At 41.2% G+C, this 84,922-nt stretch carries 87 protein-coding genes, 2 pseudogenes and 2 riboswitches (1 of these 91 cut by a window edge); of the genes and pseudogenes, 73 read left to right on the top strand and 16 right to left on the bottom strand.

Annotation, left to right across the window (positions count from 1 at the left end):
* Positions 1-191 precede the first annotated feature (191 nt).
* Positions 192-581, top strand: a pseudogene (locus DFR59_RS06545) (MFS transporter); the annotation flags it as partial.
* Positions 582-792: 211 nt separating this feature from the next.
* Here DFR59_RS06545 and DFR59_RS06540 read toward each other — a convergent pair.
* On the bottom strand, positions 793-1,959 hold the full coding sequence (locus tag DFR59_RS06540; RefSeq protein ID WP_158538342.1) for an alanyl-tRNA editing protein: 1,167 nt from the start codon (positions 1,957-1,959) through the stop codon (positions 793-795).
* Positions 1,960-2,145: 186 nt separating this feature from the next.
* Here DFR59_RS06540 and DFR59_RS06535 point away from each other — a divergent pair, with 186 nt between their 5' ends.
* Positions 2,146-2,670: a YhcN/YlaJ family sporulation lipoprotein gene (locus DFR59_RS06535; protein ID WP_114744786.1), complete on the top strand. Its 525-nt coding sequence runs from the start codon at positions 2,146-2,148 to the stop codon at positions 2,668-2,670.
* A 39-nt stretch (positions 2,671-2,709) separates the two neighbouring features.
* Here DFR59_RS06535 and DFR59_RS06530 read toward each other — a convergent pair whose 3' ends face one another.
* Positions 2,710-3,645: a flippase-like domain-containing protein gene (locus DFR59_RS06530; RefSeq protein WP_158538341.1), complete on the bottom strand. Its 936-nt coding sequence runs from the start codon at positions 3,643-3,645 to the stop codon at positions 2,710-2,712.
* Between the two features lie 137 nt (positions 3,646-3,782).
* A complete protein-coding gene (locus DFR59_RS06525; protein ID WP_114744784.1) occupies positions 3,783-4,214 on the bottom strand; it encodes a DUF4395 domain-containing protein in 432 nt (143 codons plus the stop codon).
* Positions 4,215-4,354: 140 nt separating this feature from the next.
* Between DFR59_RS06525 and recQ the strand changes: the two are divergent.
* Positions 4,355-6,121: pseudogene (recQ, locus tag DFR59_RS06520) on the top strand (DNA helicase RecQ); the annotation flags it as partial.
* A 215-nt stretch (positions 6,122-6,336) separates the two neighbouring features.
* Positions 6,337-7,848, top strand: a complete 1,512-nt coding sequence (locus DFR59_RS06515) for an AraC family transcriptional regulator (RefSeq protein WP_158538340.1) — start codon at positions 6,337-6,339, stop codon at positions 7,846-7,848.
* 35 nt (positions 7,849-7,883) lie between these two features.
* On the opposite strand, the gene DFR59_RS06510 is transcribed toward DFR59_RS06515, so the two are convergent.
* On the bottom strand, positions 7,884-8,363 hold the full coding sequence (locus tag DFR59_RS06510; protein ID WP_114744781.1) for a site-2 protease family protein: 480 nt from the start codon (positions 8,361-8,363) through the stop codon (positions 7,884-7,886).
* Positions 8,364-8,661: 298 nt separating this feature from the next.
* Between DFR59_RS06510 and hutU the strand changes: the two genes are divergently transcribed.
* From hutU to DFR59_RS06480, 6 genes are all read left to right on the top strand, one after another.
* Positions 8,662-10,323, top strand: coding sequence for a urocanate hydratase (hutU, locus tag DFR59_RS06505; RefSeq protein WP_114744780.1), 1,662 nt, complete (start codon positions 8,662-8,664; stop codon positions 10,321-10,323).
* Between the two features lie 12 nt (positions 10,324-10,335).
* A complete protein-coding gene (gene hutI, locus DFR59_RS06500) occupies positions 10,336-11,622 on the top strand; it encodes an imidazolonepropionase (protein ID WP_114744779.1) in 1,287 nt (428 codons plus the stop codon).
* Positions 11,607-12,605, top strand: a complete 999-nt coding sequence (locus DFR59_RS06495; protein WP_114744778.1) for an agmatinase family protein — start codon at positions 11,607-11,609, stop codon at positions 12,603-12,605. Before hutI ends, DFR59_RS06495 begins: the two co-directional genes overlap by 16 nt.
* 123 nt (positions 12,606-12,728) lie before the next feature.
* Positions 12,729-14,147 carry a spore germination protein gene (locus tag DFR59_RS06490; RefSeq protein ID WP_158538339.1) on the top strand — a complete coding sequence of 473 codons (1,419 nt, stop codon included), beginning with the start codon at positions 12,729-12,731 and terminating at the stop codon, positions 14,145-14,147.
* Entirely contained in the window at positions 14,144-15,352 is a 1,209-nt protein-coding gene (locus tag DFR59_RS06485; RefSeq protein ID WP_114744776.1) for a Ger(x)C family spore germination protein, read from the top strand. The genes DFR59_RS06490 and DFR59_RS06485 overlap by 4 nt, the downstream gene beginning before the upstream one ends.
* Positions 15,345-16,448, top strand: a complete 1,104-nt coding sequence (locus DFR59_RS06480) for a GerAB/ArcD/ProY family transporter (RefSeq protein WP_158538338.1) — start codon at positions 15,345-15,347, stop codon at positions 16,446-16,448. The genes DFR59_RS06485 and DFR59_RS06480 overlap by 8 nt, the downstream gene beginning before the upstream one ends.
* Here DFR59_RS06480 and DFR59_RS20625 read toward each other — a convergent pair.
* Positions 16,432-16,641 carry a YczF family membrane protein gene (locus DFR59_RS20625; protein WP_114744774.1) on the bottom strand — a complete coding sequence of 70 codons (210 nt, stop codon included), beginning with the start codon at positions 16,639-16,641 and terminating at the stop codon, positions 16,432-16,434. The genes DFR59_RS06480 and DFR59_RS20625 overlap by 17 nt on opposite strands.
* Before the next feature lie 90 nt (positions 16,642-16,731).
* Here DFR59_RS20625 and DFR59_RS06470 point away from each other — a divergent pair, with 90 nt between their 5' ends.
* From DFR59_RS06470 to gvpU, 16 genes are all read left to right on the top strand, one after another.
* Entirely contained in the window at positions 16,732-17,775 is a 1,044-nt protein-coding gene (locus DFR59_RS06470) for a class I SAM-dependent methyltransferase (RefSeq protein ID WP_114744773.1), read from the top strand.
* An 84-nt stretch (positions 17,776-17,859) separates the two neighbouring features.
* Entirely contained in the window at positions 17,860-18,720 is an 861-nt protein-coding gene (locus tag DFR59_RS06465; RefSeq protein ID WP_114744772.1) for a CvfB family protein, read from the top strand.
* Positions 18,721-18,784: 64 nt separating this feature from the next.
* Entirely contained in the window at positions 18,785-18,946 is a 162-nt protein-coding gene (locus DFR59_RS20040) for a hypothetical protein (protein WP_158538337.1), read from the top strand.
* Positions 18,947-19,094: 148 nt separating this feature from the next.
* Entirely contained in the window at positions 19,095-19,571 is a 477-nt protein-coding gene (gvpT, locus tag DFR59_RS06460; protein ID WP_114744771.1) for a GvpT/GvpP family gas vesicle accessory protein, read from the top strand.
* A 50-nt stretch (positions 19,572-19,621) separates the two neighbouring features.
* The gene (gene gvpQ / locus DFR59_RS06455; RefSeq protein ID WP_114744770.1) at positions 19,622-20,113 is read left to right on the top strand and encodes a gas vesicle protein GvpQ; all 492 of its coding nucleotides are present in this window, start codon (positions 19,622-19,624) and stop codon (positions 20,111-20,113) included.
* A gap of 27 nt (positions 20,114-20,140) precedes the next feature.
* On the top strand, positions 20,141-20,401 hold the full coding sequence (gene gvpJ, locus DFR59_RS06450) for a gas vesicle protein GvpJ (RefSeq protein WP_114744769.1): 261 nt from the start codon (positions 20,141-20,143) through the stop codon (positions 20,399-20,401).
* A 31-nt stretch (positions 20,402-20,432) separates the two neighbouring features.
* Complete coding sequence (gene gvpO / locus DFR59_RS06445) at positions 20,433-20,690, top strand: gas vesicle protein GvpO (RefSeq protein ID WP_114744768.1); 258 nt, start codon at positions 20,433-20,435, stop codon at positions 20,688-20,690.
* Between the two features lie 37 nt (positions 20,691-20,727).
* A complete protein-coding gene (gvpN, locus tag DFR59_RS06440; protein WP_114744767.1) occupies positions 20,728-21,633 on the top strand; it encodes a gas vesicle protein GvpN in 906 nt (301 codons plus the stop codon).
* A gap of 12 nt (positions 21,634-21,645) precedes the next feature.
* Positions 21,646-22,419: a GvpL/GvpF family gas vesicle protein gene (locus tag DFR59_RS06435; RefSeq protein ID WP_114744766.1), complete on the top strand. Its 774-nt coding sequence runs from the start codon at positions 21,646-21,648 to the stop codon at positions 22,417-22,419.
* Positions 22,416-22,664, top strand: a complete 249-nt coding sequence (locus DFR59_RS06430) for a gas vesicle protein GvpG (RefSeq protein ID WP_114744765.1) — start codon at positions 22,416-22,418, stop codon at positions 22,662-22,664. The genes DFR59_RS06435 and DFR59_RS06430 overlap by 4 nt, the downstream gene beginning before the upstream one ends.
* Before the next feature lie 20 nt (positions 22,665-22,684).
* Positions 22,685-23,491, top strand: a complete 807-nt coding sequence (locus DFR59_RS06425; RefSeq protein ID WP_114744764.1) for a GvpL/GvpF family gas vesicle protein — start codon at positions 22,685-22,687, stop codon at positions 23,489-23,491.
* Between the two features lie 14 nt (positions 23,492-23,505).
* Positions 23,506-23,790, top strand: a complete 285-nt coding sequence (locus DFR59_RS06420; protein ID WP_114744763.1) for a gas vesicle protein — start codon at positions 23,506-23,508, stop codon at positions 23,788-23,790.
* Positions 23,744-24,028, top strand: coding sequence for a gas vesicle protein K (locus DFR59_RS06415; RefSeq protein WP_114744762.1), 285 nt, complete (start codon positions 23,744-23,746; stop codon positions 24,026-24,028). The genes DFR59_RS06420 and DFR59_RS06415 overlap by 47 nt, the downstream gene beginning before the upstream one ends.
* A gap of 30 nt (positions 24,029-24,058) precedes the next feature.
* A complete protein-coding gene (locus tag DFR59_RS06410) occupies positions 24,059-24,370 on the top strand; it encodes a gas vesicle protein (protein WP_114744761.1) in 312 nt (103 codons plus the stop codon).
* A gap of 21 nt (positions 24,371-24,391) precedes the next feature.
* Positions 24,392-25,159, top strand: a complete 768-nt coding sequence (gvpT, locus tag DFR59_RS20035; RefSeq protein ID WP_158538336.1) for a YtxH domain-containing protein — start codon at positions 24,392-24,394, stop codon at positions 25,157-25,159.
* A gap of 27 nt (positions 25,160-25,186) precedes the next feature.
* Positions 25,187-25,585 (top strand): gas vesicle accessory protein GvpU, encoded by a 399-nt coding sequence (gene gvpU / locus DFR59_RS06400; protein ID WP_114744760.1) that lies wholly within the window; start codon positions 25,187-25,189, stop codon positions 25,583-25,585.
* Positions 25,586-25,656: 71 nt separating this feature from the next.
* Here the strand turns inward: gvpU and DFR59_RS06395 are convergent, their stop codons facing one another.
* On the bottom strand, positions 25,657-26,742 hold the full coding sequence (locus DFR59_RS06395; protein WP_114744759.1) for an NAD(P)H-dependent flavin oxidoreductase: 1,086 nt from the start codon (positions 26,740-26,742) through the stop codon (positions 25,657-25,659).
* Positions 26,743-26,860: 118 nt separating this feature from the next.
* On the opposite strand from DFR59_RS06395, the gene DFR59_RS06390 reads away from it, so the two are divergent.
* A complete protein-coding gene (locus DFR59_RS06390; protein WP_158538335.1) occupies positions 26,861-27,619 on the top strand; it encodes an alpha/beta hydrolase in 759 nt (252 codons plus the stop codon).
* A gap of 44 nt (positions 27,620-27,663) precedes the next feature.
* On the opposite strand, the gene DFR59_RS06385 is transcribed toward DFR59_RS06390, so the two are convergent.
* Positions 27,664-28,779: a glycosyltransferase family 2 protein gene (locus tag DFR59_RS06385; RefSeq protein WP_158538334.1), complete on the bottom strand. Its 1,116-nt coding sequence runs from the start codon at positions 28,777-28,779 to the stop codon at positions 27,664-27,666.
* Between the two features lie 320 nt (positions 28,780-29,099).
* Between DFR59_RS06385 and DFR59_RS06380 the strand changes: the two genes are divergently transcribed.
* On the top strand, positions 29,100-30,038 hold the full coding sequence (locus DFR59_RS06380; protein ID WP_114744756.1) for a magnesium transporter CorA family protein: 939 nt from the start codon (positions 29,100-29,102) through the stop codon (positions 30,036-30,038).
* Positions 30,039-30,107: 69 nt separating this feature from the next.
* On the opposite strand, the gene msrA is transcribed toward DFR59_RS06380, so the two are convergent.
* Positions 30,108-30,638 (bottom strand): peptide-methionine (S)-S-oxide reductase MsrA, encoded by a 531-nt coding sequence (gene msrA / locus DFR59_RS06375; protein ID WP_114744755.1) that lies wholly within the window; start codon positions 30,636-30,638, stop codon positions 30,108-30,110.
* A 181-nt stretch (positions 30,639-30,819) separates the two neighbouring features.
* On the opposite strand from msrA, the gene DFR59_RS06370 reads away from it, so the two are divergent.
* The 16 genes from DFR59_RS06370 (at position 30,820) to clpP (ending at position 48,815) form a co-directional block, all read left to right on the top strand.
* A complete protein-coding gene (locus tag DFR59_RS06370) occupies positions 30,820-31,125 on the top strand; it encodes an antibiotic biosynthesis monooxygenase family protein (RefSeq protein WP_114744754.1) in 306 nt (101 codons plus the stop codon).
* Complete coding sequence (locus DFR59_RS06365) at positions 31,122-31,484, top strand: hypothetical protein (RefSeq protein ID WP_114744753.1); 363 nt, start codon at positions 31,122-31,124, stop codon at positions 31,482-31,484. Before DFR59_RS06370 ends, DFR59_RS06365 begins: the two co-directional genes overlap by 4 nt.
* Before the next feature lie 255 nt (positions 31,485-31,739).
* A riboswitch (Lysine riboswitch) is annotated at positions 31,740-31,926 on the top strand.
* Between the two features lie 110 nt (positions 31,927-32,036).
* The gene (locus tag DFR59_RS06360; RefSeq protein ID WP_114744752.1) at positions 32,037-33,461 is read left to right on the top strand and encodes an amino acid permease; all 1,425 of its coding nucleotides are present in this window, start codon (positions 32,037-32,039) and stop codon (positions 33,459-33,461) included.
* A gap of 250 nt (positions 33,462-33,711) precedes the next feature.
* Positions 33,712-34,554, top strand: a complete 843-nt coding sequence (proC, locus tag DFR59_RS06355) for a pyrroline-5-carboxylate reductase (protein ID WP_114744751.1) — start codon at positions 33,712-33,714, stop codon at positions 34,552-34,554.
* 27 nt (positions 34,555-34,581) lie between these two features.
* A complete protein-coding gene (gene proB / locus DFR59_RS06350) occupies positions 34,582-35,703 on the top strand; it encodes a glutamate 5-kinase (protein ID WP_114744750.1) in 1,122 nt (373 codons plus the stop codon).
* A 17-nt stretch (positions 35,704-35,720) separates the two neighbouring features.
* Entirely contained in the window at positions 35,721-36,992 is a 1,272-nt protein-coding gene (locus DFR59_RS06345) for a glutamate-5-semialdehyde dehydrogenase (protein WP_114744749.1), read from the top strand.
* A gap of 346 nt (positions 36,993-37,338) precedes the next feature.
* On the top strand, positions 37,339-38,229 hold the full coding sequence (locus DFR59_RS06340; RefSeq protein WP_114744748.1) for a nitrilase-related carbon-nitrogen hydrolase: 891 nt from the start codon (positions 37,339-37,341) through the stop codon (positions 38,227-38,229).
* A gap of 100 nt (positions 38,230-38,329) precedes the next feature.
* On the top strand, positions 38,330-39,697 hold the full coding sequence (locus DFR59_RS06335) for an NAD(P)-dependent oxidoreductase (protein WP_245948394.1): 1,368 nt from the start codon (positions 38,330-38,332) through the stop codon (positions 39,695-39,697).
* A 202-nt stretch (positions 39,698-39,899) separates the two neighbouring features.
* Positions 39,900-41,186, top strand: coding sequence for an NAD-dependent dihydropyrimidine dehydrogenase subunit PreA (gene preA, locus DFR59_RS06330; RefSeq protein WP_114744747.1), 1,287 nt, complete (start codon positions 39,900-39,902; stop codon positions 41,184-41,186).
* Positions 41,187-41,205: 19 nt separating this feature from the next.
* Positions 41,206-42,627, top strand: a complete 1,422-nt coding sequence (gene hydA, locus DFR59_RS06325) for a dihydropyrimidinase (RefSeq protein WP_114744746.1) — start codon at positions 41,206-41,208, stop codon at positions 42,625-42,627.
* Between the two features lie 117 nt (positions 42,628-42,744).
* Entirely contained in the window at positions 42,745-44,223 is a 1,479-nt protein-coding gene (locus DFR59_RS06320; protein ID WP_114744842.1) for an NCS1 family transporter, read from the top strand.
* Positions 44,224-44,238: 15 nt separating this feature from the next.
* Positions 44,239-44,469, top strand: coding sequence for a hypothetical protein (locus DFR59_RS06315; RefSeq protein ID WP_114744745.1), 231 nt, complete (start codon positions 44,239-44,241; stop codon positions 44,467-44,469).
* A gap of 92 nt (positions 44,470-44,561) precedes the next feature.
* Positions 44,562-46,025: a CoA-acylating methylmalonate-semialdehyde dehydrogenase gene (locus DFR59_RS06310; RefSeq protein ID WP_114744744.1), complete on the top strand. Its 1,464-nt coding sequence runs from the start codon at positions 44,562-44,564 to the stop codon at positions 46,023-46,025.
* A 30-nt stretch (positions 46,026-46,055) separates the two neighbouring features.
* The gene (locus DFR59_RS06305) at positions 46,056-47,399 is read left to right on the top strand and encodes an aspartate aminotransferase family protein (RefSeq protein ID WP_114744743.1); all 1,344 of its coding nucleotides are present in this window, start codon (positions 46,056-46,058) and stop codon (positions 47,397-47,399) included.
* Positions 47,400-47,534: 135 nt separating this feature from the next.
* A complete protein-coding gene (locus DFR59_RS06300; RefSeq protein ID WP_114744742.1) occupies positions 47,535-48,221 on the top strand; it encodes a sigma factor-like helix-turn-helix DNA-binding protein in 687 nt (228 codons plus the stop codon).
* Between the two features lie 15 nt (positions 48,222-48,236).
* Positions 48,237-48,815 (top strand): ATP-dependent Clp endopeptidase proteolytic subunit ClpP, encoded by a 579-nt coding sequence (clpP, locus tag DFR59_RS06295; RefSeq protein WP_114744741.1) that lies wholly within the window; start codon positions 48,237-48,239, stop codon positions 48,813-48,815.
* Between the two features lie 38 nt (positions 48,816-48,853).
* Here clpP and DFR59_RS20240 read toward each other — a convergent pair whose 3' ends face one another.
* Positions 48,854-49,006, bottom strand: a complete 153-nt coding sequence (locus DFR59_RS20240; protein ID WP_170137265.1) for a hypothetical protein — start codon at positions 49,004-49,006, stop codon at positions 48,854-48,856.
* Between the two features lie 271 nt (positions 49,007-49,277).
* Between DFR59_RS20240 and DFR59_RS06290 the strand changes: the two genes are divergently transcribed.
* The 19 genes from DFR59_RS06290 to DFR59_RS06195 all read left to right on the top strand — a co-directional run bounded on the left by DFR59_RS06290 (position 49,278) and on the right by DFR59_RS06195 (position 68,933).
* A complete protein-coding gene (locus tag DFR59_RS06290) occupies positions 49,278-50,264 on the top strand; it encodes an LCP family protein (RefSeq protein WP_114744740.1) in 987 nt (328 codons plus the stop codon).
* Positions 50,265-50,367: 103 nt separating this feature from the next.
* Positions 50,368-51,195, top strand: a complete 828-nt coding sequence (locus tag DFR59_RS06285; RefSeq protein WP_114744739.1) for a DUF1206 domain-containing protein — start codon at positions 50,368-50,370, stop codon at positions 51,193-51,195.
* 164 nt (positions 51,196-51,359) lie between these two features.
* Positions 51,360-51,962, top strand: a complete 603-nt coding sequence (locus DFR59_RS06280) for a TerD family protein (protein ID WP_114744738.1) — start codon at positions 51,360-51,362, stop codon at positions 51,960-51,962.
* Between the two features lie 38 nt (positions 51,963-52,000).
* A complete protein-coding gene (locus tag DFR59_RS06275) occupies positions 52,001-52,579 on the top strand; it encodes a TerD family protein (RefSeq protein ID WP_114744737.1) in 579 nt (192 codons plus the stop codon).
* Positions 52,580-52,616: 37 nt separating this feature from the next.
* Positions 52,617-53,198: a TerD family protein gene (locus DFR59_RS06270; protein WP_114744736.1), complete on the top strand. Its 582-nt coding sequence runs from the start codon at positions 52,617-52,619 to the stop codon at positions 53,196-53,198.
* 61 nt (positions 53,199-53,259) lie between these two features.
* Positions 53,260-53,994: a TerC family protein gene (locus DFR59_RS06265; protein WP_114744735.1), complete on the top strand. Its 735-nt coding sequence runs from the start codon at positions 53,260-53,262 to the stop codon at positions 53,992-53,994.
* A gap of 90 nt (positions 53,995-54,084) precedes the next feature.
* Positions 54,085-55,302, top strand: a complete 1,218-nt coding sequence (locus tag DFR59_RS06260) for an HpcH/HpaI aldolase/citrate lyase family protein (RefSeq protein WP_114744734.1) — start codon at positions 54,085-54,087, stop codon at positions 55,300-55,302.
* Complete coding sequence (locus DFR59_RS06255; protein ID WP_114744733.1) at positions 55,244-56,593, top strand: phosphoribosyltransferase family protein; 1,350 nt, start codon at positions 55,244-55,246, stop codon at positions 56,591-56,593. Before DFR59_RS06260 ends, DFR59_RS06255 begins: the two co-directional genes overlap by 59 nt.
* 29 nt (positions 56,594-56,622) lie before the next feature.
* Complete coding sequence (locus DFR59_RS06250) at positions 56,623-57,729, top strand: cysteine protease StiP family protein (RefSeq protein ID WP_114744732.1); 1,107 nt, start codon at positions 56,623-56,625, stop codon at positions 57,727-57,729.
* A 423-nt stretch (positions 57,730-58,152) separates the two neighbouring features.
* Entirely contained in the window at positions 58,153-59,763 is a 1,611-nt protein-coding gene (locus DFR59_RS06240; protein ID WP_114744730.1) for a YceG family protein, read from the top strand.
* Positions 59,764-59,813: 50 nt separating this feature from the next.
* Positions 59,814-60,926, top strand: coding sequence for a toxic anion resistance protein (locus DFR59_RS06235; protein ID WP_114744729.1), 1,113 nt, complete (start codon positions 59,814-59,816; stop codon positions 60,924-60,926).
* Positions 60,927-61,103: 177 nt separating this feature from the next.
* Complete coding sequence (locus tag DFR59_RS06230) at positions 61,104-62,069, top strand: XdhC family protein (RefSeq protein ID WP_158538332.1); 966 nt, start codon at positions 61,104-61,106, stop codon at positions 62,067-62,069.
* 20 nt (positions 62,070-62,089) lie between these two features.
* Positions 62,090-62,761: an NTP transferase domain-containing protein gene (locus DFR59_RS06225; protein WP_114744727.1), complete on the top strand. Its 672-nt coding sequence runs from the start codon at positions 62,090-62,092 to the stop codon at positions 62,759-62,761.
* Entirely contained in the window at positions 62,721-65,030 is a 2,310-nt protein-coding gene (locus tag DFR59_RS06220; RefSeq protein ID WP_114744841.1) for a xanthine dehydrogenase family protein molybdopterin-binding subunit, read from the top strand. The genes DFR59_RS06225 and DFR59_RS06220 overlap by 41 nt, the downstream gene beginning before the upstream one ends.
* 3 nt (positions 65,031-65,033) lie before the next feature.
* Positions 65,034-65,879, top strand: coding sequence for an FAD binding domain-containing protein (locus DFR59_RS06215; protein ID WP_114744726.1), 846 nt, complete (start codon positions 65,034-65,036; stop codon positions 65,877-65,879).
* Positions 65,876-66,355: a (2Fe-2S)-binding protein gene (locus DFR59_RS06210; protein ID WP_114744725.1), complete on the top strand. Its 480-nt coding sequence runs from the start codon at positions 65,876-65,878 to the stop codon at positions 66,353-66,355. The genes DFR59_RS06215 and DFR59_RS06210 overlap by 4 nt, the downstream gene beginning before the upstream one ends.
* Before the next feature lie 89 nt (positions 66,356-66,444).
* The gene (locus DFR59_RS06205; RefSeq protein WP_114744724.1) at positions 66,445-66,855 is read left to right on the top strand and encodes a sporulation protein; all 411 of its coding nucleotides are present in this window, start codon (positions 66,445-66,447) and stop codon (positions 66,853-66,855) included.
* A gap of 69 nt (positions 66,856-66,924) precedes the next feature.
* Positions 66,925-68,376 (top strand): FAD-binding oxidoreductase, encoded by a 1,452-nt coding sequence (locus DFR59_RS06200; protein WP_114744723.1) that lies wholly within the window; start codon positions 66,925-66,927, stop codon positions 68,374-68,376.
* Entirely contained in the window at positions 68,373-68,933 is a 561-nt protein-coding gene (locus DFR59_RS06195; protein WP_114744722.1) for an MFS transporter, read from the top strand. The genes DFR59_RS06200 and DFR59_RS06195 overlap by 4 nt, the downstream gene beginning before the upstream one ends.
* Before the next feature lie 26 nt (positions 68,934-68,959).
* Here the strand turns inward: DFR59_RS06195 and DFR59_RS06190 are convergent, their stop codons facing one another.
* Both DFR59_RS06190 and DFR59_RS06185 read right to left on the bottom strand, forming a co-directional pair.
* Complete coding sequence (locus DFR59_RS06190) at positions 68,960-69,736, bottom strand: alpha/beta hydrolase (protein WP_245948393.1); 777 nt, start codon at positions 69,734-69,736, stop codon at positions 68,960-68,962.
* A 68-nt stretch (positions 69,737-69,804) separates the two neighbouring features.
* Positions 69,805-69,928: riboswitch (SAM riboswitch) on the bottom strand.
* 78 nt (positions 69,929-70,006) lie between these two features.
* Entirely contained in the window at positions 70,007-70,213 is a 207-nt protein-coding gene (locus DFR59_RS06185; protein ID WP_114744721.1) for a hypothetical protein, read from the bottom strand.
* 212 nt (positions 70,214-70,425) lie between these two features.
* Between DFR59_RS06185 and uptA the strand changes: the two genes are divergently transcribed.
* From uptA to efeB, 5 genes are all read left to right on the top strand, one after another.
* Positions 70,426-71,016, top strand: coding sequence for an undecaprenyl phosphate transporter UptA (gene uptA, locus DFR59_RS06180; protein WP_114744720.1), 591 nt, complete (start codon positions 70,426-70,428; stop codon positions 71,014-71,016).
* Positions 71,017-71,236: 220 nt separating this feature from the next.
* Positions 71,237-72,154 (top strand): DMT family transporter, encoded by a 918-nt coding sequence (locus DFR59_RS06175; protein WP_114744719.1) that lies wholly within the window; start codon positions 71,237-71,239, stop codon positions 72,152-72,154.
* Positions 72,155-72,273: 119 nt separating this feature from the next.
* Positions 72,274-73,728, top strand: a complete 1,455-nt coding sequence (locus DFR59_RS06170; RefSeq protein WP_114744718.1) for an FTR1 family iron permease — start codon at positions 72,274-72,276, stop codon at positions 73,726-73,728.
* Positions 73,725-74,882 carry an iron uptake system protein EfeO gene (efeO, locus tag DFR59_RS06165; protein WP_114744717.1) on the top strand — a complete coding sequence of 386 codons (1,158 nt, stop codon included), beginning with the start codon at positions 73,725-73,727 and terminating at the stop codon, positions 74,880-74,882. Before DFR59_RS06170 ends, efeO begins: the two co-directional genes overlap by 4 nt.
* 16 nt (positions 74,883-74,898) lie before the next feature.
* A complete protein-coding gene (gene efeB, locus DFR59_RS06160; RefSeq protein WP_114744716.1) occupies positions 74,899-76,152 on the top strand; it encodes an iron uptake transporter deferrochelatase/peroxidase subunit in 1,254 nt (417 codons plus the stop codon).
* A 42-nt stretch (positions 76,153-76,194) separates the two neighbouring features.
* Here the strand turns inward: efeB and DFR59_RS06155 are convergent, their stop codons facing one another.
* On the bottom strand, positions 76,195-77,196 hold the full coding sequence (locus DFR59_RS06155) for a DUF3231 family protein (protein ID WP_114744715.1): 1,002 nt from the start codon (positions 77,194-77,196) through the stop codon (positions 76,195-76,197).
* A gap of 172 nt (positions 77,197-77,368) precedes the next feature.
* Between DFR59_RS06155 and DFR59_RS06150 the strand changes: the two genes are divergently transcribed.
* Entirely contained in the window at positions 77,369-77,581 is a 213-nt protein-coding gene (locus DFR59_RS06150) for a hypothetical protein (RefSeq protein ID WP_114744714.1), read from the top strand.
* 262 nt (positions 77,582-77,843) lie between these two features.
* On the opposite strand, the gene tnpA is transcribed toward DFR59_RS06150, so the two are convergent.
* Positions 77,844-78,305, bottom strand: a complete 462-nt coding sequence (gene tnpA / locus DFR59_RS06145) for an IS200/IS605 family transposase (protein WP_114744839.1) — start codon at positions 78,303-78,305, stop codon at positions 77,844-77,846.
* Between the two features lie 204 nt (positions 78,306-78,509).
* Here tnpA and pepF point away from each other — a divergent pair, with 204 nt between their 5' ends.
* Positions 78,510-80,297 carry an oligoendopeptidase F gene (gene pepF, locus DFR59_RS06140; RefSeq protein ID WP_114744713.1) on the top strand — a complete coding sequence of 596 codons (1,788 nt, stop codon included), beginning with the start codon at positions 78,510-78,512 and terminating at the stop codon, positions 80,295-80,297.
* 49 nt (positions 80,298-80,346) lie between these two features.
* On the opposite strand, the gene DFR59_RS06135 is transcribed toward pepF, so the two are convergent.
* Complete coding sequence (locus DFR59_RS06135; protein ID WP_114744712.1) at positions 80,347-80,733, bottom strand: hypothetical protein; 387 nt, start codon at positions 80,731-80,733, stop codon at positions 80,347-80,349.
* A 176-nt stretch (positions 80,734-80,909) separates the two neighbouring features.
* On the opposite strand from DFR59_RS06135, the gene DFR59_RS06130 reads away from it, so the two are divergent.
* A complete protein-coding gene (locus tag DFR59_RS06130) occupies positions 80,910-82,448 on the top strand; it encodes a carboxypeptidase M32 (RefSeq protein WP_114744711.1) in 1,539 nt (512 codons plus the stop codon).
* A gap of 20 nt (positions 82,449-82,468) precedes the next feature.
* Positions 82,469-83,299, top strand: coding sequence for an alpha/beta fold hydrolase (locus DFR59_RS06125; RefSeq protein ID WP_158538331.1), 831 nt, complete (start codon positions 82,469-82,471; stop codon positions 83,297-83,299).
* A gap of 52 nt (positions 83,300-83,351) precedes the next feature.
* On the opposite strand, the gene DFR59_RS06120 is transcribed toward DFR59_RS06125, so the two are convergent.
* Positions 83,352-84,140 (bottom strand): TIGR00266 family protein, encoded by a 789-nt coding sequence (locus tag DFR59_RS06120; protein WP_114744838.1) that lies wholly within the window; start codon positions 84,138-84,140, stop codon positions 83,352-83,354.
* A gap of 228 nt (positions 84,141-84,368) precedes the next feature.
* Here DFR59_RS06120 and DFR59_RS06115 point away from each other — a divergent pair, with 228 nt between their 5' ends.
* Entirely contained in the window at positions 84,369-84,806 is a 438-nt protein-coding gene (locus DFR59_RS06115) for a peptidylprolyl isomerase (protein WP_114744709.1), read from the top strand.
* A 60-nt stretch (positions 84,807-84,866) separates the two neighbouring features.
* Here DFR59_RS06115 and DFR59_RS06110 read toward each other — a convergent pair whose 3' ends face one another.
* A protein-coding gene (locus tag DFR59_RS06110) for an MDR family MFS transporter (RefSeq protein ID WP_114744708.1) crosses the window boundary here: on the bottom strand, positions 84,867-84,922 show its 3' end. 1,231 nt of this gene lie beyond the right edge of the window; the window shows 56 of its 1,287 coding nt (coding positions 1,232-1,287); the start codon falls outside the window, past its right edge; the stop codon is at positions 84,867-84,869.

The raw sequence follows: 84,922 nt of genomic DNA, 5'->3' as shown, positions 1-84,922 counted from the left end.
CCTTCGCCAGTTCTTCAACCGCAGAAGAAGATATGACTTCTTTAATAGCCTCCGAAAAAGCAGCTAATTCTCGATGTAAATTCTTCATAAATAAAAACTCCTTACTCTAAAATTCTGCATGGCAGAACTTTAGAGTAAGGAGAAAATTTACTTTCGTCGACTAATTTGCCTTAAGTTGATGGCTATGGTGGGGGCTGCTGCCTGTAGCAGCTTTGGCAGGAGGTGTTTCACTTGTCAGATGGCTCTTTTATTTCATGGAGCCAAGCCTCGGCCTGATTTATGCTTCTGCAATGATTCAAGGTGCTTCCGTCGGTCTATTTATCCCGGCAGGACTTCAATACATCAAGGAAATTACACCTGCGCATATCACAGCAACTGCCGTAACAATCTACTCCGCTATCGGAAATGGTCTCGGCAATTGGTTCAGCACGTTTGTAGGTGGAATATTGTATGATCGTTTTTCCATTTATATCGTATATTTATTCTTTGGAATCCTGGCATTGATGGGTGTAATCTTGACCCTGATTCTTCATAAAGGTAAGAAAGCTCCAGGCTTGAATGAAAATTATGTGAATAGTTAAGGCTGTTTTCGTAAACATTGTTGTTAAAATCTTACTGCCGATTTTAACGTAATAGTAATTGTTTGGCGCGTTGAAATTTAGTATTCCAGGCTCTTTTCTAACTAAACACGATATTTTGATTGCATAGGGGATCGTATTTAAATGACAAAAGCAACAAACTTTGAGAAAAGAGCCATAGCTAAAAACGAAGGGAGGGGCTCCCTTCGTTTTTTTATAAGATTTTTTTCATTTCAGTTAGAAAATCGAGCAAATCGCTTTCTTGTGTAAATGATCCTTGAGCCCTTTGTGGAGTGCCCCCGCCTTTTCCGTTGAATTTACTGATATGCTCTTTCAATGTTATTCCGCAGTTTATTTCAGATTCTCCATTTGCAGCAAATAAGACTTTTAATCCATTTTTACAACCGAGCAATACTTGAGTGATATCGGAAGCGAGAAGTTCACTTGCGGCCATTGACATTTCTTCAAAATCAAAATCAGTAAAATAATGGCATACAGCGTTGCCATTCATGGATTCTTTTAAATCATTTGCTGTACGAGACGCCCTGAATGCTTTTAATTCCTTCAGTTCCTTCTGCACATTCTTTAATTCATCTTCAAGCTTGAAGATCTTTTCAAGAGACATTTCCTTAGAAGTGGAAAAGTGGCGTGCTATTTCAGTCATTTCATTATGTGCAAGCTGAAATTCTTTTAAGGAGCGGACTCCGGCCGTAAAATGAATCCTGGTCATTTTCTTATTCTTTTCCGTTTTGATAATTTTTAACAAGCCAATCTGACCTGTCCGTGCTACATGGGTGCCGCAGCAAGCAGAATAATCGATGCCTTCCATTTCAACGATACGTATGTCTTCTTCAACTTGTGGCATCTTTCTGAGAGGGATGCTGCTTAGCTGGTCAGGGTCAGGATAGTATGTATGAATTGGAAGATTATCATAAATGTAATCATTTACCTGTTTTTCAATGACGGCGATTTGTTCATCAGAAATGGACGGAGCATCGACATCTATTGTGACGATTTCTTTCCCAAGATGAAAACTGAGGGTCGGAATTTCATAAAGCTCCAAAAGTACAGCTGATAATAAGTGTTGAGCAGAGTGATGCTGTGTATGGTCGAGTCTTCTATTTGCATCAATGCTGCATGATACTATCTTGGAAGCTGGAAACTGGTCCACTTCATGGATAATTTCATTCGTTCTCTCTTGGACATCTAATACTGCTGCTTCTCCGATGTTCCCTTTATCAGCAGGCTGACCGCCCCCTTCAGGATAAAAGGCCGTCTTTTTTAAGGTAAGATAACATTTCCCATTTTCTTCAAACATACGTTCAATTTCTGTATCCCAAGCAGTGATCTGTGGAAAATCATAATATAATTTTTGTGTCAAAATCATCTTCCTTTCGAACAATCTTTTTTAAAGTATATCATGTCGTGTAAAAGGATGAAAAAGCATAAGATCCTGCCGTTTATAGAGGAAAATAAGGAATGTAGGCTTAGTAAATTTTTCCTCTTACATATTTCAGCCAATCTTGTAAAGACTATGGTTGAAAATATAAATGGAGGTAGATTCCACATGAAAATAGTTAAAGTCGTTTTAGCAGCGAGCCTTTTGGCAGTTCCGCTTACTGCCTGCGCTTCAAAGAATAATGTCAATGATGAAAAGGGTACAAAGTTTCAAAATGTACGTTATACTCCTGGTACTGTCAATGATAATAACAACATGGATATGAATGATAACAATATGAATAACAACGTGGGTGACAACAACTACTCCGTTGCCAACGATGTCGCTGATCAAGTGAACAAAATTGATAATGTCAGCAATGCGAATGTCCTTGTTACGGACCATACTGCTTATGTGGCTGCCAAGCTTGATACAAACAAAGAAGGCACGAACACAAAAGATATGGAGAAGAAAATCTCAGACAAAGTTAAAGAAGCGGACAAGAGCATTGACAATGTCTATGTTTCCACAAATCCTGATTTTGCAGACAGATTAAAAGGCTACGCAGATAAAATTCAAGCAGGAAAACCGGTTGTAGGACTGGGAGATGAAATCGCCGAAATGCTTCGACGCGTTTTCCCAAATCAACGCTGATATCGATGAAATAAAAGAAAAAGTTGATTCTCTATAGAATCAACTTTTTCTTTTATTTATGAACCTGTCTTTTATCCATTCCACCACGAAAAGAAGTGAACCGATTAGGAATGGGAAAATGTAATAAATCAATCGATAAAGTGCCAATGCGAGCAAAACTTCTTCCGCCTTGACGCCCGCCAACTCAGACCCGAGTAGAAAAATCAAATCGAATGAACCTACACCACCGGGAATCATTGAAATGATTCCTGCGCAGATGGAAACGATCGTAATCGGGATAACTGCGGAAAATGCTAATGGCACACCTAGCACAACGATGATGGTCCAAATTGTCAACAGGACGAAAACCCATTCGGAAAATGAGACAATGATGAACCCTAAAACATACTTGAATGAGAAGAGAATTTTATTCTTGGTGGGACTTAGCCAATGAATAATCAATAATAAAGGGGTGTATAAAGAAAAACCCCAAATCACAAATTTCAGCCAAGTATGCTCATCCAAGACAGGTGTTTGGAACCAATTGAATGCTACAGACCAGCAAATCAGTGAGAGGCCGGTCAAAAAGAAAATGGAGAGACTGGCTATCATTTTGACAAGCGCCATTTTATCTGTGTGCTGCTTTTGGTAAAAATAGACCCTGAGTGCTGCTCCACCAACCCCGCCAAATCCGAGGAAATTGGAATAGGTATTGGCTGCATAGCTATAGCGGAGTTTTTTGAATAAAGGAAGCTTTATTCCTAAGGGCCTTAATAGTAGGAAATCATAAAAACACATAGGTATGACAGCAATGGCTCCAATCAACAACAAAAGGAGGATCTGCTGAAGTGTCAATTCATGGATGTGTTTTTCCACCAGTCGAAAATCAAAGTCCCTGAAGACTTTTTCCGCTTCGAAATAGAGGAGGATTAATATTCCTGCTCCCAATAGAATCTTCAAAATATATGAGAACGCTTTATTTTTTAGTAATTTCAATTTTTTCACCATCTGCCATTATTGCCTTTTTCTTGCACATAAATTCTATAATATCATATATTCCTTCGACAATGGCATGATTTTTAAAAAGAAAAAGCTGATGCTTGGATGCATCAGCCGAATTTTTTATTTAAGTGTTAGTGCTGCTGCACCGATCTTTCGTGCTGGAATTTCTTCCATTGGTAGCGGATAAAGCATCCGATGCAAAAGCCTAATATAGCGATAAATGCTGAGAGACCAACCATTGCTGTGAAAATATAGGCAGCTATAGTCCAGCTCATTAAAAAGGAGATAAGCCCAAGTGATAAACATGCGACAGCAATTTTTTGGTTAAATTGCTGCTGCTCCCAGTCTTCAGGGATGTATTCCTTCAGCGGCTTCTTCAAAAATGGTTTGGCTAATTGCATAATAGGGTTGTATTTGAAAACAAGAGCAGATAAGCCTGCTGCTAATGGTATTGCAAGAATCAAAGAGATACCTGTAATCCAGGTCAATAAGACAGAAATGACGATGGTCCATTGATTTACAAGTACTAATGGACGCGGGATGGATTTTGTAGTCGTTGTCATATTAATCCAACCTTTCAGATAGGAATTAGTGTATATACATTGTATCTCAAAATTCGTTAATTGTGAATGAAAAAGTCCTGAATATGTTATAGTTAAGAAACTAAGGCAACAAATCATTAATAGGTAAGGAGCAATCATACATGCTTCATAATGCAGTTAAAATGTTGAAGACTTATTTCGGATACGAATCCTTTCGATCTGGACAAGAAAAAACAATTCAATCTGTTCTATCCGGAAATAATACGGCATGCATTATGCCGACTGGAGGAGGCAAGTCAATCTGCTATCAAATTCCTTCATTATTAATGGAAGGAACAACCCTCGTAATTTCCCCTTTGATTTCTTTGATGAAGGACCAAGTTGATGCTCTTGATCAAATTGGGATCCCTGCAGCTTATATCAATAGCTCACTTTCCAATGCAGAAATTCATGAAAGGCTTGAACATGCCAAGGATGGTACATATAAACTTCTTTATATTGCCCCAGAACGATTGGAATCCCCTCAATTTCTCACTCAGTTAAAAGGTATGAAGATACCGTTTGTCGCAGTGGATGAAGCCCATTGCATTTCACAATGGGGCCATGACTTTCGGCCAAGCTACCTTTATATCTCAAAATTAATCAAGGAATTAAATTCGAGACCAGTTGTGGCAGGTTTGACAGCGACTGCGACTCCGCAAGTCAGGGAAGATATTTGCAGGCTGCTTGAGATTGATCCTGAGAATACAATCACGACAGGATTTGAACGGGAAAACTTATCTTTTTACATCTCTAAGGAATCGGATAAAGTAAAATACATACAAGAATACGTTAGAAAAAATAAGGAAGAGGCAGGCATTATTTATGCGGCCACTAGAAAAGAAGTGGACCAGCTTCATGCCAGACTTTTGAAGATGGGGATTGCAGCAGCCAAATATCATGGCGGTCTTTCGGAAAAGGAGCGGAATGAAGGGCAGGAGAAATTCCTCCTGGATGATGCTTCTGTGATGGTAGCAACAAATGCATTCGGAATGGGAATTGATAAATCGAATATTCGATATGTCATTCATTATCAAATTCCGAAGAATATGGAAAGCTTTTATCAGGAAGCCGGAAGGGCAGGGCGCGATGGCCTCCCAAGTGAATGCATATTGCTGTTCAGTGCACAGGATATCCAGGTTCAGCGTTTTTTGATCGAACAGTCTGCAAGTACCCTTGAAAGACTTGAAGGGGAAGTGAAAAAGCTTCAGCAAATGATCGATTTCTGCCATATTGACGGCTGCCTTCAAGCCTATATACTTCAATATTTCGGAGAGGTTGATCCACCTGCATGCGGCAGATGCGGAAACTGCAAGGATGATCGCGACAAAGTCGAAATAACAAAGTCTGCCCAAATGGTTCTTTCGTGCATGATTCGGATGGGAGAACGATTCGGTAAAACCTTAATTGCTCAGGTTCTTGCAGGGTCAAAAGTGAAAAAGGTGAGAGATCTAAAATTTCATCAATTATCAACATTCGGATTGATGAAAGAGAAGTCCGTTAAAGAAATCACAGAACTCATTGATTTTTTGACCTCGGAAGGCGTCATTTCTGTAACCTCAGGTGCCTATCCTGTTTTGGCTGTCACCAATAAGGGTAAGGAAGTCCTTCTTGGGAAGGTCAAACTATTCCGCAAGGAGAGCCTCAAAATTCATAAGATTGTTGAAGACAATGAACTGTTTGAAAGTCTTCGGTCCTGCCGAAAAAGACTTGCGGAGGAGGAAGGGGTGCCGCCATTTGTCATCTTTTCAGATGAAACACTTCGTCAAATGTGCAGCGCACTCCCGACTGACGCTGAACAATTCCTGGATGTAAAAGGGATTGGGAAGTTTAAACAGGAGAAATACGGACAAGCATTCCTGGAAATAATTCAGAAATATGTAGAAAAAGAGGAAGTAGAAACGGTTGCCCAGAAATAATGTTTGTTTAGCTAACAAGTTTTATATGTGAACCACAGACTTATGCTCTGTGGTTTTTTGATTTTTTTAAAAAAGGAATGTATCCTATAATAATATTATGTAAACTAATAAAAACACCATCTTTACAAGTTGAATATGTCATGAAATAATGAGGGAAAATTCTTAATTTTCCAAAGGTGATGTTTATGTACAGCATTTTAATGGCCAATAAAGATGAATTTGAATCCAAAGGGATCCAATGGTTATTGGAGTCTTCGATTTCGGATATTAAAGTGCATTGTGTACATACATTGGAAGGGGCGGTTACTGCTTCAGAGGAATTGGACCCGGCCATTGTTTTGTTGGATATGGCACTGTTGGAAGGGGGAGATGCTGCCCCGCTCAAGAAAGCTTTAAAAATTTTTAAGCCGATTGTCATTACCTTTGCCCTCGAGGATACATTTGAAGTGGCAAAAAAGGCGATTGATATAGGTACTTCCATGCTTCTGACTAAGCCGTTTTCACCAGGGACAATCGTAAATAAGATTAAACAGTCCATTCGTGAAATGGATTCAGTACAGAAAAAATCGGAAACGGTTATAGGGGAAACAGCAGAAAATAGCATTGGATATCGTGATTTGTTCTTAGGGACTGGGGATGCTCAGCCTGCTAAACCACATATCATGATTGCGTTTAATTGTGAAAACCCTGAAGATATACCGTCACTTCTAGAATTTATTGAAGATTATCGTTTTTCAGAGCGGCCAAAGATTTTTCCAATGAGTGATTTAGTCATCTGTCTTTTTTCCCGTCTTGACATTGAGTGGAAAGAGGAGTGCAAAAGGTTTCTGGCTAGTTGGAATGAAGCCGCTGAATCCCCGCTTTCCATTATCATTCACAAGGGGGAAGGCATGGCTCCTTCATCTTTGCACGTTCAATTTAAAGAAATAAAAAAAATGTGCGAAGTGGCCTTTTTTGTAGGATATGAAAGAGTTATGGAATATTACGAGGAAAGCAAATGGACCTTCCTGGATCCTTTTTTATCTCCAAATGAACAAGGGTTATGGATCCATTGGCTGAAACACCAGCAATTGCATGAAATCCGTGAGTGGATGTATCAAGAGTTCCTTACGTTTGGATCTCCATATCCAGATCCCGGTCTGTTGAGGACGAGGCTCACCAGCATATTGGCTCAAATTAGGAGATTCATGAAGTCCAATCATATCAATGGTACAGAGATAGAAAGGGAGTATCTTTCTGTTTTCGATAACATTTTGTACAGCCCATTGATTCATCGGATCATTGAAAGAATTCTTCAATTCATCATTCATATTCTGAAACTAGTAAGGGACAATCGTGGTGATGAATCAAATCTGGCAATAATAGATAAGTGTCTAGTATTTATGCAAGATAACTATTGGAATCAGAACCTGGACCTGCTCATTTTATCTGCACATGTGAAAAGAAACCCTTCCTATTTAAGCAATTTATTCAAGTCGAAGCTTGGACAAGGGTTCAGGGAAAAATTAAATGAAATCAGAATCAGGGAATCCAAAAAACTGCTGCAAGAGAGCGAAATGCCAATCAAAGAAATCGCACACCTTTGCGGTTTCCAAAATCAGCAGTATTTTTCGAAAATTTTCCGCTCATTGGAAGGGAAGCCCCCAAGGAAATTTCGAAGCAGCAAGGAATCATTTCAGGATTCAAATATGAAATAAAAAAGCTGGCGGAATTAATTCGCCAGCTTTTTTAGTCAGTCTAATAAATCCTTTGACGTTCCATATTTGAAAACATCGTATATGGCCTGCCCATCACTAGGCCTCCCATCACCGGTTCTGAATGGGAAGAGTGAAAAGAAAATAAAATAAACGGAGAAATAGACAAATTGATAGAAGAAGATGTGCACATGGAATATCCCGGCATAAATCAATGAATTCACTATTAGAATAGCTGCTAGATTAAATAAGCTGCCAGCTAAATAGATGATAGCGTGCGTCCATTTCGTATTAAAAGTCAATTCCTCGTATTGGCACCATCCTTCCATGAAATATAATCTCTTTACTTCAATTACTCCTATTTTAAAAAGTGTCTTCCCTGTTCCCAGTGTAAACTTGATTTTTGCTCCAAAAAGCCTCGCTGCGAGCACATGGCCCAATTCATGGACGATGGTTACAATTGGAAGCGTCAGGAAAAAAGCAAGAAAGAACATCCACATATCATCTAAAGTAAACAATCTAGAACCTCCCATATAGGCGTTTGCCTTATTCAATATCCTCTTCGTTCACTTCTACCACTTATTCTTTCAATTACTCTCATACTATTTACTCAGATTAGTCGGTTGCCAAATTTTACTTTATAACAAAAATATAAATAGAGAAACTTAAGGTAACATTATTATAAGTTTTAGCAAATATAACGTTAATTCCTCGAAATAAATATAAGAAAAATATAAATATTCAAAAAATATAACAAATCATATCTCATACTTTCCCACCTATAATGAAAGAAAATCATAATTAGGAAGTGAAAATATGAAGACAGATAAAAGAATCGTTGAAGGAATTACCGGCACAGAACTCCACACTAAAGGGTGGGTCCAAGAAGCAGCATTGAGGATGCTCGCCAACAATTTAAATAAAGATGTCGCAGAAAGGCCAGAGGATTTAGTCGTTTATGGAGGAATAGGCAAAGCTGCACGCAATTGGGAATCCTATGATGCGATTGTAAGAACATTAAAGGATCTTGAAAATGATGAGACACTCCTTGTCCAATCGGGAAAGCCCGTAGCTGTTTTTAGAACTCATGAAGATGCACCACGGGTACTGATTGCAAATTCAAATTTAGTTCCAGCTTGGGCGAATTGGGAAACGTTCCATGAACTTGATCAAAAAGGGTTAATGATGTACGGGCAAATGACTGCAGGAAGCTGGATCTATATTGGAAGCCAGGGAATCGTTCAAGGGACATATGAAACGTTTGCTGAATTGGCGAGACAGCATTTTGGAGGGAGCCTGAAGCAGACCATCACGGTAACAGCCGGACTTGGGGGAATGGGAGGAGCACAGCCCCTTGCAGTAACAATGAATGAGGGAGTCTGCATAGCGATTGAAGTGGATCCAGAAAGAATCCAAAGACGGATTGAGACAAGATATCTGGATGTACAGACAAATTCGTTGGATGAAGCCATCTCTTTGGCCAAGGAGGCAAAGAAAGCAGGGAAGCCATTATCCATTGGTTTGTTAGGAAATGCAGCGGAAGTGCTGCCGGAAATGATCGAAAAAGGTTTCATACCTGATGTATTGACCGACCAAACTTCTGCCCATGATCCTTTAAATGGGTATCTTCCGGAAGGGATGTCCTTGGGTGAAGCAAATAAAATGAGAGTGGAGGATTCTGCAGCTTTTGTCCGAAAAGCTAAACGGAGCATGGCCAACCATGTGAAGGCGATGCTTCTCATGCAGGAAAAAGGCTCTATCACATTTGATTACGGAAATAATATCAGACAGGTCGCAAAAGATGAAGACGTCCAAAATGCATTCGATTTTCCGGGATTTGTCCCGGCGTATATCCGCCCTCAGTTCTGTGAAGGAAAAGGTCCATTCAGATGGGTAGCGCTGTCGGGTGATCCAGAAGATATCAGAAAGACAGATGAAGTCATCTTAAATGAATTTAAAGAGAATGAATCACTTTGCAAATGGATCCGCTTGGCACAGGAAAAAATTCAGTTCCAAGGACTTCCATCCAGAATTTGCTGGCTGGGATATGGAGAGAGGGCAAAGTTCGGGAAAATCATAAACGACATGGTTGCAAGTGGAGAGCTGAAGGCCCCGATTGTCATCGGCAGGGACCATCTTGACTCAGGATCTGTTGCTTCACCTAACAGAGAAACAGAAGGGATGAGAGACGGAAGTGATGCGGTTGCCGACTGGCCGATATTGAATGCTTTAATTAATGCTGTTGGAGGAGCAAGCTGGGTGTCGGTCCATCATGGGGGTGGAGTGGGAATGGGATATTCCCTGCATGCCGGAATGGTGATCGTCGCTGATGGTACAAAAGAGGCTGAAAAGAGGCTTGAGAGGGTATTGACCACCGATCCGGGTATGGGAGTCGTACGCCATGTCGATGCAGGATATGAACTGGCTGAAAAAACAGCAGAAAAACACGGCATCCATATTCCTATGATGAAGAAATGAGGAGGAATTGACATGGAAACGAAGCCATTAATTATCAAAAATGCGGAGCAGGTAATCACTCTGAAAGGTTCTTCAAAGGGGCCGTTAAAAAAAGGAAAGATGAATGATCTTCAAATCCTCAAAAATGGATGCGTCTTCATAAATGAAGGGAAAATTGCCGGAGTTGGAACGGAAGAAGAACTGGCTTCTGTCTATGGTGAGCTCATGAAAGAAGCTGAAATAATCGATGCAAGAGGAAAAATTGTTCTACCTGGCTTGGTAGACCCTCATACCCATGTGGTTTATGCCGGCAGCAGGGAAGAGGAATACAACATGAGGCTGAACGGTTCAACCTATATGGAAATCATGAATAACGGGGGAGGAATCCATGCTACTACGGGAAAAACGAGAGAAGCCAGCATGGATGAATTAATCGAGCAATCAAAGAAAAGACTTGATTCATTTTTGCTGCATGGTGTAACTACAATCGAAGCGAAGAGCGGATACGGGCTGGACTGGGAAACGGAAAGAAAGCAGCTGTTGGCAGCACAGGAACTGAACAAAATGCATCCAATCGATATCGTCAGTACGTTTATGGGTGCTCATGCCATCCCTGCTGAATACAAAAAGAATCCTGATGCGTTCGTAGATCTAATCATTGAAGAGATGCTTCCGAAGGTTTCCGAAGGCAAACTTGCTGAATTCAATGATGTCTTCTGTGAAAGAGGCGTATTTACTCCAGAACAGTCCAAGAAAATCCTTTTGGCCGGCAAAAAATTAGGCCTCATCCCTAAAATCCACGCAGATGAAATTGAACCGTATGAAGGAGCAGAGCTTGCAGCCGAAGTCGGAGCCATTTCTGCCGATCATCTTTTAAAAGCTTCTGACGAAGGGATCAAAAGGATGGCAGAGAATGATGTAATCGGCGTTCTACTGCCTGGTACTGCCTTTTTCTTGATGGCGGAATTCGCTGCGGGAAGAAAAATGATTGACATGGGAATGTCCATCGCATTATCAACAGATTGCAATCCAGGTTCTTCTCCCTCTGTTTCCCTGCCGTTCATCATGAACTTGGCTTCTTTAAAAATGGGGCTTACTCCTGCAGAAGCCATCTCAGCGGCTACAATCAATGCAGCCCATGCCATAAACAGGGGGCATGAAATCGGAAGCATTGAAACTGGGAAAAAAGCGGATCTAACCATCATGAATGTTCCTAATTATATGAAACTCTCCTATCATTACGGGATGAATCATACTGATACCGTCATTAAGAATGGAGAAATTGTTGTAAAGGATGGGCTGATATGCAAAAGGACCTAAAAAATTCTCCCTTATCCCCTCCTTCCTTTGTTTGGACAAAAGGAAATGTAAAGGAAGGGAAAATGAACGAGTGGATCATTCCAATTCAAGAAGCAGTTGAGATTGAACCTGAGGAGGAATGGGACGTCGTCATGTTTGGAATCCCGTTATCCCGATCCTCCATCAGTGTATCAGGGGCTTCGGAATTCCCGGATGCATTCCGAAGAGGATGGAAAGGGTTCTCTACTTACAACTTGGATGAAGAGGTAGATCTTGAGGAGTTAACAGTATTGGACGCAGGGAATGTGGATATGCATTTCACGGACATATCCCTTAGTCATTCAAATATCGTCCAATCAATGGAAAACCTCACTGATAAATTTCCCCAATCGATGATAACGGCCATCGGAGGGGACCATTCCATAACTGCAATGGTCGTGAAGGGGATTAAAAATGCAAAGAAGAACGAAACGATAGGAATTCTTCAGCTGGATACTCATTTTGATTTGAGGGATCTCAAGGATCATGGTCCTACTAATGGGACCCCCATACGCAATTTAATTGAGAGCGGCACCATCGAAGGAACAAATGTCCATAATATCGGGCTCCACGGTTTCTTTAATGGGAAGAGCCTGGTCGAATCCGCCAAAGTTTATGGAGTCAACTATACAACACTAAGCAAGGCGCGTGATCAAGGTGTGGTAAATGCAGTGAAAAGGGCACTTGAAACTCTTGGTGAAAATGTTGACCACATTCATCTAACCGTGGATATGGATGTCCTGGATATTGCGTATGCTCCCGGAGTCCCTGCATCTACCCCTGGGGGAATGACGACGCATGAACTTTTTCAAGCTGTCTTTGCTGCCGGTCTGCATGAAAAAGTCAAATCAATGGATATCGTCTGCCTTGATCCTACAAAGGACCACCCGGCACAGCCTACCGTAAAGGCGGGCATACACGTTTTCTTATCTTTTCTATCCGGATTTGCCAAAAGAAAAATATGAAGATCCCAGCCTGGAATTAACTTTCCAGGCTTTTTTTATGTATAAAGACAGTTAGATTTGATGAAATAATATTAGAGAATCTTGGAAATGTTAAGGAGGAATAAGAAGGGCGAGGTTATTCCGATGAAACGTGACAAAGGAAAATTATCAGGGACGACATTACAGGAAAAATACACCCGTATTCAAGAAGCACTTGGCTTTTCTGCTGATTTACTGGTGATGCATAAGGAATTTAATAAAGGCGGGCATTGTTTTCACATCGTATTGCTCAGGATCGACGGTATCTCTGATGGCAATGGGGTTGTGGAATTATTTAGGAGCCCTGAGCTTCAGTCAATGGACTCCATGGATGAGGTAATCGGAAAAATCGGCGATCATGGAATGAATATCGAGCACAAGGAATATGAAAAGGATTTTCATAAATTAACTATCTCCATGCTTGAAGGCGACACGATCATTCTGTTTGAAGGAAGGGAAATGGTTCTAAAGGTAAGTACACTAAAAACAGAAGGAAGACAAGTAACGGAGCCAACATCCCAAACAGTCATCCGCGGGCCGAAAGATGCTTTTGTGGAATCCATTAGAATCAACACAGCCCTTGTTAGGAAAAGAATAAAAAATGAACAACTTCGTCTTGAGAGATTCCAATCCGGAGAAAAGTCCAAAGCCAATATTGAACTGATGTATTTGGCCGATCAGGTGGATTACGAATGTTTAGAAAAAATCCGGACAAGGATATCTGAAGGGAGTGCGAGTTTAATACTAGAGTCGGGTTATATTGAAAAAATGATACAGGACAATCAAAAAACGATCTTTCCTACCATCATGAATACTGAGAGGCCGGATGAGGTTGCCAGTAATATCCTAATGGGAAAAATTGCTGTGTTTGTCGACAATACTCCGTTTGTTTTGATATGTCCTGTTACATTCTATCAATTCTTCCAATCACCTGAAGATTACTATCATAACTTTAATATATCTTTTCTTCTTCAGACATTAAGGTTTGTCGGGTTTTTTCTATCTCTGCTTGCACCTGCCATTTATGTCGGATTGATCACACACCACCATGCTATGATTCCGACTCCATTATTAATCAGTCTGTATGCCCAGCGCGAAGGGATTCCTTTCCCGGTCATTATCGAAACATTCCTGATGGAATTTATCTATGAGATTTTGAGGGAGGCAGGTGTCAGGATGCCAAGGGCTATTGGCCAGGCTGTCTCCATCGTGGGAGCATTGGTCATCGGACAATCCGCTGTTGAAGCGGGGCTTGTCTCGACAGCTGTCGTAATCGTAGTTTCAATCACTGCCATTTCAAGTTTTACAATGCCGAACTATAATCTGGCCATTTCTGCAAGGATTTTAAGGTTTATATTCATGGGTGTGTCTTATTTTATCGGATTTTATGGGTTATTGCTTGGTTTGATGATGCTGTGTGGACATCTACTTACGATTACATCTATGGGACGGCCATATTTACGGGGCCTTGATAATCAGCTTTCAAAAAAAGATAAAATGATGGAAATTAGGGATGCAAAATGAAAAAGCAGATACTGGTGCTATTGATAATTTCAACGCTGGTGGCTGGATGCGGGAGCCAGCATGAGCTAAACGAAATGTCGATCATCGTGGGTATCGGCATTGATTTACTTGGTGAAGAAACCTATCAAATCACGCTGCAGATCGTGAACCCCAGCGCTATTTTTACTGCAGGAGGCAATTCATCCGGCCAGAAGGTTGTTCCAATCATCAATGTGGTGGGGACAGGGAAAACGGTTGTGGATGCCCTGCAAAAAGCCACTACTAAAATATCCAGGCCAAACTTCTATGCACATCTATCCATGATTGTCATGGGACAGGCGCTTGCTGAAAAAGGGATTCTTGAGGTGCTGGACACATTTGAACGCGACGCAGAAGTCAGGCAGAATACTCCCATTTTAGTTGCTAAGGGGGAAAAGGCATTCGACGTTTTAAATACACTTACTACGTTGACGAGTATTCCCGTTGTTTCACTTATCGGGAAAATTAGAAATGCACATGACCTGTTTGGAGAAACCGCGAATGTTGAGCTTTATCAGCTGATCAAGTCATTTGAGGACGGGAATACAGCGGCAATTGTAGGGGGAGCTACAGCGCCGAAGGACAATAATTTTGCCAGCACCAAGGAAAATATTGATCAGGCATCCCCATTGACCAGTGAGGTAGAAGGGATTGCTGTATTTGATAGAGAAGGGAAGCTGGCTTATTGGATTGATAATGAAAAAGCCAGATCGACCCTGATACTTAGAAATGAATTAAAAGAGACAATTCTCTCTCATAAATGCAGTGAAAATAAACATTTCACCATAAAAGTGAATTATTCGAAATCTAAATTAAAAGCAGTAAGAAAGAATGGTAAGGTTTTGCTTCAAGTCAATACTTATATGGAGGGGAATGTTGACAGCAATGCTTGCCCTAAAATCACTTTAAGTACGGATGAAGATTATAAAAAAATTGAAAAAATCATGGAGAAAAAAGTGAAAAAGAATTTAAAAGAATTAATTAAAGATACTCAATCACATGAAACGGACTTCTTAGCTTTCAACTCATCTTTACGTAAAAGTGATTCTGAGTATTGGAAAAAAGAAAGAGATCATTGGGGAGAAATTTATAAGAATGCAGCTGTTGATGTAAAAGTGGAGATGAAAATAAATAACTCGGGTTTGACGAGGAACCATATTAATGTTCAGGAGGCGAACCATGATTAAAATCAAACATGGTGATTTCATGGCATTAGTCATTCTTTTTCTTGTCGGGAGCGCTGTGATGCTCGATGTGGGAAGAACCGCATTTAAAGACGGATGGCTTGCCATATTCATTGGAATGTTATCAAGCCTTCCTCTACTGCTTGTCTACTATTTAGTATATGCAGCGCAAAAAGGACAGAATTTCTTTGAGATTTTCCAATATGCTTTCGGGAAAATTGGCGGGAAATTCATAACGTTTCTTTATATAGTTTATTTTATCTACATGACTTCAAGGATATTAAGGGATTTCAGTGAGGTATTGCAGATTGCTGCATTTGGGGATGTTTCTTTGGTAGTGCTTGCACTCATCATGATGCTGACAATCATGTACTATTCATGCAAATCCATTGATTTGATATTTAAAATCTCAAAATACTTATTTCTAATTATCATCACAGCTTTTTTTGGCAGCATTATCTTTGAAATTGTCTCAGGGGTCATTGATATTGGAAATGAATTGCCAGTGTTGGAGGACGGATGGGCGCCTGTCCTTAAAACGGTCTATCCGAAGATTATTACGTTCCCATTCGGGGAGCTGATTGTAATTATTGTATTTTTTTCAAAAGTGGAAGAGAAAAAAGGAATCTTGCTAAAGTTTCTTGCGGCAACTTTTATTGCAGGTGCTATGTTGATGACAACTTCTTTCATCCACGTCTCCATTTTAGGAGCAAAAACAGTAGAGAGGACTCATTTTCCCATCTTGACTGCCGTATCCGTCATCAATATTTCAGATTTCATCCAGCGTGTAGATGCTCTAATCGTGATATTGATAATAATCCTAGGGTTTATTAAGACAAGCATATTTTTTATTGCATCCGTGGAAACAAGCAAACAATTACTTGGAATCAAGGAAAACTTCATTATAGTGCCGCTGGGATTATTAGTGACCTATTGCTCGATGGCCATCTCTGCAAATTTCCCGCAGCATATAGAAGAAGGAATCAATATTGTCCCGTATTATCTCCATATCCCGTTTCAAATTGTCATGCCTTTGGTAATGATGGCTGTCATCATCATAAAGAAAAAGGTGAAAAAAGAAGCTATTTTTTCTTCATAATCCAAACATAGGCGATCAGCAAAGTGAATCCTATTAATAAAGAAAAAAAGTCATCAATGGAAAGCGTATAGAAAACATTGAGGAAATTATAGCGAATTTCGCGCAATGAATACTTTTGAATCAAATCAAGGCAAAATATTAAAGATATTGTACTGCAATAAACCAAGACTAAGAAAATAATTTGTTTTTTCATCACCATCACCACTTTCCATTATGTCCAGAAAAAAGGATATTTACATCTAATAGAGAAAATAGTTAGGAAAAAGGGAAAGAAGTGGATGGAATGGAACTGGAGAAACGTGCAGCAGGACCTTCAATGGAAGAAATGGAATGGGATACGGTATTGACCCCTTCCTACCGTGAAGACCTAAGGTATTTCAGTGAAAAAGAATACAATAAATTCGTCAAATTGAATACGGTTAAAGATTGGTCTGAACTCAGATGGAAAGATATCGGCAAACCGTTTGAAGTTACCTCATTTTCGAAAGAAAAAACTGAATGGGAAGAGAAAAATGGTAAGGCACTTCCTGTTCATACCTCTTGGGAAATGTTCAACCGCTCTTTTCATGAATGGTTTGTGAAAGATGTACCAGCAGAAATGAGCAGATCGAAAAAGGAGTTCTTCTCAAAACTGGCCAAATTTCAAATGAGAGATATTAAATCAGCGCTTGGGAATGTTCTGCGCATCCATTTATGGAACTATGCCCATAGGATTGAAGATGGGATATGGGATCCGAGGGGCAAAAGGGCTCTTTTTGAAGGACTGGATCTCCAGAAGCCAAGGATATTATTCCTCGGGGCTGCCGAGGGATATGAGGCGATGCAGCTGTCTGCCATGTATCCCCAAGGGGAAGTAGTAATGGTGGACTATGATGAATTTTGCAGGGATTCGAGATTTAAAGAGTTTCCCGAAAGCTATCCGTTTCTTGGATACAATCCGGCAACCGGGGGAAATAAAGTCTATAATAAATCGGACTTTACCATTCATTATGAGGTAAATGATATCCGTAAACTGAGTTACGGCAAAGAATTTGATATCGTACTAAGTGTAGGTCTGCTCGAGCACTTTCCCGATGAGCTGAAGCCGGAAGTCCTTGAATGGCACAGGAAATTTTTAAAACCGGGCGGGTACATCATCATGACGACACCAAGGGCGCAGTTGAAGTCTAAACTTTACTACGAAATCATGGCCGATGTCATGAATCACACGTATCGTGAATTAATGACGGTTGAGCAGATGGGATTGTATATGTATGAAAATGGACTTGATATAATTCGCCATGGTCATATCAAAGTCCATAACGGCATTATAGCCAAAGTAAAATAATGGCCTCTGTATACATCGCAACTAAAAAGTGATAGATTAGTCAAAGTGGATAACTATAGAAAAGTGCAAGAAATGAGGAATAACATGAGAGACTATTTAGAAGCTGGAAAGATTATGACACTGAACGTTGAAAGGGAAGTCCCCTTCGGATATTTCCTTTCCAATGGAACAGAAGATGTGCTGCTTCCTAATTCCGAAATCCAAGGCGAAATTGAATTAAATCAAACTGTAGAAGTTTTTTTATATCATGATAAGCTGGGCAGGATGACAGCGACCATGAAGCTCCCGGTTCTCAAAGAGGGCGTGTATGAGTGGTGTAAAGTTGTAGGAGTTAATGAAGAGTTTGGTGCATTTGTTGACATCGGGATATCAAAAGATCTTTTGATATCTGCGGATGATCTTCCGATATACGACGATATTTGGCCGGTTGAAGGTGATTTATTATATGTCACATTAAAAACTGATCGAAACGGAAGGCTCTACGGGAAGCTTGCCACTGAAAATATCATTCAGGATTTAGTGAAGGAAGCGCCGCGGACCATCTTGAACCAGGATATTAAGGGAAGGATCTATCGTTTATTGAAAGTTGGATCGTTCCTGCTGACAGAAGAAGGATATCGCTGTTTCATTCATGAAAGCGAACGGGAAAAGGAGCCGAGGCTCGGTGAATTAGTGACAGCAAGAGTCATTGACGTCAAAGAAGACGGTACTTTGAATGGATCGCTATTCCCTAGGAAACAAGAAAAAATGCTGGATGATTCAGAGAAGCTCCTACAATACTTAATCCAGCGCAGTGGAAAAATGCCTTATTGGGATAAAAGCGCCCCCGAAGAGATTCAATATCGGTTTGAAATGAGCAAAGCTGCTTTCAAACGGGCTCTCGGCAAACTGATGAAGGAAGGAAAAGTCTATCAGGAAGAAGGATGGACCTACATCAAAGAATAAAGAATAATCAGCATTAAATATGGAATAACTAAAGACACTCATATCAATATGGGTGTCTTTTTTTTTGCAAATGATGATCGCAGCGATTTTCTCCGGCTTTGTAATCAAAATGTCAATTTTGACTTATTTCTATAGATCAGATACGAAGGATGTCATGAAAATCAACGCTTTTTTTGTTACAAAGGAGCAATTCGCCTCAGTAGGTCTTGCAAATGATGGGAAGTAATTTCATGTATTATCCAACGAATGTTTAGGAGTCAAAAATCGAGGTAAACCCCTAGTAACATCGCAAATAGTTTGTTGGCCAAATTTAAACTTAGGCCAATTCAATTTAATAGGGAATCAAGAAAATCTTATAGAGCAGGTGATGAAAATTGGCAGATAAACAAAAAAGCAAAAAAGAAGAAACATCGGTTCAATCACAAAAACAAAACGCAGAGGACAGCTCATCAAACTCACTAAGCTATGTTTTATTAGGAAGTATGGTTGGAGCGGGACTAGGAATGATGTCCAGCCCGGGAACAGGAAAAAAAATCATTTCCTCTCTGGGAAAATCAGAAATTGTTAGGACAGCAGGCAGTGAATTAAAGAGAACTGCACATGAAATCCTGGTAGAACAAGCGGTGATGCAGGTACGCAAAACGGTTGAAAAAGGAACATTCAATAATTTGCTTTCCATTAAAAAGAATAATCAGGTTGAATCAACTAATAAAACACCTGAAGAATCGTCTTCAGACAACCAGGAATATGAAGAAAAATATAATGAGTTGAAAGAAGAGAACAAAAAAATCAATGATTACCTCTCCAAGATCGATGAAAAGTTGACAAAGCTGTTGGAAGCGAAAAACTAACCAATAAGCACTAATCATTCAGGCAGCCTTTTTCAGAAAGGAGCATGCCCATGAATAAACGAAAACTGGGGAAAGCTGCATTAAAGGCAGGGAAATTTATATTAAATAAATCGCCTGCTCCAGTAAAGAAATATGTGAAAACGAAGATAAAAGAAGAAGCAAAGGAACATTTTGCAGAACATGTGGAAGACAAAATTCAGTCTAAAGCTGATGATGCTTCCAAGAAATTGCAAAAAGCAAAAAATGACAACGCTGAGAAAGTTCATGACAAGGCAGACTCTGCTAAAGAAAAAATCCAGCATGCTCTCCTTACTGCAAGGGAAAAGCTTGGAAAGGCAAGAGAGGCTGGGGAAGAGCTGCAGTCTAAGATATCCGACTCTAACTCAGAAAAAAAAGGGAAAGGATATCGAGGGATTAAAGGTCCAAAGGATGTGAAAAGCTCTCAAAATATCAAAAGCATCCAAAATATCAAAAGTTCCAGGAACATTAAAAGTCCTAAAGATATTAAATCTTCAGCGGACATCAAAATGTATAGCAACTAAATTATAAAAACAGGAGGAGATTGAATCATGGCCGTACAAAAAACTACTGATAGTTCAAGTTTAGCAGAAGTTATTGACCGTATATTGGATAAAGGGATCGTTATTGATGCATTTGCCCGAGTATCCGTTGTAGGAATTGAGATTCTAACGATTGAAGCGAGGGTAGTCATCGCGAGTGTCGACACTTGGCTTCGATATGCAGAAGCCGTTGGTCTTCTTACAGATGATGTCGAGGAGAATGGACTTAGATCTCAATCCAATGAAGGATCACCGGGATTTAGCATTTAATTGAGGTAAAGTCGGAACCGCGGAGGAAGTTATGGAAATTAAAAAGGTTATGAAAACTGTATCTGATTTCTTCCAGGAAAATATCGCACCTCCCCACAAAATCACTTCGGTAGATTTACTGGAGGAGGATGGATGGAAAGTGACCATCGAAGTAGTGGAAGAAAAGGAATATATGAAAAAATACGCCAAGGACGAAATGATTGGCATGTATACTGTCCTTGTTAATGAGAAAGGCGAGATTACATCCTTCAACCGGATAGATATCCGTTATAGGAGTGCAATAGGGTAAACGTTAAAAGTGGAAAGTTCAGAGGAGAGTTGATGGCATGACGGTCTTACAAAATCGGGAAAAAGCCCATGGGAAAACGATGGTTCAAGATGAAGTATCAGAAGACACATTATCCCGAACCCTTGAATATTTAAGGGCAGGTTATCCCGTCCATTTTTCCGGTCCAGCAGGAACAGGAAAGACCACAACCGCATTAGCCCTTGCCAAAAAGAGAAAACGCCCCGTCATGATCATCCATGGCAATCCTGAGCTGAACAACAAGGATATGATAGGCGACTTTACAGGCTATTCCAGTAAAAAGGTAGTCGATCAATATGTGCGGAGTGTGTATAAGAAAGAAGAGCATGTAACTGAATCGTGGAGAGATGGACGTCTATTGGAAGCAGTGAAGAATGGATGGACACTCATTTACGATGAATTTACGAGATCAAAGCCTTCTGCCAATAATCTTTTTCTATCGGTCATTGAAGAAGGGATTCTTCCCTTATACGGTACAAAACAAACTGAGCCTTTCATTCGGGTCCATCCTGATTTTCGAATGATTTTCACCAGCAATCCTCTGGAGTATGCAGGTGTCTATAAAACGCAAGATGCTCTCTTGGACCGCATGATCACCATTCAAATGAACTATTTAAATGAAGATAGAGAAGCTATAATCATTGCGAAAAAAACAGGGCTTGAAAAAGATGAAATTAAAATGATCACGGGGCTGGTCTCCCGGTTAAGGGAAAAGTGTTCCAATGAAAATGGTACGGGGCCGAGTATTCGGGCCTCCCTGATGATAGCGGAACTCGCTAAGCGGCAGGATATTGAGATCGATGGAGATCATCAAGATTTCCAACGTCTTTGTCTTGACGTATTAGAATTTCCAATCAAACGGCTATCTGGAGAAACGGAACCAGAAAAATGGATTATGAAGGAATTAAAGAATCTGAGCAAGTAAAGGAGTGTTTGTATGAGCAGCCAACAGGAAGAAAAGGGAATTTATATTTTCGGAGCTTTTCAAACCGAGGAAGAAACACCTATCGGAAAGATAGAAATTGAGGGCGTCGAAAGAGATATCTTTGTAATCAAATACAAAGATGCCGGGATAGCTGCCTGTGAAGCACCTATGAAAATCTACCATCCGAACAGGAAGAATCTTATGATGCATCAACAAGCCGTTTCTATGATCATGGAGGAAAAGGAAGCTGTCATTCCAATCAGTTTTGGCAATGTCTTTCATTCCAAAAAAGATGTCCAGGCATTGATGGAAAAACTATATCCTCAGTTTGAAAAGCTCTTCCCGGAAATCCGGGGGAAAGTTGAACTTGGATTAAAAGTAATCGGGAAAAAGGAATGGCTTGAATCTATAGTAAAAGAAAATACGAAAATCTCCGAAATATCCGCTTCCGTGAATGGAAAGTCTAAAGCTGCAGGCTACTATGACCGCATCAAATTGGGTGGTGCAGCACAAGAAGTATTTTCTTCATTGCAGCAGCGAATGAAAGAAGACCTATTTCTTCCACTCTCGGAAAAAGCAGATGCGTCAAAGGTCAATGACCCAACAGGTGAAAAGATGCTGTTAAATGCTTCTTTCCTCGTTGATAAAGAAAATGAAGGCAAGTTTGATCAATTAGTAAATGACCTTCATGAAAAATGGAAAGGTAAATTGGATTTTCAATATAGCGGACCTTGGCCAGCATACAACTTCGTAAATATCCGTTTGAAGGTAGAAGAAGCTGGATGATTCACAAATTAGTTTCAACGCCTATCAATTTGGTGATAAAAATCGCTGAGAAGATAAAAGAAGAAGCTGATAAGGAATTAAATGACCTGCCAACCATCCAGCAAAAACTTATTCAGCTTCAGATGATGTTTGAACTGGGGGAAATCCCAGAAGAAGCATTCGAAGCGAAAGAACAGGAATTGCTTATAAGATACGAGGCAGCCAAGCGCAAAGAAATGGAAGAATGGAAAAAACTTACTGAATGAGGCAAGAGGAGAGGGTGTGTATGGATCGTTTAATTTATGTATACGGATTAGTTCCACATCTGGAGATGGAGGAGAAACCGTTATCGACTAATATCCCAGGTTTCGAGGGGGAGCCTCTCCAATCTATAGATTGTGGTGAGGTAACAGCGGTCATAAGCGGTTTGAACGCTGAATTCAACTCTGAGGAAGCTTTAAAAGATAAAATGGAAAATGATATGGAATGGCTTCAAGAAAAAGCCTTTCATCATCACGAAACAATATTAGCCCTTTATAAAAATTATACAATTATTCCTTTGAAATTCTGCACGATTTATAAAAATGAAGAGAATCTTCTAGATGAAATAAGAAAAAAACAAGAGTCTTTAAAACATACTTTCACTGTCCTTCAAGGAAACGAAGAGTGGAATTTAAAAATATATTGCGACGATAATGTTTTCAAAAATGAACTGGTCCTCCATCATTCGGAGATTGAAGAAAAACGGTCTGAAATAGCTTCACTATCACCTGGCAGACAATTCTTCGAAAAAAGAAAGCTGGATCAGCTGGTGGAAAAAGAGATTGAAGCTGAAAAAACAAGAATCTGTGAAAACATTCATGCAAGACTTATGGAATTCTCTGTCCATGCTGCTGTTAAGAAGAATTGGAGCAAGGACATGACAGGGACCCAAGAGAAAATGGCTTGGAATAGTGTGTTCCTGATTGATTCAAATTCTGTTGATCGATTCCAAGACATAATAAGATCTCAGGAAGAATCGCTAAAGGAAAAAGGATGGAGACTTGAGGCAACCGGCCCTTGGCCAGCCTACCATTTTTCAAGCTTCTCTTAATCGGAGGTATATAAATGCCTATAAAGGAATCATTAGAAAACAAGGATATTGCCTTAATAGATATTTTGGATGTCATCCTGGATAAGGGAGTCGCCATTAAAGGGGACTTAATCATATCCATTGCAGGGGTCGATCTCGTCTATCTGGATTTAAGGGTCTTGATTGCCTCTGTTGAAAAACTTGTAAGCTCAAAAAATGAAAGATCCGATTTGAGTTCTATTCAATTCGATAAACAAAGGGAGGAGCTGTCAGATGCAGCCTGTAAAGAACAACCATGGAAGAATCAATCTGGATCCTGATAAGGCTGAAGCTGGACTTGCCCAACTTGTTTTAACGGTTGTGGAACTATTGCGCCAGATTGTTGAAAGACATGCAATCAGAAGGGTGGAAGGCGGGACTCTTACAGACGAACAAATTGAAAACCTTGGAGTCGCCTTGATGAATCTGGAAGATAAAATGGAAGAACTAAGGAATGTCTTTGGTCTTGAAGCAGAGGATTTAAACATAGATTTAGGTCCTTTAGGAAATTTACTATAATCCAAGAAGCCTATAGGGAGGTGAGGATCTGTGGCAGTAGAACACAATATGCAGTCCAGTACAATTGTAGATGTTCTGGAAAAAATACTGGATAAAGGGGTAGTCATTGCGGGTGATATATCCGTTGGGATTGCCGATATCGAACTTCTTACAATAAAAATAAGGCTCATTGTTGCCTCAGTTGATAAAGCTAAAGAAATTGGCATGGACTGGTGGGAAAACGATCCTTACTTAAGCTCGAAAGCATCTTCCGGGAATACAAAAGCCCTTGAAGAAGAAAATCGCAAACTCAATGAAAGATTGGAAAAGCTTGAAAAACAGTTAACAACTACTAACCAATAAAAAAATTCGGAGGGATAAATCATGGCAGATCAAACAAAATTAGAGCAAACACAAACGGAGAATACGAACAGCAATTCTAATAATGGCGATAACACTAAACAAAAACAAAGCGCACCATTAAAACGTACAGTGGCGGGAAGTATTCTGGGAGCAACAATCGGATACCTGGCTACTCCTGAGAATGGAAAGAAACTCCTGGCGAAAATCGATACGGATGAACTAAAATCAAAAGCAGCCGATTTTGGCAAAGCTGCGAAAGAGAAATCTAAAAAAGGTGCCGTCAGTCTTAAGTCTTCAGCAGCGAATCTATTTAGAAAAGAACAGGATGAAACTGCTGATGAGGACACAGATAATACTGAAAACAAAAACCAGGATGAAGAATATGATTCCTTAAAAAATGAAAATAATGATTTAAAATCACGTTTGGAAATGCTTGAAGGGAAATTAGAACAGCTTTTTAATACTAAAGAAGATGATGATGAAGACGAAGACGATGAAGAGGAAGAAGAAACAAAACCCAAAAAATCAAAATCAAAAAGTAAAACAAAAAAATCTGAGGATCAAGAAGAAGAATTAGAGGACGAAGACGAGGAAGATGAGGAGAACGAAGAAGAAGAAGAAGAAGAAAAAGAGGAAAAGCCTAAAAAGAAATCTACATCCAGTAAGTCTAAAGGAAAGAAGACAGCGAAAAAAACGAGCAAATCAAAAAAGAAAGATGATGAAGAAGATGATGAAGAGGAAGAAAACGATGAGACTTCTTTATCAAGCGATGATGATACCAAGTCTTAATGATAATGATGCTGGAGGGGAACAGATATGAGCCAAGAATCAAAGGACAGTGTATTGGAGTTTTTGGTGAATATAGCTAACGAACATGATTTTTCGCTTGATCTCACTTTGAATGTCAAAGGATCACTGATTTCCGGTACACTTGTGTCAGCCAAGGAATACTTTGAAACTTTAAGTGAAACGTTTGAAGAAGGAAGTGAGATTTCTGAAAAAATCAGTGAACAGCTAGCGGAAGCAAGTGAATCTGCGGCTAAAGGTGGAAGCGAAGTCCATTTCATTCATATGAAGAATACCAAGGTATACGTAGGTGACTCTAAGCCCACTCCTTCTAAGGGAAAGGTATTATGGAGAGGAAGCCTTGGGAATGTGGATGGGTTCTTTCTAGGAAAAATCGCAGAGTCTAAAACTTCTACAAGCAAAAAATAAGTGATTTATATCAAAATACCCTCAATCCTTTTCTGTTGACCTGATGACAGAAGGGGATTGAGGGTATTTTATTATTTTAAACTATTCGATAACTCTTTAATGGCAGAAACAGCTTCTCCTAGTATTTCTTCTATTATTTCTTTTGCTGATAAACCATCTTTAAGCAGACGAATTCCCTGGCCAGCCCATAAAGACATGTATTCCGGGTTTTCTTGCGAGGCAGCTGCCTTACGGATATCCCTTGTCAATGAATTTTGGGATGGAAATGAAAGGGGGTTCTTTCCTGAGTTTTCAAAGTCATGAATGAATTTATTTTGAATTCCTTTCGCAGGTCTTCCAGAAAAACTTTTTGTTAAGACAATTTGATCTTCAGTGCTGTTTAACAAAGCTTTTTGATAGGTTTGATGTGCACCGGATTCTATACTGGTTAAAAATCTTGTCCCCATTTGAACACCCTTCGCACCCAACATAAGACTTGCTGCCAACCCCTGGCCATTCATGACCCCGCCGGCTGCAATGACAGGAATTTGCAGGTTTTGCTTCATCTGAGGGATGAGGGAAAAAGTACCGATGTTTGCCCCATTTGGGTATTTCTCCACATCAAATGTGCCCCTGTGGCCACCTGCATCACTCCCCTGAGCAACGACGATATCCACTCCTTGTTGTTGAGCCATAAGCCCTTCTTGGACCGTGGTGGCCATGGCGATCACTTTCATACCTGATTTTTTGGCCATATTCATTTTATCAAGTGGGAGCAGTCCGAATGCGGTGCTTATAATTGGAACCTCTTCGTCAAGAAGCACCTGAAATTGATCATTGAATAGATTCTCGACAGTCGGCTTTTCCATGCTTAATGGGATTCCAAGTTCACGGCGGAAATCATTAAGTATCTCCTGGACTTTCAAATAACCTTCCGATGATTCCGTCAGATCAGTGGAAAATAAATTGACCGCAAATGGTTTATCAGTCATCTGGCGAATTGAAATGATCGCATTCCTTAATTCATCGGGTTTTAAGTAAGCTCCGCCCAGTGTTCCAAGACCGCCTGCATTTGATACAGCTGCCACAAGTTCCGGAGTGGTGGGTCCGCCGGCCATTCCTGCCAATATGATTGGGTATTCAATCTGAAGGATTTCGCATACTTCCGTCTTAAGCATAATAAGCAACTCTCCTTTGTTGGTGCTTTCTTTTAAATTAAGATTAATTCCAGTAGAATAATAGTGCAATTAATATGTTTGGATTTTTATAGAGATTATTGAAAGAGTTGGTGGAATCGTGATCGAGAAGAAAAATGTATGGATTGAATCCCTGAATTCAAATCGGACTATATGGGTGCATCTACCGGAGAGCTACAAGCAAAATGAAAAAGAATATCCTGTCTTGTATATGTTCGATGGGCAGAATTTATTTTCGCATGATGGAGGCAGCCCGGAAAAATGGGAAGCGGAAAAGGCTGCTGAATATCTAAGTTCGAAAATTGGCGCGGAAATCATCATTGTAGGGGTGGACCATGGCGATGAAGAAAGATTGAATGAATATAATCCATGGTATTTAGAGAAGCATCAATTCGGAGGTAAGGGGGATGCATATCTGGATTTTATGGCAACAGAATTAAAATCATTCATTGACCGGAATTACATGACACGTAAAGAGCCCAAGCATACAGCCATTGGCGGGAGTTCTCTTGGAGGGTATATGTCCCTATATGCTGCTGCCAAATATCCAGAAATATTCGGAAAGGTTTTAGCAATGTCCAATGCTTTATGGCATGATGAAGGGAAATTGAAGGAGTTCATCATGGAAAAAGGACTTCACCATGATTTAAAGATTTATTTGGATACGGGCAGATTAGAATCCGACGACAAAGAATTCAATATTCTAACCGTAAAGCAGCACGAAGAATTATCACATTTATTGATCGAAGCGGGAATGAAAAAAGAGAACTTGAAAGTCACCCTTGACCCAGAAGGCGTACACAATGAAATTCATTGGAGAAAACGATTGCCAGAAGCACTGTGCTGGCTCTTTTCTTAAGGATAACGAAAACAGCCAGTAAATAAATCACTGGCTGTTTTTTATTAGTCCATTTTCTTTTCTTTTTCCTTTGCAGTAACGTAAGGCTTTTCTTTTGTCTGAAAAGCAAATGCAAGCACCTTTCCTGCAAACGATTTTAAGAAAACAAACGAAAACATAATCAAATGAATTGGAAATCCTATCAAGTCCATCAAGTGGTAGCTTCCGGCCTTTTTGAGAATCAAAAGGATGCTCCAAATGTAAATGAAAAAGCCTATTATTGAAAGGATAGGCTGTGATGGGATTGCTGCTAGGCAGTAAATAAAGAATAGAATGCTTGATAATAACCAAAGGGTTATAAGGGAGAGAGTGGAAAATCCGGCTTTTTCTATATATTCACCTGCTGATTTATTCCAATGCCTGAATAGCTGTTTCCATCCTGCGTATTCCTCATTATTTGAAATAACATATTTGCCGCTCCACGAAGTAGCTTTTTGGTGTACAGAAAGGAAACTTTGTGTAAGAGCAAAGCCTGGCAATAGTTCCTTTCTCGCTTCATAATGGCCGCCCAATTTAAAATAATCATCCCGCCTGCAAATGAAGCATTCTTCAAAGCCTCCATATCTTGAAGTGCCTTTATGGGAGCGTGCAATCTTCGTTAAAGAGAATAAAAATATCGAAAAAGCTGAAGAAAATAAGTTTATCCAATCCGTTAGGCGCTTATAAGGTGAGATGGTAAGGATTCCTTTGCCAAACTGCATTTGGTAGGCTTCCATAATTCTCAGCATCCCACCAGGTTCGAACCATGTGCTGCTGTGGATAAATAAAATGTAATCTCCTGTAGCTGACTTGGCACCATGCCAGCAAGCCCAATTCTTTGGTTTCCATCCTATTCCGACAGGGGGAGCCTCTACTTGAAAAACATGGGATTTCATCTCTTTTTTCAGTCTTGGCAATGTCTCTTTATCTCCAACAATCAATATTTCAAATGGCTGTACTTCCTGGTGAAAAATGGACTTTAACAATCGAACTACATGTTCTTTACTTGAATCATTAATAATGATGACCGATGTCTTTCTGATGAGGGTAAGGTGACGGGGATTACAATCCCTTGGAATGACCGGGATTTTATAGAGAAGCAGGATTTGAAGGGTGACTGCAATACATAACCATATAACCATGAAATTTACCCCTTTCATAAACAGGTGTCTCCATTTTGTCCAAATCCTGATAGAGGAATACATAAAATGGAGCGGGGTAATAAAGATGTAATAGAAATATTATCTAAACTGAACTGAATCTTATTGAGGTTTTAGATTTAAGGGTATAAAATAGTAAAGTATTTTATGAAAGGGAGTTGATACAGTTTGAGTAAACCTGCAGATCCAGACCCATATAACTCGAGGGAGCTCACTCTTAGTTTATCGAGCTGGGTTGTCCGACCGTATCAGCTCCATCGGATGTAGATTGAGGCTTCCTTTTGAAAAAAGGAGGTTAAAGAATGTACCAAATTTATAAAACGACGACAGATAGACAGCTGGAACAAATTGAAGAATTCACCCCTGGATGCTGGATCAATATGATAGCTCCGAAAGAAGAGGAAATCCAGTACGTCTCCCAGGAATTAGATATCCCTCTTGATTTTATGAAAGATGCCCTGGATGACGAGGAGAGATCAAGGATTGAGAAAGAGGATGACAATGTCTTAATCATCGTGGATTATCCTTATACAACCCACGATGAATCAGGATTCCCCATCTATGAAACCATTCCGATCGGCCTTATTATAACACCAAAGTGCTTCATTACGGTTTCATTAAAAGAAACCCCGATCTTGAATATATTCGAGAGTAATAAAATCAGAGAGTTCTATACGTTTAAGAAAACGAGATTTGCCTTGCAGATCCTTTCCGTCATTTCATCCTACTATCTGCGCTATCTGAAGCAGATCAATAAAAAGATGAATGAAGTGGAAAGAGAACTTCATGATTCCATGAAGAATAAAGAATTATATGCATTCCTGGCATTGGAAAAAAGTCTGGTATACTTTACCACTTCGTTAAAGCCGAATAAAGTGGTGCTGGATAAAATCATGAGATTCAATTATTTGAGAATGTACGACGAAGATAAAGACCTTCTTGAAGATGTCATCATTGAAAATACACAGGCCAGTGAAATGGCTGAAACGTACAGTTCCATACTTAGCAGGATGATGAATGCTTTTTCATCGATTATTTCCAATAACCTGAATATCGTCATGAAATTTCTTACTTCCGTTACGATTGTTCTTTCCATACCGACGATGGTGGCCAGTTTCTTTGGAATGAATGTGAATATCCCATTTCAGCACAGCACTCATGCTTTTTTAATTACATTGGCCTTTGCAGGGGGATTTGCGAGTGTAACGGCCTTTATATTTTGGAAAAAGAGATATTTTTAATGAAAGACCCGCTCAAAAGAGGCGGGTCTTTTCTGTGCAATAAAAAAAGCCGGGGTTTCCGGCTTTTTGTCATTTATTCCAATGTTCCTCGATAAATTCGTCCCTGCCTGAGATGGCACGGTCTTTTTTATAGGCGTCAGGCTCTTTTTTGTAAAAGTGCTGATGGTAGTCTTCTGCAGGGTAGAATACGGCTGCAGGGAGGATTTCAGTGACGATCGGTTTTGAAAATTTTCCGCTTTCAGCCAGGTCTTTTTTCGTTTTTTCAGCAAGTTCTTTTTGCTTATTATTGTGATAGAAGACAGCTGTCCGGTATTGATCTCCGCGGTCTTGGAACTGTCCGCCTGCATCAGTGGGATCGATTTGTGGCCAGTATAGTTCCAAGAGCTGCTCATATGGAAAAACAGCTGGGTCAAATTCAATCTGAACGACTTCGTAATGTCCCGTATTTCCTTTTTTTACATCTTCGTATGCAGGATTTTCTAAATTTCCGCCGGAATATCCCGATGTGACAGAGATAATTCCCGGAAGTTCGTCGAACGGCTTAACCATGCACCAGAAGCATCCACCGGCGAAGGTAGCTAATTCGTGTTGATTTCCCATCAATCATTCCTCCTAAAACTCAAGTAAATGGATGGACAAATCGTACCACTTTTCCTTTATTGCGTGCAATAAAATTGTTTGATAGATTCGGCTGTCATTCATTAATTCCTGCGAGTCCCATTTAATCATGTTATGATGAAACAAGAAAATTGTAGAAAATGATCGAATTGAGGTGCGTTATATGTATGTTGTCCATTCTACTTTTAAAGTTCCACCTGAAAAAGCGGAAGAAGTAATCTCCATCTATCAGAACCGTTCCCGTAAAGTGGATCAAGCAGAGGGCTTTTTAAGATTCCTATTGTTCCAAAATGATAAGAAGCAAGGGGAATTGACTGTCCATATGGAATGGGAGTCAAAAGAATATTACTTGAAGTGGGTGACAAGCAGCGAATTCAAAGAAATTCATGACCTGGAAAAAAAGTATCCGGATCAAGAGCTTGCTGCTGTCATCCCAACAGTCGAAAAATATAAGGTTGTGGCATTATGAATAAGAATCCGTATGAAAGTGTCTTAGAACAAGCGATTGAATTGATATACAAGAAGTATCCTTCCCTGGATGAACGATTTGGGGAGGCTGGAAGGCAAAAATGCTACGATGACAATATCCACCACTTGAACTACTTGGACAGTGCCTATTCAATCCGAGATGAAAAAGTGTTCATCGACTATGCTGTGTGGCTGAATAGTGTATTGGTCAGCCGCGGAATGAAATCGGATCATTTAGTTGATAATTTCATTTTTCTAAAAGAATCTTTTTCAGATTATAGAGAAATGGATTCAGATCGGAAGGAAGGATACGTAAAGTATTTAACATGCGCAGTGGAAGCCATTCAGAATCAGGGGTAATCATATATCGAGATATAATCCGAAAATTCGGAAATGTATTATTTTTCAGGAAATAGACGAAAATCGTCATTTTTCGATGTATTTCTTCCTGTAATTCACAAGTGCAATCAAGGGGAAAACCTTAGGCATGATGAACTTTTTACTGTGAGATTTTATCGCATCGATACTTTACCATGATGAAATTTTTCGTTGACAGTCAATTGATTCCCTGATAATGTATTCATGTAAATTAAATAGAAATCCTCATCAGTGCAAAGGTGAGGTAGAGGCGCGGTGTTTAAGAGTAAGATGATCGGAGAAACTGGGGTTTTGCTGATGATCATCCGAAAGGAAATATTGCCGAAGCACCATATCCCCCACGGTTATGGGAGCTGGGACTGTATTCAAAAAGATGCAGGACTGTCATGGATTTATTTATGGTCCATGATGAACTATCGATTTGCTGTCTGATGCGGTTTAGGGATCACACCGTATTTAGGTGTGTTTTTTTTATGCAAAAAATGCAGTCAACCCTTCTCGCACAGCAGAAAAAAGAAAAAGGAGAGGGTACATTTGAGTAAGACAAACAAATTAGGATTATGGATTCTGACTGCCTTGGTAGTCGGAAACATGGTAGGTTCGGGGATATTCATGCTTCCCCGCACACTTTCGGAGGTAGCTAGCCCTGCTGGAGTTCTGCTTGCTTGGGTATTAACGGGAGCAGGGGTTCTTGTGACGGCTTTGGTATTTGGAAATCTGGCGATTAGAAAGCCCAATCTGAACGGGGGACCGCAGATTTATGCAAAGGAATTATTTTCAAAAGGATCAAATGCATCCATCCTGTCAGGGTACATGTCTACTTGGGGGTATTGGATCGGGAATTTAGCTGGAAATATTGCCATCATTACTACTTTTGCAGGATATTTATCATCCTTCTTCCCGATTTTAACCAGCGGTGCAACATTGATGACAATCGGCAGCTTTTCATTGAAAACTGGCAACGCATTAACGTTTCTTGTCTGCACGCTTTTATTGTGGACCACCCATTTCATCATCTTGCGCGGTCTTGAGAACGCGGGGAAATTAAATTTTGCTGCGACAGCAACTAAAGTCATCGGATTCTTCCTTTTCATCGTGATTGCACTATTTGCATTTGAGAAAACCAATATCCTTCCATTTGCAGAAGCGCAAGTGGATGATGCCGGCAATAAAGTTGGATTATTAGGCCAGATCAATCATGCAGCCGTTGCTACGCTGTGGGCATTCATCGGAGTGGAATCTGCTGTAGTATTTGCATCCAGGGCCAAAAAACAAGTGGATGTAAAAAGGGCAACAATTCTTGGGCTTCTAATTGCTCTGGGCATCTATATTGGAATAAGCACATTAGTAATGGGGCTGTTAAATCACTCCGAGCTGGTCCAATCAGATAAACCACTCATTGATGCCATCACCACTGTTGCTGGACCGATCGGCGGAAAGCTGTTAGCAGCATTAGGCTTGATCAGTTTACTCGGTTCTACTATCGGGTGGGTAATGCTCAGTGCGGAAGTTCCATATCAAGCTGCAAAGCAGGGATTATTCCTTACTTCTTTCTTAAAGGAAAACAAGAATGGCATTCCCATTTTTTCAATGGTTGTAACAAATTTGATCGGCCAGCTATTTATTTTTTCTACTATTTCCAATTCGATTTCAGATGCCTTTAATTTTGTCATTACCATAGCGACATTGTCTTATCTGATACCATATTTCATTTCTTCGGTTTTCCAATTGAAGATGGTGGCCACAGGCGAAACATACGTAGGACAATTAAGAAACAGGGTAACGGATGGTATCATCGGCATTTTGTCCACTGTATATTCTACATGGGTCATCATCGCCGGAACAGCCGATTTAAAAACGTTCCTATTTGGAATGGGATTACTGGCGAGCGGAATCGTATTCTATGGTAAACTGCGAAAGAGCAAAAGCAGTGCTGTTCCTCAAAAATTATCAGCATAGCTATAAATGGCACCAGGGATTCCTGGTGCTTTTTTAATTCCAATCCTCTAAAACTCTCAATATCCTGCTTTATTCGCCATTATTTCTTGAAATGGCAAAATAAGTACCAGTGATAACGTTTTCACTAACTTTCTCGCCCAAATCCCCACTACTTCCCAGTTTACCCTTGAATCATTTAATCAGCATGTTACGATAGTAAACGTTGTGAAAAAACACGAACAAAACGCGAACAAAAGGGGCGAAATAATACATGCTAAAGAATAAAACAATTGCATTTCTCGGTGCGGGTTCCATGGCAGAAGCAATGATTTCCGGAATCGTGAAATCTGGTTTAATGCCTGCATCACATGTTATTGCGACAAATAAAAGCAATGTGGACAGATTAAATGATCTTAAAAATAAATATGGAATTAAAGGTATACAGAGAGACCAATTAAATATGAAAGAAGTCGACATCATTATTTTGGCCATGAAGCCTAAAGATATTGATGCAGCGCTTGATTCGTTGAAGGATGAAATCTCACCTAATCATGTCATTGTTTCAGTTCTTGCCGGAATTTCAACAGCAAGAATGGAAGAAGGACTTCCTGAAGGGCAGCAAGTGTTAAGAGTGATGCCAAACACATCAAGTATGCTGCAGGAATCTGCTACGGCTGTAGCGGGCGGCCGATATGTTTCAATGGACACTGTGCTTGAGATTAAACATCTTCTTTCTGCTATCGGTGAAGTGTATTTAATCGATGAAAAACAAATGGACATTTTCACTGGCATCGCAGGAAGTGGTCCGGCTTACTTCTATTATTTAATGGAGCATATTGAAAAGGTTGGACAGCAAGAAGGACTTGATAAAGAAACAGCCAGAAATATCGGTGCCCAAACCATTTTAGGTGCAGCAAGAATGATGCTCGAACAAAGTGATTCTCCAACGGAGCTAAGAAAAAAAGTCACTTCGCCAAATGGAACAACAGCAGCAGGATTGGAAGCTCTTAGAGAAAATGGCGGGGGTACAGCGATATCGGAAGCCGTTAAAAGCGCAGCGAGAAAATCAGAAGAAATAAGCGCCAAGTTTGAAAAACAACTGGTTGTCCAATAAACACAAGAAATAACAGGAGTGATTGTATTGACACAGGAAGGAAGCAGAATCGTCATCAAAATTGGTAGCAGCTCTTTAACGAGCGCTCACGGTGAAATCAGCAGGAGAAAACTTGAGCGTTTAGTGGAGCAGGTCGTTCAACTGAAAGATGAAGGGCATGAAGTGCTGCTTGTCAGTTCTGGTGCTGTAGCAGCCGGGTATCGAAAATTGGGATGTTTAGACCGTCCCGTTTCCCTGCCTGAAAAACAAGCTGCAGCTTCCATCGGGCAAGGGCTTCTAATAGAAGCTTATTCAGAATTATTGCTTTCACACGGATATGTAGGTTCGCAGATTCTGATAACGAGAAGCGACTTTACAGATGAAAATAGATATATGAATGCACGCAACACAATCAACGTATTGCTTGAAAGAGGCATCATTCCGATCGTCAATGAAAATGATACGGTAACTGTCGAACGCTTGAAGTTTGGTGATAACGATACACTTTCAGCAAAGGTAGCAGGTCTTGTGGATGCAGATATGCTGATGATTTTATCAGACATCGACGGGTTATATGATGCTGATCCAAGGAAGAATCCAAATGCAGAGCTGCTCACCCGTGTGGACCAAATAACACCAGAGATTGAAAATGCTGCAGGTGAACCCGGAAGTTCTGTAGGAACAGGTGGAATGAGATCGAAAATCGATGCTTTCAAAATTTCGATGGCATCTGGAATTGAAGCATTCCTCGGAAAAGCCAATGTAAGGGACATCCTGGTTGATGCCGTTCATGGAGAGGCAAAAGGGACTTATTTTAAAACTGATAAGAACCAAGTGAACTTAAATAAGAAAAAACAATGGATCGCATTCAATTCAGGTCCGGAAGGGGAACTTGTCATCGATAATGATACAAAGACCCTTATTACTGAAAAAAAGGAAAGTTTGCTCTCATCCGGTATTTACTCTATTAATGGACGATTCAAGAAGAACTCTGTTGTCCGGGTGCTGGATCTGAATAGGAATGAACTTGGATTGGGTGTAGTCAATTATTCATCCAAAGAGTTAAAACAAATCCTGGACAATTCCAATTCAAAAGAATTGAACAATATAGCAGTGGACATCGAACACCTAGTCTGCCATCTGGAGTTATCTATTCCAACAGGGGTCTAATATTAAAGGAGGATTTGATGGGTTTAAAAGAAAAAGATTTGAAAACGACAATCGAAATGCAAGGAATCAAAGCAAAGGAAGCTTCAAAAGAATTGAATGTAATCAGTACGGAGCAAAAAGATGAAGCTCTTTATATCATTGCAGAAGAACTCGAAAAAGAAGCATCCAGCATCTTGAAGGAAAATGAAGCAGATCTAAAAGCAGGCAAAGAAAAGGGCTTCGATCAAGCATTCATGGACCGGTTGAAATTAACTGAGGAAAGAATTGCAGATTTTGCCCAAGGATTGAGGGAAGTAGCTGCTCTTGAAGATCCAACCGATAAAGTAGTATCTCAATGGACAATGGAGAACGGTTTGGAAGTCTCAAAAGTAACAGTTCCACTTGGCGTTCTTGGAATGATCTATGAGGCGCGTCCAAATGTTACTGTGGATGCAACAGGATTGGCACTGAAATCAGGAAACGCAATCATTTTGAAGGGCGGTTCCTCAGCCATTCATTCCAACTCTGCTATTGTGAAAGTCATTCATCAAGCATTGGAGAAGACGGCGATTCCTAAAGATGCGGTGCAATTCATTGAATCTACCGATCGTAAAACAGCTCAAAAACTATTTACCATGAAAGAGTATGTGGATGTCCTCATTCCGCGCGGAGGAGGAGCTTTAATTAAAGCTGTTGTAGAAAATGCAACTGTGCCGGTATTAGAAACAGGAGTAGGGAATTGTCATCTGTACATCGATCGAGAGGCAGACCTGGATAAAGCCTTAAACATCATTGTCAATGCGAAGACAGACCGTCCTGCTGTTTGTAATGCGGCAGAAACACTTATCATTCATGAAGAATGGTTCAAAAAGCATTACATGGAATTAGACAAGATTTTCAAGCAGCATTCGATAAAAGTCCATGGAGATCCTACAGTGATGGGCTATTTTTCTGATGCATCACCGGCTGACGAAAACGACTGGACCGATGAATATCTTTCACTTGAAATAGCCATCAAAGTGGTAGAAAGTCAGAAAGAGGCTATTCAACATATTGAAAAATACGGAACAAAGCATTCTGAAGCCATTATTACAGAAAGCAATGAAGCGGCAGACTCCTTTATGAAAAGGGTGGATGCAGCTGCTGTTTACCATAATGCTTCGACAAGATTCACTGATGGGGGAGCACTTGGATTCGGAGCGGAAATTGGAATTTCAACTCAAAAACTCCATGCCCGTGGACCGATGGGATTGCCTGCCCTTACAACAGTGAAGTTTCAAATGAGAGGCAGCGGTCAAATTAGGAATTAAGAATAACGTAATGAAAAGGATAGCCTGAGCGCTATCCTTTTTTGTCGATATTTTTAGAAGAAAAACGAAAAGAAAGGACAAACTCCACTCATTTTTTGACAAATTTTTTGAGACGAGCATGATAAATTGTAAGAAGATTCAGTCTTTGTTAAAGGATTCGAAAAACTTTCAGGTTTTTGTGTTCCCGGCAATACGATTAGTCATATGCCTGTTCTCCCTGACATAATTTGTAGTGATTAGAGAGACAACTCGGCATATGAAATACATAAAGAAAGGTGGATGCCAGTGATCTAATATGGAAGCGCTATCTCAAATTCTATCTGTTACTTAACAAGGGGGAAAGAATATGTCGGATACAGTGAAAATAGGATTGATTCAGGCAAAACACGATGTTGATGGAAATGAATCAGTGGCTGTCCACAAAGAAAAGGCAATCGAAAAACATATCAAACTAGTTCGTGACGCAGCGGAAAAAGGGGCAAATATCATCTGTCTGCAGGAGATTTTCTATGGTCCTTATTTCTGTGCAGAACAAAATACGAAATGGTATGAATCCGCAGAAGAAATTCCTAATGGTCCAACGACAAAAAGGTTCCAGGAACTTGCTAAGGAGTTAGGCACGGTCATAGTCCTGCCTATATATGAAAGAGAAGGGATCGCTACATATTACAACACTGCTGCAGTCATTGATGCGGATGGTTCCTATTTAGGGAAATATCGAAAACAGCACATTCCTCATGTAGGAGTCGGGGATCAGGGGTGTGGATTCTGGGAGAAGTTTTATTTTAAACCTGGAAACCTTGGCTATCCGGTTTTTGATACTGCCTTTGCAAAAGTTGGGGTTTATATTTGCTATGACCGTCATTTCCCTGAAGGTGCGCGTATCCTTGGTTTGAAAGGAGCAGAGGTTGTCTTCAATCCTTCCGCGACTGTAGCAGGGCTGTCTGAATATCTGTGGAAGCTTGAGCAGCCGGCACATGCTGTTGCCAATGGTTATTTCCTTGGCGCCATCAACAGAGTGGGCTATGAAGGACCTTGGAACATGGGTGAGTTTTATGGGCAATCGTATTTAGTAGATCCTAGAGGAAACTTTGTGGCGATGGCTTCCCGCGACCAGGAAGAGGTCATTATAGGGGAAATGAATAAAAAATTGATACGCGAAGTAAGGGATACTTGGCAGTTCTACCGTGACAGGCGACCGGAAACATATGAAGATATGACAGCGTTATTACCATAAGCAATCAAGGGGGTGCATAGAAGGATAATTATGTTAACCCCCTTTTATCTTTTTAAAAGAGCCATTATTCACAGAGTTTAAAAAGAAGGAGGGAGAGCCATTGACCGCAGTAGAAACAAAGCGTATTTCGCTGAAGGATATTTCCTTGAATTTCGAGGAAGTGGAAAAAGGGCTGACTAATCGGGAAGCTTTGGAGGAATCCAGCAGATGCCTATACTGCTATGATGCCCCTTGCATTAAAGCGTGCCCAACCGGAATCGATATCCCCGGCTTCATTAAGAGAATTGCATCAGGCAACTTGTTTGGTTCTGCAAAGACCATCATGTCAAGCAACCCAGTAGGTGCTAGCTGTTCAAGAGTTTGTCCCACAGAGGAGCTGTGCGAAGGGGCTTGTGTGCTCAATCACTCTACGAAGCCGATTATGATCGGTAACCTGCAGCGCTATGCGACTGACTGGGCAATAGAAAATAATCGCCTGCTATTCAATAAGACAGTATCAAATGGGAAAAAGGCGGCCGTTGTCGGAAGCGGTCCTGCCGGCTTATCTGCCGCCAGGGAATTAGCACTCTGCGGCTATGACGTGACGATTTATGAAGCAGCTGCCCACGCTGGAGGACTGAATACGTATGGCATTGTGTCGTTCCGTCTTCCTCAGAGAATTTCATTTTGGGAAGTGAATCAAGTGAAGAGCCTCGGGGTTGAAATCAAAACCAACACTAAAGTGGGTGCTGATATTTCAGCCGCTGAACTTCTTTCCAAGTACGATGCAGTGGTTTTGGCTGCAGGGATGGCAAGTGTCCCAAATCTGGGGATTGAAGGGGAAGATTTAGAAGGAGTCTATGATGCTATTGAGTTTGTTAAAAATACAAAAACAAAGCCTCTCACAGATGAGTTCAAAGGGAAAAAAGTTGCTGTGATCGGGGCAGGGAATACGGCCATCGATGGTGCTACCTGCTCAGTAAGATTAGGCGCATCCAACGTAAAGATTTTATATAGGCGTACGATCGATGAGATGACAGCCTATGATTTTGAGTATGAATTTGCCAAGCAAGATGGCGTAGAATTCAGATGGCTGACTGCCCCGAAGAGGATCATCGGCAAGGATGGAAAGGTCAGCGGCATTGAATGTGTTCAAATGGAGCTGGGCCCTGAAGGGGAAGATGGCAGAAAAAGACCAGTTCCAATCGAAGGTTCAGAATTCATCCTTGAAGTGGATGCCGTCATAAAAGCAATTGGCCAGAAAAGACATAAAGGTTTGATTGAAGAGTTTGGTTTGGAGGAAGTTGGAGGGGTGGTTGTGGTGAATTCAGAAACCTATCAAACTTCAAACGAAAAGGTGTTTTCCTGCGGGGATATTATTTTTGGAAAAGGTTTCGGCGAAGCGATGGTTGTGACAGCGGCTCAGCAAGGCAAACTTGCAGCGCATGCCATCCATAGGGAGCTTTCGAAGAAAACAGCTTCAATATAGAAGGCTGTCTTCGTAAACTTTATTGTTAAAATCTTAATGCCGATTTTAACGTGAAATTACCTGTTTTGCGGGTTGAATTGGAGTATCCAGGCTCTTTTCGAGCTAAATTTTCTGCATAGATTGCATAAAATAGCCTGTTTTAATTCTTTAAGCAACAAACTTTGAGAAAAGAGCCATATAGAAAAAGAGAGGAGTGGATTGGATGGCAGATTTGAACATTGATTTGGCAGGAATAAAATCGCCAAATCCATTTTGGCTGGCCTCTGCTCCGCCTACAAACTCTGGATATCAAGTTCAGAGAGCGTTTGAAGCCGGATGGGGCGGGGTGGTTTGGAAAACATTGGGTGATCCGATCATCAATGTTTCTTCCCGATTTGCAGCGGTCAGCTTCAATGGGCAGCGGGTTGCCGGTTTTAATAATATCGAACTGATTACTGACAGACCTCTAGAGGTCAATTTGAAGGAAATTTATGAAACAAAGAAGCGATTTCCCAATCATGCCATTATAGCTTCCTTGATGGTCGAGCCTAAACAGGAGAAGTGGCATGAAATTGTAAAAAAAGTGGAGGCTGTGGGGGTAGACGGCCTTGAGTTGAATTTTGGATGTCCACACGGTATGGCGGAAAGAGGAATGGGTTCTGCCTCTGGGCAGGTACCTGAATTGGTGGAAAAACAAACATATTGGGCGAAGGAAGCGGCGAAGACCCCGGTAATCGTCAAATTGACGCCTAATATTACGGATATCACGGTGACAGCGGAAGCTGCTGTAAGAGGCGGAGCTGATGCCATCAGCATGATTAATACAATCAACAGCTTAGCCGGGGTGGACCTTGATACGTGGAACACGATCCCACATGTCGGAGGTAAAGGGGCTCATGGAGGGTACTGCGGTCCGGCAGTCAAACCGATTGCATTGAATATGGTGGCGGAATGCGCCAGAAATCCACGGATCAATGTCCCGATATCGGGAATCGGGGGCATTTCCAATTGGAAGGATGCCGTGGAGTTCATGCTCATGGGAGCAACGGGGGTTCAAATATGTACGGCAGCCATGCACCACGGCTTCCGCATTGTGGAGGATATGATAGAAGGCTTGAATAATTACCTGGATGAAAAAGGCATTCCGGATTTGTCCGGCATTATAGGGAAATCGGTCTCCAAGTATTCAGACTGGGGCAATCTGGATCTGAATTATCAAGTTGTAGCCCGTATCAATACGGAGACGTGCATCAACTGCAATAAATGCCATATTGCCTGCGAAGACACTTCACATCAATGCATCGATATGCTCAAGGATGGGGATGGCAATGCTTATTTAAAAGTAAGGGAAGAAGATTGTGTAGGGTGCAACCTATGTTCCATTGTCTGTCCTGTTGATGGAGCAATCGATATGGTAGAAGTGCCGAGCGGGCATGCGCCAATGACTTGGAACCAGCGGCAGTCTGCTCTAGGGGTTTTGGAAAAGCCGAAAGCGGATGTAGCAAAATAAGATCGGAGGAATCGAAGGAATGAAAAAGTTGATAAAGAATGGAACAATTGTCACAGCTGCAGATGTATACGAAGCAGAGATCCTGATTGAAGATGGGGTCATTTCTGCCATCGGCCACGATCTTTCAGCCCAGAATGCAGAAGTTATCGATGTGAAAGGCTGCTATATCTTCCCTGGAGGCATTGACCCCCATACGCATTTGGATATGCCGTTTGGAGGCACAGTTACAAAGGATGATTTTGAAACAGGGACGATGGGTGCTGCTTTTGGAGGGACCACAACCATTATTGATTTCTGCCTGACCACAAAAGGTGAGCCGTTAAAAAAGGCCCTTTCGGAATGGCATGAGAAAGCAAAAGGAAAAGCTGTCATCGATTATGGCTTCCATTTAATGATCGGTGAAATAAATGAAGAAGTCCTGAACGAGCTGCCTGACGTAGTCGAGAATGAAGGGGTCACCTCATTAAAAGTATTCATGGCTTATAAAAATGTATTCCAGGCTGATGATGCAACACTTTATAGAACAATGATGGCTGCAAAGCAGCATGGTGCCCTCGTGATGGTCCATGCCGAAAATGGGGATGTCATTGATTATCTAACCACCAAAGCACTTGAAGAAGGAAACACAGATCCTATCTATCATGCCCTGACCCGACCCCCTGAAGTTGAAGGAGAAGCCACAGGACGGGCAGCAAGGCTTGCGGGTCTGACAGATTCACAGTTGTATGTTGTCCATGTATCCTGTGCGGATGCTGCTGAGAGAATTGCAGAAGCAAGACGCAAAGGAATTGATGTCTGGGGAGAAACATGCCCTCAATATTTGGTGCTGGATCAATCATACCTGGAAAAACCTGATTTTGAAGGTGCAAAGTATGTCTGGTCTCCGCCTCTTAGGGAGAAGTGGAATCAGGAAGAGCTTTGGACTGCACTGAGAAACGGGAATCTGCAAACCATTGGTTCAGACCAATGTTCATTTGATTTTCATGGACAAAAAGATCTTGGAAAGGGGGATTTCACGAAAATACCAAATGGAGGTCCAATCATTGAAGACAGAATGACGATTCTTTTCTCTGAAGGGGTGAAAAAAGGAAGGATTTCATTAAATCAATTCGTCGATTTAACATCGACGAGAGCTGCTAAGCTATTTGGCTTATTTCCTCAAAAAGGAACGATTGCAGTGGGTTCGGATGCTGATATTGTCCTTTATGACCCAAATGTGGAGAGGACTCTATCTGCAGAGACGCATCATTTAGCAGTGGACTACAGCGCTTTTGAAGGCATGAAAGTGACTGGGGAAGCGGTGTCTGTCCTCTCGAGAGGGGAATTTGTTGTAAAAGACAAACAGTTTGTCGGAAAGCCGGGTACAGGCCGATTCATAAAAAGAGCGAAGTATGGCCAACTGACTTCAACAAAAGATGCAGCAAAACAAACCTCCAATTAATCAGATATCATTCTTCGTTTCATGACAAACAGCTCCTTGGATGGCCTGGCAATGGCATAAAGTGTTCGGTTAATGGCTTGGAAGTGGAAATTGAAACCGAATAAGGGAGTGTTCATGATGAAAAAAAATCATTTAAAATCCCCTGATTTATTTCCGATTGGGGAGTCCGGTAGAAAAATCACACCTTTAGGCTACTCATTCATGTGGGTAGGGATGGTGGTCGTATTAGCTACTTTTGCCATTGGAGGGGCTGGCGTCATGTCGCTGCCGCTTCCGATGGTGCTTCTTGCCACTCTAATTGGTTCTATTGCCATTGGAATATTCACTTCCCTCACGGCGGATATTGGGATTGAACATGGCCTTTCATTCCCCGTTTACATGAGGGCGCCATTTGGAACGATCGGGACGCATATTCCATCGGTTGCAAGGGGAGTAGCGGCGTCAATGTGGTTTGGCATCAATACTTATTTCGGATCCACAGCAATGAATGGAATTTTGAATATTTTATTCGGGTTCGATAATTGGTTTGTTTGCTTCCTTATTTTTGCGGTATTCCAATTGGTCAACACCGCGTTGGGAATTAAAGCGGTGGAACGTTTTGCCGATCTTGCAGCACCGATTATCATTTTAATATCCATTTGGATGTACAGTTCCTTATCAGATGAGGCAGCTTCACAAGGAAGGGAAATTTGGTCATGGGTCGAGAATCCCGTGACAGGAGCTGCAGCTTTCTCTGCATTTCTAGTAGTCATTTTCAGCAATATGGGCTTCTGGGCAACGATTGGTGCAGATATTCCATCTATATCAAGGTTCATGAAGGCGCCTAAAAACGAAAAAAATTGGTTCAAGCGGAACAAAAGCTCATTAATTGGTAATCTGGTTGCTCTGCCTTTGACTCAAGCATTCATGGTGGTCATTGGAGGCGTGTCTTATATTGCGGTCCTTAATTATGATCCTGTAGTGGCATTGCAGAAAGCAGCTTCCGGATTATTCCTTGGCGTTTTGCTGCTGATGGTGGTCCTCGCTCAATGGTCTACGAATATTGCAGCTAATATTGTACCTGCTGCTACGATCTTCTCCAATGTGGGAGGACCAAAGTTTCCATTCTGGGCAGGGGTCATTACAGCCGGAATCGTAGGGATAGTTGTTCAACCGTGGGAGCTATTCGATGTCATCATTCCAGTCTTATTATTTGTTGGCGGAATCCTTTCAGCCATCATCGGGATTTTGGTAGCCGATTATTATCTCTTAAGAAAACGCCGTGTCAACGTACCTGACCTTTATGAATATCATGGGCAATACCGCTATATGGGCGGTGTCAATCTGGCAGGATTCATTTCCTGGATCATCGGCGGGGCTGCCTCCTATTTTGTGCCGAATTATTCCTTCCTCGTCGGTTTTGTCGTGGGTGCTGCATTCTATTATGTGTTATGCAAGTACTGGTGGTTCAAAAAATACGAACAAGCAGAAATCATCGATCCGAGCGATGAAAAGTATTTGGGAATTTCCGTTGGACGGGATTGGATCATTGAGGGGGATGAATTCGAAACCGTCTTGGAAGAAGTGCCTGGAAGTCCTTCTATCACAATGGAATAGGAAGGAGAGAATTTTTTGTCAGAGTACAAGGAATATATAGAAGAAAGAAATCTAATGGATCTTCTGCTGGAGCAAGGATATCTGCTGAAAAGTGTACAAGAGAATTTAAGCGGGGCATTTGTGGAATTTGCAAAGGAAGAGGCTCATAAAGATTTTAAAAAAATACATGTGAAGACTGCAAATGGGAGGAAGTACTTCTCTAATTTGATTTGCCAGGGGCATGTATTCAAAGAAGGGGCAAAATAAAGCCATCAAGTCTTATAGAAAGACGGCTAAAGGGACGAATATGCCGTCTTTTTCCTATTAATATTTTAAATTTCAAAATGGGAGTGAAAACGATGACAGTCAAAAACGAAACAATGGAACTGAAAAACTATGTAAACGGAAAATGGGTTGATTCCAGTGCCTTGGAATGCCTGGATGTCATTAATCCTGCTACAGGTGAAACCATTGCAAAGGTTCCGGTCTCCACTAAGGATGATGTAGATCAAGCCGTTCAGGCGGCTAAAAATGCATTTCAATCGTGGAGAAATGTCCCTGTTCCCAAAAGGGCAAGAATTCTATTTAAATACCATACTCTTTTAACCGATCATCACGAAGAGCTTGCCAGGTTGATTGTCCAGGAGAATGGTAAAGCATATAAAGAAGCTTATGGAGAAGTGCAGCGGGGCATCGAATGTGTCGAATTTGCCTCAGGGGCGCCAAGTCTCATGATGGGAGAAACGTTGTCTGGCATTGCTGAAGATATCGATTCAGAAATGTTTAGATATCCTCTCGGAGTAGTTGGGGGCATCACCCCGTTTAATTTTCCAATGATGGTTCCTTTATGGATGTTCCCATTAGCAGTTGCGTGCGGCAATACATTCGTTCTCAAACCATCTGAAAGAACACCGATATTAGCCAATAAATTAGTTGAATTATTTACTCTGGCAGGTGCGCCGCATGGTGTCTTGAATGTCGTCCACGGTGCCCATGATGTCGTCAATGGATTGATCGAACATCCGGATGTCGCTGCCATCTCTTTTGTAGGGTCGCAGCCTGTCGCCAAATATGTTTATGAAAAATCCGCTTCAAAAGGAAAACGTGTGCAGGCGTTGTCCGGTGCTAAAAACCATCACATTGTCATGCCAGATGCAGATACGGAAAAAGCTGTCGCCAATATTATCAGCTCAACTTTTGGCAGCGCAGGACAGCGCTGCATGGCTTGCAGTGCAGTGGTTGTCGTTGGAGAGAATAATAAATTTGTAGAGGCACTGAAGAAAAAAGCAGATGAACTTGTGATGGGGAGCGGCATGGAGGAAGATGTGCTGTTGACGCCGGTCATCCGCAAAGAACATAGGGAAAAGGTTTTGGGATACATTGAAAAAGGGTTAGAGGAAGGAGCGGTCCTCCTGCGAGATGGAAGAAAAGAGACGGAGGAAATGGAAAAAGGGAATTTCCTTGGCGCGACCATCTTCGATCATGTTTCCCCTGATATGACAATCGCCAAAGAGGAGCTTTTTGCCCCTGTACTCAGTCTTCTTAGAACATCTGACCTGGATGGGGGGCTGCAGTTCATCCGTCAATCAAGATTTGGCAACGGAGCAACCATCTATACAAAGGATGCATCTGCTGTCAGGAAGTTCCGCGAAGAAGCAGATGCCGGAATGCTTGGAATCAATGTAGGGGTTCCGGCCACGATGGCCTTCTTCCCATTTTCGGGTTGGAAAGATTCTTTTTATGGGGATTTGCATGTCAATGGAAAGGATGGAGTAAACTTTTATACTAAGAAAAAAATGATTACATCCCGTTTTGATTATTGATGACACTTGTCTACTAAAGGGGGAAACAATATGGTTCAAGCAGGAAAGTCGCAGGATACATTCCTTCATCAGGATGAAAAATATGTTTGGCACTCCATGAAGCCTTATAATCCTGATGGAACGATGGTGGTTGCCAAGGCAGAAGGCGCCTGGGTGACAGACACAGAGGGGAACAGATATTTAGATGCAATGGCAGGGCTTTGGTGTGTGAATGTAGGCTATGGAAGAAAGGAATTGGCAGAAGCGGCATATGAACAGTTAAAAGAAATGGCCTATTTTCCGCTGACTCAAAGCCATGTGCCTGCCATAAAGCTGGCAGAAAAGTTAAATGAGCTGCTTGAAGATGATTACGTCATTTTCTTCTCTAACAGTGGATCGGAAGCTAACGAAACTGCCTTTAAAATCGCCCGTCAATATCATCAGCAAAATGGGGAGCACAACAGATATAAGATAGTATCGAGGTATAGAGCCTACCACGGGAATACTATGGGTTCCCTTGCTGCCACTGGGCAGGCACAGCGCAAATATAAGTATGAACCGCTTGCTCCCGGCTTTGTTCACTGTGCACCTCCTGATGCTTATCGCGATAATGACGACGGAACTGAATTGAAAGCTGTCAAGGCAATCGATGATGTAATGACGTGGGAATTGAGTGAAACCATCGCAGCCCTGATCATGGAGCCGATCATCACCGGAGGCGGAATTCTTGTTCCACCGGAAGGGTATATGAAGGGTGCTAAAGAAGTTTGTGAAAAACACGGAGCTTTATTGATTGTAGACGAGGTCATATGCGGTTTTGGCCGGACAGGAGAGGCTTTTGGGTTTATGAACTATGGGGTGAAGCCGGATATCATAACCATGGCAAAAGGGATCACAAGTGCCTACCTTCCGCTATCTGCTACAGCTGTGAAACGGGAGATATACGAATCCTTCAAGGGGACAGATGAGTATGATTACTTAAGGCATGTGAACACTTTTGGCGGAAATCCGGCAGCATGTGCTTTGGCTCTAAAGAATATTGAGATCATGGAAAAAGAAAAGTTATTCGAGCGCTCCAAAAATTTGGGAGCAAAACTCATGAATGACCTGAAGACCGCTTTGAAGGACCATCCATTAGTCGGGGATATCAGGGGGAAAGGGCTCCTGGTTGGGATTGAGCTTGTAAAAGACAAATCGACAAAAGCACCTGCAGATGTCTCCATATTGAATGAAATCATTGCTTTCTGTAAAAAAAATAAATTGATCATCGGTAAAAATGGAGCGACGGTGGCGGGGTATAATAACGTTTTAACACTATCCCCCCCACTGAATATAGAAGAAAAAGATCTTTCGTTCATTGTGGAAACATTAAAGACAGCTTTTTATCAAAAATAAAAAAAGAAGCAGAGGTTAAAGATTTACTTGCCTCTGCTTTTTTACATACAATAATTTTTAAAGAAAGTAAAATCATCCATAACTTTTTCCCTGTTTCAATCGTTTAGTAATTAGAGGTAAAAAGGAGTGATCACTTTGAATACCCATTTTAAAAAATACTCATCGGCCGGTGAGGGAAAATTTGATTTCGACGCCCTGATTCCATACCAGTCAAAATTAAAAAGCTATTGTCAAATGCTGACGGGCAATCAATGGGATGGAGAAGATCTGGCACACGATACATTGTTGAAAATCTACAGCAAATACCATGAGCACATTTCAGCAAAACAACTATCCTTTAATTTAATGAAAGTTGTTGCCAAGAACCATTGGCTCGATAAGGTCAAATCTGTTTCATCCCGCTTCACCGCTTTAGAAGAATCCAAGGATGCCTCTTATAATCCCATTGAATCATTGCCGGAGATTTTAACCATGCTAGCCATTATTACTGCCAATTTTACAGAAAAGCAGGCAGCAGCATTTTTCTTAAGAGAAGTTTTTCAATACAGCATGGATGAAATCGGTGAAATACTGTCCACGTCGCAAGGAGCCGTTAAATCCTCTTTGTTCAGGATAAGACAGAAGCTCAGCAGCATCGATTTCAATCATTCAATAGAATCGGGAAATGTGTTTTATCAAACCATAGCAGCAGCCATCATGGAGCAACGGCCGGAAATACTCATTGAATATGTCATCAGATCGAATAAGGAGAGAGGCAGGGGCATTGAAATGCCTCATATGTATTTAATGTCCGCCCATACGCCTCGGATGATGGCTGCTTAAAAAGGAGATTATTTTATGAATACCATTCCGTATGTAATCGAACAAACCAAGACCGGGGAGAGGTCATACGATATTTATTCAAGGCTCTTAAAGGACCGAATCATCATGATTGGAGATGAAATCAATGATTCCCTGGCCAGCAGTGTTGTTTCACAGTTGTTATTTTTAGCAGCAGATGATCCTGATAAGGACATCTCGATTTATATCAATAGTCCCGGAGGATCAACGTCTGCTGGGTTTGCCATTTTTGACACAATGCACTATATCAAGCCGGATGTGCGCACCATCTGCATCGGCATGGCTGCTTCCTTTGGGGCAATGCTGCTGTTGGCAGGCACAAAAGGAAAAAGGTTTGCATTGCCAAACAGCGAAATCATGATTCATCAGCCTCTGGGAGGGGCAAAGGGTCAAGCAACGGATATTGAAATCTCTGCAAAAAGAATCATTAAATTAAAATCGCACACCAATAAAATAATAGCAGACCGAACAGGACAGCCGATTGAAAAAGTAGCTTATGATACTGACCGCGATTACTTTATGTCGGCAAAGGAAGCTCTGGAATATGGGATCATTGATGAAATAATAGTGAATTAGAAAAACCCAGCCCGGTTCATTTAGCCGGGCTGGGTTTTTTATTCCGCCTTAGCAGGTTCTGTTTTTTGCTCCATTTCACTGCCGGCATGTGAAGGAGAAAACTCAATCATTTCCTCGCTGTCAACCTTGCTGTTCATTTTTGCGTTATTATTGATTTGAGCATTTCTATTTCCTTTTTTCGTCTTGCCCATCCAATTTCACCTGCCTTCAATTCTTTCCACATTATTATGAAGATATTTGCAAAAAATATACGGAACGATGCGGTTATACGCTCTAAAAGAAATGAAAGGAATCAATGGCATTCATTGGGCAGATTATGAAACCGCAAGATTCCACTTGTAATTATGCCGGGATATGATTAAAATCAATGAATGCAGGACACCTTGCATGGTAACTTTAGAAAATGGGTATGTAGACAGAGAATAATTGCAGCGAATCATAATATGAAGCAGGTGTTTAAATATGGAATCCAGATCTAGATTTGATCAAAGACGTAAAAATAAAGGTAGACGAAAAAAGAAACGATATAAAATTTTGACGGTATTGCTTATAATCATCATTGCGCTAATAGGATATTCTGCCTTTCAATACTATCAGGGGCTGCAGATGTCTAAAGGAGATCCTTCCGCGCTTAAAACGGATTATAAATTCAACGGAAAAAAAGATAAGAATGGCAAAATCAACGTCCTTCTCTTAGGGGTGGATACCCGCGGTGAAGAAAAATCCAGGTCGGACACGATGATGGTTGCCCAATATGACCCTAAAACAGAACAAACCAAGATTGTTTCCCTAATGAGGGATATGTATGTAGAGATACCGGGGTACCAAAACTACAAGCTCAATACTGCCTTTTTCCTCGGGGGACCGGAATTATTAAGACAAACCATCAAGAAGAATTTCGATCTCGACATTCAATATTATGCCATTGTCGATTTCAAGGGATTTGAAAAGTCCATCGATACACTCGCACCAGACGGAATCGAAATAAATGTAGAAAAGCCTATGTCTGAAAAAATCGGTGTTTCCCTGCAGCCTGGACTACAAAAGCTGCACGGAAAAGAATTATTGGGATATGCCCGCTTCAGACATGATGCGGAAGGTGATTTCGGACGTGTAGCGAGACAGCAAAAGGTGCTTGAAGCTGTAAAAGACAAAGCATTAAGTTTAGGCGGAGTCACCAAGCTTCCAAAAATCCTTGGAGCAGTGCAGCCTTATTATGATACGAATATGAGCAAATTAAATGAATTGGCACTTTTAAAGGATGTCCTTTTTAATAACGATAAGAAAATCAAAACATTAAGGGTGCCGGTAGACGGATCCTACTCAGATGGATATTACAGCCATGCAGGGGCCGTACTCGAAGTTGACTTCGAGAAAAATAAAGAAGCAATCGACGAATTCCTAAACGGCTCGGGATCAACCGGCCAATCAGGGGATTCAGGTCAATAGAAGTTAAGAAAAAGACGCCAAGGAGGCGTCTTTTTCTTATATCAATGGTTTTTCTGTTAAGGAAGGGGGGAATAATGCAATTATCGGAGAAAGGGGAAAACAGATGAACAAAATGAATACAACCGAAAAACAAAAGGATAAAGCAAGACCATGGATACGTAAATTTGCCAGACTCGGCTATTTTGCCAAAGGGTTTGTGTATATTTTAATTGGGATATTAACCATGATGGCCGCCATCGGTGTAGGCGGAAATAAAAAAGGGGCAGAAGGGGCTTTTGCTTCGGTCGCAAAAGAGCCTTATGGTGAAGTGCTGCTATGGATCATTTCTGTCGGATTGGTATGCTACGTTGGATGGAGGTTGATCCAGGTGTTCATCGATCCGGAAGATCGCGGGTTCGGGGTAAAAGGACTTGGCGCGAAAATCGGCTACTTTATCAGTGGCGCTTTATATGTAGGATTAACCTATAAAGCCATAAAAATCGCTATGCATGCAGGCTCAAGCAGCTCTGATTCGAAAAAAACAGTCATGGCTAAGCTGATTCAGCATGATTGGGGACAGTGGCTGATTGGATTGCTTGGAGCGGGAATCGCCATATATGGTTTATACCAATTTTACTTTGCTTATAAAGAAAAGTTTGCCGAGAGGTTCAAAAAATATGAAATGAGTGCCAAGGAACTTAAACTTGGTTTGAAAACCGGAAAGCTTGGACTTTCATCAAGAGGCATCGTATTTTGTATGATCGGCTATTTTTTGATTCAAACAGCCCTCACTGCAAAGCCGGATGAAGCAACCGATTTTGACGGCGCCCTACTGAAGATTTCTCAGCAGCCATTTGGGCAATGGCTCCTCGGCTTATTGGCCATAGGACTGCTGCTATACGGAGTGTTTCAAATCGTTAAAGGGAAAAATCGTCATATGAGGGTTTTATAAGTTTTTTGAAACCTTTTTCCGATTTTGCCGTAAATAGTAGAGAAGCAGCTAAACATTGGATTGCAGAAATTTACAAAATTCATACAAATCTTTTTAAATCCATGTTTGGATATGGTAACATTTTATATAAGATAGACGAATCACTGACATGAGGAGTGAAAGGTATGGCGATATCATTACAAAAAGGACAAAAAATCGATTTAACTAAAGGTAGAGCTGGATTATCTAAAATTTTGATTGGTTTAGGCTGGGATCCAGTAAAGAAAAGCGGCTCAGGTTTTCTTGGAGGGCTTTTCGGCGGAGGCGGCGGCAGCAATATTGACTGTGACGCATCAGTGCTGCTAATAGGGGAGAATGACAAACTTGAAGATGTCGTTTACTTCGGCAAGAAATTGAGCACCTGCCAAAGTGTCCGCCACTCCGGTGACAATATCACTGGTGAAGGGGACGGGGATGATGAACAAATCTTCGTAGATTTGAATAAGGTTCCTGCCCATATACATAAGCTTGTATTTGTGGTGAATATTTATCAATGCGTTCAGCGCAAACAGGATTTCGGCATGATTCAGAACGCATTTATCCGCGTTGTTGACAGCTCCAGCAATACAGAGCTTGCAAATTATAATTTAACGGATAACTACGCCGGACTGACAGCCCTTTTCCCAGGGGAAATATACCGCAGCGGCAGTGAATGGAAATTCTCCGCTGTCGGCCAGGGTACAAAAGATACCGGAATTGATAAAATTGCGGCTAAATATGGAAGATAAAATATAAAACCAAATCATATAATAGGAGTGGTTTAATCATGGCAATTAATCTATCTAAAGGGCAAAAGGTTGATTTGACAAAAACAAATCCGGGATTGACAAACATTGTGGTCGGACTTGGATGGGATACGAACAGATACGACGGAGGACACGATTTCGATTTGGATTCTTCCGTATTCCTTTTGAATGCACAAGGTAAATGTGCAGCTGAATCTGATTTTATTTTCTACAATAATCCTACTGGTGCGAATGGTTCAGTTAACCACGAAGGGGATAACCGTACTGGAGAAGGCGCAGGAGACGACGAAACAGTCAAAGTGAATCTCGCTTCAGTTCCTGGATCTATTGAACGCATCGTATTCGCAATTACCATTCATGATGCAGAGCAGCGCGGCCAAAACTTCGGCCAGGTGGCGAATTCCTACGCGAGGATCGTCAATGAAGCAAATGGAGAAGAGCTGATCCGCTACGACCTTGGGGAAGATTTCTCCATTGAGACAGCACTTGTCGTAGGTGAATTATACCGCCATAATGGCGAATGGAAATTCAATGCCATTGGAAGTGGATACCAGGGCGGGCTTGCTTCACTTGTAAAAGACTTCGGATTAGACGTGTAAGAAAACGAATAAGATTCAATTTTAGGAGTGTGTTTGTATGTCTTCCATTTCATTATCAAAAGGACAGCGTATTGATCTTACTAAAACAAATCCCGGATTGACAAAAGTCATCATCGGCTTAGGATGGGATACAAATAAGTATTCCGGCGGCCAAGATTTTGACTTGGATGCATGTGCATTCATGTGCAACGCGGATAATAAAGTAGAGAATGACAACGAATTCATTTTCTATAACAATCTTAAAAGCCCCAACGGAGCAGTAGAACATACAGGGGATAACCGGACTGGAGAAGGAGAAGGCGACGACGAAAGAATGAACGTCGACTTCAGCCTTCTTCCTTCCTATGTCGAAAAGGTCGGCATCACAGTGACAATCCACGATGCTGAAGCGAGGGCACAGAACTTCGGGCAAGTATCCAATGCATTTGTCAGGGTTATCGATGCTTCTAATAACCGTGAAATTCTGCGCTATGACTTAGGCGAGGACTTTTCCATTGAAACGGCAGTCGTTGTTTGTGAGCTTTACAAGCATGCTGGCGAATGGAAATTCAACGCCATCGGCAGCGGATTCCAAGGCGGCCTAGCTGCTCTTTGCCGCAACTATGGATTGGATGTCTGAAAAACTGATTAAACCTGGTTAAGCGATTGGATTACACCAAATTGCATAAAGGAGACCATGGATGACTGAATTCTTCAACGAGCTCTTTCATAGCTACTCTTCCTTCTTTTCAATTGAAATGTTCGAAAAAGTAGTGACCGATCCTGCCAGCTGGGGGATCATTGGAAGCCTGGTCATTTTGGAGGGGCTTTTATCAGCAGATAATGCTCTAGTCTTAGCCGTACTGGTGAAGCACCTTCCGCAAAGACAGCAAAAGAAAGCTCTATTTTATGGAATTATCGGTGCCTATATTTTTCGTTTCCTTGCAATCGGACTGGGTGTATTTTTGATTGAAATTACATGGATAAAAGTTCTTGGCGGATTATATCTTCTTTATCTTGCCTATTCCCACTTTCGCAAAAAAGAAGAAGATAAGGAAATTGAGCCGAAACAGATGGGCTTTTGGCGGACCGTATTGACGGTAGAGCTGATGGACATCGCCTTTAGTATTGACAGCGTGATCGCTGCTTTTGGGGTATCGGATCAAATATGGGTCCTCCTTCTGGGAGGGATGCTCGGTGTATTGATGATGCGTGGGGTAGCACAGCTTTTCCTGGCATTGATTGAGCGAATCCCAGAGTTTGAAGCTACCGCATTCATTCTCATTGCTGTCATTGGGGTTAAAATGATAGCTGCATCATTCGGATTTCATGTGGAAGAAATTATTTTCTTCAGCATCCTTATCGCAATCTTCGCCGGAACCTTCTTTATTCATGTATTGAAGAAAAGAGCAAAAGAATCAGAAGCAGGTAAATAAGGCAAGTGACGGGAGAGGAAGATGCAGCTCTATCTTTCTCTCTTTCTTTAATTCTTGCCAGAAAGTATATTACGAGAAGGAGGATCTTCCTTGCAGCATTTTTCCTATCTCTCTGATGAGGAGAGAGTCCAACTATTCTATAAAGAACCTCAACCTTTTTCCAAAGATTCTCCAAAGGAGCTGCTGGCATACAGCCTTGGTGCTGCCCTTTATATGCCGGGTACAAGGGACAGCATTGCAAATGATATTCTTTCTGGCAAGTATTTAAAGGGGAGGCATGAAGGCCTTTCGACCATTGTCATCTGCCTGGAAGATTCCATAAGTGATAGTGAAATAGATTCTGCTGAATGGAATTTGGTCCATCAGATACAAGAATTAACGCAATCCGTTGAAAGAGGAAGCTTCAGACAATCTGAGATCCCACTTCTTTTTATAAGAGTCAGAACATTCAAACAAGTTGTGGTTTTATTGGAGCGTCTTGGAGATATGGCGAGAAATTTGCTTTGCGGATTTGTGTTTCCTAAATTCACGCCTGAAAATGGACGGCTGTTTTTAGAAACGCTGGAAGAAATGAACAATCAATATCAATTGAATCTTTATGCCATGCCTATATTGGAATCCCCTGAAATCATTTTCAAAGAGAAGCGAATGGAAACATTGTTGGAAATCAAATCCATTTTGGACTCTTATACTAATATTCTAAATGTAAGGATCGGTGCCACAGATTTCTCGGGTCTTTTTGGCATCAGGAGGAATAAGGATACTACCATCTATGATATTGCTGTCATTCGGGATTGTATTTCTGATATCATCAATATTTTTGGACGATCATCCAGCCAGTATGTTATCTCGGGGCCGGTATGGGAGTACTTCCAAGGAGGGGAGCGGATTTTAAAGCCGCAGATTCGCCAGACTCCATTCGAAGCCTCCTATGGCAGGACTGGATTTAATATGAGGGCAGAAATGATCGAACGATTTGAAGATGGCTTAATCCATGAAGTGCTGTTGGACAAGGCGAATGGGCTCGTTGGAAAAACCATCATTCACCCTTCTCACATCAAAGTGGTTCAAGCCATGAATGTCGTGACATTGGAGGAATATCTGGACGCCATGGCAATCCTGAACCAGGAGGAAAACGTAAACGGCGTCATTAAGAGCCATTATTCAAACAAAATGAACGAGATAAAACCACATTACAACTGGGCGCAGGTTGTGCTGCGCAAATCACATATTTTCGGGGTGCTGCAGGATGGACAAACATTCATTGATCTCCTTGGAGTCAAGAGAGAACAAAACGTGTACTTATAATATTATTGATGGCTTACAGATGAACATCACCATTACGGAAAATCCGTATGATTTAAATCCAGATTCCCTTTTCCAAATGGCCGCAAGAATCAATAAAAAAAGAGGATTTCTTTTTGTCAGTAAGGTATTGGGAAAGCATATTCCTGTACAGCCTGCGACAGCTCTGGCTGTTGGGGCACTCCTGGCTGATCGATATATTCACTTACATCATCAGAGGAATCATCCTCTTCGTAATGCATTGATTCAGTCAGTCAACAGTGGAATTGGGGATCCATCCCTTCTTCCTAAATTGAAGGAGACAAAGCTCGAACTTCCTGAACGCACCTTATTTATTGGCTTTGCGGAAACGGCAACCGCGTTGGGGCATTCTATGTTTAATTGTTTCCAAAATGCTGTGTATTTCCATACTACTCGCGAGGAAATCTCGTATATGGATTCTGTTATTAATTTTGAAGAGGAGCACTCACACGCCACTTCCCATCGATGCTATATCAAACCTTCTATTGTGGAGAATAACCATCCGGTAGTATTAGTGGATGACGAAATGACAACAGGGAAGACTGCTTTGAATATCATTGAATCCATTCATGAACTTCATCCAAGGAAGCATTATACGGTCGTTTCTATCCTTGATTGGAGGTCACGGGCACAAAAAGAAAAATTCCGTGAAATGGAAAAAAAGTTAGGTATTGAAATCACGGAAGTGTCATTGCTTTCAGGTGAAATCGTCCCCGAAGGCTACCCAGTCCATAAAAATGAAGAAGTGGAGATGTATAATGAAGGCAGGGGAACCGTTCAATATCATGCCATCCCGAGTCCTTCTCTTCACAATATAAATATCAATGAAGGAATTCCATTTTTATCACAGTCAGGACGGTTCGGAATTACTTCGGACGAGACAAGCGCTTTGGAAAATTATCTATCTGAAATCGGTGATTTTTTGAAAGGTAGACGTAAAGGAACAAGAACCTTATGCATGGGGACCGGGGAGTTTATGTATATTCCAATGGGTGCGGCAGCTGAAATGGGAAAAGGAGTTTTCTTTCAATCTACCACAAGAAGCCCGATCTATCCTCACAAGACTGAATTATATGGTGCGAAGAGCCGCTATACATTTGATTCCATCGAAACCCCTGGGGTAGTGAATTATTTTTATAATGTTGAAAAGGGACAGTATGATGAAGTTTTCCTTTTCATAGAACGTGGAATGCAGCCCCAGGCATTGGAGTCCTGGCTGAAGCATGCCCGAAACCTGTTCTCCTTTGTACATATCGTTCCATTCAGCAAATAAATACTATTTTTAAAGAGAAGGTGTTCGCCATGTCGCTGACAGAAAATAAAATTGGCAGCTATTCAGAAAAAGATGTCATTTTTCTATTGAAGGATCTTAAACAGGCCAATCTTGAAGGCAGGACAGAAGAAAGGGAGGCTGTTATTCAGAGCGGCATCCATTATTCTGAATCACTGCCAAAAGAGAAGCTTCCTTCTCAGTCTTATTTATCCCTTTTTCATGAATCTCTTGCAGCATCGAAAAGGGAAGCAGCGAGACTGGTATCGATCCTCAGTGAAAGAATTCTGAATCAAAGGGGCAAGAATATCGTCCTTGTATCCCTTGCGAGAGCAGGTACACCTGTTGGAATCCTTATAAAAAGGTATATAGCAATCAAATACGGCATTGAACTCCCGCATTATAGTGTTTCTATCATTAGGGGGAGAGGAATCGATGCTAATGCCATTAAATACATATGTTCAATGCATCCTTTAAGCGACATTCAGTTTATTGACGGATGGACAGGAAAAGGTGCTATCCAACGTGAACTGACTCGATCTGTAGATAGTTTGAATGATGAGTGCAATTTGGGATTGAAGGATTCTTTGGCAGTTCTTTGCGATCCGGGAGATTGTGCAGCATTGTATGGAACAAAAAAAGATTTTTTCCTGCCAAGTTCTTGCTTGAATGCAACTGTATCTGGCCTGATCAGTAGAACCGTTCTTAATCAACAGTACATCTCCTCAGATGATTTTCATGGAGCCAAATATTATCGTGAATGGATGGAACATGATCTTTCAATTTATTTTATTGATGAAATATCCAGCCAGTTTCCTGAAATTATTCATTCGCACCCAAGGAATGAAATAGGTCTCAGCAAAGAACTGGATGAACCAGGATGGAAGGGCATCCAGGATGTTTTGAAAATCCAAAAGGAATTTAAAATAGATGATACGAATCTTATTAAACCTGGAATTGGTGAAACAACAAGGGTGCTGCTTCGCAGGATGCCATGGAAAATATTAATTGGTGAGAGAGGGAATGAATCCCTGAACCATATTTTGATGCTGGCAGAAGAAAGGAAAGTTCCTGTGGAATATTATGAGGGAATGTCTTATGCATGCTGCGGGATCATTCAATCCGTAAAAGGTGTCTAATACCAGGGTGAATTCAGATGCGAACCTCTCGAAGATTTGTTAAGATAAGGATATAGGAATATGGTCACTCCCTGTGTACTTTTCTTTTGAATAACCCATGTACAAAAAAATACATAAGGGTGAAGCAAGCATACAGCGAGAAAAAAGTCATTTTAAAGCCAATTCCTATATGGGAAGAAATTATAAAGCTTAACCATAAATCAATTAATAATAAATCAATGAAGACAAAACAGGATGAAGCGGCTATGGAACTGTATAGATCCAAGGCTTGGTCTGTCCTGGCATCTTTCGTTCTGCGCATTAATAATCTCATATCATCTCACCTTTTTCTAATTAGAGTGCGGTCTGGGAAATTATTTTATGCTTTATCAGAAAAAAGGGTGAATAGATCACTTGACCTCAAGATGGAAGGAGTTGAATTAGATGAATGATTCCATTATGCCGATCCCGCTTAATTTCAGCTTAGACGATTGGCAAACCATAATGAAAAAGCCGCTTCCACAGCGTGAGGGCTATAAAAAAGAAGAGAATAACCTGACATTCGGACATGTTGCTGCCCGGATGCTCGGGACCCATCTATCTGAGGACCAGTACCTGGAAGAACTTTATGATGCCATCCACAGCGAAGAAGTAAAAGCGCACCTACTGAATGAAGAGCTGGACAAATCAATTGATCCTGCCCGTTTTCAATCCATCCAGCGGATTTTGATGATCCATCAGGAAGAACGCTTATCTGTCAATCGATTCCTTGCATTTTTGGATGGAGAGCGCCTGATTCCTCAGACGCAAAACAGAAGAGTATATTTTCATTTAAGAAACGCATTGATGACATACTTGCAGACATTTGAAGCAAAGCATGCACAAGGCATGGCAGATTCCGGATTTCGGAGGGCCATAGTGGATATGGTTAAGTGGCTGTGGAATCATTTAGATCCATGGCTGAATCAAAATGATTTTATCCATGAAACTCCACAGGTCATTTGGTACGGGGATGCTTCAGAAAGTGAAAGTTATTTTTTATATTACTTGATTCTTGTAGGATGCGACGTCTTGATCTTTCATCCTGAAGGAAAGGACATTCTCCAATCCATAGATGAAGATCAAAAGGTTTCAAAAGTGCTTCAGTACCCATCAAAAGGGGAGCTGCAGCCCTTCCCTAAAACCAGACCGGTCCGAAAATCAACCGTCGCCTACAGGGCGTCACAGGAAATCGACAAAGTGATGCACTCTGATGGCTCCATGCTATACAAGCCATGGCAGTTCAGGAATTATGATCCGGTGTCGGTAACTTTGAAGACGACTTATGACGAACTGTTCATTCTCATCAAAGAAAAATCCTTTATCCGGCCTAATTTTGAAGTGTCAGATAAGAAAGTTCATATCCCTGCGTTATTCGCAAAGGTCCAGGGGATATCCAAAAACCGTAAACAATATTGGGATCGTATTCAAACCGTTACGGATATGGATAACGCTTTAACCGTCCGCCGTTTTCCTTTTACAAAAGAAATCAACGCGAATTTATTATTCCATTATCGAAACGCATTAAATTCCGATGGTATTCTTGAACCTGAACAGATCATCCATTCCAACTGGTGGAAATATAAAGAGCTTCCATCAGGGCTTCAGCTGGGAATCGCTTCAGCCGTATCCAGATATTGCGCGAAGCCGAGAATTAAGCCTCTCCCCCATGAAAAATTGGAGCAGCTGCAGCTTTTTCTCTTTGCCCAGGCCATGGCCATTCCGGAAGACGTGTCAAAGCTCCTCCAGAGGTTTGACTATGCTCAGGATGTCCCTAAACTGATTCTCTACAATACAGAGAAAAATGGCAAAATGTCCAGATGCGATGCAGCTTTGATTGCTTTGTTAAATGAGATAGGGATTGATATTGTCATTTTCAATCCACCGGGCCAAAATGACATTGAACTTTATATGAATGAGAAATACTTCGACACCCACTGGCTTGAAGAAGTCAGCTTCGAAGAGGAATTCAAGGAAGCTTCCGTTTTTAAGAAAATCATTAAAAAAATCTTTTAATAAGGCTCGAATGTATACGAAAACAGACTTTAATAAAGGAGCGCGATGAAATGTCAAATTTAACTTCTGTTCAGGATCTTACGCAGCTGCAGAATCTTAATCTTGATCAAAAAGAAGAGGTTATGCAAAATAGTACACTGCAATTGAAGGAAAAGATGAAGAATGATCCTGAAGTGCAGCGAATTGCTCAAAATATCGATGATAAGAACCAAATCGCACTATTAGAATATGGAAAAGAAACGGCTAATGAGATATCTGCTTTTTCTGGCCGAGTCTTGAATTCCATTAAGTCAAGCAGCATGGAAGAATCGAGTGTACTACTTAAGCAGCTTGGTAAAATAATGGATAAATTCGACAGCAAAGATTTTGTGGAAGATAAAGGCTTGATATCTAAACTGTTTAACCGCGGACAGAAAATGATTGAAAAATTATTCAGCAAATATCAGACGATGGGATCGGAAATTGATAAGGTATATGTTGAAATCACAAAGTATGAAACAGAAATGAAAAAGTCTACACAAACACTTGAACAGTTATACGAACAAAATTTCCAATATTATTTGGAACTTGAAAAATACATCAGTGCCGGAGAAGTGAAACTGGAAGAACTGAAGAATCGCATCCCTCAGCTTGAGCAGCGAGTCGCGAGCGGTGATCAGCTTGCAGGAATGGAGCTTGACTCACTGAAGAATGCTGTGGAACTTCTTGACCAAAGAGTTTATGATCTGGAAATGGCAAAGCAGGTTTCTTTCCAATCTGCTCCGCAAATCAGGATGCTTCAAAGAGGAAACACAAAATTGATCGGAAAAATAAACTCTGCCTTCGTCACAACGATTCCTATTTTCAAGAACAGCTTGATTAATGCTATTTCTGCAAAAAGGCAGAATTTAGTGGCGCAATCCATGAATGAACTTGATAAGCGTACGAATGAAATGCTTTTACGCAATGCGCAAAATATTTCACAGCAAAGTGTGGACATTGCCCGCATGGCCGGCAGACCAAGCATCAAGCTTGAGACAATGGAAGAAACGTGGAATATCATCGTAAAAGGAATGCAGGAAACAAAAGCAATCGAAGAGGAAAATAAACGCCTTCGCGAAGAAGGAAGAACACGATTGGCACAGCTCCAGGATAATTATGAAAAAATGAAAATGAAGCAATAGCAGACTGTCTGAAAGCGCTGGACGGCAGCCCCCTTTCATCATGTGATGAAGGGGGTTTTTGTGCTTATGGTAATTCTCAGCTTGAATGTTTCGGTTCTGAAGAAACGGATCGGTCCATAAAATGTAAGGGGTTTTTCTATTTACTTTCATTCAATGGAAAAAGGGAAGTGGTGGTTCTTGCACTCTTTTTTCTCGATTCTTAAGGAAGCCGTTGCCAGTGATGAACAAAAGGTATTGGCGTTGATCGTCCATGTGGAGGGATCAGCCTATTTGAAAGAAGGAAGCTGCATGCTGTTTGGTCCCGGAGGAATTAGGAAAGGGATGATATCAGCTGGTTGTCTGGAAGAAGATTTAGCCTATCATGCAGAGGATCTATTAGCATCCGGATGTTCAGGAAAAACATTGATCTATTCATTGGAAAGCGAAGATGATTCCGGATGGGGGAGGGGTTCTGGCTGCAGCGGAACCCTATTCATTTTTCTTCAAGCGATCGACAGGATGCTGCAGAACGAATTTAAAATACTTGATAAAAGTTTGTACAATGGAAATTCAATCTATTGGACAATATATTTTTCTCCTCATTTTGACTATATGGGACACGATTTTCAGGAGAGCGAAAAGCAAGTTTCCCTCCCTTCCGGCTTAATGAACCGGACATCTGATTCTGAACATCTGATTATCTATCAACAATTGTTAACACCCCAGCAAAGGGTGATTTTATTTGGCGGAGGCAAGGATGCGGAACCTTTATGCCGCCTTGCCTCTCAATGCGGGTTTTCGGTTATTGTCTGTGACAACAGAGAAGATCGTCTTCAGGGTCTTCATTTTCCTGAGGCAGATCAGCTTATTTTAGGTTCTCCGGAAAGCTGTATGAAAAGGATTCATTTAAAAGATGACGATCTTGTGGTCATCATGACGCATCAATTCCAGACTGATAAAGATATACTTGATCAGCTGCAGAAAACGGGAAGTCATTTGAAGTATATTGGAATACTTGGTTCGAGGAAAAGAACGGAGAAATTGCTTCAAGACCACCATTTTGAAAATATTTATTCGCCGATCGGAATCAATATCGGGGCAAAAGGACCTGAACAAATTGCGGTTGCGATCATGGCTGAAATCATCTCCATCGTTCATTCGTGAATAAGAAAGGGGGAATACATATGCTGCACATTGTCGGAATTGTATTAGGCGCGGGCAGCAGCAGCCGGATGGGTAAACCGAAACTGGACTTGGCTTTAGAGGGTAGACCGCTGGGCCAGTATGCTTTTGATGCTGCTGTCCGTTCTCAATTAACTCATGTCCTTTTTGTCGGTTCGGGTGCGTCCCCACCTGTTTGGATGGACCATATAAATGCTGAAACGGAGGGCAAATGGTCTTATTTATACTGTCCAACTGCTCATGCAGGAATGGCCGAATCGATAAGATGCGGAGTAAATAAAGCAATTGAATTTGCGGCGGATGCTGTTATGATCATCCTTGCTGATCAACCATTCCAGACTAACACCCTTTTTAACAGCCTTCTTAAACTCTATCAAAAGTCTGGACTCTACTATCTTGCCTCTACTTATCATTCCACTCCAATGCCGCCCATCATTTTTTCTAAGTCCATATTTTCAAAACTTTTAGGGCTCCAAGGGGACATTGGCGCCAGGAGCCTTTTAAAGAAAGAGAATGGATTATTTGAGGAATTTTATGATTCCCATTTTGCTTTTGATGTCGATAATGAGTACGAATATCTAAATGCTATACACCTGATGAAATCCATAAAAGAAGGAGGGAAGTCAAGTGGAGATGCTAGGGAAAAGTGTGATCAGAAAGGAAGCACTCGATAAAGTTTCCGGCCGCGCAATATATACAAACGATATTCAAGGAGTTGGCATGCTCCATGGAGTATTGGTCACCAGCACGGAAGCACACGCTAAAATCCTGCATATTTCAGTGGATGAAGCGTTAGCCGTAAAAGGAGTTCGTGCGTGTATTTTAGGAAAAAATCTGCCCTTAACAGGTGAGCAGATCCGCGACAGGCCGCCACTAGCCTATGATCGGGTGAGGTACTATGGTGAAGCGATTGCTGTCATTGTCGCCGATTCCTATCATTCTGCAAAAATAGCCGCATCATTAGTGAAGGTTTCCTATCAGCCTCTCCCTGTCATTAACTCTCCTTCTCAAGCAGTCAACGCAGGAGCTCCTCTCATTCACAAACAATTGGAGAGCTATCTTAAAGAAAAAGATGTATTCCCGGTGCCATGGACCAATATCGCAAATCGATTAAAAGTAAGGAAAGGAGATATGAAAAAAGGATGGGATTCTTGCAGCCATATCGTTGAGGAATCCTATTTCCTTCCTCCAGCCGACCATGCCGCAATGGAAGTCAGATGCAGCATATGTGAAATTGATAAAGAAGGAAATATCGAAATTCATACATCGTCCCAAGCGCCATTTATGGTTAAAAAACTGATAGGCAGCTATTTTGATATTGAAATAGGAAAAGTGACTGTGAAAACACCATTGGTAGGCGGGGGATACGGGGGAAAGGCCTCTGTTCAATTAGAATTACTGGCATATTTGGCTTCAAAGGCAGTTGACGGAAGGAAAGTGAAAATCATGAATACCAGGGAAGAGGATATCCTTACCTCTCCTGGGCATATCGGACTTGAAGCCCGCATTAAACTGGGCTGTGGAAAGGATGGAAAGGTCAAGGCCGCAGAAATCCTTTATTTATTCGACGGCGGCGCCTACTCTGATAAAGCTGTTGACCTGGCAAGAGCGGCGGCCGTTGATTGTACGGGTCCATATCATATCGAAAATGTAAAATGCGACTCTCTTTGTGTCTACACGAATCATCCTTATGCTGCCCCATTCAGGGGATTCAGCCATTCAGAGCTGTTGTTTTCATTTGAACGGACGATGGATTCCCTTGCTGAGGAAATAGGGATGGATGTACTGGATTTCAGAGAACTGAACAGCATCTTACCTGGCGATTACACCCCCACTATGGTGAGGCTGACAAGGAGCAATCTGGGAAACCTCCCAAAATGCATCGATCGGCTGCGTGATTTGATGGATTGGGATAGTGGCCAAATTGTTCATGTCAATCAACATCTCATTCGTGCAAAGGGTGTAGCATGCGTCTGGAAAACCTCTACAATCGATCAAAATGCTTCATCTGGTGTGATATTGACATTTAACAGTGATGGAAGCATCAATCTCATGTCCGGTGTTGTTGAAATCGGTACAGGGACTAAGACTGTTCTGGCACAGATGCTTGCAGAAAAAATGAAAATGGATATTTCTCAGATCCATGTCCAAATGGAAATCGATACCAAATCCACACCTGAGCATTGGAAAACGGTTGCGAGCAGAGGGGTATTCATGGCAGGAAAAGCATTGCTAGAAGCTGCTGATGACGTCATGACACAATTGAAGGCGCTGGCGGCGTGTGTTTTGAGAGTGAAGGTTCAAGACTTGGATGTAGGCTATGGAAAGGTGTATTTAAAAGATGATCCTTTGACATTTCTCCCAATAAAAGACTTGGCGTATGGATATAAATTTCCGAACGGCAATGCCGTTGGCGGCCAAATCATTGGTAAAGGCAATTATATCATGAGAAATATGACCAATATGAACCCTGAAACCGGTGAAGGAAGACTTGGTCCTGAGTGGACAGTAGCTGCGCAGGGTGTAGAGATCGAATTGAATGCGAAAGACTTGACATATAGGGTCCTTAAGGCAGTATCTGTCGTGGACATCGGCAGGGTCTTGAACGAAAAAGCCGCACTTGGCCAAGTCATGGGGGCCATGAGCATGGGGATTTCATATGGGGGAAGAGAACGCCTTTTCTTCGATCAAAGAGGCAGGGTGCTGAATCCACAGCTGCGTACATATCGGCCCTTAAGATATGGAGAGCATCCGGAATACAAAGTGGAATTTGTCCATACCTATCAATTGGATGCGCCATACGGAGCAAGGGGCGTTGGTGAACATGGACTCCTTGGGATGCCTGCAGCGCTTGGAAATGCGTTGACTCTCGCGGCGGGTGTGAAGATGAATGAGCTTCCTCTTTTGCCTGAAATGATCTGGAAAGCGAAAAGGAGGACATAAACGATGCTTCCTTTTACATTCGAATATCATCGTGCACAGGAGTACTTGGAGGCTGTGAAACTTTTTTCCACCCTCAGGGAACAAAATAGGATGCCGATTTATTATGGGGGAGGTACGGAAATTATCACCCTTGGCCGGCTTAATCTTTACACTTGTGATGCAGTTATCGACATTAAATCAATCCCCATGTCACAGATATACAGGACTGAAGGGGAATTCATTTATACTGGCAGCGCCAGATCGCTTACGAGCATTGAAAGAAGAGGAATATTCCCACTTTTAGAAGAGACAATCAGCAGGGTTGCCGATCGTACTGCCCGTAATAAAATTACAATCGGGGGCAATGCGTGCGGAAAGATCTTTTATCGGGAAGGGGTATTGCCATTTCTATTGACAGACAGCTATGTGCTTACAATTGATACCCACGAAAAAACATTAAAATATGAAAATATCCACTCCCTGTTTAATGGAGAACGAGAACTTAATGAAGGGCAGCTGGTCCTATTATTCTGTACACCCAAAAAATTTGCAGAGGTACAATTTTTCACTAAAAAAAGACGTCAACAATGGAATACCGGATATCCATTGATAACGATAGCGGGATTGAGGACAGATGGAAAAATCCGTATGGCTTTAAGCGGTCTGCTTCCTTATCCATTCAGGGATGAGAGATTGGAAGCCATTTTAAATGATGAGGCACTTGCAAAAGAAGAAAAAATATCTAGGATCCGTGAGGTTCTCCCAGAAAAAGTGCTGGATGATCAGGAAGGATCCAGTGAGTATAGACTATTTGTTCTAGAAGGTTTGATTGAAGAGCTGCTGGAAGAATTGGAGGGAGGGGGCAAATGAACACCCGATCTGCACATGATATCATCCTGAAAGTAAATGGGGAGGAGCACAAGATTTTAGCAGGATCTTCTGAAACGCTTTTAATTGCATTAAGATCAAAGCTGGGGTTGACCGGTTCAAAACCTGGATGCTTGAATGGGGACTGTGGTGCTTGCACGGTACTAATAAATGGAGTTCCGCATAAGTCATGTTTAAGTCTGGCTGTTGAGATGGACGAAGCTGACATCATGACCATTGAGGGGCTGAAAGAGGATCCCATCCAGACGGCATTTGTGGAGCACTTTGCGTTTCAATGCGGCTATTGTACATCAGGATTCATAATGAACTGTAAAGCGTTGGTTGATTATATGGAAACAATCGATGAAAATGTCATAACGGAATGGCTGGAATCCAATATTTGCAGGTGCACTGGCTACAAAGAAATTGAAGAGGCTGTCAAATCAGTCCTGACAAGCAGGGGAAATACGGATTATTAGGGTCTTCCAAGCCTTTCCTATTCCTAATTGGAAAAATTGCATCGATTTGATATGATGTCGTTAATGATGCTATAGGAAAGGGTGTTTCTATGTGGAAGGAGTTTTTATCGAGTGTCGGAATCGGGAGCATGAAAGTCGATACGATCGTTCATGAACCGAAAATCTCCAGACCCGGAAAAATTGAAGGGGAAGTCGTTATTTATGGAGGACGGTGTGACCAGAAGGTAGAAGGGATCGACCTTCGACTGGTATATCGCTATGAGGCGGTGAAAGAGGAAAGTGATTTCACGCAGCATGAAAAGGATATTCATGAAAAAACCATAGAGTCAATCGAAATGGTTAAAGCGAATGAAACGAAGCGCATCCCTTTTACATTAATGATTTCAAATGACCATCCTGTTTCTGGAGAGGAAAGTGAAACGGTTCTGCGAACGACTGTCAGAATTCCTAATGCAGTAGATCCATTTGATGAAGATACAATAATTATCCAAAAAAATTAAAATATTTTGTTGTATTATTAGCCCTTTAGTGTAAAATTACACTAAAAGGCTTTTTAATAGGAGGATTTAATGAAAACGAAGTGGAAAATATCCATTCTTACACTACTTCTGATTTTTTATGCTTTTGCTTTTTTTCATTTTTCTTTAAAGGATGATGAACATCTTCCGAAAAACACGGTAATGGATGTCAGCCGCTTAATGCCGATGAAAGTTAAAAAAGTAGTAAAAGGGAAAGAAGTAGACGAATTGATTGATATTATGAAAGAAGCCAACAAAACAGGGCAAAAGATATCCATAGCCGGAAAGAGGCACAGCCAAGGGGGGCATACCTTCTACAAAGATGCTGTTGTGCTGGATATGCAGACCCATAATAAGATCCTTAAAGTAGATCCGTCAAAAAAGACCGTTCTGGTTGAAAGCGGTGCGACATGGGATGATGTGCAAAAAGCAGTCAACCCATACGGATTGTCAGTGAAAGTAATGCAGTCTCAGAATATATTTACAATCGGAGGATCTCTTTCTGTAAATGCACATGGCAGGGATATCCGTTATGGCTCTTTGATTGATACGGTGAATTACTTCGATCTTTTGACTTCAGAGGGGAAAATCATTCGTGTTTCACGTGAACAGAATGCCGAGTATTTTCCTCTTGTATTAGGAGGGTATGGGCTGTTTGGAGTCATTTTGGATGCGGAGCTGCAGCTGACAGAAGATGAGTTGTATACATACCGCATTTCCGCCATGGATTACAATGAATATCCAACATTTTTTAAGGAGCATGTACTCGAGCAGCCGGATGTCCGAATGCATTTAGCAAGGATCTCGACCGCTCCGGGAGATGGATTCCTGAAGGATATGTATTCCGAAGATTACGTACTGGCAAACCAACAATCCAAACTGGGTGACTACCAAGCCTTAAAAGGAGAAGAAGGGACATTTATCACGAAGTTCATGCTTGGTCTATCAAGAGATTTCGATTGGGGGAAAAAGTTGTTTTGGGAATCCCAGAAAAAATATTTCAGCACGATAGATGGGGATTATGTTTCAAGGAATAATGCCATGCGTTCTGAATCAAAATTCCTGGAATATGAGGACAGCGATGATACCGACATACTACAAGAATACTTTATCCCTGTCGATGAATTTACCTTGTTCATAGATGACCTCAAGAAGTCGTTGAAAGGGGAGGATCTTGATTTGATGAACATCACCATTAGATATACTCACCAAAATCAAGATGCTGTTTTGTCCTATGCGAAAAATGATATGTTCGCACTCGTTCTATTAATCAATCAGAAAAAATCGGAAAGTGGAAAAAAAGAGACTGGCAGAATCATTCGGAAAATGATTGATGTTGTACTGAAACATAACGGCAGCTATTATCTCCCCTATTATTCCTATCCAACAAAAAGTCAGATGAAGGAAGCTTATCCAAGAACGGAGGAGTTCTTTATGAAAAAAAGGGAGTTGGATCCCAAAGAGAGATTCATGAATGAATTTTATGAGGTGTATGGAAAATGAGATGGTTCATCGCATCCCAAAGCATGGCCTTGATGGCTTCAAGCATTACGTTTCCTTTTTACTTGCTTTTCATCCATAATATCGGGTCGAACTTCTCAAGTTTCGGAATCGCCTATGGTGTATTTACTTTAAGCTCTGCTCTCTTTCATAAAGGGGTAGGGACGGCAGCCGATAAAATTGGAGGAAAAAGTCTGCTTTATTTCTATTCTTTCGGAATGGCATTCTTATTTCTGTTAATCCCGGAAATCCATCATTTATGGCAGGTATATGTATTCCAGTTTGTATTAGGTGGGCTTGGATCGATTCAGAAAACATGCGAAAAAACACTCCTGGCTGGATTGACAGGGCAGGAGAACAGGGGAAGGACTATCGGGCACTATCATTTCTGGACCTCCCTATATGCTGCCGCGGCGGTCATGGCCTGCGGCGTGTTGATTGATTATTTTACCATTACCATTATTTTTTATTTGGGGTCTGTCTTTTATTTTATCAGCGGGATGACTCTGGCAAAAATGAACGTCGCACTTTCATCGGAAACGGTGGAGGATATCATGTGAAAAGATAAGCTGGGACCCAATTGGCCTCAGCTTATTCTTTCAATGGAAAGATTTTTTTCAGTGTCAGAAATAAACCGTTTAATGGATGCGATTATTTTTTTCAACTCACAATCCATTGTGGCCACATGAAAAGACTTTTCAAGAGTGATTATCGATTTATTTAATGATGAAATGGAATGATAAATAAGATCTGTGGCTTCATGAGGAACAACATGGTCATGGATTGATTTGATCAGCAGGGCAGGACAAATGACTTTTCTCAGGCGCTCCTTAGTGGAATCTATCAATTGAAGGAGTTCTTGTACAGCCGACAGCGGGACTCTGGAATAAGTAATTTCGTCTTCAATTGGCTGATTGATATCCGGACTGCCTTCTTGTATGAAGCCTGAACAACCCGCTTCCCTGTAACAGTCGTATCCGGGTATTTGAACGGCAGCATTAATTGTTATGATGCCGGCTATGTCATACCCCGAACTTGCAAGTTTGAGAGCAAGAGTACCACCCATTGATTGTCCGATCACATAGATCCTGCTGCAATATTTTTTTAGGTGGTGATAGCTTTGTACTAAATTTTCAAACCAGTCTTGATGGCTGCAAAGGGATAAATCAGTCTCGCAGGTTCCATGACCCTTCAGCCTTGGAGCAAAGATGGTGCAGCCTGTGCTTTTATGGATCTTTTCTGCGATTTGGCGAACACTTTGTGGAGTACCGACGAACCCGTGGCAAATGAGGATCCCTGTTTCGCTCCCCCTGAAAAAGAACTCTTCGGCACCTTCAATAATTGGATAGGTCACTTGTATCATTTATCATCCGTCCTTTTCGGTAATATAAAAAACCTTCCTGCTCTAATGGGCAAGAAGGCTGAAACCGAGCTTTATCACCCAAAGCAAATGCTTTGCTGGAAGGAGCACCTTGCTGAAAGGCAATGCTGCCAATCGTTTTGCAGGTTGCTGTGAAGTCATTGAGCCAGTGCTCTCGTCCACTCTGGATAAATTATATTTGATTGAAGTTATTGTAAGTGATAATTCCGAGTAAGTCAATAGGATTTTATTGAAATAGGCGTGGTTTATAAGTTAAAGAGCAATAAAAAAACGGTTATCCCCATCTTGGTCATAGGAAAACCGTTTGTTGTACTTCATTTTATTCATAATATCTTTTTTCGTTTTCGTTTTTCTCGTTCTCATATCTGTCAGTGCATATACACCCCGGAAGTCTTCTGGATTATTTCTTCCTTCCCGCACTAGGTTTTCTCGCTGCTTTTTTGCATTGCTTTTTGCCATTTTAACCACTCCTTTTTTTACACCTGATTTGATGATAATGGGATTGTAAAAGAATGTAAAGGGGCACTGGCTGGTTAATTGAAGAATTTCAATCTGTGAAATTTTAAAATATGATAGAATAATGAATAGATTGAAGTTGTCCTGATTTCTTTAGTATAATACGTTTATATTTGCATAAGAATTTGATAGACAAACCATGTAAAGGGGAAACCATGAAGGATTTTATTTTTACAGTCTTAAACGGGCTGTCGGATCTAGGTTATTTTGGTATTGCATTAGGACTGATGATTGAAGTCATCCCAAGTGAATTCGTTTTGGGATACGGGGGATACTTGATTTCCCTTGGAAAGATAAACTTTGCAGGTGCAGTCGTAGCAGGAACTATTGGCGGAACCATCGCCCAGGTATTCCTTTATTGGCTTGGATCATATGGCGGGCGTCCTTTCCTTGAAAAATACGGGAAGTTTCTATTGATTAACAAGCATCATATTGATGTGGCTGAAAACTGGTTTAAAAAATATGGCCCGGGCGTCATATTTACGGCTCGTTTTATCCCTGTCGTTCGACATGCGATATCTATCCCAGCCGGCATTGCTAAGATGTCATTGAAAAAGTTCACTTTGTATACGGTTGCGGCCATCATCCCGTGGACTATCTTCTTTCTTTATTTAGGAATGGCCCTAGGTAAGAATTGGATGGAAATCAAGGAAAAAGCGCATCCATACATATTGCCTTCAATCATTGTGGCATTAGTGATCGGGATTATTTATTTTGTTATTAAGGAATATAAGAAGAAAAAATAACCGGCCAAGGTGCCGGTTATTTTTATAAGGCAGCTTTCGTTACTCTGTTGTTAAAATCTTAATGCCGATTTTAACGCGAGATTCGCTGTTGGACGCTTTGAAATATAGTATCCAGGCTCTTTTACAGCTAATTTTTTTGCATAGTTTGCAAAAGTTATACTGTTTTAGCGGCAAGCAGCAAACTTTAGAAAAGAGCCTTTTATAAAAGGGGAGATAGGTTTTGTCTAGTGGTAAAGCATATGCGTATATCCTTTTAGGAGCTGCGCTTTGGGGGATTATCGGGATATTTGTGCACAGCCTATATGCATTTGGGTTCAATCCAATGGAAGTAGTGGCGATCCGCGTCTCATTTGCCTCTGTTTTTTTACTTTTATATGCTTTGATAAAAAATAAAAGAATTCCGAAGATCCAATGGCGGGACTCGAAATATTTTATCGGCACCGGTATATTAAGCATCGTATTTTTTAATCTTTGTCTTTTCTATTCCATCGGTGAGCTGGGGTTGTCAGTGGCATCCATTCTTTTATATACGGCACCGGCTTTTGTCACATTGTTTTCGGCATTCCTGTTTAAAGAAAAAGTCAATTGGAGAAAAGGAACTGCCCTCGTTTTCACATTGACTGGCTGTATGCTGGTGGCGGGAATTTTCCCTTCTTTTCATGCATCCATGACGATCATGGGGTTCCTTGCCGGCATTGGTTCGGGTTTGGGGTATGCCTTATATAGTGTGTTTGGTAAATATGCTTTAGCTAAATATTCCTCAATGACAGTTACAGCATATACGTTTATTTTTGCGGCGGTATTCATGATCCCGGTAAGCGGATTGTGGGATAAAACCAATCTTTTCTTAAATGGAGCAGTGTGGGTGAATGTACTGGGATTAGGGTTATTATCTACTGTTTTTTCCTACATCCTTTATACAAAAGGGCTGGAAATTGTGGAGGCGAGCAGGGCGTCCATCGTGGCTACCATTGAGCCTGTTGTCGCAACATTGGCAGGAATCATCATTTATCATGAAACTTTAAGTCTGTGGCAGATTGCAGGGATATTGTTGATTCTCTCGGCTGTATTTGTGGTAAGTGAAAAAACAAAAAAGAGAAGAAAAGATCGTGCTGTACCTTTAAGGAAAACCGTTTAAATACGGTTTTTTTTGTGTTGTTGAAAATTATTCTCAATAGCTATTGAAAACGGTTATCATTTAACTTATAATTCAAATGGGAATGATAATTATTATCAATAAAAAGAAAGGGTGTTTCGATGAAAGCCCTAGTAAGAATAAGTCTTATTATATTGATTACATTAAGCATATTTGGAGCCATTCCTTTTACAGCGGGGGCAAATGGAGCAGAAAATGTCAATAAACTTCAAACATATACAAAATCAATCGTCCAACTGGCTGAAAAAGGAGAAATGGAGAGAGCAGACGAGGCATTTTTGCAATTGAAGAATGAGTGGACGCCTCAAAAGACTTCAATCAAGAATGACTCACTTTATGCCTATACGAAGATTCAATCCTCCATTGCAGCACTTTCTCTGTCATTTTTGAATGATGACGCTAAGAAGGCAGCTGGAAATGCAAGAGAATTGAATACTATCCTGGCAGATTATCAAAGCGGTTCATTGCAGCCGCCATCTGCAAAACCGAAAAGTATGAGTCTATCAAATTATATTTTGCTTCTGAAGGAAACTGAAAACAAAATAACATCCGGCAATTTGGATCAAGCAAACATAAAAGCTGTTTCACTTCAGGGAAAATGGCTGAGTGTTGAAGGTGATGTTGTAAGCCAATCAAAATCAGTCTATAACCGATCTGAAAAAAGGCTGCTTCTAATAAAAGAATACATAGAAAACGGAAACCCCGAGAAAGCGACTGAATTAGTCAATCAGATGATTACTGACCTTCAGCCATTGACAGAACATTCCTATGGCTGGCTGGATGCTGCTTTAATTCCACTCCGTGAAGGACTTGAAGCTTTATTGGTCATTGGGGCTTTGCTTTCCATCACCAAGAAAACGAGTGCGAAAAGAGAATCTGGATGGATCTGGACAGGAACGATAGCTGGACTTTGCACAAGCATCCTGTTCGGCGTTCTGGTCAGCGTCCTTTTAAATTCCATCACATTCGGGAAAAACAACTTCCTTATCAATGGAATTTCCGGTCTTCTGGCAAGTGTGATGCTCCTTTATGTAAGCTATTGGCTTCATCGAAACAGCAATATAAAAAAGTGGAATCAATACATTAAAGGCAAGACTAACCAAGCATTGGGCAAAGGGAAAAAAGCAGCCTTTTTCTTTATTTCCTATTTAGCTATTTTAAGAGAAGGTTCTGAGACAGTCATATTTTTGATAGGAATGGCTGACAAAATGCCTTATACACAATTAGTGGCCGGGATTGCAGTTGGATTTTTACTGCTGTCAATCATTGGGTTTGTCATGTTGAAACTTGGTGCCAGACTTCCACTGAAGCCTTTCTTCATCGTATCAAGCCTTATCGTTCTATATATGTGTCTGAAATTTATGGGCTCGGGAATCCACAGCCTGCAGCTTTCAGGTTTGATTCCTGCAAGATCGGAAGATTACTTGATTTCAAGTGATATTTTTGGAATCTATCCATCATGGATCAGTACCATTCCACAGTTCATCATATTGGCAGCTGCAATCAGTTTGCCTTTAATAAAATCAATCAAAGAGAAAAAGGAGATTTCAGCATGAACTTTAAACTAAAGACCCTTTCATCCGTCCTCTGTGTCAGCCTTTTGGCTGTTCCGGCATTAGCAGGGTGCGAAGATTCAAATAAGAAAGAAGAGGTTTCTGTGAAAGAGACAAATGACAGCTCCATTAATAAAAACGTAGAATCACTGCAGAAAAAATTGACTCAATTAGAAAAAGCATTATCGAGTCAAGATGCAAAATCAGTCAAAAAACAGGCGGAAGCGATGAATGATCAATGGCTAAGCTTTGAAAATGAAGTGCGTGAAAAATATCCGCTTCTCTATACCGATGTAGAAAAATACTTGCAGCCCATTTATCTAGAAGCATCAAAAGATAAAATGGATGTGGATGAGATCAAATCCAATACAGGCGCTTTGAAAGATGCGCTTGATCGTTTAAATAATGCCAAGGAAACGGCATTAAAGACATCTGATGCATTATCAAAAGCAGTGGAAGATTATAAAAACTATGTAAACAAACAAACACAAAAGCTCGTAGAATCCACGAATCAATTCACGCAGGATGTAAAAGCAAAAGACTTGAAAAAAGCGAAAGGATCCTATGCCGACGCTCGGGTTTATTATGAAAGAATCGAACCGATCGCTGAAAGCTTTGGTGATTTAGACCCTAAAATCGACGCTCGGGAAGGCGATGTGGATCCTGCTGAATGGAGCGGCTTCCATCTGCTTGAAAAAGCAATCTGGGAAGAAGGTTCACTAGAGGGCATGGACAAATATGCCGACCAATTGGATAAAGATGTGAAGGAATTGAATGATCAAATCAGCAAAGTTGATCTCGAGCCTACACAAGTCGTTGCGGGAGCGATGGAGCTTTTGAATGAAGCGGCCATTTCAAAAGTCACCGGGGAAGAAGAACGCTATTCCCATATCGATCTAGTGGACCTTGCTGCTAATGTTGAAGGATCTAAAGCTGTTTATCATGCCATTTTACCTGCACTGACAGCTAGCAGCAGCGATTTGGCAGGAAAGCTGGATAATGAATTTACCAAATTGGAAGACAAACTTGGACAATATCGAAAAGGTGATCACTACGTATCATATACTGACTTGACAAAAGATCAAATACGCGAATTGAGCCAGCAATTGAATGTACTTTCTGAAATGATGGCCCAATCCGCTGAAGTTTTTCAATAAATTGGAGGAATAGAGCATGCCTAACACGACTGCAAAACCAACAAAATACTCGAGGCGGGAAATGCTCAAGATGTCTGCTCTTGCAGGTGCAGGCATCGCGGTTGGCGCCAGCGGCCTAGGGACCATTACGGCAATTGCAGATAAATTATTCGTGAGTCCAGCTGAAAATGATGACAAAAAACAAACCGTTCCTTTTTATGGGGCACATCAGGCGGGGATCATCACCCCTCAGCAGTCTTATTCCTATACAGCATCGTTCAACTTGTTGACGGATGATCGCCAGCAGGTAATAAAACTATTCAAGAAATGGACCGAAATAGCTGCGGCGATGACAGTAGGCCAAGAAATCGGAAGCGGATTTTCGAATGATTGGCTTCCTCCCAAAGATACGGGAGAGGCAGAGGATTTATCGACAGCCAACCTAACCATCACCTATGGATTAGGGAGTACTTTTTTTAGAAAAGACGGGAAGGACCGATTTGGAGTTGCTTCAAGAAAGCCCAAATACCTGAGAGATATCCCGAAAATGCCAGGGGAAGCTTTGGATGAGGCCTATACAGGAGGCGATATATGCATCCAAGTCTGTGCAGATATACAACAGACCGCGTTTCATGCCATCCGGAACTTTATCAAGAATGCCATAGGGACAGCTGAAGTGAAATGGATACAGGGCGGCTTCCTGAGTGCACCGACAGGAAAGACAGGCAGGAATCTTTTTGGATTTAAAGACGGAACGGCAAATCGATCTGTGAAGGATAAATCCGGCCATCAGAAAATCATCTGGGCAGATTCAAGCGAACCCTCCTGGATGATCGGCGGTACTTATATGGCCATTCGCAAAATCAAAATGTTTCTTGAAGTGTGGGATCGTTCTTCATTGAAGGATCAAGAAGATACATTTGGCAGAAAAAAAGACAGCGGTGCAGCATATGGGAATGTCAAGGAGCACCAGGAAGTCAATGCTGAGAAGCTTCCTGCCAATTCTCATGTCCGGCTCGCCAAAAGTATGAAACAGGAAATCTTCAGGAGAGGTTATTCCTATACAGATGGCATCGATCAGAAGACTGGTTCCATCAATGCAGGCCTGTTCTTTATCAGCTTCCAGCAGAACCCTGATAAGCAATTCATTCCGATGCTGAAATTGATGAGTCAGAAAGATAAACTGAACGAGTACACGAAGCATATAGGGAGTGCTCTGTTTGCGTGTCCAGGAGGCATTAAAAAAGGGCAATATATGGCACAGGGCATTTTGGAAGGTTCAATATTTTAAAGAAGAGCTGCGGATTAATGCCGCAGCTCTTTCTTTTATCCGTTATTCCCTCATTAGCCGTTTCCGATTGATCCCTTGTGGAAGCTGTTCAAGCCAACCTCTTTTTGTCATCAGTTTGAGGCCATCGCTGCCAAATTTCATGATTTCAGCCATCAGTAAAGAATAATGTACTGCCAGATCTTTTCGGAAACTGATGGATAAGGCATACCCTATAAGGAAGATTCCTGTTGATGTGGTGGTTGATATAGTGAAGGTCATAAGCTTGTCAGAAAAAGGAGATATAGTAGAACCTGTTACTTCCATACTGACTGGGATATTGCCTATTTCTTCTTCTTTTTTCAAAATATCATTGAATATTTCGATTTGCTTTTCAGCAAGCTTCTTCCCTTTTAGGAAATACCTTTTTAATTCGGCATCTTTCATCACTTGGATAAAACCTGTCAAAAGGATCAAACCAATATAATTACGTTCGATGATGTAAAAAATCTCACCGAGTTCTGCTGCATTCAGTGCCCTTTTTTCCCCAATTAATGTCTCGATGGCAGAAGGCTGCTCAGGCATCATCTCAGATTCATCTGGATAAGGCATTTTCGGCGGACGGTCATAGATTCCTTTTGAAAGCATGAGATTCAATGCTTCTAGATACAGATTTGTGGAATCAGAAAGATATCCGGCAAAAAGGGTGACAATGTCGTTTCGCGCTACTTTTGTCAACGTCGTTCCATAAAAGGAGACAGCCATTTGGTGCATGCGGTAAATAAAGCTTAACGCAAAAAGATCATTATAAAGACGCGGAGCTTCAAAATCGACGTCTTTCCTGGAAAATCCTTTTGGTATGGGAAATTTTTCTGAATTGAATATCTCTTTTATTTCATCCAGGCATTTTTTGGAGAAGGAAACGGCGCCTTTTAGAACAGGCATGATTTCTTCATCCTCCATATGGTGCTGGAAATATTCCAAGAAACACAGCATCGCGCTGTTCTGCATATATGTCTGCCATAGCCCGGTTATTTCAGGGCTTGTTAAAGCGTCCACTCGTTTCATAATTTAATTCCCTCATCTTCAATTATTTTCCTTATATTTTCCATGAAGAAGGAAAAATATCCTGATTTCTACTTGATTTTGAAAACAATGAAGTAGAGTTAATCTATTAGTCCACTCTATTAATTTTTCCATGCATATAATAGGACCATCTATTGGAAAAGGGGGGATATTCATGTCAAATAACAATAACAATAATAACAACAATCGCATCCTTAATGTCGACGCCGATCAAGTCCTTATCCGAGCAGAGCGAGTCATCATCCAAAATGCGAACGATGACCATGGCAGCGGATGCCGAAACCGGACAAATAATGCAGCAGATAATGTTGAATCCGCACAAGATGCAAACGCAAATGGATGCAGAAAAAGACGTTCTTGGATTTAATGTATCAAAATCATGGGATATAGCTGAGATGTCGTAATCGCTCCCAAAGATGCATATCTATTTATCAATCAAGGTCATATCCTTTTTGATTTTGGATGATATCAGCTAAACTGGAAAGAAGCACTGTTCAATCAAAACCACCAGTGTGAACTGGTGGTTTGCTCTGCGGCTGAAAGCCTCTATTACCGGCCTCGGCCTAAAAGGCCCTCCGAAAAGGTTTCCCTTTTGCACCACATTCCCTCACAAATTCTAAAGAATTACTTTACTTCTTCCGATTTTTTTCTCCCGTAAATGGGTCAAATTCCTCGAACAATGTTAATTGATCAGCCATATAGTCTTCTCTTAGCTGATTCCTAATATATTCTTGTATTTGTTTCTTATTTCTGCCCACTGTATCGACATAGAAACCCCGACACCAGAATTTCCGGTTCCCATATCGATATTTTAAGTTTGCATGTCTATCAAATATCATAAGACTACTTTTGCCTTTTAAATAACCCATGAAGTCAGATACACCTAATTTTGGCGGGATACTGACTAACATATGTATGTGATCTGGACATGCATTTGCTTCATGAATGATCACACCTTTACGCTCACATAATTCTCTTATAATTTGTCCGATACTCTTTTTATATTTCCCATAAATGATCTGCCTTCTGTACTTGGGGGCAAACACTATGTGATACTTACAATTCCATGTTGTATGTGCTAAACTATTCATGTCCTTCAAAGGGCATTCCTCCTTCTATGGTGAGGTAAAGTGGTCGGGAAACCAACTTTATCCTACCATGAAGTGAGGTTTTTTTTAATACCACGCTATAAGCTTACCGGAACCCCCGGCATAGCCAGGGGTTTTCAAAAGCATTAAATAAAAGGAAGCCCGGCTGAATGGCCGTTCTTCCAATACATACAAGGGGGCAAATTGATGAAACATTTCAAATCCAGAGAAGAAGTGCCGGATTCAGAAAAATGGGATTTAACAGACATTTTTCCAAATCAGGATGCTTGGGAAGAAGATTATGATTTGGTACTGAAGATGGCTGACCGGCTAAAGGAGTTTGATGGGAATATCCATGACGGATCCTCACTTTACGAATACTTAAAGCTGGGTGAAGAGTTGGGGTACCATTACAGGAAAGTGTATGTGTATGCGATGCTGGGGGTGGACCTTGATACAAGGAATTCAGCGGCCCATTCACTGCTTGATCGTGCATCCCAGCTTGGTCAGAAGGTAAGCGGAGCAACCTCGTTTTTCATGCCGTTTTTATTGAGCTTGGAAGAAAAGACTTTAATGGGATATTTTCAGGAAGTCGAAGGCCTCGATTACTTTAAAGAGGACCTTTTGGAATCTTTTAGATATAAACAGCATGTGCTAAGCAAGGAAAAAGAGGAAGTGCTTTCCCAAATGGGCGAGGCGCTTGCTGCCCCTAAAAATATTTTTGGCATGATAAACAATGCAGATATACGTTTCGGCGAAGTGACCGGGGATGATGGGGAGAAGGTGGAGTTAACAAGGGGGATGTACTCTAAGCTCATTGAGGATGAAGACCGTGAAAAGCGTAAGGAAGCTTATCATGCGTACTATAAGCCCTATGTGTCATCCAAAAACACCATTGCGTCCACTTTGGCTGCTGCAGTCAAAAACAACGTCCTGTTGTCAAAAATGAGAAACTATCCTTCTGCACTCGAAAAAGCTCTGTTTGGTGATAACGTCCCGAAGGAAGTTTATGAAAATCTCATTCAATCAACCAAACATAATCTGGATTCCATGATTTCTTATAACAAGCATCGAAAAGAAAAGCTGGGACTCGATGAACTGAGAGCCTATGACCTCAGTGTTCCGCTTGTATCCGGGGCAAGAAAAGAAATTTCGTTTGATGATGCTTACGATATTATGCTAAAAGCTTTGGAGCCGTTAGGAGAAGAGTATGTTCAGACGCTTGCAGGATTCAGGGAGAAGCGCTATCTCGATGTGAGGGAGACGCCTGGAAAACGATCAGGGGCTTATAATCTGGGTCTATATGGAGTACATCCATTTGTTTTATTGAATCACCATGATGACCTGGACAGTTTGTTTACCCTTGCCCACGAATGCGGCCACGCAATGCATTCCTACTATAGTTCCAACTACCAGCCGCAGATCAGTGCAGGCTATTCCATTTTCGTTGCTGAGGTGGCATCAACAGTAAATGAGATCCTTCTTATCCGCTACTTGTTGAAGCATGAAGAAGACGATCAAATGAAAAAACATCTATTGAATCATTTCATTGATGGATTTAAAGGCACTTTCTTTACACAGGTCATGTTCTCTGAATTCGAAAAAGTGATCCATGAGAAATGCGAAAGTGGAGAGCCGCTCAATGCCGATGTCTTTAATGAAGTATACGAATCCATTTATCGGGAGTACCAGGGAGATGATGTTGTATTTGATGAAGAGATCAAATACGGGTGGTCAAGAATCCCTCACTTCTATCGTCCATTTTATGTATATAAATACGCAACAGGCTACGCTTCAGCTATCGATATAGCCGACAGGCTGCTTTCAGGTGATGAGGATTCGCTGAAGAACTATCTTCAATTCTTGAAAAGCGGAAGCTCCGACTATCCGCTTGAATTGTTGAAAGGGGCAGGAGTCGATTTGACAAAGCCTGACCCTATAGACAATGCGCTGAGCATATTCAAAGAATTAGTTGAAGAACTCGCTGCATTGTAAGGAGAAAACACCCTATCCAGTTTCGGATAGGGTGTTTTTGTAGAAGTAATCAGTCATTCAATGGAATCGTATATGTCGCCTGGAACTTGAATGAGCCTGAATATTCTTGTCCAAATCCGAAAACAGAAACTCTCGTAATATCATCATAGATGAAAGATAAAGATGAATGGGCAAGAATGGTCCTTGTAACATTTCCTGAAGTCCGTTCAAAAATAACGTTGATTCCATCGTCGCTGAAGTTTTCAATGGTTCCAGCAAGAACAACAGGGATATCATTGCCTTCTACATCAAAAATGATATTTGCCTGTGTATTGGATGAACCAGCAAAAGGTGCACAGTTTTCAAAAGTCAGTGTTTTGAGTCTGTCACGTTCAGGACGCGGCGGACAGGTGTCAACCCAGCCAAGCGGCCCCATGCAATGTTTTTTGCAAGACATATAATCACCTCCTTGCTGATAGAATATTCACCATCTATCAAAATTGATTGGATTATTCGGCAGTCTTTAACGGATTAATAGTTTGAATATTTTTGAAACTATATTGAAAAAAGTCATTTAATGTGATTAAATTAAATAAACTGTATAGTCGGTTTATGGAAAAAGGGGGATTTGGGATGAAGACAACAACCATTAGCAATGTAAAAGAGGCTATCATCCGTTTTAAGGAACTGGATGAAAAGATTTGCCACTTAAATGACATTTTAAGCTTGGTATCTTGGGATCAAAAAACAAAGGCACCGAAAAAGAGCGCGTCTATTTTTGCTTCGGCGATCGGAACTCTCTCAACGGAAACATTTAAATTAGCTATATCTGATGAAATGACAGAGTTATTGGAATATCTTTCGCTCGATGAGAATTCTGCAGAGCTGGAACTTGAAATGGCTGCAGCAGTAAGGGAAAGGAAAGCACATTCACGAAAATTAGCGAAAATTCCTGAAGCGATGTATAAAGAGTACTCCATCCTGGTATCGAGGGCTAATGCCGTCTGGGAAGAAGCGAGGGAAAAAAGTGATTTTTCTATTTTTGAAGAAACGCTGGGAAAAATCGTTTCTTATACAAAGAAATTCATTGAACTATATGGATATGAAGGCCATCCATATAATGCACTGCTGGAAGATTATGAACCGGGATTGACTGTAGAGAAGCTGGACCCGCTTTTTGCAGAGCTTCGTACGAGGAGTGTGGCACTTCTTGATCGCCTGAAGCGAAAAGGTGCAGAACCGGCAGTAGATTTCCTGGAAGCAGATTATGAGATTGAAAAACAAAAAGAATTCAATTCCTTCATTGTTCCGAAGCTAGGGTTCGATATGGCAGCTGGGCGTCTGGATGAATCAGCGCATCCATTTGCACAGCCCATCAATACAGGAGATGTCCGGTTGACCACCAGATATCGTCTTAACAATATGAGAACGGCTATTTTCGGAACGATCCATGAATCCGGACACGGGATGTATGAGCAAGGAATCAATCCTGACTATGAAGGAACTGTCCTCCGTGAAGGAGCTTCATTTGGCATTCATGAATCTCAATCCCGTTTCTACGAGAATTTTATCGGAAGAAGCAGCTCGTTCTGGAATCATTTTTATCCAAAGCTCCAAGAACATTTTCCGGAGCAGCTGAAGGATGTAGAACTTGATGCATTTTGCCGTGGCATCAATCAAGTCGCACCGTCTTTTATTCGTGTGGAGGCTGATGAACTGACTTATAATCTCCATATCATGGTTCGTTATGAAATTGAAAAAGGATTGTTTGATGGAAGCATCGAAGTGAAAGATCTTCCGAAAGTATGGAATGAAAAAATGAATGAGTATTTGGGGATTACGCCTCCTAACGATAGCCTTGGGGTTCTTCAGGATGTGCATTGGTCTTTCGGCGGATTCGGGTATTTTCCTTCCTATTCCCTTGGAAACCTTTATGCAGCCCAAATCTACTATACTTTGAAAAAAGAACATCCGGAATTGGAAAGTTTCATCGAAAAAGGAGAACTTTCTTTTATCAGGGAATGGCTCAGAGAGCGCATCCATCAATATGGAAAACTCTTTACCCCAAATGAACTGATTGTTAAAGCCACTGGAGAGGAACTCAATGCCTCTTATTTAATGAACTATCTGGAAGAAAAATATTCAAGAGTCTATAAACTCAATGCAGTGTGATAATAATGGATAACTGTTCTGTGAGAGAATCAGCGTTTTATCACCGGATAAACGAAGATAAAATTTTTGTTCGGCGCATTGGGAAAGGGAAACCTATTCTTTTCCTTCATGGAGGTCCGGGAGGGGAGCACCGTTTCTTTCTCCCTCATATGGCGCCGCTCTCAGAAGCGTTCGAATTGATATTTTATGATCAAAGAGGATGCGGGAAATCCGTTGCTCCAAGCGGGGCATCATTTACGATGATGCAGGAAGTAGAAGCATTGGAAACCCTTAGAAAAGAACTGAAAATAGATCAGTTGAATATTGTAGGCGAATCGTGGGGGTCCATGCTCGCTCTTTTATATGCAGCCAAGTATCCTGAAAATGTTGAGAAGTTAGTGTTGACAGCTGCTGTCGGCACTTCATATGAGGGTTTTGGTGTGTTTGAAAGAAACTTGAATGATCGGTTGAAAGATGAAGACAAAAATCTGTTGGAATTGCTTTCTGCGAAGTTTGAAAAGGGAGAGGCAGAGCTGAAAGAAATCTTTGCAGTCCTTGATCCTTATTATGTTCATTCCCCTGAGGCTGCTGCGTGGAAAGCAGACACATTCAGCAATGCTTCAGTAAATGAAGAGATGGGGAAGGAAATTCGTGAGAACTACGATTTGAGGGGGAAACTGTCTCATATCAGCCATATTCCCATCCTTATTTTACAGGGAGAATCCGATATCATTTCACCTAAGGAGCTTGAAGAGCTTCTTCTAAAAGATCTTCCTCACGCTGAACTTAAGGTCATTCCTGAGTGCGGGCATTGGACTGTAGTAGAAAAACCGGTGGAAGTGATGCATCACATAAGTGAATTCTTCCAATGAAAAACAGGCTGGAGCCCCCAGCCTGTTTTTGTATTGGTGTATTTGTCGGAAATCAATCGCCGTTAAAGAGATCGAATAATCCTTTCGCAACGCTTCCTTCGTCTTTAGCTCCACCCCTTGAAGGCATTGCGGAAAACACGCGGCTTGCCAATCGGCTGAATGGTAGGGATTGTACCCAAACGATCCCCGGTCCTCTTAATGTGGCAAAGAATAATCCTTCTCCGCCGAATAAAGCGGTTTTGACACCTTTCACGAATTCGATATTGTAGTCCACTCCGCTCGTCATAGCGACCAGACACCCTGTATCCACACGAAGGGTTTCGCCAGGCTGCAGGTTTTTTTGATGGAGCGTCCCGCCTGCATGGATGAATGCCATTCCGTCCCCTTCGAGCTTTTGCATGATGAATCCTTCGCCACCGAAGAATCCTGTCCCCAATTTGCGCTGGAATTCAATACCGACTGAAACGCCTTTTGCTGCTGCAAGGAACGCATCTTTTTGGCAGATAATTTTCCCGTGCCGGCTTAAATCAAGTGGAATGATCTTCCCAGGATAAGGAGAAGCAAAGGAAACTCTTCTTTTGACATATCCTTGATTGGTAAAAGCCGTCATAAAAAGACTTTCACCCGTCAGTACGCGTTTTCCGGCATTGAAGAGCTTTCCGACAAAGCCGCCGCCGTCTGCAGAGGAACCGTCTCCAAAGATCGTTTCCATCTGGATATCATCTTCCATCATCATCAAACTTCCTGCTTCGGCAACGACCGTTTCCTTTGGATCCAGCTCCACCTCGACAAACTGCATATCATCCCCGTAGATTTTGTAATCTATTTCATGATTGTTCATGTCCATACCGCCTCCTGAAATTATGTACCTTTATAAGCTTATTGTATTAGATTGGAAGAATATCTCCAATAGGAATATTTGTCGTTTGCAAAAAATACACACAATTAGATGGTGAAGGGAATAAACAGACTCACTGTGTTAAGGGGGAGGATCATAGCATTTTCCGTTCGTTGAAAAACATGGTATGATAGAGGCTGATTATTGATTTTATTAAAGGAGATGTTAATAATGGCGAAAAAAGGATACATATTAATGGAAAACGGCGGAAAAATCGAATTTGATCTTTTCCCGAATGAAGCTCCAGGAACAGTTGAAAACTTTGAAAAATTAGCGAACGAAGGCTTCTATAATGGATTGACTTTCCACCGCGTCATCCCTGGATTTGTCAGCCAAGGAGGAGATCCTAACGGAAATGGTACAGGCGGCCCAGGCTACACAATCAAATGCGAAACAGAAGGCAACCCTCATACACATACGGAAGGTGCTTTTTCCATGGCGCATGCAGGGAAAAACACTGGCGGAAGCCAATTCTTCATCGTTCATGAACCACAGCCTCACTTGAATGGCGTGCATACTGTATTCGGCCAAGTTACTTCAGGCATGGATATCGTAAAAGCCATGAAAAATGGAGACGTTATGGAGAAAGTTGAAGTATTCGAAGCTTAATGACATCAAAAAACGCTTGGGACAATTGAGTCCACAAGCGTTTTTTTTGTTCCCGGGTTTTTATGCTAACTTAGAATTTGCTGTTTCCTGATTTCTTTCGCCTGACATGCGGTCGA

The sequence above is a fragment of the Falsibacillus pallidus genome (assembly GCF_003350505.1).
In the GTDB taxonomy this organism is placed as follows: domain Bacteria; phylum Bacillota; class Bacilli; order Bacillales; family DSM-25281; genus Falsibacillus; species Falsibacillus pallidus.
Note: the sequence above shows the minus strand (reverse complement) of the source record. Positions and strands in the feature narration are given on the sequence as shown.

Coding starts and splice junctions, on each gene's coding strand:
- DFR59_RS06535 (WP_114744786.1), top strand. CDS start 2,146: ATGAAAATAGTTAAAGTCGTTTTAGCAGCGAGCCTTTTGGCAGTTCCG.
- DFR59_RS06525 (WP_114744784.1), bottom strand. CDS start 4,214: ATGACAACGACTACAAAATCCATCCCGCGTCCATTAGTACTTGTAAAT.
- DFR59_RS06515 (WP_158538340.1), top strand. CDS start 6,337: ATGTACAGCATTTTAATGGCCAATAAAGATGAATTTGAATCCAAAGGG.
- hutU (WP_114744780.1), top strand. CDS start 8,662: ATGAAGACAGATAAAAGAATCGTTGAAGGAATTACCGGCACAGAACTC.
- hutI (WP_114744779.1), top strand. CDS start 10,336: ATGGAAACGAAGCCATTAATTATCAAAAATGCGGAGCAGGTAATCACT.
- DFR59_RS06495 (WP_114744778.1), top strand. CDS start 11,607: ATGCAAAAGGACCTAAAAAATTCTCCCTTATCCCCTCCTTCCTTTGTT.
- DFR59_RS06490 (WP_158538339.1), top strand. CDS start 12,729: ATGAAACGTGACAAAGGAAAATTATCAGGGACGACATTACAGGAAAAA.
- DFR59_RS06485 (WP_114744776.1), top strand. CDS start 14,144: ATGAAAAAGCAGATACTGGTGCTATTGATAATTTCAACGCTGGTGGCT.
- DFR59_RS06480 (WP_158538338.1), top strand. CDS start 15,345: ATGATTAAAATCAAACATGGTGATTTCATGGCATTAGTCATTCTTTTT.
- DFR59_RS20625 (WP_114744774.1), bottom strand. CDS start 16,641: ATGAAAAAACAAATTATTTTCTTAGTCTTGGTTTATTGCAGTACAATA.
- DFR59_RS06470 (WP_114744773.1), top strand. CDS start 16,732: ATGGAACTGGAGAAACGTGCAGCAGGACCTTCAATGGAAGAAATGGAA.
- DFR59_RS06465 (WP_114744772.1), top strand. CDS start 17,860: ATGAGAGACTATTTAGAAGCTGGAAAGATTATGACACTGAACGTTGAA.
- gvpQ (WP_114744770.1), top strand. CDS start 19,622: ATGAATAAACGAAAACTGGGGAAAGCTGCATTAAAGGCAGGGAAATTT.
- gvpJ (WP_114744769.1), top strand. CDS start 20,141: ATGGCCGTACAAAAAACTACTGATAGTTCAAGTTTAGCAGAAGTTATT.
- gvpO (WP_114744768.1), top strand. CDS start 20,433: ATGGAAATTAAAAAGGTTATGAAAACTGTATCTGATTTCTTCCAGGAA.
- gvpN (WP_114744767.1), top strand. CDS start 20,728: ATGACGGTCTTACAAAATCGGGAAAAAGCCCATGGGAAAACGATGGTT.
- DFR59_RS06435 (WP_114744766.1), top strand. CDS start 21,646: ATGAGCAGCCAACAGGAAGAAAAGGGAATTTATATTTTCGGAGCTTTT.
- DFR59_RS06430 (WP_114744765.1), top strand. CDS start 22,416: ATGATTCACAAATTAGTTTCAACGCCTATCAATTTGGTGATAAAAATC.
- DFR59_RS06425 (WP_114744764.1), top strand. CDS start 22,685: ATGGATCGTTTAATTTATGTATACGGATTAGTTCCACATCTGGAGATG.
- DFR59_RS06420 (WP_114744763.1), top strand. CDS start 23,506: ATGCCTATAAAGGAATCATTAGAAAACAAGGATATTGCCTTAATAGAT.
- DFR59_RS06415 (WP_114744762.1), top strand. CDS start 23,744: ATGCAGCCTGTAAAGAACAACCATGGAAGAATCAATCTGGATCCTGAT.
- gvpT (WP_158538336.1), top strand. CDS start 24,392: ATGGCAGATCAAACAAAATTAGAGCAAACACAAACGGAGAATACGAAC.
- gvpU (WP_114744760.1), top strand. CDS start 25,187: ATGAGCCAAGAATCAAAGGACAGTGTATTGGAGTTTTTGGTGAATATA.
- DFR59_RS06395 (WP_114744759.1), bottom strand. CDS start 26,742: ATGCTTAAGACGGAAGTATGCGAAATCCTTCAGATTGAATACCCAATC.
- DFR59_RS06385 (WP_158538334.1), bottom strand. CDS start 28,779: ATGGTTATATGGTTATGTATTGCAGTCACCCTTCAAATCCTGCTTCTC.
- DFR59_RS06380 (WP_114744756.1), top strand. CDS start 29,100: ATGTACCAAATTTATAAAACGACGACAGATAGACAGCTGGAACAAATT.
- msrA (WP_114744755.1), bottom strand. CDS start 30,638: ATGGGAAATCAACACGAATTAGCTACCTTCGCCGGTGGATGCTTCTGG.
- DFR59_RS06370 (WP_114744754.1), top strand. CDS start 30,820: ATGTATGTTGTCCATTCTACTTTTAAAGTTCCACCTGAAAAAGCGGAA.
- DFR59_RS06365 (WP_114744753.1), top strand. CDS start 31,122: ATGAATAAGAATCCGTATGAAAGTGTCTTAGAACAAGCGATTGAATTG.
- proC (WP_114744751.1), top strand. CDS start 33,712: ATGCTAAAGAATAAAACAATTGCATTTCTCGGTGCGGGTTCCATGGCA.
- DFR59_RS06345 (WP_114744749.1), top strand. CDS start 35,721: ATGGGTTTAAAAGAAAAAGATTTGAAAACGACAATCGAAATGCAAGGA.
- DFR59_RS06340 (WP_114744748.1), top strand. CDS start 37,339: ATGTCGGATACAGTGAAAATAGGATTGATTCAGGCAAAACACGATGTT.
- preA (WP_114744747.1), top strand. CDS start 39,900: ATGGCAGATTTGAACATTGATTTGGCAGGAATAAAATCGCCAAATCCA.
- hydA (WP_114744746.1), top strand. CDS start 41,206: ATGAAAAAGTTGATAAAGAATGGAACAATTGTCACAGCTGCAGATGTA.
- DFR59_RS06320 (WP_114744842.1), top strand. CDS start 42,745: ATGAAAAAAAATCATTTAAAATCCCCTGATTTATTTCCGATTGGGGAG.
- DFR59_RS06310 (WP_114744744.1), top strand. CDS start 44,562: ATGACAGTCAAAAACGAAACAATGGAACTGAAAAACTATGTAAACGGA.
- DFR59_RS06305 (WP_114744743.1), top strand. CDS start 46,056: ATGGTTCAAGCAGGAAAGTCGCAGGATACATTCCTTCATCAGGATGAA.
- clpP (WP_114744741.1), top strand. CDS start 48,237: ATGAATACCATTCCGTATGTAATCGAACAAACCAAGACCGGGGAGAGG.
- DFR59_RS20240 (WP_170137265.1), bottom strand. CDS start 49,006: ATGGGCAAGACGAAAAAAGGAAATAGAAATGCTCAAATCAATAATAAC.
- DFR59_RS06290 (WP_114744740.1), top strand. CDS start 49,278: ATGGAATCCAGATCTAGATTTGATCAAAGACGTAAAAATAAAGGTAGA.
- DFR59_RS06285 (WP_114744739.1), top strand. CDS start 50,368: ATGAACAAAATGAATACAACCGAAAAACAAAAGGATAAAGCAAGACCA.
- DFR59_RS06280 (WP_114744738.1), top strand. CDS start 51,360: ATGGCGATATCATTACAAAAAGGACAAAAAATCGATTTAACTAAAGGT.
- DFR59_RS06275 (WP_114744737.1), top strand. CDS start 52,001: ATGGCAATTAATCTATCTAAAGGGCAAAAGGTTGATTTGACAAAAACA.
- DFR59_RS06270 (WP_114744736.1), top strand. CDS start 52,617: ATGTCTTCCATTTCATTATCAAAAGGACAGCGTATTGATCTTACTAAA.
- DFR59_RS06265 (WP_114744735.1), top strand. CDS start 53,260: ATGACTGAATTCTTCAACGAGCTCTTTCATAGCTACTCTTCCTTCTTT.
- DFR59_RS06255 (WP_114744733.1), top strand. CDS start 55,244: ATGGACAAACATTCATTGATCTCCTTGGAGTCAAGAGAGAACAAAACG.
- DFR59_RS06250 (WP_114744732.1), top strand. CDS start 56,623: ATGTCGCTGACAGAAAATAAAATTGGCAGCTATTCAGAAAAAGATGTC.
- DFR59_RS06240 (WP_114744730.1), top strand. CDS start 58,153: ATGAATGATTCCATTATGCCGATCCCGCTTAATTTCAGCTTAGACGAT.
- DFR59_RS06235 (WP_114744729.1), top strand. CDS start 59,814: ATGTCAAATTTAACTTCTGTTCAGGATCTTACGCAGCTGCAGAATCTT.
- DFR59_RS06225 (WP_114744727.1), top strand. CDS start 62,090: ATGCTGCACATTGTCGGAATTGTATTAGGCGCGGGCAGCAGCAGCCGG.
- DFR59_RS06220 (WP_114744841.1), top strand. CDS start 62,721: ATGCTAGGGAAAAGTGTGATCAGAAAGGAAGCACTCGATAAAGTTTCC.
- DFR59_RS06215 (WP_114744726.1), top strand. CDS start 65,034: ATGCTTCCTTTTACATTCGAATATCATCGTGCACAGGAGTACTTGGAG.
- DFR59_RS06210 (WP_114744725.1), top strand. CDS start 65,876: ATGAACACCCGATCTGCACATGATATCATCCTGAAAGTAAATGGGGAG.
- DFR59_RS06205 (WP_114744724.1), top strand. CDS start 66,445: ATGTGGAAGGAGTTTTTATCGAGTGTCGGAATCGGGAGCATGAAAGTC.
- DFR59_RS06200 (WP_114744723.1), top strand. CDS start 66,925: ATGAAAACGAAGTGGAAAATATCCATTCTTACACTACTTCTGATTTTT.
- DFR59_RS06195 (WP_114744722.1), top strand. CDS start 68,373: ATGAGATGGTTCATCGCATCCCAAAGCATGGCCTTGATGGCTTCAAGC.
- DFR59_RS06190 (WP_245948393.1), bottom strand. CDS start 69,736: ATGATACAAGTGACCTATCCAATTATTGAAGGTGCCGAAGAGTTCTTT.
- DFR59_RS06185 (WP_114744721.1), bottom strand. CDS start 70,213: ATGGCAAAAAGCAATGCAAAAAAGCAGCGAGAAAACCTAGTGCGGGAA.
- uptA (WP_114744720.1), top strand. CDS start 70,426: ATGAAGGATTTTATTTTTACAGTCTTAAACGGGCTGTCGGATCTAGGT.
- DFR59_RS06170 (WP_114744718.1), top strand. CDS start 72,274: ATGAAAGCCCTAGTAAGAATAAGTCTTATTATATTGATTACATTAAGC.
- efeO (WP_114744717.1), top strand. CDS start 73,725: ATGAACTTTAAACTAAAGACCCTTTCATCCGTCCTCTGTGTCAGCCTT.
- efeB (WP_114744716.1), top strand. CDS start 74,899: ATGCCTAACACGACTGCAAAACCAACAAAATACTCGAGGCGGGAAATG.
- DFR59_RS06155 (WP_114744715.1), bottom strand. CDS start 77,196: ATGAAACGAGTGGACGCTTTAACAAGCCCTGAAATAACCGGGCTATGG.
- DFR59_RS06150 (WP_114744714.1), top strand. CDS start 77,369: ATGTCAAATAACAATAACAATAATAACAACAATCGCATCCTTAATGTC.
- tnpA (WP_114744839.1), bottom strand. CDS start 78,305: ATGAATAGTTTAGCACATACAACATGGAATTGTAAGTATCACATAGTG.
- pepF (WP_114744713.1), top strand. CDS start 78,510: ATGAAACATTTCAAATCCAGAGAAGAAGTGCCGGATTCAGAAAAATGG.
- DFR59_RS06135 (WP_114744712.1), bottom strand. CDS start 80,733: ATGTCTTGCAAAAAACATTGCATGGGGCCGCTTGGCTGGGTTGACACC.
- DFR59_RS06130 (WP_114744711.1), top strand. CDS start 80,910: ATGAAGACAACAACCATTAGCAATGTAAAAGAGGCTATCATCCGTTTT.
- DFR59_RS06120 (WP_114744838.1), bottom strand. CDS start 84,140: ATGAACAATCATGAAATAGATTACAAAATCTACGGGGATGATATGCAG.
- DFR59_RS06115 (WP_114744709.1), top strand. CDS start 84,369: ATGGCGAAAAAAGGATACATATTAATGGAAAACGGCGGAAAAATCGAA.